General features: G+C 75.6%; 70 protein-coding genes and 1 riboswitch (1 of these 71 cut by a window edge). Of the genes, 19 read left to right on the top strand and 51 right to left on the bottom strand.

Annotated features, from left to right (window positions below; all coding sequences use genetic code 11):
- Nucleotides 1-7009 (bottom strand): type I polyketide synthase (locus ACYVO2_RS09775; RefSeq protein ID WP_461007249.1); only part of this gene is annotated, 7009 nt, incomplete at its 3' end.
- A 472-nt stretch (nt 7010-7481) separates the two neighbouring features.
- Between ACYVO2_RS09775 and ACYVO2_RS09770 the strand changes: the two genes are divergently transcribed.
- Nucleotides 7482-7919, top strand: a complete 438-nt coding sequence (locus ACYVO2_RS09770) for a nuclear transport factor 2 family protein (RefSeq protein ID WP_461007248.1) — start codon at nt 7482-7484, stop codon at nt 7917-7919.
- Between the two features lie 96 nt (nt 7920-8015).
- Here ACYVO2_RS09770 and ACYVO2_RS09765 read toward each other — a convergent pair whose 3' ends face one another.
- Nucleotides 8016-8411 carry a nuclear transport factor 2 family protein gene (locus tag ACYVO2_RS09765; protein ID WP_461007247.1) on the bottom strand — a complete coding sequence of 132 codons (396 nt, stop codon included), beginning with the start codon at nt 8409-8411 and terminating at the stop codon, nt 8016-8018.
- Nucleotides 8412-8470: 59 nt separating this feature from the next.
- On the bottom strand, nt 8471-9916 hold the full coding sequence (locus tag ACYVO2_RS09760) for an FAD-dependent monooxygenase (RefSeq protein ID WP_461007246.1): 1446 nt from the start codon (nt 9914-9916) through the stop codon (nt 8471-8473).
- A gap of 1748 nt (nt 9917-11664) precedes the next feature.
- Here ACYVO2_RS09760 and ACYVO2_RS09755 point away from each other — a divergent pair.
- Complete coding sequence (locus ACYVO2_RS09755; RefSeq protein ID WP_461007245.1) at nt 11665-14472, top strand: helix-turn-helix transcriptional regulator; 2808 nt, start codon at nt 11665-11667, stop codon at nt 14470-14472.
- Nucleotides 14473-14527: 55 nt separating this feature from the next.
- Here the strand turns inward: ACYVO2_RS09755 and ACYVO2_RS09750 are convergent, their stop codons facing one another.
- The 3 genes from ACYVO2_RS09750 to ACYVO2_RS09740 all read right to left on the bottom strand — a co-directional run bounded on the left by ACYVO2_RS09750 (nt 14528) and on the right by ACYVO2_RS09740 (nt 18068).
- On the bottom strand, nt 14528-14779 hold the full coding sequence (locus ACYVO2_RS09750) for a DUF5988 family protein (RefSeq protein WP_461007244.1): 252 nt from the start codon (nt 14777-14779) through the stop codon (nt 14528-14530).
- A gap of 183 nt (nt 14780-14962) precedes the next feature.
- Nucleotides 14963-15742, bottom strand: coding sequence for a thioesterase II family protein (locus ACYVO2_RS09745; RefSeq protein WP_461007243.1), 780 nt, complete (start codon nt 15740-15742; stop codon nt 14963-14965).
- A gap of 928 nt (nt 15743-16670) precedes the next feature.
- The gene (locus ACYVO2_RS09740; RefSeq protein WP_461007242.1) at nt 16671-18068 is read right to left on the bottom strand and encodes a peptidase C39 family protein; all 1398 of its coding nucleotides are present in this window, start codon (nt 18066-18068) and stop codon (nt 16671-16673) included.
- A 430-nt stretch (nt 18069-18498) separates the two neighbouring features.
- On the opposite strand from ACYVO2_RS09740, the gene ACYVO2_RS09735 reads away from it, so the two are divergent.
- Nucleotides 18499-19632: a hypothetical protein gene (locus ACYVO2_RS09735; protein WP_461007241.1), complete on the top strand. Its 1134-nt coding sequence runs from the start codon at nt 18499-18501 to the stop codon at nt 19630-19632.
- 16 nt (nt 19633-19648) lie between these two features.
- On the opposite strand, the gene ligD is transcribed toward ACYVO2_RS09735, so the two are convergent.
- Nucleotides 19649-20659, bottom strand: coding sequence for a non-homologous end-joining DNA ligase (ligD, locus tag ACYVO2_RS09730; protein WP_461007240.1), 1011 nt, complete (start codon nt 20657-20659; stop codon nt 19649-19651).
- Between the two features lie 109 nt (nt 20660-20768).
- On the opposite strand from ligD, the gene ACYVO2_RS09725 reads away from it, so the two are divergent.
- A complete protein-coding gene (locus tag ACYVO2_RS09725) occupies nt 20769-21839 on the top strand; it encodes an ATP-dependent DNA ligase (RefSeq protein WP_461007239.1) in 1071 nt (356 codons plus the stop codon).
- A 90-nt stretch (nt 21840-21929) separates the two neighbouring features.
- Here the strand turns inward: ACYVO2_RS09725 and ACYVO2_RS09720 are convergent, their stop codons facing one another.
- A complete protein-coding gene (locus ACYVO2_RS09720) occupies nt 21930-22814 on the bottom strand; it encodes a hypothetical protein (protein ID WP_461007238.1) in 885 nt (294 codons plus the stop codon).
- 76 nt (nt 22815-22890) lie between these two features.
- Nucleotides 22891-23388 (bottom strand): SigE family RNA polymerase sigma factor, encoded by a 498-nt coding sequence (locus ACYVO2_RS09715; protein ID WP_461007237.1) that lies wholly within the window; start codon nt 23386-23388, stop codon nt 22891-22893.
- A 167-nt stretch (nt 23389-23555) separates the two neighbouring features.
- Here ACYVO2_RS09715 and ACYVO2_RS09710 point away from each other — a divergent pair, with 167 nt between their 5' ends.
- Complete coding sequence (locus ACYVO2_RS09710) at nt 23556-24209, top strand: PhzF family phenazine biosynthesis protein (RefSeq protein ID WP_461007236.1); 654 nt, start codon at nt 23556-23558, stop codon at nt 24207-24209.
- Between the two features lie 74 nt (nt 24210-24283).
- On the opposite strand, the gene ACYVO2_RS09705 is transcribed toward ACYVO2_RS09710, so the two are convergent.
- Entirely contained in the window at nt 24284-25297 is a 1014-nt protein-coding gene (locus ACYVO2_RS09705) for a DUF3048 domain-containing protein (RefSeq protein ID WP_461007235.1), read from the bottom strand.
- 702 nt (nt 25298-25999) lie between these two features.
- On the opposite strand from ACYVO2_RS09705, the gene ACYVO2_RS09700 reads away from it, so the two are divergent.
- Complete coding sequence (locus ACYVO2_RS09700) at nt 26000-26740, top strand: hypothetical protein (RefSeq protein WP_461007234.1); 741 nt, start codon at nt 26000-26002, stop codon at nt 26738-26740.
- Nucleotides 26741-26819: 79 nt separating this feature from the next.
- Nucleotides 26820-27230, top strand: a complete 411-nt coding sequence (locus ACYVO2_RS09695) for an STAS domain-containing protein (protein ID WP_461007233.1) — start codon at nt 26820-26822, stop codon at nt 27228-27230.
- Here the strand turns inward: ACYVO2_RS09695 and ACYVO2_RS09690 are convergent.
- Nucleotides 27138-28178 carry a sigma-70 family RNA polymerase sigma factor gene (locus ACYVO2_RS09690; RefSeq protein ID WP_461007232.1) on the bottom strand — a complete coding sequence of 347 codons (1041 nt, stop codon included), beginning with the start codon at nt 28176-28178 and terminating at the stop codon, nt 27138-27140. The genes ACYVO2_RS09695 and ACYVO2_RS09690 overlap by 93 nt on opposite strands.
- A gap of 231 nt (nt 28179-28409) precedes the next feature.
- Here ACYVO2_RS09690 and ACYVO2_RS09685 point away from each other — a divergent pair, with 231 nt between their 5' ends.
- Nucleotides 28410-28820, top strand: a complete 411-nt coding sequence (locus ACYVO2_RS09685; protein ID WP_461007231.1) for a VOC family protein — start codon at nt 28410-28412, stop codon at nt 28818-28820.
- A gap of 281 nt (nt 28821-29101) precedes the next feature.
- Nucleotides 29102-31363 (top strand): heavy metal translocating P-type ATPase, encoded by a 2262-nt coding sequence (locus ACYVO2_RS09680; protein ID WP_461007230.1) that lies wholly within the window; start codon nt 29102-29104, stop codon nt 31361-31363.
- A 31-nt stretch (nt 31364-31394) separates the two neighbouring features.
- Here the strand turns inward: ACYVO2_RS09680 and ACYVO2_RS09675 are convergent, their stop codons facing one another.
- Entirely contained in the window at nt 31395-32516 is a 1122-nt protein-coding gene (locus tag ACYVO2_RS09675) for a M24 family metallopeptidase (protein ID WP_461007259.1), read from the bottom strand.
- Nucleotides 32517-32624: 108 nt separating this feature from the next.
- Between ACYVO2_RS09675 and ACYVO2_RS09670 the strand changes: the two genes are divergently transcribed.
- Both ACYVO2_RS09670 and ACYVO2_RS09665 read left to right on the top strand, forming a co-directional pair.
- Complete coding sequence (locus ACYVO2_RS09670; protein ID WP_461007229.1) at nt 32625-33254, top strand: uridine kinase family protein; 630 nt, start codon at nt 32625-32627, stop codon at nt 33252-33254.
- A gap of 447 nt (nt 33255-33701) precedes the next feature.
- A complete protein-coding gene (locus ACYVO2_RS09665) occupies nt 33702-35558 on the top strand; it encodes an AAA family ATPase (RefSeq protein ID WP_461007228.1) in 1857 nt (618 codons plus the stop codon).
- Between the two features lie 52 nt (nt 35559-35610).
- Here ACYVO2_RS09665 and ACYVO2_RS09660 read toward each other — a convergent pair whose 3' ends face one another.
- From ACYVO2_RS09660 to ACYVO2_RS09610, 11 genes are all read right to left on the bottom strand, one after another.
- Nucleotides 35611-36699 (bottom strand): hemolysin family protein, encoded by a 1089-nt coding sequence (locus ACYVO2_RS09660; protein WP_461007227.1) that lies wholly within the window; start codon nt 36697-36699, stop codon nt 35611-35613.
- A complete protein-coding gene (locus ACYVO2_RS09655; RefSeq protein WP_461007226.1) occupies nt 36696-38048 on the bottom strand; it encodes a hemolysin family protein in 1353 nt (450 codons plus the stop codon). The genes ACYVO2_RS09660 and ACYVO2_RS09655 overlap by 4 nt, the downstream gene beginning before the upstream one ends.
- Nucleotides 38049-38232: 184 nt before the next feature.
- Nucleotides 38233-38760, bottom strand: coding sequence for a PH domain-containing protein (locus ACYVO2_RS09650; protein ID WP_461007225.1), 528 nt, complete (start codon nt 38758-38760; stop codon nt 38233-38235).
- 85 nt (nt 38761-38845) lie between these two features.
- A complete protein-coding gene (gene hisG, locus ACYVO2_RS09645; protein WP_461007224.1) occupies nt 38846-39694 on the bottom strand; it encodes an ATP phosphoribosyltransferase in 849 nt (282 codons plus the stop codon).
- A gap of 90 nt (nt 39695-39784) precedes the next feature.
- Nucleotides 39785-40054, bottom strand: coding sequence for a phosphoribosyl-ATP diphosphatase (locus ACYVO2_RS09640; RefSeq protein WP_461007223.1), 270 nt, complete (start codon nt 40052-40054; stop codon nt 39785-39787).
- Between the two features lie 41 nt (nt 40055-40095).
- Nucleotides 40096-40581 (bottom strand): 6,7-dimethyl-8-ribityllumazine synthase, encoded by a 486-nt coding sequence (ribH, locus tag ACYVO2_RS09635; protein ID WP_461007222.1) that lies wholly within the window; start codon nt 40579-40581, stop codon nt 40096-40098.
- 88 nt (nt 40582-40669) lie between these two features.
- Nucleotides 40670-41956 carry a bifunctional 3,4-dihydroxy-2-butanone-4-phosphate synthase/GTP cyclohydrolase II gene (locus tag ACYVO2_RS09630; protein WP_461007221.1) on the bottom strand — a complete coding sequence of 429 codons (1287 nt, stop codon included), beginning with the start codon at nt 41954-41956 and terminating at the stop codon, nt 40670-40672.
- Complete coding sequence (locus tag ACYVO2_RS09625) at nt 41953-42612, bottom strand: nicotinamide mononucleotide transporter family protein (protein WP_461007220.1); 660 nt, start codon at nt 42610-42612, stop codon at nt 41953-41955. The genes ACYVO2_RS09630 and ACYVO2_RS09625 overlap by 4 nt, the downstream gene beginning before the upstream one ends.
- A complete protein-coding gene (locus ACYVO2_RS09620) occupies nt 42609-43232 on the bottom strand; it encodes a riboflavin synthase (RefSeq protein ID WP_461007219.1) in 624 nt (207 codons plus the stop codon). The genes ACYVO2_RS09625 and ACYVO2_RS09620 overlap by 4 nt, the downstream gene beginning before the upstream one ends.
- A complete protein-coding gene (ribD, locus tag ACYVO2_RS09615) occupies nt 43233-44363 on the bottom strand; it encodes a bifunctional diaminohydroxyphosphoribosylaminopyrimidine deaminase/5-amino-6-(5-phosphoribosylamino)uracil reductase RibD (RefSeq protein ID WP_461007258.1) in 1131 nt (376 codons plus the stop codon).
- A gap of 201 nt (nt 44364-44564) precedes the next feature.
- Nucleotides 44565-44695: riboswitch (FMN riboswitch) on the bottom strand.
- 198 nt (nt 44696-44893) lie between these two features.
- On the bottom strand, nt 44894-46057 hold the full coding sequence (locus tag ACYVO2_RS09610; protein WP_461007218.1) for an ROK family transcriptional regulator: 1164 nt from the start codon (nt 46055-46057) through the stop codon (nt 44894-44896).
- A 115-nt stretch (nt 46058-46172) separates the two neighbouring features.
- Between ACYVO2_RS09610 and ACYVO2_RS09605 the strand changes: the two genes are divergently transcribed.
- The gene (locus ACYVO2_RS09605; protein ID WP_461007217.1) at nt 46173-47417 is read left to right on the top strand and encodes an MFS transporter; all 1245 of its coding nucleotides are present in this window, start codon (nt 46173-46175) and stop codon (nt 47415-47417) included.
- 132 nt (nt 47418-47549) lie between these two features.
- Here ACYVO2_RS09605 and ACYVO2_RS09600 read toward each other — a convergent pair whose 3' ends face one another.
- Complete coding sequence (locus tag ACYVO2_RS09600; RefSeq protein ID WP_461007216.1) at nt 47550-48374, bottom strand: MerR family transcriptional regulator; 825 nt, start codon at nt 48372-48374, stop codon at nt 47550-47552.
- A gap of 153 nt (nt 48375-48527) precedes the next feature.
- Between ACYVO2_RS09600 and ACYVO2_RS09595 the strand changes: the two genes are divergently transcribed.
- On the top strand, nt 48528-49238 hold the full coding sequence (locus ACYVO2_RS09595) for a DUF5995 family protein (RefSeq protein WP_461007215.1): 711 nt from the start codon (nt 48528-48530) through the stop codon (nt 49236-49238).
- Nucleotides 49239-49336: 98 nt separating this feature from the next.
- Here the strand turns inward: ACYVO2_RS09595 and ACYVO2_RS09590 are convergent, their stop codons facing one another.
- The 4 genes from ACYVO2_RS09590 to ACYVO2_RS09575 form a co-directional block, all read right to left on the bottom strand.
- Nucleotides 49337-51037, bottom strand: a complete 1701-nt coding sequence (locus ACYVO2_RS09590) for a flavin monoamine oxidase family protein (RefSeq protein WP_461007214.1) — start codon at nt 51035-51037, stop codon at nt 49337-49339.
- A 38-nt stretch (nt 51038-51075) separates the two neighbouring features.
- Entirely contained in the window at nt 51076-51918 is an 843-nt protein-coding gene (locus ACYVO2_RS09585; RefSeq protein WP_461007213.1) for a carbon-nitrogen hydrolase family protein, read from the bottom strand.
- 205 nt (nt 51919-52123) lie between these two features.
- Nucleotides 52124-52579: an Lrp/AsnC family transcriptional regulator gene (locus ACYVO2_RS09580; RefSeq protein WP_461007212.1), complete on the bottom strand. Its 456-nt coding sequence runs from the start codon at nt 52577-52579 to the stop codon at nt 52124-52126.
- Between the two features lie 54 nt (nt 52580-52633).
- Nucleotides 52634-53680: a LysR substrate-binding domain-containing protein gene (locus ACYVO2_RS09575; RefSeq protein WP_461007211.1), complete on the bottom strand. Its 1047-nt coding sequence runs from the start codon at nt 53678-53680 to the stop codon at nt 52634-52636.
- Between the two features lie 72 nt (nt 53681-53752).
- Between ACYVO2_RS09575 and ACYVO2_RS09570 the strand changes: the two genes are divergently transcribed.
- Nucleotides 53753-54835, top strand: a complete 1083-nt coding sequence (locus tag ACYVO2_RS09570) for a dihydrodipicolinate synthase family protein (protein WP_461007210.1) — start codon at nt 53753-53755, stop codon at nt 54833-54835.
- Between the two features lie 13 nt (nt 54836-54848).
- Here ACYVO2_RS09570 and ACYVO2_RS09565 read toward each other — a convergent pair whose 3' ends face one another.
- The 6 genes from ACYVO2_RS09565 to ACYVO2_RS09540 all read right to left on the bottom strand — a co-directional run bounded on the left by ACYVO2_RS09565 (nt 54849) and on the right by ACYVO2_RS09540 (nt 61570).
- The gene (locus ACYVO2_RS09565; RefSeq protein WP_461007209.1) at nt 54849-56288 is read right to left on the bottom strand and encodes a GuaB1 family IMP dehydrogenase-related protein; all 1440 of its coding nucleotides are present in this window, start codon (nt 56286-56288) and stop codon (nt 54849-54851) included.
- Nucleotides 56289-56437: 149 nt separating this feature from the next.
- Nucleotides 56438-57427 carry a zinc-dependent alcohol dehydrogenase family protein gene (locus ACYVO2_RS09560; protein WP_461007208.1) on the bottom strand — a complete coding sequence of 330 codons (990 nt, stop codon included), beginning with the start codon at nt 57425-57427 and terminating at the stop codon, nt 56438-56440.
- Nucleotides 57424-58299 (bottom strand): carbohydrate ABC transporter permease, encoded by an 876-nt coding sequence (locus ACYVO2_RS09555; RefSeq protein WP_461007207.1) that lies wholly within the window; start codon nt 58297-58299, stop codon nt 57424-57426. Before ACYVO2_RS09555 ends, ACYVO2_RS09560 begins: the two co-directional genes overlap by 4 nt.
- Entirely contained in the window at nt 58296-59264 is a 969-nt protein-coding gene (locus tag ACYVO2_RS09550; RefSeq protein ID WP_461007206.1) for a carbohydrate ABC transporter permease, read from the bottom strand. Before ACYVO2_RS09550 ends, ACYVO2_RS09555 begins: the two co-directional genes overlap by 4 nt.
- Nucleotides 59261-60613, bottom strand: a complete 1353-nt coding sequence (locus ACYVO2_RS09545) for an ABC transporter substrate-binding protein (protein ID WP_461007205.1) — start codon at nt 60611-60613, stop codon at nt 59261-59263. Before ACYVO2_RS09545 ends, ACYVO2_RS09550 begins: the two co-directional genes overlap by 4 nt.
- A gap of 195 nt (nt 60614-60808) precedes the next feature.
- Nucleotides 60809-61570 (bottom strand): DeoR/GlpR family DNA-binding transcription regulator, encoded by a 762-nt coding sequence (locus tag ACYVO2_RS09540; RefSeq protein ID WP_461007204.1) that lies wholly within the window; start codon nt 61568-61570, stop codon nt 60809-60811.
- A 512-nt stretch (nt 61571-62082) separates the two neighbouring features.
- Here ACYVO2_RS09540 and ACYVO2_RS09535 point away from each other — a divergent pair.
- On the top strand, nt 62083-62841 hold the full coding sequence (locus ACYVO2_RS09535) for a protein-tyrosine phosphatase family protein (RefSeq protein WP_461007203.1): 759 nt from the start codon (nt 62083-62085) through the stop codon (nt 62839-62841).
- 81 nt (nt 62842-62922) lie between these two features.
- Here ACYVO2_RS09535 and ACYVO2_RS09530 read toward each other — a convergent pair whose 3' ends face one another.
- The 3 genes from ACYVO2_RS09530 to rpe all read right to left on the bottom strand — a co-directional run bounded on the left by ACYVO2_RS09530 (nt 62923) and on the right by rpe (nt 66981).
- Nucleotides 62923-63834 (bottom strand): hypothetical protein, encoded by a 912-nt coding sequence (locus ACYVO2_RS09530; RefSeq protein ID WP_461007202.1) that lies wholly within the window; start codon nt 63832-63834, stop codon nt 62923-62925.
- Nucleotides 63831-65912 (bottom strand): PEP/pyruvate-binding domain-containing protein, encoded by a 2082-nt coding sequence (locus tag ACYVO2_RS09525; protein ID WP_461007201.1) that lies wholly within the window; start codon nt 65910-65912, stop codon nt 63831-63833. Before ACYVO2_RS09525 ends, ACYVO2_RS09530 begins: the two co-directional genes overlap by 4 nt.
- Before the next feature lie 400 nt (nt 65913-66312).
- The gene (gene rpe, locus ACYVO2_RS09520) at nt 66313-66981 is read right to left on the bottom strand and encodes a ribulose-phosphate 3-epimerase (RefSeq protein WP_461007200.1); all 669 of its coding nucleotides are present in this window, start codon (nt 66979-66981) and stop codon (nt 66313-66315) included.
- A gap of 313 nt (nt 66982-67294) precedes the next feature.
- Between rpe and ACYVO2_RS09515 the strand changes: the two genes are divergently transcribed.
- From ACYVO2_RS09515 to ACYVO2_RS09505, 3 genes are all read left to right on the top strand, one after another.
- On the top strand, nt 67295-69388 hold the full coding sequence (locus tag ACYVO2_RS09515) for an ATP-binding SpoIIE family protein phosphatase (RefSeq protein ID WP_461007257.1): 2094 nt from the start codon (nt 67295-67297) through the stop codon (nt 69386-69388).
- 154 nt (nt 69389-69542) lie between these two features.
- The gene (locus ACYVO2_RS09510) at nt 69543-69842 is read left to right on the top strand and encodes a hypothetical protein (RefSeq protein WP_461007199.1); all 300 of its coding nucleotides are present in this window, start codon (nt 69543-69545) and stop codon (nt 69840-69842) included.
- Between the two features lie 146 nt (nt 69843-69988).
- Nucleotides 69989-72085, top strand: coding sequence for an MMPL family transporter (locus tag ACYVO2_RS09505; RefSeq protein ID WP_461007198.1), 2097 nt, complete (start codon nt 69989-69991; stop codon nt 72083-72085).
- On the opposite strand, the gene ACYVO2_RS09500 is transcribed toward ACYVO2_RS09505, so the two are convergent.
- Nucleotides 72065-73495, bottom strand: coding sequence for an RsmB/NOP family class I SAM-dependent RNA methyltransferase (locus ACYVO2_RS09500; protein ID WP_461007256.1), 1431 nt, complete (start codon nt 73493-73495; stop codon nt 72065-72067). The genes ACYVO2_RS09505 and ACYVO2_RS09500 overlap by 21 nt on opposite strands.
- A gap of 5 nt (nt 73496-73500) precedes the next feature.
- Nucleotides 73501-74433, bottom strand: a complete 933-nt coding sequence (gene fmt / locus ACYVO2_RS09495; RefSeq protein ID WP_461007197.1) for a methionyl-tRNA formyltransferase — start codon at nt 74431-74433, stop codon at nt 73501-73503.
- A 196-nt stretch (nt 74434-74629) separates the two neighbouring features.
- On the opposite strand from fmt, the gene ACYVO2_RS09490 reads away from it, so the two are divergent.
- A complete protein-coding gene (locus ACYVO2_RS09490) occupies nt 74630-75094 on the top strand; it encodes a hypothetical protein (RefSeq protein ID WP_461007196.1) in 465 nt (154 codons plus the stop codon).
- A 94-nt stretch (nt 75095-75188) separates the two neighbouring features.
- On the opposite strand, the gene ACYVO2_RS09485 is transcribed toward ACYVO2_RS09490, so the two are convergent.
- The 12 genes from ACYVO2_RS09485 to ACYVO2_RS09430 form a co-directional block, all read right to left on the bottom strand.
- Nucleotides 75189-77288 (bottom strand): primosomal protein N', encoded by a 2100-nt coding sequence (locus ACYVO2_RS09485; RefSeq protein ID WP_461007195.1) that lies wholly within the window; start codon nt 77286-77288, stop codon nt 75189-75191.
- Nucleotides 77289-77431: 143 nt separating this feature from the next.
- Nucleotides 77432-78640, bottom strand: coding sequence for a methionine adenosyltransferase (metK, locus tag ACYVO2_RS09480; RefSeq protein WP_461007194.1), 1209 nt, complete (start codon nt 78638-78640; stop codon nt 77432-77434).
- A gap of 296 nt (nt 78641-78936) precedes the next feature.
- Nucleotides 78937-80142, bottom strand: coding sequence for a bifunctional phosphopantothenoylcysteine decarboxylase/phosphopantothenate--cysteine ligase CoaBC (gene coaBC, locus ACYVO2_RS09475; protein WP_461007193.1), 1206 nt, complete (start codon nt 80140-80142; stop codon nt 78937-78939).
- 170 nt (nt 80143-80312) lie between these two features.
- The gene (gene rpoZ / locus ACYVO2_RS09470) at nt 80313-80582 is read right to left on the bottom strand and encodes a DNA-directed RNA polymerase subunit omega (protein ID WP_461007192.1); all 270 of its coding nucleotides are present in this window, start codon (nt 80580-80582) and stop codon (nt 80313-80315) included.
- Between the two features lie 184 nt (nt 80583-80766).
- Nucleotides 80767-81324 (bottom strand): guanylate kinase, encoded by a 558-nt coding sequence (gene gmk, locus ACYVO2_RS09465; protein WP_461007191.1) that lies wholly within the window; start codon nt 81322-81324, stop codon nt 80767-80769.
- 38 nt (nt 81325-81362) lie between these two features.
- Complete coding sequence (locus tag ACYVO2_RS09460; RefSeq protein ID WP_461007190.1) at nt 81363-81686, bottom strand: integration host factor; 324 nt, start codon at nt 81684-81686, stop codon at nt 81363-81365.
- A gap of 609 nt (nt 81687-82295) precedes the next feature.
- On the bottom strand, nt 82296-83153 hold the full coding sequence (gene pyrF, locus ACYVO2_RS09455) for an orotidine-5'-phosphate decarboxylase (protein ID WP_461007189.1): 858 nt from the start codon (nt 83151-83153) through the stop codon (nt 82296-82298).
- A complete protein-coding gene (locus ACYVO2_RS09450) occupies nt 83150-84358 on the bottom strand; it encodes a quinone-dependent dihydroorotate dehydrogenase (RefSeq protein ID WP_461007188.1) in 1209 nt (402 codons plus the stop codon). Before ACYVO2_RS09450 ends, pyrF begins: the two co-directional genes overlap by 4 nt.
- Before the next feature lie 117 nt (nt 84359-84475).
- Nucleotides 84476-87802: a carbamoyl-phosphate synthase large subunit gene (gene carB / locus ACYVO2_RS09445; protein WP_461007187.1), complete on the bottom strand. Its 3327-nt coding sequence runs from the start codon at nt 87800-87802 to the stop codon at nt 84476-84478.
- On the bottom strand, nt 87795-88955 hold the full coding sequence (gene carA, locus ACYVO2_RS09440) for a glutamine-hydrolyzing carbamoyl-phosphate synthase small subunit (RefSeq protein WP_461007186.1): 1161 nt from the start codon (nt 88953-88955) through the stop codon (nt 87795-87797). Before carA ends, carB begins: the two co-directional genes overlap by 8 nt.
- Entirely contained in the window at nt 88952-89638 is a 687-nt protein-coding gene (locus tag ACYVO2_RS09435) for a PH-like domain-containing protein (protein ID WP_461007185.1), read from the bottom strand. Before ACYVO2_RS09435 ends, carA begins: the two co-directional genes overlap by 4 nt.
- Nucleotides 89635-90830 carry the 3' portion of a dihydroorotase gene (locus ACYVO2_RS09430; protein ID WP_461007184.1) on the bottom strand. 97 nt of this gene lie beyond the right edge of the window, so 1196 of the gene's 1293 nt are visible here — the last part of the coding sequence; its start codon lies beyond the right edge, outside the window — the gene reads right to left on this strand; the stop codon is at nt 89635-89637. Before ACYVO2_RS09430 ends, ACYVO2_RS09435 begins: the two co-directional genes overlap by 4 nt.

Raw genomic sequence — 90830 nt, 5'->3', positions numbered from 1 at the left:
CCGCACCGGCGGCCACCGCACCACGCGTGACCACCACGAGCCGCGCGTCCCCCACCCGCTCCTCGGCCAGCCACCGCCGGACGGTCTCCCAGGCGCCGGTCAGCGTCCGGTGGGTGCTCGCGGCGAGGCCCTCGTCCCGGGTGCCGGTGCCGCCGACGCAGCAGAGCACGGCCGCCGAGGGAACCCCTGCGTCGGCCAGCGCGGCGACGTCGGGGTGGGCGGGCAGGCCGAGGCCGAGCGGGTCCTCGCCGAGCAGCGCCCAGCCGGCCGGGTCCACGGTGGCGGTGCCGGTCGCGGGCGTCCACTCGACGCGGAACACGGCGTCCTGCTCGGCCGACGCCGCGGCGGCGAGCTGGGCGCCGGACACCGGGCGCAGTGCCAGGGACTCCGTCCACGCCACCGGCGCCCCCGTGGGGTCGGCCACCGCGATGGAGACGGCTCCGCCGCCGGCCGGCGCGAGCCGCACCCGCACCGCCGAGGCACCGGCCGCCGTGAGCGACACACCGGACCACACGAACGGCAGCAGCGTGTCCCCGCCGTCCACCGGGAGGATCGCGTGCAGGGCGGCGTCGAGCAGCGCCGGGTGGATGCCGTAGCGCCCGGCGTCGCCGCGCTGCTCCTCGGGCAGCTCGACCTCGGCGAACACCTCGTCACCGCGCCGCCACACCGCCCGCAGGCCCTGGAACGCCGGGCCGTAGCCGTAGGCGGCGCCGCGCAGCCGCGGATACCAGTCCTCGACGGCGACGGCTTGCGCGCCGGTCGGCGGCCATACCGTCAGGTCGGCGCCCGCGGCGGACGGCCGCTCCGCGTCGATGCTGCCCTCGGCGTGGGAGGTCCAGGGGGTGTCGGCGGCGGCGTCCTCGGGACGGGAGTAGACGGTCAGCGAGCGCTGCCCTTCGCCGTCGGCCGCGCCCACGACGACCTGGACCTGCACCGCGCCCTGGTCGGTGAGGACCAGCGGGGCCTGGAGGGTGAGTTCCCGCAGGCGGGAGCACCCCACCTCGTCCCCGGCGCGGATCGCCAGCTCGACGAACCCCGTCCCCGGGAACAACACCGTCCCGGCCACGGCGTGGTCGGCGAGCCACGGGTGGGTGCGGGTGGACAGCCTGCCGGTCAGGACCAAGCCGCCGTCCGCGGCCAGGCTCACCGCGGCACCCAGCAGCGGGTGGTCGGCGGCGGCCAGCCCGGCACCGGTCACATCGGCGGCCCCGGCAGGCGCCTCCAGCCAGTAGCGCTGCCGCTGGAAGGCATACGTCGGCAAGTCGACACGACGCACGGCCCGCCCGGCGAACACCGCCGACCAATCCACCGAAGTGCCCCGCACCCACAACTCGGCGGCATTCGCGATGAAGCGGGCCGGCTCGTCCTCCTCACGGCGCAGCGACCCGACGACGGTCACCGCCTTACCGGCCGCCTCGGCGATGGCCTGCACACCCATCACCAGCACCGGGTGCGCACTGACCTCGACGAAACGGGTCAGGCCGGAGGCGAGAGCCTGCTCAACGGCGTCGGTGAAGCGCACCGGCTGCCGCAGATTGGTGAACCAGTACTCCCCACCCATGACCGTGGTGTCCAGCACCTCACCGGTCACCGTCGAGATCAACGGCACCCGGGCAGCCCGCGCCGAGACAGGAGCCAGCAACTCCAGCAACCGCCCCCTGATCTCCTCCACATACGCCGAGTGCGAGGCATAATCCACCGGAACCATCCGCGCCCGCACCCCGGCCGCCTCAGCGGTGGCAGCGATCTCCTCCAACGCCGACGGCTCACCGGCAACAACGGTGGCCGCAGGACCGTTGAACACCGCCACCGACACCCGACCGTCATAGGGCGCAAGCCACTCCCGCACCCGCTCCGCACCGGCCGCCAGCGACAGCATCCCGCCCCGACCGGCCAACTCCTCCCGAATCGCCGCCGACCGCAGAGCAACGACCCGAGCGCCGTCCTCCAGGCTCAGGGCACCGGCCACCACAGCGGCAGCGATCTCACCCTGCGAATGCCCCACCACGGCAGCGGGCTCAACACCCAGCGACTCCCACACCGCCGCCAGCGACACCATCACGGCCCACAACACCGGCTGAACGACATCCACCCGCCCCAACCAGGCGTCATCGTCCCCGGCCAGCACCTCACCCAACGACCAGTCCACAAACGGCCGCAGCGCCGCCTCACACTCCGCCAACCGAGCCGCGAACACGGGCGACGACGCGAGCAGACCCCGCCCCATCCCCAACCACTGCGACCCCTGCCCCGGAAACACGAACACCGCACCGGCATCCGCAGCCCCAGCCGCCCCCGTCACAACGTTGGCCGCAACCCCACCCGCGGCCAGCGCCTCCAGCCCCGACGCGAACTCCCCGGCGGCACTCCCCCACACCACCGCCCGGTGCTCCAGCACCGACCGCGACGACACCAGACTCCACCCGACATCAACCGGATCGGCACCCCGCACCGCCTCCGCCAGCCGCCCGGCCTGCGCCGCCAGCGCGTCCGCCGAACGCCCGGACACCACCCACGGCACCACACCCGACCCGGAGAGCCCGCCTTCACCGGAAACCACCACCGGCCCAGGCTCAACGCCCTCCGGAGCCTCCTCCACAATCACGTGCGCGTTCGTCCCGGAAACCCCGAACGACGACACCGCGGCCCGACGCGGCGCATCCCCCCGCGCCGCCCACTCCCGGGCCTCGCTGAGCAGCGACACCCGACCCGCCGACCAGTCCACGTGCGGCGACGGCTCGTCCACATGAAGCGTCCGCGGCAGCACCCCGTGCCGCATCGCCATCACCATCTTGATCACACCGGCGACGCCCGCGGCGGCCTGCGTGTGCCCGATGTTCGACTTGACCGACCCCAGCCACAACGGCCGGTCCTCGTCCCGGCCCTGGCCATAAGTCGCCAAAAGCGCCTGGGCCTCGATCGGGTCGCCCAGTCGCGTGCCCGTGCCGTGCGCCTCCATGGCGTCGACGTCCGCCGTGCCCAGTCCGGCGTTGGCGAGCGCCTGCCGGATGACGCGCTGCTGGGACGGGCCGTTGGGCGCCGTCAGGCCGTTCGAGGCGCCGTCCTGGTTGATCGCGGAGCCCTTCACCACGGCCAGCACCCGGTGCCCGTTGCGCACCGCGTCCGACAGCCGCTCCACCACCAGCACGCCGACGCCCTCGGCCCAGCCGGTGCCGTCGGCCGCGGCGGCGAACGGCTTGCACCGGCCGTCGGGGGCCAGGCCGCGCTGGCGGCTGAACTCCACGAACATGCCGGGCGTGGGCATGACGGTGACGCCGCCGGCCAGCGCCAGGTCGCACTCGCCCTGCCGCAGCGACTGCACCGCCAGGTGCAGCGCCACCAGCGACGACGAGCACGCCGTGTCCACCGTCACCGCGGGCCCTTCCAGGCCGAAGGTGTAGGACAGGCGGCCGGACACCACGCTGGCGGAGCTGCCGGTCAGGGAGAAGCCCTCGACGGACTGCGAGGCCTCGTGCAGCCGCGCGCCGTAGTCGGAGGCCCCGGCGCCGGCGAAGACGCCGGTCTGGGTGCCGCGCAGGGTGGCCGGGTCGATGCCGGCGCGTTCGAACGCCTCCCAGGACGCCTCCAGCAGCAGCCGCTGCTGCGGGTCCATCGCGACGGCCTCGCGCGGGGAGATGCCGAAGAACTCGGCGTCGAAGTGGCCGGGGTCGCGCAGGAAGCCGCCGTGCCTGGCGTAGCTGGTGCCGTGGTGGCCGGGGTCGGGGTGGTACAGCGCGTCGAGGTCCCAGCCGCGGTCGTCGGGGAACGGCGAGATGACGTCGCGGCCCTCGGCGACGACGCGCCACAGCTCCTCCGGGGAGGAGATGCCGCCGGGGTAGCGGCAGGCCATGCCGACGATCGCGATGGGCTCGTCGGTGCGGGCGGCGGCCGGTGCGGGCAGCGCGGTGTCCCGGGCGAGGCCCAGCAGTTCGGCGCGCAGGTGGGCGGCGAGCGCCGCGGGGGTGGGGTGGTCGAACAGCAGGCCGCCGGGCAGGGGCAGGCCGGTGCTCGCGGCGAGGCGGTCGCGCAGCTCGACGGAGGACAGGGAGTCGAAGCCGAGGTCCTTGAAGGACCAGCCGGTCTCGATGGTGTCGTCCGCGGAGTGGCCGAGGACCACGGCGGTCTCGGTGAGGACGTGGTCGAGCACCGCGCGGGCCTGCTGGGCTTCGCCGAGGCCGGCGAGGCGGCGCCGCCACTCGCCGGCCGGTCCGCCGCTCGGGGCGGCCCCGGCGAACTCGGGCGCGCCGTCGTGCTCGTGGTCGTCGGGGGCGCCGGGAACCGTTCCGGGAGTGGTGTCGGCGGGGGCCGCGGGGGCGGGCCGGGCGGCGGTGTCCTCGTCGATCCAGTAGCGCTTGCGCTGGAAGGCGTAGGTGGGCAGGGTCACGCGGTTGCCGGGACGGCCGCCGAGGAGGGCGGGCCAGGCGGGGGCCGCGCCGCGGACGTGGAGGGCCGCCGCGGCGGTGAGCAGGGTGCGGGTCTCGGGCCGGTCGCGGCGCAGCGCGGCGAGGAACGCGGTGTCCTCGGGGGCGTCGGGTGCGGCGGCGAGGCAGGCGCGGCCCATGGCGCTGAGCGTGCCGTCGGGGCCGAGTTCCAGGAAGGTGGTGACGCCGTTGGCGAGCAGCCAGGTGACGCCGTCGGCGAAGCGCACGGCCTGGCGGACGTGCCGCACCCAGTAGTCGGGGGTGCGGATGGCGTCGTGGTCGGCGGGACGGCCGGTGAGGTTGGAGACGACAGGGATCGCGGGCGGGTGGAAGGTGAGGCCCTCGGCGACGGCGCGGAAGTCGTCCAGCATCGCGTCCATGTGCGCGGAGTGGAACGCGTGGCTGACCCGCAGCGCGCGGGTCCTGCGGCCCTGGGCGCGCCAGTGCGCGGTGACGGCGGCGACCGCGGCGGCGTCGCCGGAGACGACGGTGGAGCCGGGGCTGTTGACGGCGGCGACGGACACCCGGCCCTCGACGGTGGCCAGGTGCCGGGCGACCTCGTCCTCGGCGGCCTCGACCGCGGCCATGGCCCCGCCGTCGGGCAGGGCCTGCATGAGCCGTCCGCGTGCGGTGACCAGGGTGCAGGCGTCCGGGAGGGAGAGCACGCCGGAGACGTGGGCGGCGGCGAGTTCGCCGATGGAGTGGCCGAGGAGGTGGGAGGGGACGACGCCCCAGGACTCCACCAGGCGGTACAGGGCGACCTCGACGGCGAACAGCGCGGTCTGGGTGTAGGCGGTCCGGTCGAGCCTGGCCGCGTTCTCCTCGGTGGGCTCGGCGAACAGCAGCGCGCGGACGTCCGGGTCGAGGTGGGCGCAGACGCGGTCGAGGGCGTCGGCGAACACGGGGTGCGCCGCGTACAGGTCGCGGCCCATGCCGAGGCGCTGGCTGCCCTGGCCGGAGAAGAGGAAGGCGGTGCCGCCCTCGGTGACGGTGCCCTCGACGACGTCGGGGTCGGGCCGGCCCGCCGCCAGGGCGGCGAGGGCGCGCCGGTACTGGTCGGGTTCCCCGGCGATGACGACGGCGCGCCGGTCGAAGGCGGCGCGGGTGGTGGCCAGGGACCAGCCGATGTCGGCGGCGGACGCGGCGGGGTGCTCGGCGAGGTGGTCGCGCAGGCGGCGGGCCTGGCCGCGCAGGGCGGCGGCGGTGCGGGCGGACAGGGCCCAGCCGTGGGGGGCGGGCGCGGCGGGGGCGGGGGCGGCGGGGGCGGCGGGGGCGGGGGCCTCGGTGAGGACGAGGTGGCAGTTGGTGCCGCCCATGCCGAAGGAGCTGACGCCGGCGATCAGCGGCCGGTCGTCGTGGGGCCAGGGGGTGAGGCCGGTGTGGACGCGCAGCCGCAGCTCGTCCAGGGGGATGTCGGGGTGGGGCCGCTGGTGGTTGAGGGTGGCGGGCAGTTGCCGGTGGCGCAGGGCGAGCGCGGTCTTCAGCAGGCCGGCGATGCCGGCGGCGCCCTCCAGGTGGCCGATGTTGGTCTTCACCGAGCCGACCTCGAGCGGGTCGCCGTCGTCGCGGCGGGCGCCGAGGACGGCGCCGAGCGCCGCGGCCTCGACGGGGTCGCCGCGGCGGGTGCCGGTGCCGTGCAGCTCGACGTACTGGACGTGCGCGGGGTCCACCCCGGCGCGGCGGTAGGCGTGTTCGAGGACGCGCCGCTGGCCGTCGGCGCTGGGCACCGTCAGTCCCTCGCCGCCGCCGTCGTTGTTGGTGGCGCTGCCGGCGATCACGCAGTACACGTCGTCGCCGTCGGCGAGGGCGCGGGCCAGGGGCTTGAGGACGACGAGGCCCGCGCCCTCGCCGCGCACATAGCCGTTGGCGCGGGCGTCGAAGGTGTAGCAGCGGCCGTCGGGAGACAGGGCGCCGAACCCGGCGGCGCCGAGCGCGCTCTCGGGGACCAGGTTGAGGTTGACGCCGCCGGCGAGGGCGATGTCGCTCTCCCCGGTGCGCAGGCTCTCGCAGGCCAGGTGCACGGCGACCAGGGAGGAGGACTGGCCGGTGTCCACGGTCATGCTGGGGCCGCTCAGCCGCAGCGCGTAGGAGACCCGGTTGGCGATGATGCTGCGGTGCAGGCCGGTGACGGTGTGGGCGCCGGCGGCGGCGCCGCTGCGGCGCAGCAGGGTGGCGTAGTCGTCCCAGATGGCGCCGACGAACACGCCGGTGCTGCCGGAGGCCAGGGCGCCGGGGACGATCCCGGCGTCCTCCAGGCCCTCCCAGCTCAGCTCCAGCATCAGCCGCTGCTGGGGGTCCATGGCGGCGGCTTCGCGCGGGGAGATGCCGAAGAAGGCGGGGTCGAAGCGGTCGACGTGGTCGAGGAAGCCGCCGCGGCGGATGGCCGCTGCGGCGCCCCCGGGTTCGGCGGCGGTGTCCCAGCGGCCCTCGGGGACGTCGGTGACCGCGTCGCGCCCCTCGCGCAGCAGCCGCCAGAACGCCGCGGGGTCCGCCGCTCCGGGGAACCGGCAGGCCACGCCGACGACGGCTATGTGCTGAGGGTTCGCGTGTCCTGCCGTGTTCGCTGTGTTCGCCACCAGGTCTCCCATGGCCGCTCGGCCCGTGTCTCGGGTGCACGGGCCGAGTGTTGAGATCGCGCTTCGTCCGTGCCGGGGGTCGCACCTCGACGGCGCCGGGTCGCGGAACGGGCCCGGTGCGGCGGTCAGTCGTGGTCGCCGGTGCGTGGGCTCGCTCGGCCCGCGCCCGCGGTCAAGGTGGATCTTCACCCTAGGAACGCGGGAGGGGCGGGCCAACCCCTGTTTGCTCCCGGGTGTGCGGGCGCTGGGGGGTGGGTAGGGGTCGGGACCCCTTATCGGCGGCCGGTGCCCCGGGAGGCGCGGCCGGGCCGTGCTGGTGCGCGGGCGGCCGCCCCGGTGCGGGCCGTTCGGGGGTGCCCGGTTAGGGGTTCCGCCGGGTGCGGGGGCGTGTGAGGCTGACCGCGTAAGGGGGCGCCCCGCTCGGGCGGTCCGGCGTGCCGCCGGGGCAGTCCCGTGCGAGCCCGGGAGTTCCGAGGAGAGGTCCGTGCCCGACGAAGCCACCCGCAAGGCGCTGGTGCTGGCGCACTGTGAGCGGATCAACGCCGGTGACGTCGAGGGCCTGCTGCGGCTCTACACGCCCGCGGTCCGCTTCGAGGACCCGGTGGGCACCGGGACGCGGATCGGGCACGGGGCGCTGCGCTCCCACGTGGCCGGGGCGGTGGCGGCCGGGGTGTACGACGCGGCGGGCGAGCCGGTGGCGGCCCCGGACGGGCGGCACGCGGCGGTGCCGGTGACGTCGACGATGAACTTCCTGCCCAACGGGCCGCTGATGGTGCGGCACGGCATCCTCCAGGCGCCGCCCGACCCGGCGACGGCGCGCATGGAGTTCTCCTGCGTGCTGGTCGTCCAGGTGAACGACGACAGTCTCATCGAGGACATGCGGGTGTACTGGGGCGGCTCGGACGTGCGGTTCCTGAACTGACGGCCGGACCCGGACGGGCGGCTGGGCCGACGGCCCGGCCGGCCCTTCCCACCGGCGGCCTCCCGGGCGGCTGACCGCCCCCGGGACCTGCTCGGCTCACGCCTCCACGGGGGTGACGTCCGTCCGGCCGGCGATGATCCGCACCTCGCGGATCCGGCCGGAGCCGTCCACCCTCAGCACGCTCACCAGCCGGAACCGCACCCGTCCGCCGCCGGGCGCCCCGGGCAGGTCCATGGTGCCCGTCACCGGCAGGGCGACCGACTCCCCGTCCATCGCCGCCGTCGGCGTGCCCGGCTCCTCCTCGATGCGGGCGGCGATCGCCGCGGCCAGGTGCCCGCGCACCGCGTCCAGGCCCACCAGCGCGGGCGTGCCGACCGGGTCCTGGAAGCGGACGTCCGGGGTGAACAGGCGCATCACCCCGTCCAGGTCGCCGGCGTTCATCAGGCGGCAGTACTCCAGCGCCACCGCCTTGCGCGTCGCCTCGTCGGCCACGGGGCACACCTCTTCCGGGTCTCTTCGCCGTCGTGTCGCTTGTCGTCGCGGGCGGTGGCTCAGCCGGTGGCGGCCGCCGCGCCCGCGGGGGCCGGGCCGCCCGCCCCGGTGCCGAGCATGGCCCACTCCTCCGCGGTGAGCGGCGGGCCGTCCAGGGGCGGGCGGGGCGTGCCGCCGCGGACGGCGGCGAGCACCGCGGGCGACTGGAGGCTGGTGGCGGGCGCGGCCAGGGTGGTGACCCCGGCGACGGCGGCGCTGACCAGGGGGTCGGTGAGGCCGACGGTGCTGACCTGCTCGGAGAACGCCTGCCGGGAGTGCAGCTCGTCGGTGAGGCGGGGGTCGGCGGCGGCGACGCGGCAGTCCGGGTAGAAGACGTCCTGCGAGGCCGCGAGGATCCACGGGTCGTCGACGGCCTTGGCGATGCCCTGCATGGCGGTGCGCGCGAAGTCGGGGGTGTCGCGGTGGCGGCGCAGGGCGCGGTCGAGGGCGGCGGCGCTGCGGGCGGCGGCGCTCATGCCGTGGCCGTAGATGGGGTTGAACGCGGCGAACGCGTCCCCGAGGACGACGAGGTTGCCCGGCCAGCGCTCGATCCGGTCGTAGTGCAGGCGCCGGTTGGCGGTGCTGCGGGAGCCGCGGACCTCGGTGACGGGCTCCGCCGCGGCCAGCACCTGCCCGACCACGGGGTGGCGCAGGTTCTCCGCGAAGGAGGTGAACCCGGCCTCGTCGGTGGGGGGTTCGCCGCCGCGGGTGCCGGAGAGGGTGACGATCCACTGCCCGTCCTCGATGGGCAGGATGAGCCCGCTGCGGCCGGGCACGCCGGCGCGGTGGTCGGCGTAGACGCTGAGCATGGGGAACGCGGCGGCGCCCGCGGGCGCCCGGTAGATGCGGGTGGAGTAGGTGATGCCGGAGTCGACGACGTCCTCGTGCGGCTCGGCGACGCCGAGGTCGGCGAGCCACTGGCGCAGCCGGGATCCGCGTCCGGCCGCCTCGACCACGGCGTCCGCCGGGAGTTCCCGCTCGGCGCCGGTGGCGCGGTCGCGGATCCGCACGGCCGTCAGCCGGGTGTCGTCGCCGGTGAGCCCGAGGATCTCGGTGCCGTCGAGCACGGTGATGCCGGGGTCGGCGAGGGCCTGGTCGCGGACGGTCCAGTCGAGCAGCGGGCGGCCGGCCGCGAGGAGGAACTGGGTCTCGGGGAACCGCTGCTGCCAGCCGTAGGGCGTCATGGACACCATGTCCCGGTGGACGCCGATGCGGCGGGCGCCCTCGGCCAGCAGGCGCTTGGTGGTGCCCGGCAGCAGGGACTCGATGAGGCGGGCGCCGCCGGACCACAGCAGATGGGCGTGCCGCGCCTGGGGGACGCCCTTGCGGAGGGCGGGCCCGTGGGGCAGCTCGTCGCGGTCGACCACCGTGACGCTGTCCAGGTGCCTGCGGAGCACGCGGGCGGCGAGGACGCCGGCGAGGCCGCCGCCGATCACCACGCCGTGCGAGGGGCGGTTCGTCGTCACAGGGGTTACTTCCTTCCGCGGCCGCGACGTCCTCGGGCCGCCCGACGGGGCGAAGGGGGCACGTGACAGTGCGGCTTCGAATCTATTGACGCTTCCGCACCGCACCAACCCCTAACCCGGGCGGTGGGGCGGGGTGGGGGCCGGCGGGCGCGGCAGGGGCGGCGCGGCGGGCGGCGGGCGCGCTCCCGGGCGGGCGGAAAGGGTGTGTGGGAGGGGCGTGCGGCGGCGTGCGCCCGGGGCGGGCGGGCCGGGGCCGGGCGCCGCGGACGCCGTGCCCACCGCGCGTCCGAGGTCGGCGGCGGGGCTCCCCGCGTCCCCTGGCCCGCATTCACCCCGCACCGCGCACCGGCTTGTTCTCCGCGCGCGTTCGCGCGTGACGGGCCATTCCCGCGTCAACCCCTATTCGGGTGGTCACGGAAATCTTCGCAAGGCATCGACATGATCGTCACGGGCGGCGCCGCGGTGTTCGAGCGGGACCGTCCGCCGAAGACGTTTCCCGAGATCCCCCTATTCCTCAGGCGCAATTCGCGGCGCGCTGACGTCCCGCTGATGTCCTGCTAATGCGCCACTAATGTCCTGCTCGAGTGCTGGTCGCGCGTCGCCGAACAATCGATCGCGGCGCGGCCGAGCCCGGCGCCGCCCACCCTCCGTGGCGGGCCGCTCCGCGGCCCCGCCCGAACCGCGCGCGTTACCTCGTATCGGCTTTCCCGTAACGGGGCGCGCGGGCGCCGGCCACCGCCCGCACCCCCCGCCGCGGGCCCGGAGCGACCAGCGACTTTCCTCATCACCCGGCGATATGACAGAACGTCATTCCACTCCCCGATCCCTGGTCGGCCCGGGTGGGCCGCCGCGGCCCGGGCGGCGCCCGGCGCCGGACACGGCGTCCCCGCGCCGCCCCGTGGGGCCCGGCGGCGCCGCCACGGGCCCTCCTCGCACCGCGACAGAATTCGGGGCAATTCCTCCTCGGGCTTCCGCACAGCGCCGACCGGTGCCCTTGAATACAAGACCACCCGATTTCGCCGGGCGCGCCCCCGACGCACGCCCCGGCGCCCGCGCGAGCGCCGCCGGAACCACCCGTTCACCAAGGCTTCCGGGCACCCAATTTGAGCTGTTCTACTCTGTAAGCTGTCATGCGGCGGGGATCCTTCCGCCATCGCGGCGCGATGAAGGTCGCGCGCCTTGACAAGTTCGATACGGGTCTGGCCAACGAGAGCGCGGGGGTGATCTCCATGGGACTGGACCGGGAGCACGAAGCGAGATCCGCCACCCGGCGGCACACACCGTCGCGGCGGCCCCCCTGTTCCCTCCCCGGGCGTGCGGGCGCCGTCGGTGCGCCCGCCGCCGTCCGGCCGGCCCCGGACGCAGCCGACCGGCTGTGACCGTGGCGAGCCCCGGCCCGCCTTCCCCTCCTCGTTTCCCGTCGACCGTTCGGGAAGCCGCCGCCCGCCCCGAGGCGCTCCCTCGGCGGCCGGCGCGGCGCCCCGTCCCGTGTCGCGCCGCGGCCCCGCCCGGGCCGGTCACGCGGCGCGGGTCCACTCCCCGGCACCCGGGGTCCCGCGCACCCGCGCGGCCCCGGCCGCCGGTCCGCCCACCCCGCGCGGCAGCAGCCACAGGTCCCGCGCGGCGGCCGCCCATCACCCACGGCCGGGCGGCGCCCCTTCGGCGCCGCCCGGTTTCCGCACCCACCGCACGAAGAGGCACGCACGACAACTGAATACCGTGAACGCACACATATGGGGGAAACGTAAGTGGTTCTACTGCAACGAGAAGCACAAATAGCCCGGTTGCGGACCGCGTTCGACAACTGCAACGACCGGCAGGGCGGGCGGGTGTGCCTGGTGACCGGCGCGGTGGGCAGCGGGAAGACCGCGCTGCTCGAAGCCTTCAGCGAGTACGTGACGGCCAGGGCGGGCCGTGTGGTGAGCGCGGTCGGCTCGCAGGCGGCGCGCGGCTTCCACTTCGGTGTGGTGAGCCAACTGCTGGACAGCTCCGGGCTGGACAAGGAGTCCGCGCACCGGCTCACCGCCATGATGCGCCAGGCCGAGCTCTCCGCCTCGGCCCACCGGGCAGGGGAGTCGCCGGGCGCCGCCGCCCCCGACTGGCAGAGCCTGGCCCCCCTGATCCACGGGCTGTTCACCTCGCTGCTGGACCTGGCCGCCCCGGTTCCCCTGGTGCTCACCGTGGACGACGTCCACCACGCGGACGTGCCGTCCCTGCACTGCCTGCTGTACGCGGTCCTGCGGCTGCGCCACCGGCGGATGATGATGGTGCTCACCGAGTCGTCGATGCTGCGGTCCCCGCACGCCATGTTCCGCGCGGAGCTGCTCAGCCAGCCGCACTTCTTCGGCATCGGCCTCCAGGCGCTGTCCGGCGACGCGCTGGCCCGCGCGGCCGGCGGCGGGCAGTCCCCCGACGCGCTGCGCCGGGCCGCCGAGCAGCGCAGGGCGCTGACGGGCGGCAGCCCCCTGCTGCTGCGCGGGCTGCTTGACGAGGAGTCGGCCGCGGGGACGGACGCCTGGGCCGCCTCCCCCCGGCACGGCGTCGGCACCTTCGACCAGGCGGTGCACCGGTGCCTGTACCGCCACGAACCCGAGGTGCGCCGCGTCGCGCAGGCGCTCGCGGTGCTCGGCCGGCCGACCGCCCCCCTGGTGCTGGGCGCGGTCCTCGGCCTGTCGCCGGAGTTCGCGGCCCGGGCCATGGACCTGCTGCGCATGTCGGGCCTTGTGGCGGACGACGGGCTGCGCCACCCGCGGATCACCAGGTCCGTGCTGGCGGACCTGCCCGCGGCCGAGCGGCGCGACCTGCACCGGCGCGCCGCCGAGGCGCTGCACGACCACGGCGCCGAGCCCGCCCCGATCGCCGAGCACCTGGTGGCCGCCGGCTGGGCCGAGGCGCCGTGGGCGGCCTCGGTGCTGCACGCGGCCGCCGACCAGGCCCTGGCGAGCGGCCGGCCCGACATCGCCAGCGCGTGCCTGCGCCTGACCGGGCGCTGCGGCACCGACCTGGCGCGGTGGACCGGCACCGACACGATGCTGGTCCGGGCGCGCTGGCAGATCAACCCGCTGACCGCGGGCGCCCTGCTGGACCGGCTGCCCGACGCCGCGCACACCCCGGAGGTGCCGGCCGTGGTGCCGCACCTGCTGTGGCAGGGCGGGGTGGAGCGGGCCATGGGCATCGTGTCCCGGTGGGACGGCGAGCGGGCGGTGCCCCCGGCCGCGCGGGCGCAACTGGACGCGGTGCGGCTGCTCGTCTCGCTCACCTACCCCGACCACCTTCCCGAGGTGCGCGCCGACGCCTGCCGGGCCGCGGACACCGGCGCGCCGGTCACGGCGGGCGGGCTGCACCCGGCCGCCATGGCGCTGCTCGCCGACGCGCTGCTGCCGGAGCGGTCCGGGCGGGACGTGGTGGGCAGGGCGGAGCGGCTGATCCAGCGGCACATGGCCGACCACGGATCCGTGGGCCTGCTGATCGCGCCGCTGCTGGCGATGCTCTTCGCCGGGCGCGCCGACCTGGCCAGCCCGTGGAGCCGGGCGCTGCTGGGGCAGTCGTGCGTGCGCAACGCGCCGAGCTGGAAGGCGGTGCTGCACGCGGTGCGGGCCGAGGCGGCGCTGCGCCTGGGCCGGGTCGCGGAGGCGGAGGAGCAGGGCAGGGCCGCGCTGACGGAGCTGACGCCGCAGGCGTGGGGGGTGGCCGTGGCGGCTCCCTACGCGACGCTGATCTCCGCCGCCACGGAGGACGAGCGCTTCGGCGAGGCCGACCGGTGGCTGGCCAGACCGGTCCCCGCGGACGCGCTGCGCACCCCGCTCGGCCTGCTCTACCTGGCGGCCAGGGCGCGGTTCCACCTGGCGACGGGCCACCCGCACGCGGCCGCCGAGGACCTGCGCTGGTGCGGGCGGATGATGGCGGAGTGGCGGATGGACGTGGCCGCCCTGGTGCCGTGGCGGCTGGAGCTGGCCGGGGTGCACCTGACCCTCGGCGACCGGGGCAGGGCGGCGCGGCTGCTGGAGGAGCAGATGGCGCCGGAGCGGGCCGTCGACGACCGCACCCGCGGCCGGGCGCTGCTGGCGCTGTCCGGGATCGTGCCGCCGGAGCGCGGGCAGGCGCTGCTGGCGCAGGCCGTCAAGGCGCTCGAGGCGTGCGGTGACCGGCTGGCGCTGGCCCGCGTCCCCGGCGCCGGGCAGGCGGGGCGCCGTCCCGGCGGGGCGGGCGGCGCCCGGCCGGTGCCGCTGCGCGCCCACCAGCCGCCGCAGGAGCCCACCGGGGAGACCCTGGCGCAGCGGGCGGCCCGCGCGGCGGCCGACCTCGCGCCGCGCCCGCCGAAGGCCAGGGCCCAGCACGTGCCGGAGGACGGGCTGAGCCAGGCCGAGCGGCGGGTGGCGGCGCTGGCGGCGCAGGGGCACACCAACCGGGAGATCTCCAGCAAGCTGTTCATCACGGTGAGCACGGTGGAGCAGCATCTGACGCGGGTCTACCGGAAGCTGAACATCAAGCACCGCGCCGACCTGGCGCCCCGGCTCACCGCGGCCGGGGCGGGACTGCCCCAGCCGGACGGATGAACCGGCCCCCGGCACCGGGTTCCGGTGCCGGGGCAACCGCGCGGCGGGCGGGCCGTCACTCGGCGATGCGGGTGCGGCCCGCCCAGCGGTAGACCACCGCTTCCCGCTGCTCCGCGTCCCCGGGCGCCTCCGCGCGCTCGAAGTGCTCATAGCCGCCGTAGTGCTCGATCTTGATCTTGTCCTGGGTCTCCGTGACGCGGACGGTGCGCTGCTCAGGGGTCAGGCTGCCCGGTCCGCCCTGGAGGACGGCGTGGACGGCGGGGTCGGCCGCCTGCGGTGTCGTCGGGTCGACGGAAAGCTCACTCATGGCGCAACCTCCACTGCGGACGCGTGGTCGTGGCATCGGTGGGAGCCGCGGAACCGGGCGGGCGGGGCGGAGACGTGCGGCACCGAACGGACATCGGCAACCGGTCGCGGCGTCCAGAACGTTACCTACGTCACGCTCTCCCCCACACCCCAGAGCTTGCGGCGCACCCGGACGGACCCGCCTCTAGGGGGCGGTAGGGGTGGGTGCCTCCCGGAAGGCGGCGATGCTCTCCACGATCGCCCGGGTGACCGCGGCCTGCTGGCCGTTGAGGTAGAAGTGGCCGCCGGGGAAGGAGCGGAAGGCGAAGGCGCCGCCGGTCAGCTCCCGCCAGGCGCGGGCCTCGTCCAGTGTGACGCGCGGGTCGCTCTCGCCGATGAGCACGCTGACGGGGGTGCGCAGCGGCTCGCCCGGCTGGTGCCGGTAGGTCTCCACCGCCCGGTAGTCGGCGCGCAGCGACGGCAGGATCATGCGCAGCAGCTCCTCGTCGTTGAGCACTCCCGGGTCGGTGCCGTTGAGCTGCTGGATCTCGGCGACGAGCCCGTTGTCGTCGCGCTGGTGCACCGTCTCCTCCCGGTGCAGGTGCGGGGCGCGGCGGCCGGAGGCTATGAGGCCCAGCGGAGGGGTGCCCTCGCGCTCCAGCCGCCGGGCCAGCTCATAGGCGACGACGGCGCCCATGCTGTGCCCGAACAGCACCGGCGGCGTCCCCGGCTCGGCCCGGAAGGTCTCGAGGAACAGGTCGGCCAGGGTGCCGATGTCCTCGATCGCCGGTTCCTGCCGCCGGTCCTGACGGCCCGGGTACTGCACGCACACCACGTCGTACTCGCCGGCCAGGGCGCGGGCGAGAGGCATGAAGTAGGGGGCCGACCCGCCAGCGTGCGGCAGGCAGAACAGCCGGACGGCGCCCGGCGACGCGGGGCGGAACCTGCGGAACCAGGCGTCGGGCTTCGTGGAGACGGCCGTCATGACGGTGCGTTACCTCCTGCTGGTCACGGGCCCGGCGACCGCACCGGACCACCACCGGCCCCCGGGGCCGACCCTGCGTTCCGCCACGGCCCCCGGGTTCCCCGAAAGACATAGTCGCCGCGCACATTACGTCCCCGGGCGCCCCCGGCAGAACCCCTATCCACCCGCCCCCGACCAGCACACGACGCGGCCCCTCCGAAGGCCGGGGTCCCGGGGGTCCCGCCGCGGAGAAGGAGGACGACGAGCGCTGCCGCACCGTCACCCTCGTGCCGCCGCCCGGCCGGAGGGCTCCGGCGGGGCTCCGACGCCCGCCACCATGCTCACCCGCTGCGAAGGGCTCCGCCGGTAGCGTCGAGCGGCGACCGGACGGGCCGCCAGCACTGGCGGCTGTCGGGGGCGCCGGAGGCCAGCGGCGGCCGTGCGCCGGAGGCCAGCGGCGGCCGGGGCGCAAGGCCAGGGTCCCGCTGCGGCCGGGGCTGGAGGCTTGCTGCGGCCGTGCTGGAAGCCGGATCCGACTGCGGCCGGACACTGAACGCTGCCTGCGGCCGGTCACCGGAGGCCGCCGACGGCCGGTTACCGGAGGTTGGCTGCGGCCGGTCACCGGCGCCCGGTCGTGCCCGGGCGCCGAGGCCCGGCCGCGGCCCCACCCCGCGCACCGACAGGCCCGGGCCCCGGAGCCTTCCCGCTCCCCGAGCCACCACCCCCGGAAGCGGCCGGGCGCCCCCGCCCGCCGGTGGGCGGGAGTGCTGCCGGGGTCGTCAGCCGGTCCTGCGCCCGGACTGGCCGCAGGTGGGCGTTGGCCGTCAGGCCGTGGCGCGGGCTCGGGGCCGGTCCTGGGAAGTGCTCCTTGAGCGCTCCCGGGCGGCTTGCCGGGCGGCGGTCTGCGACCTCCTCCTCGCGGCCGTCCCGCGGCGTGGGTGCCCCTGCGTCACCTGATTCCGACGGAGGCCAGCGCCGCCCGCTGAGCTGCGGTGATCTCGCGGGGCCAGTACACGTAGGCGACCCCGCCGGTGCCGCTGGCGACCTTGCCGCTGGCGTTGTAGCGCTTGGTGCGGAGCCAGATGTTCTCGAACTCGCGCCTGTTGTAGACGCGGCGCACCGCCGCGTTGTCGTCGGAGAACGGGTCGTTGGCGATGACGTCCCCGGCCCGGGTGAAGCCGATGACGCACATCAGGTGGCCCGCGGTGCCGTATCCGGCGCCGGTCAGCTCCGTCGCCAGGAAGGACTGGGACGTTATCACCGGGATGCCCGCCTTGATGAGGACCTCCGCGTCGGTGAGGGTGCGCAGCCGGGTGACCACTCCCTCCATGTCGCGGTAGGTGGCGGCGTACGCGGCGTTGAACGGCCAGTTGCCGCAGCCGCCGTAGGCCCAGTCGTAGGTGAACCGGGCGGCGTGGCACACCTGCGGGTCGGCGTACTCGGGGTTGACCCAGGCCAGGTCCTCCTTGGTGGGCCTGCGGCCGAAGTACTCGATCACCATCTGGGAGGAGGTGGGGCTGCACCAGGCCTCGCCGCCGTTGTCGTACTCGGGGTACTGGCCCTTGTGGATCTCCTGGGAGTAGCGGGGCACCTTCAGCTCCACGCCCGAGGCGGGGCCGGGGGCGGAGGCGGGCACGGTGAAGCGGTCGGGGACGTCGGAGGCCATCGCCCCGGCCCGCCACACCCGCGGGGTGGCCCTGGAGCCGGGCTTGCGGTGCAGGGTCAGGCGCAGCCGGTAGGAGGCCAGGCGCAGCGGGCTGGAGGTGTCGTCGATGGCGAAGGTGTCCGTCCAGACGGTGCTCTTGTCGTCCGTCTGGCCGTCCACGGAGGTGCGCTTGATGTCGCCGTCGCCCGCGGCCCAGCGGCCCAGCACGTACCAGGGGGTGGCGGTGCCGTCGGTGTAGGTGCCGCGCATATCGACCTGGATCCAGGTGCCGGCCGGGGTGGCGGCGTTCCAGGAGGCGACGAGCTCGCCCGCGCCGAAGGGGAGGGTGTGCACCGGGGAGGTCCAGGTGCCGGTCTCCCAGGTGCTTTTGGCGCCGGTGTGCGGGTCGGTGTACTCGGTGGTGCCGGTGGGGGTGCCCAGGGCGAGGGCGGGGCGGGCTCCGCCGCACACCTTGACCCCGGCGGCGGCGCCCGACCGCCAGTCGGAGTAGGTGGTCCAGAAGCGGTTGTCCACGGGGGTGGCGTCCTCGTCCGTGCCGCGTGCCTCGGCTGCCGTCGCGGTCTTCGCGGTGCCGGCGGGCGCGCCGGCCCGGGGTGCTGCGGTGGCCGTGGGTGCCGCGGCGGCCGCGGCGGCGGCGACCGCGGCGGCGATGACGGTCCGCCGAGGAGCGGGTCGGGTCATGTGGGTTCCCCTCGTGTGGCTCGTGGATGGCTGGCTGGGTGGCTCGGTGGGTGGCTCGGTGGCCGGGTGGGGGCCCGGCGAGTGCGTCGCAGTCACTATCCCCGGCGGAGCGGGTCGGTTACCAGGGGTTGTGGATATGTCAGTGGTCTGGACCTGTGGACAACCGCGTGGGGGCGGTCCGGGTGCCCGTGGGGGCGGAGGACGCGGAACGCGTTCGAACGTGGATGCGGTCGCTCCGTCTCCCGGCTGGACGGAAGCTCACGGACCGATGACTTTCGGGTTATTCCCCCGTGCGTGTCGCACCCGGGCGGTACCGTGACGTGCATGACCGGCGTCGGGGCGGTCTGCCGGTGGGGCCGGAGAGGGTCTCCGGGGACGGCCGGCGGGCGGAGCCGGGCGCGCCGGTGGACCACTCTCGGGGGGAGCGAAAGTGTCCACGTCATCGACGTCAGCCACCTCGGTCGCGTCGGCCGCGTCGCCGCCGGCGGAGGAAACCGAGCGGGCGGGGCGGGCCGCGAAGGCCGCCGCGGGTGAGGGCTCCGGCCGGCGCGGGAGGCCGGGACGGGCCGCCGAGGCCCAGGCGCAGCCGTACGCCGCGGTCTCCCGCCGCAGGGTGCGCCGCAGGCTCGGCGTCGTCCGTGGCAACCGGTACGACGCCGCCAAGGTGACGCTGCTGGTGAAGGAGCATCTGCGCCTGGGCAGCGAGCTGGCCCTGCTCGGCGAGCAGGCCGCGGCGCACACCGCGCAGGTGCGCGGCTTCCTGGACGCGGCCTGGGCCCACCTGGCCGACCGCAGGCCGGACGCGCTGGTCGGCGGCGCCTACCTGACCCTGGCGGACCAGGCCCTGATCTGGCTGCTGCCGCCGCCCCGGCTGCACTCCCGGTGCACGGTGGTGCTCGCCGAGCTGGCCCGCGCGGAGCACCCGGCGGCGCAGGAGGCGGGGCGGAAGCTGCGTGAGGCCATGGCCGGGGCGGGCGCGCGGCAGGACGGCTTCGGGGACACCGACGCGGTGCGCGCCGCGCTGCGGGCCGCCGTGGAGACGCTGCACACGCTGTGCGAGGAACGCACCATCGAGGACGACCTCCAGGTGCGGCGGTTGCAGCACCTGTTCGTCTACGCGGGGGCGATCCTGGCGCTGCTGTGCGTCGCGGTGCCGCTGGTCGCCCCGGCGGAGCTGCTCGCGGGCTGGCCGCAGGCCCCGGCGGGCGGCCGGTGGGGGACCCTGGCGGCGGTGACCGGGGTGGTGGTGCTGATGGGGGCAGCGGGCGGCGTGCTCAGCGGCCTGCTCCAGACCAGGGATGCGCGGGCCAGCCTGCTGACGTACCGGACGAGCATGCTGAAGCTGGGGCTGCGGCCGCTGGTCGGGGGTCTGGTGGCGCTGGTGATCGCGCTGCTGGCGAGCTGGGGCGCGCTGCCCGCGATCGAGTCGGTCGACCCGGGCCTGCTGCTGCTCACGGCGTTCCTCGCGGGGTTCTCCGAGCGGGTGTTCCTGCGGCTGCTCAAGGTGCCGGGCGAGGAGGAGGACAAGGCGCGGGAGCCGGGCGGGGCGCCCCGGGCGGCGTAGGGCGCGGCGCGGCGGGTCAGGTGCGCTTGGCCCGGCTGGGCTGGACGCGTTTGGGCTCGCCCGCCATCTTCGGGTGCTCCGGGGGGTAGGGCAGGTCGCCGAGGCCGTGCTCGCGCTCGTCCCTGGCGGCCAGCTCCAGGGCGGCGTCCAGGGGGTAGGCGTGGTCCTCCATGTCGGCGTGGACGTCGCCCAGCTCGGCGTAGCGGGCGGGCATGGTCGCCAGGTCGAAGTCCTCGGGGCGGGCGTCGTCCACCTCGTCCCAGCGCAGCGGCGCGGAGACGGGCGCGTGCGGGCGGGGGCGCACCGAGTAGGCGCCCGCGATGGTGCGGTCGCGGGCGGTCTGGTTGTAGTCGACGAAGATCTTCTCGCCGCGCTGCTCCTTCCACCAGGCGGAGGTCACCCGGTCGGGCGCGCGCCGCTCCAGCTCCCGGGCGACGGCGATGGCCGCGCGGCGCACCTGCACGAAGCTCCAGCGGGGCTCGATGGGCACGAACACGTGCAGGCCGCGGCCGCCGGAGGTCTTGGGCCAGCCGCGCATGCCGAGCTCGCCGAGCAGGGCGGAGAGCTCCCGGGCGGCGCGCACCGCGTCCGGGTAGCCGGTGCCGGGCTGGGGGTCGAGGTCGATGCGCAGCTCGTCCGGGTGCTCGGTGTCGGCGCGGCGCACCGGCCAGGGGTGGAAGGTCAGGCAGCCCAGGTTGGCGGCCCAGACGACGGCGGCGATCTCGGTGGGGCAGATCTCGTCGGCGTACCGGCCGCTGGGGAAGTGGATGCGGCCGGTGGGGATCCACTCGGGGAGGTTCTTCGGCGCCCGCTTCTGGAAGAACCACTCGCCCCCTACTCCGTCCGGGTGACGTTCGAGGGTGGTGGGCCGGTCCCGCAGGGCGCGCACCACCCCGTCGCCGACCGCCAGGTAGTACCGGGCGACGTCCAGCTTGGTGAAGCCGCGCTCGGGGAAGTACAGCTTCTCCGGGTTGGACAGCCGCACGGTCCGCTGCCCGGCCGTGAGCTCCAGCGCGTTGCCCGCCATGCCGCCAACGGTAGGCCCGGGGGCGCGCGGGCGCGCGTCGAGGGGCTCCCGTCCCCGGGTGGCGGCGCTCGGCGGGCGGATCGGCGCGCACCGGCGCAGAATCGTCGGTGTGGAGCTCCCCGTGATGCCTCCCGTGCAGCCGATGCTCGCCAAGCTGGTGGCGGACATCCCGCCGGGCATGAGCTACGAGGCCAAGTGGGACGGCTTCCGGGCGATCGTCTTCCGGGACCGCGACGAGATCGAGATCGGCAGCCGCTCGGGCAAGCCGCTGTCCCGCTACTTCCCCGACGTGGTGGCCGCCTGCCGTCGGGAGCTGCCCGAGCGGTGCGTGGTGGACGGGGAGATCGTGATCGCCCGGGGCGGGCGGCTGGACTTCGACGCGCTGCTGGAGCGCATCCACCCCGCCGACTCGCGGGTGCGGATGCTGGCCGGGACCACCCCGGCGAGCCTGGTGGTGTTCGACCTGCTGGCGCTGGGTGACGAGGACCTGATGGCGGCGCCGCTGCGGGAGCGCCGCGCCCGGTTGGTGGAGGCGCTGCGGGACGCGCGGGACCCGGTGCACACCGCCCCGGCCACCTCGGACATCGAGGTGGCACGGGAGTGGTTCCGGCACTTCGAGGGCGCGGGGCTGGACGGGGTGGTCGCCAAGCGGCCCGACCTGGGGTACCGGCCGGGCGAGCGGGTGATGGCCAAGGTCAAGCACGAGCGGACCGCCGACTGTGTGGTGGCGGGGCTGCGGGCGCACAAGTCGGGTCCCTCGGGCGTGGGCTCGCTGCTGCTCGGTCTGTACGACGGGGAGGGGCGGCTGCGGCACGTGGGGGTGTGCGCGTCCTTCCCGATGCGGCGGCGCCGCGAGCTGATGGAGGAGCTGGCGCCGCTGCGGATGCCGTCCGTCGAGGGCCACCCGTGGGCGGAGTGGGCGGACGAGGGCGCGCAGGCGCTCGGGCGGATGCCGGGCGCGCCGAGCCGCTGGTCGGGCCGGAAGGACCTGTCGTGGACGCCGCTGGTGCCGGAGCGGGTGTGCGAGGTGGGCTACGACCACATGCAGGGCGACCGGTTCCGCCACACCGCGCAGTTCCGCCGCTGGCGCCCGGACCGCGAGCCGCGCGAGTGCACCTACGCGCAGTTGGAGGAGCCGGTGCGCTACGACCTGCGGGAGGTGCTGTCGGGGGGCGCCTAGGCGGGGGCCCGTCCGTCACCGGGAGGTCCGCCCCGCCCCGCCCCGGGCCGGGGCGGGGCGGGGCGGCCGGGGCGGGGCGCGCGGGCCGGGTCAGCCCTTGCCGGAGGGGAAGGGGGCGGGATCGGGCAGGGTCCGCCACGACGGGTCGGTCACGATGGTCCTGAGCTGCTCCAGGCTCAGCACCGGCGCCGGGCGCGTGGCCCTGCCGCTCTTCTCCTTCTCGGTGTCGCTCGACTGGAGGAAGACCACGACGCCGTCCGTCCGCACGAGCTGCACGCTGTTGATCTCCGCGCCGCCTCCCTGGGGCCCCGCCTTGCCGTCGCCGGCGCCCGGGGTGGCCGGGTACTCGAAGTTCCGCTCCAGGCGCAGCGCCGAGCCGTCGGCGAGGCGGGTGACGGTGCAGGTGGCCGCGGTGCCGGTGAGGTCGGGGCAGACCGGCGGGCCCTCCTTCGGCGCGGCGCGGCGCACCGTGACGTGCGCCTGGCCGCTGCCGCGGGCGTCGGTCAGCACTCCCCCGGCTGCCACGTCGTGCGGCGCGGACTTCCCCCCGCCGCTGTCCGCCGCCCGCTTCTTCCCGGCGCCGCCCGGCGCGGGTTTGCCCGCCGCGGCGTCCGGCGCCTTGTCCCAGCGGACGGTGACCCCCCGGGGCAGCAGCCCGGACACCTGGTCCGTGAGGTGCCGGCGGGTCAGCTCCTCGGCCGCGGGGGCGGAGGGCGAGGGCACGGCCGCCACGTCTCCGGGCCGGTCGGCGCCGCCCGTCACGGCCGCCACCGCGCCCGCCGTGGCGGCCACGGCCGCCACGGCCACCGTCACCCCCACCACCCGCGCCCGCCGGGCGCGCATCCGCCGCCCCCGCTCCAGGCCGCCCGCGACCAGGTGCGCGGTCCGGGGCTGGACGCCCTCGGCCCCGGCCCGCAGGGCCCCGGCGAGGGCCGTCTCCGCACCGCCGATGGCGGGCTGCTCCTGCTCGTTCATGCCGTGATCACCGTCTCCTCGAATGCGTTGGGGTGCGACGTGCCGGTACGCGCGGCCGGTCCGCGGCTCGGGGCGCTCATGAGGGCGCCAGGGCGTGCGGCTCCGCGCCGAGCGCCGTGCGCAGCCGCCGCAGCGCGCGCTGGGAGCGGGTGCGCACCGAGCCCTGCGAGATGCCCATTCGCCGGGCGGTCTCCTCGACGCTGAGGTCCTCCCAGTAGCGCAGCACCAGCACCGTGCGGTCCTTGGGGCCGAGCCGGCCCAGCTCGGCGAGCAGGGTCAGCCGCAGCGCCTCGTCCGGCTGGGCGCCGACGCTGTCCGGCAGCACCGCGTACGGCTGCTCACCGCTGCTGCGCCGCCGCTGGTGGGAGATGTAGCTGCGCACCAGCACCGTGCGGGCGTAGGCGTCCGGATTGTCCGCCCGGGCGACCCTGCGCCAGGACCGGTACAGCTTGCCGAGGGTGGTCTGCACCAGGTCCTCGGCCAGGTGCCAGTCCCCGCACAGCAGCCAGGCCGTGCGGAAAAGCTGCCCGGCCCGTGCCGTGGCGAACTCCGCGTACTCCGTGTCCGATGCCATCGGCCCTTTCCTGTCGTCGCCTGCCTCGTCACTTGCTGGACGCGGCGGCACCGCCACCGCGTCACACCCGGCGCGGGACTTCCTCGTCCCGGACGCGGGCCCGCTCCGGCGGCGGGCCCGGCACAGGGGCGCGGGAGAGGGACGCGGCGGCGTGGTTGACTGCACGGGTGATCGCCCACGACATACTGCGCGTCTTCTGCGGACCCGGCGCGCGCCACGGCAACCGGCTCGCCGTCGTCCGCGACGGAACGGCCGTGCCCACCGAGGCCGGGCGCCTGGCCCTGGCCGCCGAACTCGGGTACAGCGAGACGGTGTTCGTCGACGACCCCGAGCGCGGGATCGTCGACATCTACACGCCCTCGGCCCGACTGCCGTTCGCCGGGCACCCCTGCGTGGGCGTGGCCTGGCTGCTCGACGTGCCGGAGCTCATCACGCCCGCCGGGGTGGTGGGCGCCCGGATGGACGGGGAGTTCACCTGGATCGAGGCGCGCCCCGAGTGGGCGCCGCCGCGCACGCTGCGCCGGTACGGCTCGGCGGCGGAGGTGGACGCCCTGGCGGTGCCCCCGCCCGGCGAGTGGGTGTACGCGTGGGCGTGGCAGGACGAGGCCGCGGGGCGGGTGCGCGCCCGCGCCTTCCCCGGCCGGGGCGACGGCATCGACGAGGACGAGGCCACGGGCGCCGCGGCGCTGCTGCTGACGGGCCTGCTCGGGCGCGCCCTGGTCATCACGCAGGGGCGCGGCTCGCAACTGGTGACGGCTCCCCTGCCGGGCGGCCTGGTGGAGCTGGGCGGGCGCGTGCGGCAGGAGCGGCCGGGGGGCTGAGGGGCTGAGGGGGCCCGGCCGGGTGCGGGGCGGCGGGGGCTTCGGGGCGGGCGCGGGGGGCGTTCGGGGCGGGTTCAGCGCGCCGTGAAGACCACCCAGACCTGGCCGGGCGGGAAGCGCAGCGGGTCCCCGCCGGGGGTGGTGAACGTCGTACCGTGCGCCGCGGACTCGCGGGACCAGCGCGCGTCGTACGCCTTGCCGTCCCGCAGGACCAGCGCGGTGCCGGAGCCCACAGTCTCGGTGAACGGCGACACGCTGCCCCAGCGGTCCTGGAACTGGGACGGCCGGACGGTGACGTGCTGGACCACCACGGTCACGGCGGACAGCCGCCGCCCGTCGGTGGTGACGGCTGGCTCGCCGTCCATGCCGACCAGCCAGCGCCGCTGCTCCTGCGACCAGGTGAAGGCGAAGGAGGCGCCGGGGTAGCGCACGGTCTCCTCGACCACCTGCCGCCCGCCCGGCGGCGCCGAGCCGAAGCGGAAGCCGATGTCCCGGGCGGTGCTCGCGTCGGGCGCGGCGGCCAGCGCCCGCTCGGGGCGCACGTACAGGTTGTGCGGGGCCTGGCGGTCATTGCCGCGGAAGAACACCTCCGCCGGGACGTCGCCCGGGGTCAGCCGGTACAGCGGGGCGGACCTGAGCAGCGGCATCAGCCGGGACTGGGCGCCGGAGTAGGCGAGGGCGGGGCGGTCGAACTGGCGCAGCAGCTCCAGGTCGGACTCGCGGGCGCTGCGCACCGGGCCCACGGTGTCCGGCAGGCGGGAGGAGAACACCGCGAGCAGGCGGCTCTGCCCCGCCTCCACCTGCTCTGCGTAGACGATGTCGGCGGAGTCGATGCCGGTCTGCGGGCGGGCCGGGCCCACGTTGTCTATCTTCACGGCCAGGACGGGGCCGGGTGGACCCGGCAGGCCGGTGAACGGGGACACCTGCCGGGTGGCGGTGGGGCTCGGCTCGGGGCTCGTGGTGGTGCCGCCCCGGTCCCCGTCCCCGTCGCCCGGCAGGACGACCAGGACCAGCACCAGGGCGACGATCAGCGCGAGCACCGCCGCGACGAGCGCGGTGACCCGCCGGGGGGTGAGGGGGACGGCCATGTCGTTCACCCGCTGATTCGCCGGTCTGCGGACCGGGAGCCGACGCGGGCTGCGCGCCACGCCCGGCGGCTTCGCCGCCCCGGGCATCGCCGGGCCGGGCGGGCTCCCGTACCCCCATGGTTCCACCGCGGGGCGGAAGACGCGCGGGGACGGGACGGCGGCGGCGGGAAGGCGGTGGGACGGGTGGTTACAGGCCGCGGCTCGGGTACCCGGGGGCCGGTGCTGGGCCGGTGCCCGGTGGGGCGGCGGGGGTGCCGGGGTCTGACGCGGGGTGCCGCCGGGGACGGAACCGGGCCGGGTGCACGGCGGGGGCCGTGGACACCACCGGGTCCGACCCGACGCGTACCGCCGGGCGGGGATGGCCCGGCGGTGCTCGCCGGGAGCACGGCGAGCACGGGGAACACGGCCGGGGTGAGAAGCCGGGGAGGGGCGCGGGGGCGCCGCCCGGCGGTCCGGCGCGCGCGGCGCGGTCCGACCGGCACGGCCCTCCGGGCGTCGGCGTCGGCGTCGGCGTCGGCGTCGGCGTCGGCGTCGGCGTCGGCGTCGGCGAGGCATGGTCCGCCCGTCCGGGTCGGCATCGTGCGGCTGACCCGCCACGGGCCGGCCCTGGTGGGGGCGGGGGTCTTCGGTTCGCGGGCGAGGCGCATGGGCCCGGGCCCCGGGGGTCACGTTCATCCGGTGAGCAGGTGAGGAGGCAGGGGCATGGGCGGCTGGTGGGAGAGCAACATCGTGGAGCCGGGGAAGCTGCCGCTGCTGCTGTGCCTGGCCTCGTTCCTGGTGACCTTCCTGTCCGCGCGCACCGTCACCCGCCTGATCAGGGCGGGGCGGGGGCCCTTCCGGGACGTGAGCACGGGCAGCATGCACGTGCACCATGTGGTGCCGGGGATCGTGCTGTCCACCGTGGGCGGGTTCGCCGCGGTGGCCACCGGGGGGCAGGGGGCGGGGCGGGCCGCGGCGGGCGTGGTGTTCGGGGTGGGCATCGGCCTGGTGCTGGACGAGTTCGCGCTGGTGCTGCACCTGCACGACGTGTACTGGAGCGAGCAGGGCCGCACCTCGGTGGAGGCGGTGCTGCTGACCGCGGCGGTGGTCGGCATGGTGCTGCTGGGGGCGCTGCCGTTCGGGGTGGACGGCGTGGAGGAGCCCGAGCAGGACGGGCGCACCTCGGCGGCCCTCGGGGTGGCGGGGAACTTCCTGCTCGTGGTGGTGGCGCTCGCCAAGGGCAAGCTGGGGCTCGGCGTGTTCGGGGCGATCTTCCCTCCGGTCGCCCTGGTGGCGGCGGTGCGGCTGGCCCGGCCCCGCTCGCCGTGGGCCCGCCGCTTCTACCGGGAGCACTCGGCGCGGCGGCGCCGGGCGGAGAGGCGGGCGCGGCGGCACGACGCCCGGTGGCAGCGGCTGCGCACCCGGCTGGAGAACCTGGTCGCCGGGGCACCGGACCGGTCCTGACCGGACGCGCCCTCTGGCGGCCGCGATGAGTTCCGCGCCGCCACCCGGTCTGCATGGGCGGACGCGAAGGGAGCCGCCCATGACCGCGCACGGCCAACCGCCGCCGCACCCCCAGGACACCGCCGTTCTCCTGCTCGGCGAACCGCCCACCAAAGCCGGGATACCCCGGCTGTGCGACCGGCTGCGGGCGCTGCTCGCCACCGCCCCCGGCGGGGTGGTGGTCTGCGACGTGACCGCGTTGGGGGCGCCGGACGCGGTGACCGTGGAGGCGCTGGCGCGGCTCCAGCTCACCGCCCGGCGGGCCGGGGGCGAGATCCGGCTGCGCGGCGCCCATCCGGCCCTGCGGGCCCTGCTGGACCTCGCCGGGCTCGGCGCGGTGCTGCCGCCGGAGGGGCGCTCACCCCTCCAGGTGCGACGGCAGGCCGAACAGCGGGAACAGGCGGGCGGTGTCCAGGAAGGAGTTGAGCCCGGTGATCCGGCTCCCTTCTGAGGTGGTGGTGATCTCCAGCAGTTGGAGCGCCCACGGCTCGTGACCGCCGCCGGGCGCGGGCCGGTACTGGGCGAACGCGGGAAGGCCGTTGGCGCGGACCGGCAGCAGGCGCGACCCGCGGCAGCCGGAGCCGTGGCCCGCCATGAACCGCTGTATCTCCTCGGGGCCGCGCAGCCACAGGTCGAACGGCGGCATGGACAGGGTGGCGTCCTCGCGGAGCAGGGAGGTGAGGGCGTCGAGGTCGTACGCCTCGAACGCGGCGACATAGCGGTCGAGCAGGCCGCGCTGCTCCTCGTCGGCGGGCTCGGCCGGCTCCGCCACGGCCGGGCCGAGCCCGGCGAGGGAGGCCCGGGCGCGCTGGAGGGCGCTGTTGACGGACGCGACCGAGGTGCCGAGCAGCTCGGCGACCTCGCTGGCCCGCCAGGCCAGCACCTCCCGCAGGATCAGCACGGCCCGCTGCCGGGGCGCCAGGTGCTGGAGCGCGGCGACGAACGCCAGCCGCACGCTCTCCCTGGCGACGGCCAGCTCCGCGGGGTCGCCGCCCTCCGGCAGCACCCGGCCGTCGGGGGCGGGCGATATCCAGGTGGTCTCCGGCAGCATCTCCGGCAGGGGCGCGTCGGCCCGGCCGGGGGAGGCCAGGTCCATGGGGCGGGCGCGGCGGGAGCTGCCCTTGAGCATGTCCAGGCAGACGTTGGTGGCGATGCGGTACAGCCAGGACCGCAGGCTGGCCCGCCCCTCGAACCTGTCCAGGCTGCGCCAGGCCCGCACCATCGTCTCCTGCACGGCGTCCTCGGCCTCGAAAGCGGAGCCCAGCATGCGGTAGCAGTAGCCGGTCAGCTCCACCCTGTGGTGCTCCAGGCGGGCCTCGAGGCCGGGCTCCGCGCCCCCGGCGGCCGCTGCCGTACCCGCGATGACGGCCGCTTCCGTCTCGACGGCGAGTTGGTTCATCGAACGCCCCTTCCACTTGTCGCGCAGCCTACGACCCGGCACTGACAACGGCGCGGCGGAAGGCCGCGCGGCGGCGCCGCGGCGCCCGGAGAGCCGTCGGAAAAAGAAGTCGGCCGGGACCGATGAGTTCGGGGCGGGCCCGCGGTCCAACCCTGCGAAAGCCCCACGGAGCGAGCCGCGCGGCAGCGGCACCGGACGGGCGAGCCGCACGAACCAGAGAGCGAGAGAACCATGAGCACCAAGATCTTCGTCAACCTCCCCGTCAGCGACCTGGAGCGCTCGAAGGAGTTCTTCACTGCACTGGGCTACTCCTTCGACGCGCAGTTCTCGGACGAGAACGCGGCCTGCCTGGTCATCAGCGAGCACATCCACGCGATGCTGCTGACCCAGCCGTTCTTCGCCTCCTTCACCAGCAAGGAGGTCGTGGACGCCACCAAGGCCACCGAGACGATCATCGCGCTGTCGGCGGACAGCAGGGAGCAGGTCGACGAGCTGGCCGACAAGGCGCTCGCCGCCGGCGGCCGGCCCTCGGGCGACCCGATGGACCAGGGCCCCATGTACGGCCGCAGCTTCCAGGACCCGGACGGGCACATCTGGGAGATCGTCTTCATGGACATGAGCGCCATGCAGCCCCAGGAGTGAGGACGGCTCCGCCGCACCTCCCCGCCACACCGGACCGGACCGAGCGCACACCGCGCACGGTCCGGTCCGGCGTTTCCGCCGAGGGTGCGAGGACGGCTCCGCCCGGCGCGGGAGGCGGCGCGGCACCGGTTCCCGCCCCCCTGCCCCGCTCCACCACCGCCGTGGACGAGGCCGGGTACGAGCCGGCCGGGCGGCCGACCAAACGCGGCCGCCGGACGCCGCCGGGCGGTTCGCGGCGCCTACCATTCCCCTTGCGCACGAATCGACTCCGAGGAGCACCGATGAGCACGGCGTCCCCCGTCGCGGGCGAAGTGGAGTTGGCCATCGGCGGCATGACGTGCGCGTCGTGCGCCGCCCGGGTCGAGAAGAAGCTCAACCGCATGCCGGGCGTGGCGGCCACCGTCAACTTCGCCACCGAGAAGGCCAAGGTCAGCTACGGCGAGGGGGTGGAGATCGCCGACCTGATCGCGACGGTGGAGCGGACGGGGTACACCGCGGCGCCGCCCGCTCCCCCGCCCGCCGCCCACGGCGCCGAGGGGCGGGACGCCCGTTCCGGGGAGCCCGACGAACTGCTGCCGCTGCGCCACCGCCTGGTCACCGCCGTGGTGCTGGCGGTGCCCGTGATCGCAATGGCGATGGTGCCCGCCCTCCAGTTCGAGTACTGGCAGTGGCTGTCGCTGACGCTGGCCGCGCCGGTGGTGGTCTACGCCGGCTGGCCGTTCCACCGCGCCGCCTGGACCAACCTCAGGCACGGCGCCGCCACCATGGACACGCTCATCTCCCTGGGCACCGTCGCCGCGCTCGGCTGGTCGCTGTGGGCGCTGTTCCTCGGCACCGCGGGCGAGCCCGGCATGACGCACCCGTTCGAGCTGACCATCGACCGCACGGACGGCAGCGGCTCCATCTACCTGGAGGCCGCCGCGGGGGTCACCGCGTTCATCCTGGCCGGGCGCTGGTTCGAGGCCCGCGCCAAGCGGAAGGCGGGCGCCGCGCTGCGCGCGCTGATGGAGCTGGGCGCCAAGGACGCCACCGTGCTCCGGGACGGGCGGGAGGTGCGCGTACCGGCCGGCGAGCTGGCGGTGGGCGACCTGTTCGTGGTGCGGCCCGGGGAGAAGATCGCCACCGACGGGGTGGTCGCCGAGGGCACCTCCGCGGTGGACGCCTCCATGCTCACCGGCGAGTCCGTGCCGGTGGAGGTCGCCCCCGGGGACGCCGTCACCGGGGCCACCGTCAACGCGGGCGGCCGTCTGGTGGTGCGCGCCACCCGGGTCGGCTCCGAGACCCGGCTCGCCCGGATGGCCAGGCTCGTGGAGGACGCGCAGAACGGCAAGGCCGCCGCCCAGCGCCTCGCCGACCGGGTCTCCGCCGTGTTCGTGCCCGTGGTGATCGCCCTTTCGCTGGGCACCCTGGGTTTCTGGCTGGGCGCGGACGAGGGTGCCACCGCGGCGTTCACCGCGGCCGTGGCGGTGCTGATCATCGCCTGCCCGTGCGCGCTCGGCCTGGCGACGCCCACCGCGTTGATGGTCGGCACCGGGCGCGGTGCCCAGCTCGGCATCCTCATCAAGGGGCCGGAGGTGCTGGAGTCCACCCGGGCCGTGGACACGATCGTGCTGGACAAGACGGGCACCGTCACCACCGGCGCCATGGCCCTGGCCGGGGTGCACGTCGCCGAGGGCGAGGACGAGAAGGAGGTGCTGCGCCTGGCCGGGGCGCTGGAGCACGCCTCGGAGCACCCGATCGCGCGGGCCGTCGCCGCCGGGGCCGCGGAGCGGGTCGGCGCCCTGCCCGCGGTGGCGGACTTCCGCGGCGTGCCGGGGCTCGGCGTGCGGGGCGTCGTGGAGGGGCGCGCCGTGCTCGCCGGGCGGGAGAAGCTGCTGGCCGAGCGGTCGGTGGAGCTGCCCGGGAAGCTGGCGGCGGCCCGGAGGGCGGCCGAGGCCGCGGGGCGCACCGCCGTCACCGTGGCCTGGGACGGCGCCGCGCGGGCGGTGCTCGAGGTCGCCGACGCGGTCAAGCCCACCAGCGCGGAGGCCGTCGCCCGGCTGCGCGGCCTCGGGCTGCGCCCGATCCTGCTCACCGGCGACAACGAGGCCGTGGCCCGGGCGGTGGCCGCCGAGGTCGGCATCGCGCCGCAGGACGTGATCGCCGAGGTGCTGCCGGAGGACAAGGTGGACGTGGTGCGGCGCCTCCAGGCCGAGGGCCGGTCGGTGGCGATGGTCGGCGACGGGGTCAACGACGCCGCGGCGCTGGCCCGGGCCGACCTGGGGCTGGCCATGGGCACCGGCACGGACGCCGCCATCGAGGCGAGCGACCTGACCCTCGTCCGCGGCGACCTGCGGGTGGCGGGCGACGCCATCCGGCTGGCCCGCCGCACCCTGGGCACGATCAGGGGGAACCTGTTCTGGGCGTTCGGCTACAACGTGGCGGCGCTGCCGCTGGCGGCGGCCGGCCTGCTCAACCCGATGATCGCGGGGGCGGCCATGGCGTTCTCGTCCGTCTTCGTCGTCGGCAACAGCCTGCGGCTGCGCCGCTTCGCCCCGGCGTGAGCGGGTCCGGCGCGGCCGGACCCGCCCGGTGTCACGCCGGGAGGACCACCAGGTCCCGCACCGTGAGGTTCAGCCGCTCCCCCGCCTCCTCGCCGCACACCACGATGTCCTCGATGCGGGCGCCGAACCGGCCGGGCAGGTAGATGCCGGGCTCCACCGAGAACGCCATGCCCGGCTCCAGGGACAGCGCGCTGCCCGCCACGATGTAGGGCTCCTCGTGGGTCTCCAGGCCGATGCCGTGGCCGGTGCGGTGGATGAAGTGGTCGCCGTACCCGGCGCGCGCGATCATGTCGCGGCCCACCGCGTCGAGCTCCTCGGCGGTGATGCCGGGGCGCACCGCCTCGGTCTGCGCGGCCTGCGCCTCGCGCAGCACCTCGTACAGCTCGCGGAAGTCCTCGTGCGGCTCGCCGACGGCGTAGGTGCGGGTGGAGTCCGAGCAGTAGCCGTCCTCGGTGGTGCCGCCGATGTCCACGACCACGGGGTCGCCGTGGCGGATGAGGCGCTCACCGGGCTCGTGGTGCGGGCTGGCGCTGTTGGGGCCCGCGGCGACGATGACGAAGTCGCAGGTGGCGTGGCCCGCCTCCAGGATGGCGTCGGCGATGTCGCGGGCCACGTCGCGCTCGGAGCGGCCGGGGGCCAGCCACTCCCCCATCCGCCGGTGCACCCGGTCGATGGCGGCGCCCGCCCGGCGCAGCGCCTCCACCTCGGCGGGCGACTTGCGCATCCGCATGCCGCGCAGCACCTCGGAGGCCAGGCCGAGCCGGGCGTCGGGCAGGGCGTCGCGGAAGGCCAGGACCTTCTCCGCCCACATGTGGTTGTCCACGGCGACGCGGAGCCCGCCGGACGGCAGCCGGCGGGCGATCAGCTCATAGGCGTTCTCGGTCTCGGTGAAGCCGGTGATCTCCACTCCGAGGCCGCCGGCCGGGGACGCCTCGGCGGCGGGCTTCTCCAGGGCGGGCACCACGAGGAACGGGTCCGCGTGGGCGGGCACGACCAGGCACGTCAGCCGCTCCAGCGGCAGGGCGTGATAACCGGTCAGGTAGCGCAGATCGGCGCCCGGCGAGATGAGCAGCGCGTCGAGCCCCCGTTCCGCGGTGGCGGCGCGGGCGCGCTCCAGGCGCTCGGCGGGGAAGAGTTCTCGGTTGTTCACGATCACACGTTAGGCCACGCGGAAGGCCCGGGGCACGGGTGGGCACGGGCCTGTGGACAACCCGCCCGGCGGGCCCGGGGCCCCGTGCGGGCCGGGACGTACGCTGGCCCGGTGAACGAGGCTGGACGGCCCCTGGGCGGGCTCGCGGAGACGGCGCGGCACGTGGCGGCGCTCCCCCCGTCGGCGGGCCCGGTGCGGCTGGTGGCGGTGGACGGGCACGCCGGGTCGGGGAAGACGACGTTCGCCCGGCGACTGGCGGGGCTGCTGGGCGGCGCCCCCGTGGTGCACCTGGACGACCTGGCCACCCACGAGGAGCTGTTCGGCTGGACGGAGCGGCTGCTCACTCAGGTGGTGGAGCCGCTGGCGCGGGGCCGGGCGGCGCGGTACGAGGTCTACGACTGGACGGCGCGGCGGTTCTCCGGGGAGCGGGAGGTTCCGGTCTCGGGGGTGGTGCTGGTGGAAGGGGTGGGCGCGGGCCGGAGGGAAACGCGCCCCCATCTGGCTCAGCTTCTGTGGATGGATCTGCCCGCGCGTGAGGCGCACGCGCGGGGCATGAAGCGGGACGGACCCGCCCTCGCGCCGTTCTGGAAGCGCTGGCGCGCCGCGGAGAAGGCGCACTTCGCCGCTGATCCGTCCCGGCCGCACGCCGATCTGGTGGTGCGGGCGGTGCCGGACGGGTACTCGGTGCGCCCGGGGTGCGTCTCCGCCCCGGAGGCACGCATTTTCGATCACGGAGCGTGATACTCTGCGATCTTTATGGTGCGGATGCGGATCGTCCCGTTTCGCGCACACCGGGCGAGCTTGACCCGGGGCGCGATGAGGTCTTACGTTCTGAATACGCGGTCTGTTGCACCGCCTTTGACGCGGAGCCCCCGGTTGTTCCCCCGTGACCGGGGGCTTCGCTTCACCCCTCCACCGTTACGCACAGCAACCGGTCACTCACCGCAACCAGCGGGCCGAACGCCCCTCGAGGGCTCGGCACCGGGCCGGGAGCCCCAGGTGGGAGCCGTGGCCGGATCGTCCTGCCCGGGGCAAGATGCCGCGCCGGGCGCTCTTCCGGCCGGGGCCGCCGCCGGTACCATGCCAGGAAGTGCGTCCGGCCGATGGTGTGGACGCGCTCTTCGTTCGGGCCCGGGGCGCGGTGGAGCCGGCTCTGGCGGGCGCGGGGGATCACGTGTGGGGGACCTGATGGACATCAGTGCCAACCGTTTGGGCACCCCCGCCGACCTGGCATGGCTGCGCGCGGTGGACGCCTACACGGTGGGCGCCTACCCGGAGGCCGAGGAGGAGTTCCGGACCGCGGTGCGCCTCGATGCGGGGATGGCGGACGCCTGGCTCGGGCTGCACGCCCTGCGTGCCGACACCGCGACCGCCCTGCTCCAGATGTACCGGCACCGCGACCGCTTCGGCGAGCAGCGCGAGCTGCACGGGCGCACGCTCAGCTCCTGGTACTGGCTGGGCTGGTGGGTGCAGCCGGTGCTGGAGACCCACCAGGACCTGCTGCTGGCGCACGCCTCGCACTGGCTGGACGGCCGTCACGTGGACGAGCTGGAGGCGGCGCTCGCCCAGTGCCCCCACGTCGAGGACGACCCCAAGGTGCGGTTCCTCCACGCCTGCCGCGCCTACCTGGTCAAGGACTGGGAGCAGCTCATCCGGCACACCGAGCCCCTGCTCGAGGACCCGCTCCTCGGCATCGAGGCGGGCCTGTTCGGCGGCATGGCCCGGGTCCGCCTGGAGCTGTGCGCGCAGGCCGAGCCGCTGCTGGCCACCGCGCTGATGCGCTGCCGCTCCGAGCAGCCGCAGCGCAAGGAGCTGCGGTACTGGCTGGCGCGGGCCCGCGAGGGGCAGGGGCGCAGCGCCGCGGCGCTGCCGCTGTACCGGGCCGTGCACCGGGTGGACCCCACGTTCATGGACACCGCCGCCAGGCTCGCGGCGATCACCGCGGGCGAGGGGCTCGACGAGGCCGCCGACCTCGCGCCGGTGCCGCTGACCGGAGCCGGGCAGCTCGGCGACGCCATGGGCGGCCCCACGGTGGACACCCGCGGCCCGTTCGCCGAGCGGCAGCCGCCGGCCGGCGGCGCGGACGGGCGGCGGGAGAAGGCCGTGCTGCCGGTGGCGCCGATGGCGCCGCGCGGCGCGGGCACCGCCGCCCCCGACCCCGTCCTGCTGTCGCGGGCCCTGGCCGAGCTGGAGCGCATGGTGGGCCTGGAGCCGGTCAAGCGGCAGGTGCGGGCGCTGTCCGCGCAGTTGCGCATGGCCAGGCTCAGATCGGGGCAGGGCCTGCCGGTGCAGCCGCCCAAGCGCCACTTCGTCTTCTCCGGCCCGTCCGGCACCGGCAAGACCACGGTGGCGCGCATATTGGGCCGGGTCTTCTACGCCCTCGGCCTGCTCGAAGGTGAGCACCTGGTGGAGGCGCAGCGCGCCGACCTGGTGGGCGAGTACCTGGGCCAGACCGCGGTGAAGGCCAACGAGCTGATCGACTCGGCGCTCGGCGGGGTGCTGTTCGTGGACGAGGCGTACAGCCTGGCGAACACCGGCTACAGCAAGGGCGACGCGTACGGCGACGAGGCACTCCAGGTGCTGCTCAAGCGCGCCGAGGACAACCGGGACCGGCTGGTGGTGATCCTGGCCGGCTACCCGGAGGGCATGGACCGGCTGCTCGCGGCGAACCCCGGCCTGAACTCGCGGTTCACCACCCGGGTGGACTTCCCCAGCTACCGGCCGCAGGAGCTGACCCGCATAGGGCAGGTGCTGGCGGAGGAGAACGGCGACTCCTGGGACGAGGAGGCGCTGGAGGAGCTGCGCAGCATCAGCGGGTACGTGGTGGACCAGTGGTGGATCGACGAGCTCGGCAACGGCCGCTTCATCCGCACCCTGTACGAGAAGAGCTGCGCCTACCGCGACCTGCGCCTCTCCGGCATGAGCGGGGTGCCGACCCGGGAGGACCTGGCCACGCTGCGCCTGCCCGACCTGATGCAGGCCTACGGCGAGGTGCTCTCGGGCCGGGACCTGCGCGGCCGCGAGGACGAGCCCCCGGTGGACTGACCGGCCGCCGCGGCCGCCACCGGGCCCGCACGGCCCACCCGGCGCGCACGGCCTACCTGCCGCGCCGCCCCACCGTGTAGGGGGCGCGGGCCGCGTGCGGGGCGCGGGGCGCGGGCCTGCGGTGGGCCGGGTCGCGGACCTCGCCGACCAGCATCTCCAGCACGTCCTCCAGCGCGACCACGCCGAGCACCCGACCCTCGGCGTCCTCGACCGCCGCCAGGTGGGAGGCGGCCCTGCGCATCGTGGTGAGCGCGTCGTCCAGGGGCAGGTCGGCGGCGAGCCCGGCCATGGGCCGCCATATGCGGCGCGGCACCGGCCGGTCCTGCTCGTCCAGGTCGAGGACGTCCTTGACGTGCAGGTAGCCGTGGAAGGCCCCGCCGGGGGCGGTGACCGGGAAGCGGGAGTACCCGGTGCGCACCGTCAGGTCCTCCACCTCGCGCGGGGTCACCGACGGGTCCACCGTCACCACCGCCTCGTGCTTGAGCAGCACGTCGGTGACCGGGCGGCTGCCGAGCTCCAGCGCGTCCTCCAGGCGCTCCTTCTCGGCGGGTCCGAGCAGCCCGGCCTGCCGGGAGTCCTCCACCAGATGGGTGAGCTCCTCGCTGGTGAACGCCGACTCCACCTCGTCCTTGGGCTCGACGCGCAGCAGCCGCAGCATGCCGTTGGCGCAGGCGTTGAAGAAGGCGATGAGGGGGCGCAGCGCCCGGGTGAAGCCCACCAGGGCGGGGCCGAGCCACAGCGCGGCCTTCTCGGTCTTGGCCATGGCGATGTTCTTGGGCACCATCTCGCCGACGACCAGGTGCAGGAACACCACGGCGGACAGGGCGATCAGGTAGGACAGCAGGTGGCTGAGGTGGCCGGGCACGCCGAGCGTGTGGAACGGCCCTTCGAGCAGCCGCTCGACGGTGGGCTCGGCGACGGCGCCCAGCGCCAGGGAGCACACGGTGATGCCGAACTGGGCCGCGGCCAGCATCATCGACAGGTGCTCGATGCCGTGGATGACGGTGCGGGCCCTGCGGTGGTGGGCGGCCAGCGGCTCGATCTGGCTGCGGCGCACGGAGACGAGCGCGAACTCGGCGCCGACGAAGAAGGCGTTGCCGAGCAGCAGCAGCACGGCGAACAGCAGTTGCAGCACGGTCATCGCGCGGCCTCCCCCGTGCTCGCGGCGCCGCGCGCCGCCTCGCCGTCGCCGGCGCGGACCAGGCGCACCCGCTCGGCCCTGTGGTGCCCGACCAGCCGCACCCGCAGCCGCCACCCGGGCAGGGTCACGGTGTCGCCCTGCTCGGGGATGCGGCCGAGCAGGTCGGCGACCAGGCCGGCCACGGTCTCGTACGGTCCCGGCGGGGCGTGCAGGCCGATCCGCTCCAGCAGGTCCACGCGGCAGCTTCCGTCGGCGTCCCAGGCGGGCCTGCCCTGCTCGGCGGGCGCGGGGGCCAGCTCGGGCAGGGCCACCGCGTCGTGCTCGTCGCGCACCTCGCCGACCAGCTCCTCGACGATGTCCTCCAGGGTGACCACTCCGGCGGTGCCGCCGTACTCGTCCACGACCACGGCCACCGGCTGCTCGTGCCGCAGCCGCTCGAGCAGCGCCTGCACGGGCAGGGTCTCCGGGACCAGCAGCGGGGCGACGGCGACGGCGCCGACGGCGGTGCGGTCCCGCTCGGGGGCGGGGACGGCGAGCGCGTCCTTGAGGTAGACCACGCCGACGATCTCGTCCAGGCGCTCCCGGTAGACGGGGAAGCGGGACAGGCCGGTGGCGCGGGTGAGGTTGACGACGTCGGCGGCGGTGGCGGTGTCCTCCATGGCGCAGACCCGCACCCGCGGCGTCATCACCGACTGGGCGGTCAGCTCCGCCAGGCTCATGGTGCGCACGAACAGGTCGGCGGTGTCCTCCTCCAGCGCCCCGGCGCGGGCCGAGTGCCGGGCCAGGGACACCAGCTCGGCGGGGGTGCGGGCGGACGCCAGCTCCTCGGCGGGCTCGATGCCCAGCGCCCGCACCAGGCGGTTCGCCGACGCGTTCAGGAAGGTGATCACCGGTTTGAACACGGCGGAGAACGCCCGCTGCGGTCCGGCGACGAAGCGGGCCACCCGCATCGGCTGGGAGATGGCCCAGTTCTTCGGGACCAGCTCCCCGATCACCATCTGCACGGCGCTCGCCATCAGCATCCCGACGACCACGGCGGTGCCGTGCACGGCGGGACCGGGCACACCCGCCGCGGTCAGCGGCCCGTCCAGCAGCACCGCCAGGGCGGGCTCGGCCAGCATGCCGACGACCAGGGAGGTGATGGTGATGCCGAGCTGGGTGCCGGAGAGCTGGAACGACAGCTTGCGCAGCGCCCGCAGCACGCTGTGCGCCCTGCGGTCCCCCTCGGCCGCGGCCCGCTCGACGGCCGTCCGGTCCACCGCGACCAGGCCGAACTCGGTGGCCACGAAGAAGCCGTTCGCCAGGATCAGCACCATGGCCGCGGCGAGCAGGAGCAACGGAACGGTCATGCCGCCACCTCCCCGCACCGGGACGGGGCGGTCGAGGTGGCGCGGGTACTACAGGACGATGGATCCATCGCCGGAGAGTGTCACTCCTCGGGTCGTACGGCCGGTCGTGCCCGTCGGTCTCCCGGTGCGTTCCGGGCGCCGGGGGCGCCAGTGGTTCAAGGGTAGACGGGGCCGCCGCGCGGTGTCAGGGCGTGCCGGGGCGGTCCTCGGCCCCCGTGCCGCGGGCCTCGGCGAGGGCGCGCAGGGTCCGCGCGTCCCGGATGGCCTGCGCCCGGCCCACGCCCGGCTGGATGCCCATGGCCGCCATGGTGGTGCCGTCCGCCAGGTCCAGGTACACCCACGGGTCACCGGGCCGCAGGTTCACCCGGAGCACCTCGGCCCAGGCCAGGCGGCGCCGTACCGTGAGGTTGACCACGGTGACCCCGTCCTCGTCCGCGACCACCTTGGGCCGGGACAGCACCAGCAGCACCGCGAAGATCAGCAGTCCGCTGCCGACGAAGGTGAGCCGGTCGGCGAGGTTCCACGCGCCGGGCCCCGAGCCGCCCGGCAGGGCGACGGCGATCACCGTGAACACGACGAGCAGCACGGCGCCGATGCCGAGCAGCACGGCGCGGGTGCGCCCGGGCCGGAAGGTGACGGGCAGGTCCGGGAGCCGCTGGGGGTCGGCCGGGGCGGGGGCTGGCACGGGGGACGCCTTCTTGTCGCTGTTCATCGCTCGGACGCCGGGGACGAGGGGTGGTCGGTGGGGGCGTGGGAGACGCCCGCGGCGGCGCAGGGCGGCGCCGCGGGCCGCTCGGCTACAGGCGGCAGGCGTGGATGTCGGTGACGAGGATCGCCCGCGCGCCGACCTCCCACAGGTCGTCCATGATCCGCTGCGCCTCGCCGCGCGGCACCATGGCCCGCACCGCCACCCAGCCCTCGTTGTGCAGCGGGGAGACGGTCGGGGACTCCAGGCCCGGGGTGAGCGCGACGGCCTTGTCCACGTGCTCGGCGCGGATGTCGTAGTCCATCATCACGTAGCGCCTGGCCACCAGGACGCCCTGCATCCGGCGCAGGAACTGCCGCACGCCCGGGGTCTCCGGGTCGGCGCCGACGCGCCGGATCACGATGGCCTCGGACTCCAGGATCGGCTCGCCGATGATCTCCAGGCCGGCGTTGCGCAGCGTGGTGCCGGTCTCCACCACGTCCGCGATGATCTCGGCGACACCGAGCTGGATCGCGGTCTCCACGGCGCCGTCCAGCCGCACCACGGAGGCGTCCACGCCGTTGTCCGCCAGGTGCTTGGCGACCACGCCGGGGAAGGAGGTGGCCACCGTCATCCCGCCGAACTCGCCGACGTGCGTCGCGGTGCCCGGCCGGGTGGCGTAGCGGAACGTGGAGCGGGCGAAGCCGAGCTGCATGATCTCCTCGGCGGACGCCCCGGAGTCCAGCAGCAGGTCGCGGCCGGTGATGCCGACGTCGAGCCGGCCGGAGCCGACGTACACGGCGATGTCCCGCGGCCGCAGGAAGAAGAACTCGACGCCGTTCTCCGGGTCCACCAGCACCAGCTCGCGGGAGTCCTTGCGCTGGCGGTAGCCGGCCTCATGGAGCATCGCCGAGGCGGGCTCGGACAGAGAACCCTTGTTGGGCAGAGCGATGCGCAGCATGTCGGTCGGTTCCCTCTCGTGGTGGTGGTGCGTGGTGGGTGCCGGTGGCGAGGGCGGGGTGCCGTGCGGCCCGGGGCGGGCCGCGGGCGGCTACAGATGAGCGTAGACGTCCTCCAGCGCGATGCCCCGGGCGACCATCATCACCTGGAGGTGGTACAGCAACTGGGAGATCTCCTCCGCGGTGCGGTCGGCGCCCTCGTGCTCGGCGGCCATCCACACCTCGGCCGCCTCCTCCACCACCTTCTTGCCGATGGTGTGCACGCCCGCCGCGACCAGTTCGGCGGTGCGGGAGGAGGCGGGGTCGCCGGTGGCGGCCTTGTGCTGGAGCTCGGTGAACAGCTCCTCGAATGTCTTCGCCATGGTGCCCTACAACCTACCGGGTCCCGCCCCCCGCCCCGCGGTCAGCGCCACGGTTCGGACACCGAGCGCAGCGTCGCCGCGGTGGCGACGGCCGCGGTGGCCGCCTCGTGGCCCTTGTCCTCGGCCGAGCCGGGCAGCCCGGCGCGGTCCAGCGCCTGCTCCTCGGTGTCGCAGGTGAGCACCCCGAAGCCGACGGGCACGCCGGTGTCCACGCTGACCTGGGTCAGCCCGACGGTGACGCCCTGGCACACGTAGTCGAAGTGCGGGGTGCCGCCGCGGATGACGACGCCGAGGGCCACCACGGCGTCGTAGCCGCGACCCGCCAGCACCTTGGCGACGACGGGCAGCTCGAAGCTGCCGGGGACGCGCAGCAGGGTGGGCTCGTTGATGCCCAGCTCGCGCAGCGCGCGCAGCGAGCCGTCCACCAGGCCGTCCATGACCTTCTCGTGCCACTGGGCGGCGATCACCGCCACGCGCAGGTCCTGGCAGTTCCGCACGGTCAGTTCGGGTGCGCCTTTGCCGCTCACGTCTCTCCTGGTCGGTCGCAGTCACATCGGATGGGTCGGACGGGGAGGGTGGTCCGGGCGGCGGGGCGCCCGGACCGGGGTCCCGGGGTCAGGCCGGGTCGCCGAGCCACGGCAGGTCGTGGCCCATGCGGTCCCGCTTGGTCATCAGGTACCGCAGGTTGTGCTCGCCCGGCGGGACCGGCAGCGGCTCGCGGCCCAGGACCGTCAGCCCGTGCCGGGTCAGCGCGGAGGACTTGTCGGGGTTGTTGGTCAGCAGGCGCACGGAGCGCACGCCGAGGTCGATGAGCATCTGCGCGCCCGCGCCGTAGTCCCGGGCGTCGGCGGGCAGGCCGAGTTCGAGGTTGGCGTCCAGGGTGTCGCGGCCGATCTCCTGGAGCTGGTAGGCGCGCAGCTTGTGCAGCAGCCCGATGCCGCGGCCCTCGTGCCCGCGCAGGTACAGCACCACGCCCCGGCCCTCGGCGGCGATCCGCTCCAGGGAGGCCCGCAGTTGGGGGCCGCAGTCGCAGCGCTGGGAGCCGAACACGTCGCCGGTGAGGCATTCGGAGTGGACGCGCACCAGCACGTCCTCGCCGTCGGTGAGCCGCCCGTCCGGGTCGAGGTCGCCCGCGACCAGGGCGATGTGCTCCACCCCGTCGGTGGTGCTGCGGTAGCCGAAGGCGCGGAAGGCGCCGTGCGCGGTGGGCAGCCTGGTCTCGGCCTCGCGGCGCACGGTGGGCTCGGCGCGGCGGCGGTAGTCGATCAGGTCGGCGATGGAGACGATGGCCAGGCCGTGCTTGCGGGCGAACGGCACCAACTGCGGCATGCGCGCCATGGTGCCGTCCTCGTTGGCGATCTCGCAGATCACCGCGGCGGGCCGCAGCCCGGCGAGCCGGGCCAGGTCGATGCCCGCCTCGGTGTGGCCGTCCCGCTCCAGCACCCCGCCGTCGCGGGCGCGCAGCGGGAAGACGTGGCCGGGGCGGACGAAGTCGCCGGGCACGGTGTGCGGGTCGGCGAGCCCGAGCACGGTGGCGGCCCGGTCGGCGGCGGAGATGCCGGTGGTGGTGCCGTGCTTGAGGTCCACCGAGACGGTGAAGGCGGTGCGCATGCTCTCGGTGTTGTCCTGGACCATCTGCTCCAGCTTGAGCCGGTCCAGGTCCTCGCCGGTCATGGGCACGCAGATCAGGCCGCGGCACTCGGTCATCATGAACGCGATGAGCTCGGGGGTGGCGTGCTCGGCGGCGAAGACGAGGTCGCCCTCGTTCTCCCGGTCGGCGTCGTCGACGACCACGACCGGCCGCCCGGCGGCGATGTCGGCGATGGCCCGCTCGATCGGGTCGAGGCCCGGGTCGTGCGCGGTCCACTCCGCGGGGTCCTGCAACGCTGTGGTGGCGCTCATGCTGCCGCTCCTTCCAGGACGGGCTGCCGATGTGCGTGGTCTTCCGCGCTCGAACGCCGCCACCAGGCGCGCAGGCCCAGCAGCACGAGGACGAAGTAGACGCCGTAGACGAGGCCGGAGAAAGCGAGGCCGCTGGTGAAGGCGAGCGGGACGCCGACGAGGTCCACGGCGAGCCAGGCGAACCAGAACTCCACCAGGCCGCGGGCCTGGGCGACCATCGCGGCGAGGGTGCCGACGAAGATGTAGGCGTCCGGCCAGGGGTTCCAGGACAGGTCCGGGTGGGCGGTGAACAGCCAGCCGACGGCGAGGGTGCCGGCCGCGGTGCCGCCCACCAGCCAGGCGCGCTCGGTCCAGGTGGCGAAGCGGACGGCGACCGCGCCGCCGCCGCGCATGCCGCGGTGCCACTGCGTCCAGCCCCACAGGGCGACGGTGATCACCAGTAGCTGCTTGCCGACGCCGCCGCTGAGCTGGGCGGAGGCGTAGGCCGTGATGAGGATCAGGCCGGACGCCAACTGCGTGGGCCAGGTCCACAGCGACCGGCGCCAGCCGAGCGCGAGAGCGGCCAGGCCCAGCAGGTTGCCGGCCATGTCGGACCAGATCACGCGCTGGTCGAAGACGGTGAAGGCGGTGTCGTTGAGGTGGTCGAGGGCGCTCATCCGGTGACCTCCGCGTCCGCGGTGAGCGCGGCCCGCCCGTCGAGCAGCCGCTCGACGTACTTGGCGATCACGTCCACCTCGAGGTTCACCGGGTCGCCGGGCTGCTTCACGCCGAGGGTGGTGAGCTGGAGCGTGGTGGGGATCAGGCTGACGGTGAAGTGGTCCGCCGCGGCGTCCACCACGGTGAGGCTGATGCCGTCCACGGTGATGGAGCCCTTCTCCACCACGTACCGCGACAGGTGGGCGGGCAGCGAGATCTTCACGATCTCCCAGCGCTCGCCGGGGACGCGTTCGACGATCTCGCCGGTGCCGTCCACGTGGCCCTGCACCAGGTGGCCGCCCAGCCGCCCGCCGAGTTCCATGGGCCGCTCCAGGTTGACCCGGGAGCCGGGGCGCAGCGCGCCGAGGCTGGAGCGCGCCAGCGTCTCGGCCATCACGTCGGCGGTGAACTCGCCGCCGCCGGTTTCGACCACGGTCAGGCACACCCCGTTGACGGCGATGGAGTCGCCGTGCCGGGCGCCCTGGGTGACCTTGGGGCCGCGCAGCCGGAACCGGGACGAGTCGCCCAGTTCCTCCACCGCGACGACCTCGCCCAGTTCTTCCACGATTCCGGTGAACACTCAACTCTCCTCGGTCGGGATGCGGGTGGTGGCGGTGCGGGTGGGGGGCGCGGGGCGCGGCCTGGGGTAGGCCGTGATCCGCAGGTCGCCGCCGATCCTGGTGGCCTCGGCGACGTCGAGCCGCAACGCGCGGGAGATCGTCGTGATTCCCGCGCCGTTGACCGCGGTGGGCCCCGCGCCCAGCAGGGCGGGGGCGAGGTAGCCGACGATCTTGTCGACGTGGCCCGCGGCGAGGAAGGCGCCCGCCAGGGTGGGCCCGCCCTCCAGCAGCACCGACCGCACGCCGCGCCGGTGCAGCGCGGTGAGCAGGGCGGACAGGTCGAGGCCCACCCCGCTCGCGGCCAGGGGCAGCCGCAGCACCTCCACCCGGCCGGGGCCCCCGGCGGGCAGGTGGGAGGCGTCGGCGTCCTCGGCGACGCAGACGACGGTGGGGGCGGCATCGTCCAGGACCCGGGCGCCGGGCTTGGTGACCGCGCGGGTGTCGACGACGACGCGCAGCGGCTGGGGGACGCCGGGGCGGTCCACGCCGCGGTAGGCCAGGTGCGGGTCGTCGGTGCGGGCGGTGCCCGAGCCGACGACGACGGCGTCGGCCTCGGAGCGCAGCCGGTGCACGTCCGCGCGGGCGTCGGGCCCGGTGATCCAGCGGCTGCTGCCGTCGGCGGCGGCGATGCGGCCGTCCAGGGTGGCGGCGTACTTCCACAGCACGAACGGGCGGCCCAGGCGCACCGCGGTCAGCCACGCCTCGTTGCCCGCGGCGGCCTCGTCGGCGAGCAGCCCGCGGGCGACGTCGATCCCGGCGGCGGCGAGCGTGGCGGCGCCGCCGGTGGCCTGGGGGGTGGGGTCGGCGACGGCGTGGACGACACGGGCGACGCCCGCTTCGATCAGCGCCTGCGCGCAGGGGCCGGTGCGGCCGGTGTGGTTGCACGGTTCGAGGGTGACGACGGCGGTGCCGCCGCGGGCCCGTGCGCCGGCCTCCCGCAGGGCGTGGATCTCGGCGTGGGGGCCGCCGGCGCGCCGGTGCCAGCCCTCCCCCGCGACCCGGCCCTCGGCGTCGAGCACGACGCAGCCGACCACGGGGTTCGGGCTGGTGGCGCCGAGCCCGCGGGCGGCGAGCCGGATGGCCCGGCGCATGGCGTCGGCTTCGTCGAGCTGCCCCACCGGAGTCCTCCTGCCGCCTTCGCTTGGCGCGGACTCCGGGGTACGGGAGAGACGCGGGCGATGGAGACAACGGGACGCGACGCCACGGGAAGGCGGGCTCCGCTGAGCCCCGGGCACCTTCGCGGTACCCGGCTCGTGGAGCCGCCGACGTGGCGGCGTACCGGTGCACGCCCGCCGCGCACTGCCTCCCATCCGGACTTTGACCGTCGGTCCAGGAATTTCACCTGGTCAACCGGCCGCTGGCTGCGGCCGGGTCGCGGACTGTAACCGCCGGTTCGGAGTTTCACCGACCCCGGAGTGCGCGAACGTCACTGATACGCGTCCAGTGTGCCATGCCGGGCCGTGGCCGGGAGAGGGCGACCCCCTGTGGGGTGGATCACTCCAGCGGTGTTCCGCTCGGGTCCTGCCCCTGCTCAGGCCCGGTTCCGCCGGGGCTGGGCAGAGGCGCTTGCGGCCCGGCGTACGCGCGCGCGGACGCCGGGGCCCGCCGCCCGGAGGGGCCGTCAGTCGGTGGTGAACAGCTCCGCCCGCGCCGTCTCCAGCGCGGTGAGCACCCCGCCGCGCAGCACGGGGCTGCCCTCCACCGCGGCGGCGCGGACCTCGGTGCGCAGGGGCGACATCGTCGCCAGGCGCCGCTCCACCCGGGCGGCCAGCTCCGCTCCCCCGGACCTGCCCACCTCGCCGCCGAGCAGTACGCACCCGGGGTCGAGGACGGCGGCCAGCGCGGCGGCGCCGAGCGCGAGGCGCCCGGCGAGCTCGCCGAGGAACGCCTCGCTCCCGGCGCTCAGCCCCGCGCGCACCGCCTGCCCCGCCGACGGTGCGTCAATTCCGTGCCGGGCGGCCAGCGCCCGCACGGCGGCGCCCCCGGCCAGGGCGTGGAACCCGCCGTCGCACGCGGTGGCCGAGGGCAGCCCCGAGGTGCCGGGCACCGGCAGGAACCCGATCTCGCCGGTGCCGCCGGACGCCCCGCGGCGCAGCCTGCCGTCGAGCACCACGGCCGCGCCCACGCCCTCGTCCAGCCACATCAGGGCGAAGGTGTCCAGGTCGCGGGCGGCGCCGGCGCGCAGTTCGGCGACGGCGGCGAGGTTCACCTCGTTCTCCAGCAGCAGGTGGGCGCCGAGCCGTTCGCGCAGCGCGGCGACGAACGCGCCGTGCCAGTTGGGCAGCGCGCCGGTGGGGCTGAGCTCCCCGGTGGCGGGGTCCACCAGGCCGGGGGCGCCCACGGCGACGGTGTGCGGGGCGCGGGCGCCGCTGTCGCGCAGCGCCAGGTCCAGGGCGGCGACGGCGCGGGCCACGGCGTCGGCGGCGGGCAGGCCGGGGTCGACGGGCACCTCGGCGTGGGCCAGCTCGCGGCCGGACAGGTCGATCACGGCGCAGGCCAGACCGTGGGTGCGCACATCGACGGCGGCGATGTGGGCGCGGTCGGCGGCGAGCCCGTACAGCCGGGCGTTGGGGCCGCGGCGCCGTACGTCGGCCTCGCCGACTATGCGGACCAGGCCGCGCTCCTGGAGGCGTTCGACCAGGTCGGCGACGGTGGGGCGGGACAGGCCCGTGGCCGCTTTGAGCTCGTTCGCGGTCAGCGGGCCGCGGGCGGCGAGGAGCTCCAGGGCGAGGCGGTCGTTGATGGCGCGTGCCGTTCGCGGCGAGGCCGTGCGCGCGGTGGTCATGGCCTGCATCCTCGCAGACGGCTCATATGGGGCCGCCGGGGCCGTATGAATCATGAAATGGGGGCCGCGGAAATCCCGTTTTCTATCAGGCAGCCTTCCTGATAGTTTCTTGGCCATGCTGATCGAAGCAGAGCCCGCCCCGGGCCCGGTGGCCGACCGTGTCCGCGCGGCGCGGATCGCCGTCGCCGCCGTCTTCACCGTCCACGGCTGCGTGAGCGGCAACTTCGTCACCCGGATCCCGTGGCTGCGCGACCACCTGGACCTCAGCCCCGGCACGCTCGGGCTCGCCCTGTCGTTCCCCGCCATCGGCGCCTCGCTGGCCATGCCGCTGGCCGGGCGGGTGGTCCACCGCGTCGGCGGACGCGCCGCCGTGCGCTGGCTGATCGCAGCCTACGCGGCCGTGCTCGCCCTGCCCGCGCTGGCCCCCGGACTGCCCGCGCTGTGCGCGGCCCTGCTGCTGTTCGGCGCCACCGCGGGGATGGCGGACGTGGCCATGAACGGCCAGGCGGTGGACGTGGAGCGGCGGCTCGGCCGCTCGGTGATGTCCGGGATGCACGGCATGTGGAGCGTCGGGGCGCTGCTCGGCTCCTCCGTCGGCGTGCTCACCGCGCACACCGGCACCGACGCCAGGGGCCACCTCGCGGTCGCCGCCGCCGTGCTCGCCGCCACCGGGCTGTGGGCGAGCACCCGGCTGCTGGACGTGCGGCCCGCGCCGGACGAGGAGGCGCCGCCCCGGTTCGCGCTGCCGCCCAGGTCGGCGCTGGCCATCGGCGCGGTCGGCATGTGCGCGATCTTCGCGGAGGGGGCCAGCATGGACTGGTCCGGCGTGTACCTCAAGGACGTCACCGGCGCCTCCCCCAGCGTCGCCGCCGCCAGCTACACGGCGTTCGCCTGCACCATGGCCGCCGCCCGGCTGGTCGGCGACGCGGTGGTGCGGCGCCACGGACCGGTGCGCACCGTGCGGGTCAGCGGCGCCCTGGCCGCGGCGGGCGGGCTGCTGGTGGTCGTCGCGACCAGCCCCGCCCTGGCCATCGCGGGGTTCGCCCTGCTGGGCGTGGGCATCGCCGTGGTGGTGCCGCTGGCCTTCGCCGCGGCCGGGGCGAGCGGTCCCGCGCCCGCCCAGGCCATCGCGGGCGTGGCCACCATCACCTACGCCACGGGCCTGATCGCCCCGGCCGCGTTCGGGGCGGTCGCGGACCTGACCTCGCTGCGGATCTCCTTCGGGCTCGTCACGACGTTCACCGCGGTGCTGATGCTCGCGGCCGGAGTGCTGCGGCCGCGGGCGGCGGGAACCCCGGTGGCGACGGGCTCCCCGGCCGGGGAGCCCAGCCGGGCTCAGGGGCAGGCGCCCGCGGCCTGAGCGGCGGCCGCGGGGCACGACCGGTGCGGCGGGAGGGCGGCGGGCGGCCTCCCGCCGCACCCCTTTTCCAGCTTTTCCGGCTTTCCCGGCGCCCGGTGCCGGCGCGGGCGGCCCCGGGCGCCGGGCCGGGTGTCAGCCCGGGTCGAGCGGCTGCTGGAGCTCCGTCACCCACAGCTCCCGGTCCGGCGGGCACTCCAGGTACACCTCGCGCGCGTACCCGGCCGGGCGGTGGCCCGCCGCCTCGATCCAGCGGGCCAGGAGCTGCTCGGTGGCCAGCACCCGGTCCATCGGCCCGCGGTGCACGGCGGTGGCGGCGGCCTCGACCGGCGGGAGGTCCACGACCGCGAAGCCCAGGCCCTCCCCCGGCTCCACCGCGACCGTCACCCCGGCGTGCACCACGACGCCGCCGTTCCCCTCCGGCGCGTCCTCGTAGGTGGCGATGCCCGGCCCGGCGGGGGTCACGCCCGCCCGCTCCAGCTTCCGGTACAGCTCCCGGTACAGCGGGACGATCACCGGCCCGATGTCCTCGGGCGCGTAGCTCGCGGCGACCGCGGTCAGCTCGGCGGTCCTGACCGCGGGCAGGGGCTTGGTCACCACGTCGTCGTCCGGCATGCGTCCCTCGCTCTCGATGGTCCGGAGCCTGGCCCGCACCTGCGCCAGCCGCCGGGCCGCGGCCTCCGCCGCGGCCTCGAGCTCCGCCTCGCGCAGCCGCAGCATGCCGCGCAGTTCGGCGGCGTCCACCCGCTCGTCCAGGATCGTGCGCACCTGTTCGAGGGTGAAGCCGAGGTCCTTCAGGGCGATGACCCGGTTGAGCCTGGTCAACTGCGCCGCCTCGTAGAAGCGGTAGCCGCTGGCCGGGTCGGTGCGGGCGGGGCGCAGCAGGCCGATCGCGTCGTAGTGGCGCAGCATCCGCACGGACACGCGTCCGTAGCGGGCGAAGTCTCCGATGGTGAACATGACGCCTCCGAGCCAAGGGCCTCACACGGTGTCATGGTCAAGCGGACGGCCCCAGACGGCCCCAGGGGGCGGCGCGGGGGTGCCCGTCCGGCGGGCCCGTTCCCTCCTTCGGGGGATCCCGGTGGGCGGGTGCCGGTGCCAGGGTGGGGCGGCATGACGCTGATGGAGGCCGCCTCCGTGGACGCGGTGATCGGCAGGATGCGCGCGCTGGAGCGGGAGCTGCCGCCCCGGGACGGGGTCGCGGTGTTCAACCGCGTGTACCTGTCGGTCACCGAGGAGATCGGGCGGCGGCTGCGCTCCGGCTGGTTCGCCGACCCGCCGCTGGCCGCCGAGCTCGACGTGCGGTTCGCCGGGCGGTACCTGGACGCGGTGGCCGCCGACCGGGACGGCGGGCGGGCGGCGGCCTGCTGGCGGCCGCTGTTCCAGTCCCGGCACCACCCCGGGGTGCTGCCGCCCCAGTTCGCCCTGGCCGGGATCAACGCCCACATCGGGCACGACCTGGCGCTCGCCGTGGTCGCCACCTGCCGGGCGCGCCGGGTGGCGCCGGGGCGCATGGAGGACGACTTCCAGCGCGTGGGCGACGTGCTGGTGGAGATGGAGGAGCGGGTCCGCGAGGACCTGATGCCGGGCCCCGACCCGCTGGACGTCGCCGATCCGCTGACCCACCTGGTCGGCTCCTGGAGCCTGGAGCGGGCCAGGGAGGCGGCCTGGGCGATGGCCGAGGTGCTGTGGCGGCTGCGCGGGCTGCCCGAGGCGCAGCGCGAGCTGGCCCGCCGCCTGGACGAGAGCGTCGGCCTGGTCGGCCGGTTCCTGCTGACGCCGCTGCGCGACGTCGGCGCGGCACGGCGGGACGCGGACCGGTAGCCCCCGTCGGACGGTGAAGGGGCGCTGCCGCGGGAAGCGGTTGTCGGAGCGGCCCGCCACGGTGAGGATCTCCCGCACCCGGATACCGCCGCCGCCCGTCAGTCGTCCGGCATCTCCACCGGGGCGATCTCGTCGTACACGTCACCGGGCCCGGGGTTGGCCGGGTCGGTGGCGCCGCCGAGGTGGTGCATGACGCCCCACACCGCGTTCAGGGCCGTCTGGACCGCGCCCTCGGCCCAGCCCGCCGTCCAGGAGATGTCGTCGCCGGCGAGGAACAGGCCGCGCCGGTCGGCGGGCAGCCGGTCCTGCACGAAGTGGGTGAACAGGCGCCGCTGGTAGCGGTAGTGGCCGGGCAGGTTCGCCTTGAACGCGCCCATGAAGTACGGCTCCGCCTCCCAGGAGACGGTCACGGGGTTGCCGATGATGTGCCGCCTGACGTCCACCTTCGGGTAGATCTCCCGCAGCGAGTTCAGCATCACCTCCAGCCGCTCGCCGGGGGTGAGCGCCAGCCACTTGGAGGAGTCGTCGCACCAGGTGTACGACAGGCACATCACTGCGGGCCGGTCGGGCCCGTCGTCCAGCAGGTAGGTGCCGCGGGTCATCCGGTCGGTGAGCGTCATGCTCATCACCTCCCGGCCCGTCTCGGGGTCGACGTCCTTCCAGAACGGGCGGTCGACCGGCACGAACAGCTTGGACGACTCCATGTAGTGGGTGCGCTCGACCGCGGTCCAGTGGTCGATCGGGAACAGCGACTCGTCGCACTCGATCTTGCTGAGCAGCATCCAGCTCTGCGCGGTGAACACCGCGGCGCGGTAGGTGCGCACGTCGCCCGAGGCGTCGGTGACCGTGATCCGGTTGCCCGCGGTGCGGTGCAGCCGGGTGACGGCGGGGCGGGGCGCGCCGCCGTGCAGGGAGGACAGCGAGGTGCCGCTCGGCCAGTGGACGGCCTTGTCCGGAGTGCGCTCCCACAGCCGCAGCGGCAACTGCTGGCTGCCGCCGACGATCAGGCGGTGGTCGTCGTCGGCGCCGGTGTACACCACGCGCAGGATCTCCAGGATGGAGTTGGGGAAGTCGGTGTCCCAGCCGCCGGTGCCGAAGCCGACCTGCCCGAAGATCTCCCGCATCCGGAAGGAGGAGAACGCCTCCGAGGCGCACAGGAAGCCATAGAACGTCTGGTTGTCGTACCGCTCGACGAGTTCGGACCACAGGGCGCGGATGGTGGCGGTGTCGCGCTCGCGGATGGCGCGCTGCATCTCGGCGAAGTGGGCGCCGCTCTCCAGGGTGGCGTGCCAGGCGTCGCTGACCCGCTGGTACACCTCGGGCAGGTCCTCCAGGGTGCGGGCGTAGTGGGTCTCGCCCTTGAGGTCGACCACGGTGCTCGGGGTGGCCGGGGACAGCGGGTTGGGGAACGGGGCGGTCTCGAGGCGCACCTTGTCGATGTAGTGGAACAGGGCGGTGGACGACGGCGGGAAGCGCATCGCGCCCATCTCGGCGGTCAGCTCCGGGTCGCAGCCGTCGAAGCGCGCGGTGCGCAGCCGCCCGCCGATCCGGTCGGCCTCGTACACCACCGGCCTCAGGCCCAGCTTCATCAGCTCGTACGCGGTGACGATGCCGGACAGGCCGCCGCCGATGACGGCGACCTCGGTGCCGTGGACGGTGGGCGGCACGGAGCCGAGCCCGGCAGGGTGGGCCAGGTAGTCGTCGTACGCGAAGGGGAAGTCCGGTCCGAACATGGTCAGAGGCGGCTGGGCCGCTGCTTCGGCTTCGTCGTGGACGGCCGTGGGGACCGTGGACGTCATCGGGTGGTTCTCCTTGCGAGGGTACGGGGTGGTGCGGGTCAGCGCGCGAGGGCGGCCGGGGGCGGGCCGTACAGCTCGGGGCGGCGGTCGGCCAGGTAGGGGTTGGCGGCGCGGGAGGCCGCGAGCAGGGCCGGGTCCACGTCCGCGACCAGCAGCTCCTCCCCCGTGCCCGCGCCCGCCCTGGTGGCGCCGTCGGGCCCGGCCAGGCAGCTCAGGCCGGCGTACTCGGTGCCGGACTCGGCGCCGCAGCGGTTGACGTAGGCCACGTACAACTGGTTCTCGAAGGCACGGGCGGGCACCAGCAGACGGGGCACGATCTCGTACGGGCGCATCAGCCCGGTGGGGACGACCAGCAGGTCGGTGCCGTGCACGGCGTGGGCGCGGGCGTTCTCCGGGAACTCCAGGTCGTAGCAGACGAGGAAGCCGAGCGTGACGCCGTCGAGCCGGGCCTGGACCACGGCCCGGTCCCCGGGGGCGAAGTGCGCGCGGTCGTGGTCGCCGTACAGGTGGGTCTTGCGGTACCCGGCGAGCCGCGCCCCGTCCGGGCCGAGGACCTGCACGGCGTTGAACACCCGTCCCTCGGCGTCCCGCTCCGGGTAGCCGTAGACCAGCGCCACGCCGTGCGCGGCGGCGATCCGCGCGGCGCGGGCCGCGCTCGGCCCGTCCGCGGGCTCGGCCAGGCGGGCGGTGTCGTCCCCGATGAGGTAGCCGGTGAGGAACATCTCGGGGCACACCAGCAGCCGCGCCCCGAGGGCTGCCGCCCGCCGCGCCGTGGCGTCGAGCAGCTCCAGCGTCCGCTCCTTGACGCCGGGGCCCGGCCGGGCCTGCTCGGGTCCCTGGTAGAGCGCGACGCGCAGGGGCGACGGGAGGGGCGGCGTCATGAGGGCCTTTCCGGCGGTGGTGCGGGTGCGGGGCACCGCCGGTGACCGTCGGGGCGCGTGCCGCACTCGACGGTACGAAAAGCCCACCCATGGCCACAAGGCACGGATGTTGCGCGTCAACGCGCGATTCGTTGCGTGTTTCCGGCCCGGAACGGCTGATCGTTGCGTGCGGGCGCGCTGCCTCCCGGGGCGGGGACGCGGCGGCTCACTCCGGCGCGCCGGAGGAGTAGCGGCGCAGCAGCGGGGACAGGACCAGGACGGACCGGGTGCGCTCCACGAACGGCTCGCCGTTGATCCGCTCCAGGACCCGCTCGAAGTGCCGCACATCGGAGGCGAACACCTGCACAACCGCGTCCGCGTCGCCGGTGACGGTGGACGCGGAGGCGACCTCGGGGTACGGGGCGAGCGCGCGCCGGATGTCGTCGGGCGAGGTGCGCTTGCGGCAGTACAGCTCCACCAGCGCCTCCGTGGACCAGCCGAGCGCGGCCGGATCGACGCGCACGGTGAAACCGGTGATCGCACCCGCCGCGAGCAGCCGGTCCACCCGGCGCTTGACGGCGGGCGCGGACAGGCCGACCTCGGCGCCGATGTCCGCGTAGGAGCGCCGGGCGTCCCGCGCCAGGGCGTGCACGATGCGCTCGTCCAGGTCGTCCAGTCGCACGGTCCGCCGCTCCTCACCCGCTCGTGTGCCCGTCACCGGCCCACGCGCAGTAGATCACGGGCCGGGGCGCGCCGGGCCCGCGTCCCCGGGCGGGTCCGGTCGTCCGGTCTCCCCGGGGTCCGGCGGTGCCGTGGCCAGGGCCGGGGGGACGGCGCGGCGCAGGGCGGCGGCGACCGCGGCGACCGCGGGGTGGGCGGCGGCTCCGGCGCGGAACGCGATCGAAGTGCGCCGGTGCGCGGCCAGCGGGGTCAGCGTCACCCCGGGCCACGACGGCCGCGGGGCCTCCGGCGGGGAGGCGGGGGCGGCGAGCTGCGGGACCAGGGCCACGCCCTGCCCGGCCGCCACCAGCGCGAGCACCGTGGGGAAGTCGTTGACCCGGTGCCGCAGGCGCGGGGTGAACCCGGCGGCCTCGCAGGCCCGGAGCGTCATGGTGTGGCAGAGGGTGCCGGGGGTGGCGCTGATCCAGGGGGCGTCGCGCCAGTCCTCGACGGCCGTGCCGGGCTCGGCGGGGGCGACCTCGCGGCCGGACGCGGCGGCCCTCGGCGCCGGGGTGACCGGCGGGCGGGCCGGGTCCGGGGTGGCCAGGTACAGGTGTTCGCGGAACAGCGGCTCGGTGGCCACGCCGGGCTCGGCGGGGACGGGCACGAAGTCGTAGTCGTGGACGAGGGCCACGTCCAGTTCGCCCGCGCGCAGCGCGTGGGCCACGTCGGCCGTGTCGAGTTCGCTGACCATGGGCTCGAGGGCGGGGTGGCGGCTGGTCAGGTCGGTGACCGCGGCCAGGACGACGGTCCGCGCGGCGGTGGGGAAGGTGCCCAGGCGCAGCGGCCCGGACAGGCCCCGGCGGGCCGCGGCCAGCTCGGCGGAGGCCCGCTCCAGGTGGGCGAGCACCGCCTCGGTGTGCCGGACCAGGTCGCGCCCGGCGGGGGTGAGCGTCACCCGCCGGCCGGTCCGCTCCAGCAGCGGCAGGCCCGCCTCGCGTTCCAGCGTGCTCAGTTGCTGGGAGACCGCCGACGGGGTGAACGCGAGGGCGTCCGCCACCGCGGCGATGGTGCCGCGCAGGGCGAGCTCCCGCAGCAGGCGCAGGCGCCGGACATCGAGCATCAGCTCAGCTTACGCTTCACCGCACAAATGTGAACTGGACCTGTACCGAACGGCGGTGCCAGGCTCCTGGCCATGACACGACAGGCCATGACACGACAGGCCAAGGCCCGGCAGGGCGAGACCCGGCAGGGCGAGACCCGGCAACCCGGGACACGGGAGCCCGAGGCCCGGCAGCACGAGACCCGGCGGTACGAGACGCCGCGGCCCGCGACGCCGCGGCCCGGGGCGCGGCCGTCGGCGACCGGCCGCCCGGCGCTCCCCCGGGGCGTCCTCGTTCCCCTGGTCACGCCGTTCGCCGCCGACGGGAGCCTCGCCCTCGGGGCCCTGGAGGGCCTGGCGCGCGAGGTGCTGGACGGGGGCGCCGCCGGGATCGTCGCGCTCGGCACCACCGGGGAGCCCGCCTCGCTGGACGACGACGAGCGGCGCGCGGTCGTCGAGGTGTGCGCCCGCGTGTGCCGGGAGCGCGGCGCGGCGCTGGTCGTCGGCTCGGGCGGTGGCGACACCCGCGGCGCCGCGCGGGCCCTGGCCGCTCTCGCGCACGGGCCCGAGGTGACGGCGGCGCTGGTGGCCGTGCCGTCGTTCGTCCGCCCCTCCGAGGACGGCGTCCTGGCCCACTTCGCCCACCTGGCCGCGGGCAGCCCCGTCCCGCTGGTCGCCTACCACGTCCCGTACCGCACCGCCCGCCCGCTCGGCGCCGCCGCGCTGCGGGCGCTGGTGCGCGTCCCCGGCGTCGCCGGGCTGAAGTACGCGGCGGGCGGGGTGGACCAGGAGGCGGTGGAGCTGCTCGGCGACCTGCCGCCAGGCTTCCCGGTGTTCGCCGGGGACGACGTGTTCGCCTCCCCGCTGCTCGCGCTGGGCGCCGCGGGCGGGATCCTGGCCTCGGCGCACCTGGCCACCGGCCGCTTCGCCGAGCTGGCCGCGGCGTGGCGGGATGGCGAGGTGGCGCGGGCCCGCGCCCTGGGGCACCGCCTGGCCCGCCTGTCCGCCGCCGTGTTCGCCGGGCCGAACCCGACCGTGCTCAAGGGCGTGCTGCACGCCCGGGGCCGGATCCCGGACCCGGGCGTGCGCCTGCCGCTGCTGCCCGCGGACCGCGCCTTGGTGGAGGAGGCGCTGCGGCGGCTGGCCGAGGCGGAGGAGCCCGCCCCGGCGCGGTAGCCGCCGGCGCGGGTCAGGTCCAGCTCGCGTGCAGCGGCTTGCCCTCCGCGTAGCCCGCGGCGCTCTGCACGCCGACGACGGCCCGGTCGTGGAACTCCTCCAGGCTGGCGGCCCCGGCGTAGGTGCAGGAGCTGCGCAGGCCCGCCACCACGGAGTCGATCAGGTCCTCCACGCCGGGCCGGGCCGGGTCGAGGAACATCCGGGAGGTGGAGATGCCCTCCTCGAACAAACTCTTGCGGGCGCGGTCGTACGCGGACTCCTCGCTGGTGCGGTTGCGCACCGCGCGGGCGGAGGCCATGCCGAAGCTCTCCTTGTACATGCGGCCGCCCGCGTCCTGCTGGAGGTCGCCGGGGGACTCGTAGGTGCCGGCGAACCAGGAGCCGATCATGACGTTGGACGCGCCCGCGGCCAGCGCCATCGCCACGTCCCTGGGGTGCCGCACGCCGCCGTCCGCCCACACGTGGCGGCCCAGCCTGCGGGCCTCGGCGGCGCACTCCAGGACGGCGGAGAACTGGGGGCGGCCGACGCCCGTCATCATCCGGGTGGTGCACATCGCGCCTGGTCCGACGCCGACCTTGACGATGTCGGCGCCGGCCTCCACCAGGTCGCGCACGCCCTGCGCGGAGACGACGTTGCCCGCCACGACCGGCACCCGCGGGTCCAGCGCCCGCACCGCGCGCAGCACCTCGATCATGCGCTCCTGGTGGCCGTGCGCGGTGTCCACGACCAGGGTGTCCACCCCCGCGTCGAGCAGCGCCTTGGCCTTGCCCGCCACGTCGCCGTTGATGCCGACGGCGGCGGCGACGCGCAGCCTGCCGTGGGTGTCGGTGGCGGGGGTGTACAGGGTGGCGCGCAGGGCGCCCTTGCGGGTGAGGATGCCCACGAGGTTGCCCTCGTCGTCCACGGCGGGGGCGAGCTTGCGGTTGGCCTCGTCCATGCGGTTGAACGCGTCGCGGGGGTCCACCTCGGCGTCCAGCAGGAGCAGTTCCCTGGACATGACCTGCGCGAGCTGGGTGAAGCGGTCCACCCCCACCAGGTCGTGCTCGGTGACGACGCCGACCGGGCGGCGCCCGTCCACCACCACGACCGCGCCGTGGGCGCGCTTGTGCAGCAGGGAGAGGGCCTCCGCGACGGTCGCGGACGGGCCGAGGGTGATGGCGGTGTCGTGTACCAGGTGCCGCCGCTTGACCCAGCCGATGACCTCGGTGACCACGTCGAGCGGGATGTCCTGCGGGATGACGGCGAGGCCGCCGCGCCGGGCGACCGTCTCGGCCATCCGGCGGCCCGCGACGGCGGTCATGTTGGCGACGACGATCGGGATGGTGGTGCCGGTGCCGTCGGGCGTGGCCAGGTCCACCTCGAGCCGCGAGCCGACGTTGGAGCGGCTCGGGACCATGAAGACGTCGTCGTAGGTCAGGTCATATGACGGAAATGTCTCGTTCAGGAAACGCACATACTTGATTCTCACACGAATGCGCGGTGATCGGGAACGGCCGTGCGACCTGGGCCGCCCCGCCCGGCGGGACGAGGGGGCGGACGAGGCGAGCGGGCGGGCCCGCGGGAGCCCGTCCCCGGCGAAGGGCTCCCGCGGGCGGCCCGCCCTCAGGGCTCGATCACGATCTTCCGGCCCTCGCCCGCCCGGAAGCGCTCCAGGGCCCGCGGGTACTCCTCCAGCTTCAGGCGGTGGCTGATGAACACCTCCGGGTCCAGCACCCCCGCCGCGAACAGGTCGGCCGCGCGCTCGTAGGAGTGCAGCACGGCCATGGAGCCGGTGATGGTGATCTCCTGGTTGTAGATCCGGTACGGCTCGATCGTCACCCGTGTGGCGTAGTCCGCGACGCCGAACTGGAGGAACGTGCCCGCCTTCGCGACGCGGCCGAGCCCGTCCTGGATCGCGGCCTGGTTGCCGGTGGCGTCCACGACCACGTCCCAGCCGCCGGGCCGGTCGAACTCGTCCGCCGAGGCGGCCGCCCCCGAGCAGCCCAGCAGTCGCGCCGTCTCCAGCCGCGCCGGGTTGACGTCCACCACGTCCACGCGGACCGCGCCGGTGCGCTTGGCCAGCTCCAGCATCATCAGCCCCATGGTGCCCGACCCGTAGATCAGCACCGCGGCGCCGAGCCGCCCGGCGAGCACGTCGTAGCCGCGCACCGCGCACGACAGCGGCTCGATCAGCGCGGCGTCGCGCGCGTCCACGTGCTCGGGCAGCTTCACGCAGTTGGCGACCGGCGCGACGGCGTACTCGGCGGCGCCGCCCGGCACCGTCACGCCGATGGCGCCCCACCGGTCGCACATGTTGCCGTGGCCCTCCCGGCAGTGGCGGCACTCGTGGCAGTACAGCGAGGGGTCCACCGCGACCCGGTCGCCCTCGGCCATCTCGGTGACCTCCGCCCCCACGGCCACGACCTCGCCCGCGAACTCGTGCCCCGGCACGATCGGCAGGGTGGGGGCGAACTCGCCCTGGAGGATGTGCAGGTCCGTCCCGCACAGCCCGCACGCGGACACGTCCACCACGACCTGGCGCGGCCCGGGCGCGGGGTCGGGCACGGTGGTGACGGTCACCTTGCCGGGGGCTTCGATCAGGGCGGCCCTCATTTCACTGCTCCTAGGGAGAGGCCCTGGACGAGCTTGTCCTGGGCGGCGAAGCCGGCGGCGAGCACCGGCAGGGACACGACGACCGACGCGGCGCACAACTGGGCGAGGAACAGGCCCTGGCTTGTGACGAAGCCGGTCAGGAACACGGGCGCGGTCTGCGCCACCACGCCGGTGAGCACCTTGGCGAACAGCATCTCGTTCCACGAGAAGATGAAGCAGATCAGCGACGTCGCCGCGATCCCGGGCCCGGCGATGGGCGCCACCACCCGCACCAGGATGGTGGGCAGGCGCGCCCCGTCCATCTGCGCCGCCTCGATGACGGACACCGGGATGTCGGAGAGGAACGACTGCATCATCCACACCGCGATCGGCAGGTTCATCGAGGTGTAGAGGATGACCAGCAGCCAGATGTTGTCCAGGAAGTGCGTCTCCTTGGCGAACAGGTAGATCGGCAGCAGCCCGGCCACGGGCGGCAGCATCTTCGTGGACAGGAAGAAGAACATCACGTCCGTCCACTTGCGCACCCGCCGGATCGACAGCGCGTACGCGGCGGGGAGGGCCAGCACCAGCACGAAGAAGGTGGAGAACAGGCTGGCGCCGAGCGAGTTCAGCAGCGACGGCCACGGGCTCGCCCCGCCGTCGAAGAACGCCCGGTACCCATCGAGGGTGAGCGGCGCGGCCAGCGACGGCGGGTTGGTGGCGGCGTCGGCCTCGGAGTGGAACGAGGTCAGCACCATCCACGCCACGGGCAGGAAGAACAGCAGCCCGGCGAGCCAGGCCAGCAGCGCGAGCGCGGCGCCGCGGCGGCGGGCCCGGCGCGCCGCCGGGTGCGCGGCCGCGGCGGGGCGCGCGGGAGCGGTCACCGAGGTCATCCCCGGCTCACCTCCTCACGGAACAGCGACGACACCACGCGCAGGGCGAACGTGGCGATGACGATGGAGCCGATCACCACGAGCACGCCGACGGCGGACGCCTGTCCGTACTCGTGGGCCTCGTAGAAGGTCTGGTAGACGGTGTACGGCAGGTTGGCCGTGTCCAGGCCGCCGCGCGTGATCGTGTACACGGCGTCGAAGTTCTGCACGATGTAGATGGAGCCGAGCAGGATGCCGAGCTCCAGGTAGCGCCGCAGGTGCGGCAGGGTCAGGTGGCGGAAGATCTGCCAGTCGCTCGCGCCGTCGAGCCGCGCCGCCTCCACCATCTCCAGGGAGCGGCTCTGCAACCCGGCGAGCAGGATGAGCATCATGAACGGCGTCCACTGCCACACCAGCGACGCCTCCACGGCGAGCAGCGGCGTTTCGGACACCCAGTCGCGCTGCGGCGGGCTCTCGGCGCCGAACAGGTCGCCGACCCAGTGCAGGGCCCCGTTGAGCAGGCCGTACTCCGGGTTGTACAGGGCGTGCTTCCACAGCAGGGCGGCGGCGACCGGCACCACCAGGAACGGCGCGATGAGCATGGTGCGCACCAGGCCCCGGCCGCGGAACCTGCGGTCGAGCAGCAGCGCGAGCGCCAGGCCGAGCACCAGGCTGACGAGCACCACGGACGCGGTGAGCAGCGCGGTGGTGACGACGGACTCGCGCAGGGCCTCGTCGGTGAACACGGTGGTGTAGTTGTCGAGCCCGGTGAAGTGCCGCTCGTCGGGGGCCAGCGAGTTCCAGTCGAACAGGGAGATCACCAGCGTGGCCGCGAACGGCAGTTGCGTGACGGCGACCAGGAACACCAGGGCGGGCAGCAGCGGTGCCCGGGTGGCCCACGTCCTGGCGTCCAGGCGGCGGCGCCGGGGCGCGGCGGCCGGGGCGGGAGCGGGTGCGGCGGGTGCGGGGGCGGTGGTGGCGCTCATGAGTCCTGGTACTCCTCGCCGACCTTCTCGGCCAGTTTCTGCGACTTCCTCAGGGCCGCGTCGACGGACTGCCGTCCGGCGATGGCGGAGCTGATCTCCTGGGAGACCTTCGTCCCGAGGTCGGAGAACTCGGGGATGCCGACGAACTGGATGCCGGGGGCCGGGCGCTTCTGCACCCCGGGGTCGCGCGGTCGCGCGTTGGCGATCGCCTCCCGGGTGACCTCGGCGAACGCCCCGGCGGCGGCGCGGTACTCGGGGTTGGCGTAGGTGGACGCCCGCTTGCCCGCGGGCACGTTCGCCCAGCCGATGTTCGTGCCGACCAGCGACTCGTACTCCTTGCCGGACGCCCAGGAGATGAACTTCCAGGCGTCGTCGGCGTTGCGCGACGCCTTCTGCACGCCCCACGCCCAGGTGTACAGCCAGCCGGAGCTCTCCGTCCGCGCCACCGGCGCCTGGACGTAGCCGATCTTCCCCTTCACCGGGGACTTCGCCGCCTCCAGGGACCCGGCGGCGGCCGTGGCGTCGTACCACATGGCGACCTTGCCCTGGGTGAGGTTGTTGAGGCACTCGGCGTACCCCGACTGGGCGGCGCCGGACTGGCCGTGCTCGCGGACCAGGTCGACATAGAACTTCGTCGCCCTCACGAACTCCGGGTCGGTCAGCCGAGCGTTCCAGTCCTGGTCGAACCAGGTGCCGCCGAAGGTGTTGACGACCGTGGTGAGCGGCGCCAGCACCTCGCCCCACCCCGGCAGCCCGCGCAGGCAGATCCCGCGCATCCCGGGCCGCGCCCCGTCGGCCTGCGCGGCGAGGTCGGCGACCTGCTGCCACGTCGGCGCGGCGGGCATCGTCAGGCCCTTCTCGGCGAACACGTCCTTGCGGTACATGAGGAACGACGACTCGCCGTAGAACGGCTGCGCGTACAGCTTGCCGTCCGCCGCGGTCAGCGACTGGCGCATCGGCGGCAGGATGTCCTCCTGGTCGAACCGCCGGTCCTCGGCCACGTAGTCGTCCAGCGGCAGCAGCCAGCCGTTCTTGGCGTAGAAGGAGACCTCGTAGTTGCTGATGGTGGCCACGTCGTACTGGCCCGCCTGGTTGGGGAAGTCCTGGCTGATCTTGTCGCGGACGTCGTTCTCGGGCAGCACCGTGAAGTTCACGCGGATCCCGGTCTCCTTGGTGAAGTGGTCCGCGGTGAGCTTCTGCAACTCGATCATCTGCGGGTTGTTCACCATGAGCACGTTGATGGTGTCGCCGCCGGATCCGCCGCCGGCGCCGGCGCACGCCGCGAGCAGTGATCCCGCGGCCGCCACGGCCAGAGCCGCCCGTGGACCTCGTCGTCCCAGGGTTGGCATGGGAGGGCTCCCTTGTCGGTCGTTCGTGTCGGGTGTCGTCGCCGGCCGCCGCGGCGGGGCCCGCGGGCGGCGCGGTGGGTCGGGGCGCGGCGGGCATGCCGCAGGGGTGGGCGCCGGAGCCGCGGCGGCGGGCCGGGTCCGGGTCCGGGGAGGGGGACGGGGCGCGGGGACGGGGCGGGGACGGCGGTGGGCGGCCTACACCCGCAGGACCTGCGGGCCGAGCAGCGAGTAGCGGTGGGCCTCGGACAGCGGCAGCCCGGTGTCGGTGACGATCGTCCCCACGTCGCCCACCCCGGCGAACCGGCAGAAGCTGGCGGCGCCGAACTTCGTGTGCACCCCGGCGAACACCTTCCGCCGCGACACCCGCATCACCTGCGCCTTGACCTCGCCCACCGCGGGGTCGGGCGTGGTCAGCCCGAACTCGCGGGAGATGCCGTTCGCTCCGACGAACGCCAGGTCGATGACGAAGCCGGACAGCATGTGCGTCGCCCAGGCGCCGACGGTCGCCAGGGTGCTGCCGCGGACCCGCCCGCCCAGCAGCAGGACGGTGGTCAGCTCCCGGGCGGCCAGGGCGTTCGCGGTGCCCAGCGACGCGGTGACCACGGTCAGGGGCCGCGTCGTGGGCAGCGCCTCCGCGATCAACTGGGGGGTGAACCCCTCGTCCACGAACACCGTCTCCGCGTCGCCGACCAGCTCGGCCGCGGCCGCGGCGATCCTGGACTTCTCCGGGACGTGGTCGGTGGTGCGGAACGCCAGCGTGGTCTCGAACCCGGCGCTCTCCACCGGGTACGCGCCGCCGTGGGTGCGCCGGATCAGGCCGTGCCGTTGCAGGACGGCCAGGTCCCGCCGGATCGTCTCCTTCGACACCCCGAACTCCGCCGACAGCTTGCCGACGTCGACCGACCCGGTGCGCCGCGCCTGTCCGAGAATGCCCCTCCGGCGCTCCTCCGCGTCCACGCGCACCTCCTGTCCCGCCCGAGCCGCCCGCCGCCCGGCGCACACACCGTCCTGGCCGAAAACCAACCCTGACCGAAGCGACGCCCGTTCGGGCGCCATGGGAACTTTTTACAAGGCGGCATCAGCGGTGACCAGCTCTGCCGCCCTGGGGATCGTGCCCGAATACGCCCGCTTCTCAGGAGGTGTTCGCGCAGTTCAGCGTGGTGCGGGCCCGCGACCGAGCGGTGCGGGCGTGCCCGGACCCCGGTCCTGGGGCGCCTGCTTTCCGCCCGTTCGCGCTTCCGGGCGCGCCCGCGCGAGGGACGGAGCGGGCACACCCGGGCCCGCGGGGGCGACGGAGGACGCGGGCGGGCGGGCGGCCGCCGGGGGCGGGGCCGCCGGGGCGGGGCGGGAAACCGGCGAAGCCCCGGGCGCGGCCGGGGCGTCGCCTACTATGGCCCGGTCCCCGTGTCGTCCTTCCCCGTGCGGCACGGGGCTCAAGCTGCCCCCCGCTCCGAGGTGGTGTCCCCCTCTTGTCCGCGAACCCTCCCTTACCCGCGCCCGCAGCCGCGACCCCGCGGCCGCCCGCGCCGCCCTTCGTCCCGCCGACCCTCATCCCACCCCCGCCCCCGCGCGCCGCGCGCGGGACGGCCTGGCGCCGCAACACCGCCAAGGTCCTGCTCGCCGGGCTCGTCCTGTACGGCCTGCTGTGGCTGACCGGGGTGCTCGGCACCCTCGGCGCCACCTGGGTCGCCCGCCAGAGCCTCCCCGCGGGGGTGCGCATGGAGGGCATCAACCACTTCGTCGCCGTGGACGGCCAGGTGTGGCGCGGCTCGGCGCCGGGCGCCCGCGGCTACCGGGCGCTGGCCGACCGCGGCGTCACCACGGTGGTGGACCTGCGCGCCGAGGACCTGACCGAGCGCCAGGTGTCCGCGCCCCGCGAGGCGGGCCTGACCCTGGTGCGTCTGCCCGTCAGGGACGGGCAGACGCCGACCGAGAGCCAGGTGGAGCGGTTCCTCGCCGTGGTGCGGGGCGCCGAGGGCCGGGTGTTCGTGCACTGCGGCGCGGGCGTGGGGCGCAGCGGCGCGATGAGCGCCGCCTATCTGGTGCGCACCGGGCAGGAGAGCCCGGCCGGCGCGGTGCACCGCAATCTGGCGGTCGGCCCGCCGTCGATCGAGCAGATCTACTACGCGGTGAACCTGCGGCGCGACGGCAGCGCCCAGCCGCCCCTGCCCGTCCGCGCGGTCAGCCGCGCCCTGGACGCGCCCCGCCGCGTCTGGTCGCACCTGTGACGGTGCCGGGCGCGGGCCCCGCCGCCCGCGCCCGGCGCCGCCGCCCCCCGCGGCCGTGCCGGGGCTCCGCCCGGGCCCGGGTCAGCCCCGCTCGATCTGCGCCTCCCCCATCACCGTGAAGCGCACGCGGTCCAGTTGGCTGTCCACCAGGCAGCCGCGCAGCCGCATCCGGTCGTGCGGGCTCAGCGCCGGGCGCACCACCCCGGCGTAGACGTCGCCCTCCACATGGCTGAGCGGGGCGTTCACCAGCAGCCGCGAGGTGGACGCCCGGCAGCTCGCCCACAGCCGCTCCGCCATCAGGTCGCGGCCCGGCTGCGGCAGGTCGCCGCGCACGGAGACCTTCAGCAGGTACGACGACGCCTCGGCCTCCGGCCTGGGCTCCGGCCGGGTCTGGGTCAGCTCGGCCAGGCCCACCACCAGCGCGGCCAGGGCGACCAGCGCGCCCGCCGCCAGGGCCGCGCGCCGCCCCCGGCCCGGCGGCGGCGGGCCGAGCACGGGGGTGAGGTCGTCGTCGGGCACGGCCTCCCGCACTCCCCCGGCGGGCGCGGCCAGCACGGCGAGCCGTCCCGCGAGGCGGGTGTCGGCGGCGGGGCCCGCGGTGGCGGTGGCCAGGCGCTGGACCAGCCAGGCCGCCCCGGACAGCAGCGCCCCCGTGGCCAGCAGCACGGGCACGAAGACGAAGGTGCGGCTGCCCGTGGCGCCCCGTTCGGCCTCCAGCCAGCGGAAGGACGGCGGGCCGGCCTGCTCCCCGGTCTCCGCCAGCCGCCGCCGGACGTCCTCGGCGCGCGGGTCCAGGGCCGCGCCGACCCGGCGCTCCAGTCGGGCGATCCGTCCCAGCAGCACCAGGCAGACCAGGAACACCTCGACCACCAGCAGCAGCGTCCCGGCCATCAGGGCGCGCTGCCACTCCCAGCGGTAGAGGTACACGGCGAGGTAGCCCCCGGCCCCGGCGGCACTGAGCCCGCCGAAGACGTAGCTCAGCCGGCGGATCACGACCGCACCCCCTCACCGGCCCCGGCCCGGGCCGCGGCCACCGGCACGGGCCCGTCCACGGGCGGCGGCTGCTGCTGCCCGCGCACCTCACCGGTCCTGCCGTCCACGGTCAGGGGCGTGCCGGGCGGGAACCGGTCGAGCGCGCCGAGGACGCCGACCGCGGTCGGGACCCGGTACTCACGGGCCAGCACCGCCAGGTGCGAGAGCGTGCTGCCCGTCTCGGCGACCAGCGCGGTGAGCCCGGGCAGCAGGGGGGCCAGCGACGGGTCCAGGGTGCGCACCACCAGCACGGCGTCGTCGGGCCTTCGCCCGGTGCCGTCCCAGGCGGTGCCGCGGACCCGCCCACCGCCCGCGCCCTGCGCGCCGTCCGCCGGGCGCGGGCGGCGGGTGGGCTCGGCGACGGGCGTGCCGTCGGCCAGCCGGAACGCGGCGGGCAGCGGCGCCGACGCGGGCCTGGGCGTCCGCCGCCCCAGGTCCGCGGGCAGCGGCCCGCCCCGGGCGACGGTGAGCAGCTCGGCCCAGGTCAGCGAGGTGATCGCGGCTCGCTCCGGCAGTTCGCCCGCCCGCTCGAGGCGTCCGGCGAGCTCCCACAGCAGCCGCGCCTGTAACTCCTGCACCCACCGTATGCGCAGCCGCAGGCCCTCCCGCACCGGCAGCGCCGCCACCCCGCGCGGGGCGGGCGCGTCGGGGGGCGCCGGGGGCAGCGCGGGCGGCACCCCGGTGGCGGGCGGCACCAGGGCGAGCAGCACCGGGTGGCGGGCGACCAGCTCGGCGTCGCCGGCCCCGTCCCGCCGTCCGGCCAGCACGGCGAGCGCCTCCGCCGCGGCGGTGCGGCCGGTGCCCGCGCCGAGCAGGGCGCCCGCCAGCGACTCCTGGGCGTGCAGCGGAACCAGGACGGAGCGCCCCCAGGCGAGCGCGGACAGCAGCTCGCCGCGGCCGAGGGAGTCGGGCGGGCCCACGGACGCCAACTGCCGGTCCACGTCCGCCATCAGGTCGGTGGCCAACCGCGGCAGCACCGCCTTCAGCCGGCCGACGCGCCAGGCCGCGCCGAGCCGCCGCAGTCCGGGCAGCGGGTTGAGCACCGCGAGCCGCCGGCGCCGGGGCGGGGCGGCGCCCAGCAGGCGCAGGTCGGCGGCGACGCGGCCGTGCACCGTGGTGACCAGGGGGTGCCGGCGCAGATGACGGCGCGGAGCGGCGGCCGCGAGGTCCAGGGCGGTGGCCAGGCCCTTGGCCATGGGGACGGCCCACAGGTCCTCCTCCACCGGCTGGAGCACGCCGGGGAAGGTCTCGGCGACCGGCCCGGGGCCGAGCAGCCGCGCCCCGCGGGGCGGCCGGGCGGCCATCGCCGTGATGGGGCGGCTCTGGAACAGCCACAGCCGCCCCTCGGTGTCGAAGCCGAACTCGACGTCCTGCGGTGCGCCGAACAGCCGCGCGGTGGCGCGGGCCAGGGCCGCCAGGCGGCGCAGCCGCCGCCGGGTGAGCACCGGCGGGCGGCCGTGCTCGCCGGGCTCGCTGGACAGCAGGCGCCCGGAGGAGGTCAGGCGGTAGCGGGTGCCGGTCTCGGCGCCGCTCACCAGGGCGTCGGGGCCGCCGCGCACCGCGCTCACCACGATCCGGTCGGCGCGGCCCTCCACCGGGTCGGCGCCGAACATCACCCCGCCGGTCTCGCACCGCGTCATCGGCTGCACCAGCACCGCCATGTCCCTGGCGGCGCCGAGCTGCCCGGCGGAGTCGAACACGGCGCGCACGGCCTCGTCGAAGCCGCGGCGGCCGGTGACGTCGAGGACCGAGGTGAACCGCCCGGCCATCGAGGACCACTCGGTGTCCTCGCACGCGGAGGAGGAGCGCACCACGAGGGGCCGGGTCCCGTCCGCGCTCAGCTCCCGCCACGCCCGCTCGAGGTCCCCGGTCCCGCCCGGGGCCCGCTGGGCGGGCACGAGGACGAAGCCGGGCAGTACGGGCAGTCCCGCCCCGGCGGATCTCGCCAGGTTGGCCGCCTTGGCGCCCGTGAGCCGGGCGTCGCCTGCGTGTGCGTCGTGCAGTGACACGACCGCGAGTTCCCCTGCCTGGATCACCATGCCGTGTCTCCCATCAACGGCGGCTCCTGGTGTGGAGCGGTGTTCCCCCAGGATCCACCGGCAGGCGGCTTGCGCGTAAGAAGGCGAATGGCCCCACTGCCGCCGCGAGGCGGGCCCAAGGCGCGGACCAGGCATTTCTCCACCGCGAGCCCGGAAAGACAACAGCACGGAACTCACCGGGTGCGGAAAACCGGTGGCCGCGGGGCCGCCCGCGCCGGGCGCCGGACGAAGCGCGGGTCCCGGCGTCCGGGCGCCGGGACCCGCACGGCGGGTGCCGCCCTCCCCCCGAGGGGGGATGCCGCCCTCGGCCGTAGGGCGCACGCCGCCCCGACCCGCTGTGCGGGTGCCGTCCCCGCACCACGCGGACGGTACCGCTCTCACCGCGCGGGCGGCCCCGTCCTCACCGCCGCGGGGTGGCGGCCCCCGCCCGCTCCCGCAGCTTGCGCACCGCCTCGGCCGGGTCGTCCGCGCCGTAGACGGCGGAGCCCGCGACGAACACGTCCGCGCCCGCCTCGGCGCACCGCTCGATGGTCGCGTCCGACACGCCGCCGTCCACCTGGAGCCACAACTGGAGGCCGTGCTTGTCGATCAACTGCCGGGTCCTGCGGATCTTGGGCAGCATCACGTCGAGGAACTTCTGGCCGCCGAACCCGGGCTCGACCGTCATCACCAGCAGCATGTCCAGCTCGGGCAGCAGGTCCTCGTACGGCTCGACGGGCGTGGCGGGCCGCAGCGCCATCGCCGCCCGCGCCCCCTTGGCCCGGATCTCCCGGGCCAGCCGCACCGGGGCCCGGGCCGCCTCGACGTGGAAGGTGACGGACCCGGCCCCGGCCTCGACGTACTGGGGCGCCCAGCGGTCCGGGTCCTCGATCATCAGATGGCAGTCGAGGGGGGTGTCGGTCGCCTTGCGCAGCGACTCCACCACCGGCACGCCGAGGGTGAGGTTGGGGACGAAGTGGTTGTCCATGACGTCCACGTGGAGCCAGTCGGCCCCCCGCACCGCGTTCGCCTCGTCGGCGAGGCGGGCGAAGTCGGCGGACAGGATGCTGGGGTTGATCTGCACGGCCATGGCCCCAGTATCCCGGCCGCGGCCCCCCGGACCGCCGCCGGGCCGCCGCCGGGCCGCCACGGGGCGGCCGCCCGGGGCCGCCCGGGGTGGACCGTCCGATTTGATCACTTTAGGATGGTTTGTTGAACACAAGATCCGTAGTCAACCGGATCCGCCACGGCAGCCGCCCGGCCCGCGGCTCCCCACGGGGAGTCCGCCGCCGCGGCCGGTCCGTCCGGGCTGCGAACCGAGGATCCGCCACCGCGGATCGGAAGGGCGGCACGTGCACACCGAGCGCGTCGGAACCACGTCCGTGGACGTCACCGGTCCCCCGGTGGCCGCGCCGTCCACGCCCGACCGCGCCCGGGCGCTGGCCGCCGTCGGCACCGGCGTGTGCCGCTGGGACCAGCGCGCCGGCACGGTGGAGCTCGACGCCGAGGCCGCCCGGCTGCTCGGGCTGCCCGCGGAGCCCGCCGCCCTGCCGGTGCTCGCGGTGCGCGCGCGCTTCCACGCCGAGGACTTCGTGGAGCTGGGCTCCCTGCTCTCGCTCGCCCGCGCCGAGGAGTCCGTCGCCGAGGCGCCGCTGCGCGTGATGGACGAGGACGGGCAGGTGGCGCGGGTGGTGCGGCTGCGGCTGCGGCCGCTGGGCCGGGACCGCGCGGCCGGCGAGCTGCTCGGCACCGTCCAGGAGGAGCTGCCCTCCCCCGCGGCGCCCCGGGGCGAGGCCGGGGCCGCGGGAGCGCGGGCGGCGGGCGACCGGCGGCGGGCCAGGGAGGCGTTCCTGCTGGACGCGGGGCGGGCGCTCGCCGAGGCGGACAGCACCGACGAGGTGCTGCGGGTCACCACCCGCCTGTCGATGCCCGGCTTCACCCCGGACGGCCTGATCGTCTTCGGCCGCAGCGGCGACCGGCTCACCGTGATCGGCCAGCACGGCTACCCGCGGGACTACCTCCCGCCGTCCACCATGGTCTCGATGGACGCCGACCACCCGGCGGCCCAGGTGGTGCGCACCGGCCGGGCGGTGTACGTGTCCTCGCGCGAGGAGTACGTCCGGCGCTTCCCGCGCACCTGGCCGCTGGTGCGGCGGTTCGGCCGCGCCTCGTGGGCGTTCGTGCCGCTGGTGGCGGGCGGGCACACGATCGGCGCCTGGATGGCGGCGTTCGCCCATCCGGTGGCGTTCACCTCGGACGAGCGCGCGGTGCTCACGACCATAGCGAGGCTGCTCGCCCACGCCCTGGAGCGCGCGCGGGTGCACGAGTCGGAGCGCGCCCTGTCCGACGGCCTCCAGCGCGCCATGCTGCCCGTGCGCGCGCCCGGCATCCCCGGCATGGCGCTGGCCGCCCGCTATGTGCCGACCGGCGGCGGCCTCCAGGTCGGCGGCGACTGGTACGACGTGATCCCGCTGCCCAGCGGCAGGACCGCCGTCGTCATCGGGGACGTGCAGGGCCACGACGTGCACGCGGCGGGGGTGATGAGCCAGTTGCGCATCGCGCTGCGCGCCTACGCCGCCGAGGGGCACCGGCCCGACGCGGTGCTCTCCCGCGCCTGCCGCTTCCTCGCCGGGCTGGAGACGGACCGCTTCGCCACCTGCCTGTACGTGGAGATCGACCCCGAGCGGGCCACGCTCGATCTGGCGCGCGCCGGCCACCTCAACCCCAGCGTGCGGCTCGGCGACGGCACCTGTGTGGTGCGGGAGGTGCCCGGCGGGCTGCCGCTCGGCGTGCTGCCGGAGGACGACTACCCGGTCAGCCGCCTGGTGCTGGAACCGGGCGAGGTGCTGCTGGTGTGCACCGACGGCCTGGTGGAGGCCGGCGGCCACGACCTGGACTCGGGTCGGCGGCGCATCCACCGGGTGCTCGGCGGCAGCCCGTCCGCCTCCCTGGACGCGGTGCAGGGCCTGGAGGAGCTCGCCGACTGCCTGGTCGGCGCCGTGCACGGCCCGGCCTCCCACCACGCGCCCGGGCCGCTCGCGGACCGGCGCGAGGACGACATCGCCCTGGTGCTGCTGCACCGCGAGAGCGGCACCGCGCCCTCGCCCGCCCGCCGCATCGAGCTGGTCATCGCGCAGGCCGAGACCAGGCGGGTCGCCGAGGTCCGCGCCAATGTCCGCGCCACGCTGCGGGACTGGGCCCGGCCCGAGCTGGTGGACACGGCCGAGCTGCTCGTCTCCGAGGTACTGACGAACGTGCTGGTGCACACCGACTCCGACGCGCTGCTGTGCGCCGAGCTCACCGGGCCGCCCGGGCGGAGCAGGCTGCGCGTGGAGATCGTCGACTCCGGCGACCAGTTGCCGCACCGCCGCACCCCCGGGGAGCTGGCCTCGTCGGGCCGCGGCCTGCTGCTGCTCGACGCGCTGGCCGACGCCTGGGGCGTGGAGCCGAGCGGAACCGGCAAGACCACATGGTTCGAGCTGCTGGAACACCGCTGAGCGGCGGTGGGGCGGAAGGGGGGAGGCCGCCGGGGGCCAGGAGGGCTCCATTTCCCGCGATTCCGCACTTTTCTTCCCTAAATCCGCTTAATCGGGCATTGGGTGGCAAACCCAACAGAGGAGATCGCGGCGACGGGAAGAAGGGAGTTCCTCCATGACGACCGGCGCGCACACCCCCCACGACGAGCACCCCCACGAGCACGGCAGCGGCTGCGGCCACGTCGCCGTGCCCCACGCCGGCCACGTCGACTACGTCCACGACGGTCATCTGCACCGGGCCCACGAGGGCCATGTGGACGAGTGCGAGCCCGAGGGCCACATCGTGCACGAGGGCCACGACCACCGGCACGGGCCGGACTGCGGGCACGTGTCGGTGCCGCACGGCGGCCACGTCGACTACGTCCACGACGGGCACCGGCACGCCGAGCACGACGGCCACTGGGACGACCACTGAACGGCGGGTGGCGCCGCGGGCGCCGGGTCGGGGCACCCCCGGACCGGCGCCCGGACGCCGCGGAGCGCACCCGGCCGCACGGGACGGGGACGGCGGCCCCTGAGGCGGGTGGGCGGCGCGGCGGCGCGGAGCGGTTCGCGACGCTGGTGTGCGGGCGGCGCGGCAAGTGGGCCGTGGTCGCGGTGTGGCTGATACTGATCGTCGCCGCCGCCCCCGCGGCGCAGAGGCTGACCGGCGCCCAGGAGAACGAGACCTCCGCCTGGCTGCCGGGCAGCGCCGAGTCCACACGGGTGGTCGAGGTCGCCAAGCGCTTCCGCAGCGACGCCACCGTGGCCGTGCTGGTCTACGCCCGCGACGGCGGCCTGACCGAGCGGGACCTGCGGTCGGTGGCCGAGGACGCCCGGCGCGTCCGCGCGCTGAGCACGCACGGGATCGACGGCCGCGCCGCGACCGGACCGTTCCCCGACCGCGCGGACGCCCCCCGGGCCGCGCAGATCCTGGTGCCCGTGGAGCTCGGCGACACCGGCTGGACGAGACTCGCCGAGGCGGCCGACGAGCTGCGCGCGCCCGCGGCCGACCGGCCGGAGGGCCTGTCCTTCCACGTGACCGGCCCCGGCGGCACGGGGGCCGACTCCGCCGACGCGTTCGAGGGCATCGACGGCACGCTGCTGTTCTCCGCCCTCGCGGTGGTCGTGGCGATGCTGCTGCTGACGTACCGCAGCCCCACCCTGCTCCTGCTGCCGGTGCTGTCCACCCTCGCCGCGCTGGTCGGCGCCCAGGCGGTGGTGTACCTGCTGGCCGCGCACACCGGCCTGGTGGTGAACGCGCAGAGCGCCGGCATCCTGACCGTCCTGGTGTTCGGCGCCAGCACCGACTACGCGCTGCTGCTGGTGGCCCGCTACCGGGAGGAGCTGCGCCGCCACGAGGACCGGCACGAGGCGATGGCGCGGGCCCTGCTCCGCGCCGGGCCCGCGGTCGTGGCGAGCGCGGCGACGGTGGCGCTCGGCATGCTGTGCCTGCTGGTCGCGGACATGAACTCCACCGCCGGGCTCGGCCCGGTCGCCGCGGTCGGCGTCCTCGTCGGCCTGGCCGCGATGACCACGCTGTTCCCCGCGCTGCTGGTCGTGTCGGGACGGCGGGTCTTCTGGCCGATGGTGCCGCACACCGGTTCGGCGGAGCCCACGGCGCGCGGGGTGTGGGCGCGGGTGGGCCGCAGGGTGGCCCGCCGTCCGCGGACGGTGTGGGTGGCGACGGCGGCCCTGCTCGCGGTGCTGGCCGGCGGGATGACGGCCCTGCGCGCGGACGGCCTGTCCTACGCCGAGGGCTTCACCGACCGGCCCGAGTCGGTGGCCGGCATGGAGGTGCTGTCCCGGTACTTCCCCGCGGGCTCGGGCGAGCCGGTCGTCGTCACCGCGCGGGCCCCGGCCGCGGGCGAGGTGAGCCGGGCCCTGGCGGCCGTGCCCGGGATCGTCCCGGACAGCGTCGGCACCCCGCCGGGCCTGCCCCGGGAGCGCGGCGGGACGGTCTACCTGGAGGCCACGCTGCGGGACGCCCCCGACAGCGCCGCCGCCGAGCGCACGGTCGAGCGGGCCCGCGAGGCGCTGCACCGCCTCGACGGCACGGAGGCGCGGGTCGGCGGCAACACCGCGATGCGCATCGACGCCCAGCGGGCCGCGGCCCGCGACCGGGCCCTGGCCATCCCGCTGATCCTGCTGGTGGTGCTGGCCGTCCTCGCGCTGCTGCTGCGGGCCCTGGTCGCGCCGCTGCTGCTGGTGCTGTCCGTGGTGCTGTCGTTCGCCGCCGCGCTGGGCGTCAGCGCGCTGGTGTTCCGGCACGTGTTCCACTTCGCGGGCGAGGACACCTCGTTCCCGCTGTTCGTGTTCGTGTTCCTGGTCGCCCTCGGGATCGACTACAGCATCTTCCTGATGCACCGGGTCAGGGAGGAGTCGGCCCGCCACGGCACCCGCCGGGGCACGCTGACGGGCCTCGCCGCCACCGGCGGGGTGATCAGCTCCGCGGGCCTGGTGCTGGCCGGGACGTTCGCGGCGCTGGCCACCCTGCCGATCGTCAACTTCGCCGAGCTGGGCTTCGCCGTGGCGTTCGGGGTCCTGCTGGACACCTTCGTGGTGCGGTCGGTGCTGGTGTGCGCGCTGTGCCTGGACCTGGGGCACCGGGTGTGGTGGCCCAGCGGGCTCGACGCGGGACGCAAGCCCGCGGCGGCCTCAGCCCGTCCGCCGCAGTAGGGCCAGGTACATCGCGTCCGTGCCGTGCCGGTGCGGCCACAACTGCACGTCGGGCCCGTCGCCGAGACCGGGCACGCCGGGCAGCAGCGGCCGGGCGTCGATCCACTCGGCGCTCACCGGGGGGCCGCCGCGGCCGCGCAGCACGTCGTCGACGACCGCTCGGGTCTCGGCCTGGTGCGGGGAGCAGGTGGCGTAGCCGACGACCCCGCCGACCCGCACCGAGTCCAGCGCGCCGCGCAGCAGCTCCCGCTGGAGCGGCGCGAAGCCGGGCACGTCCTGCGGGCGGCGCCGCCACCTGGCCTCCGGGCGGCGGCGCAGGGCGCCCAGGCCGGTGCAGGGCACGTCCACCAGCGCCCGGTCGAAGGTGCCGGGCCGCCAGGCGGGGGCCGTGGTGTCGGCGGTGACCACCTGGTGGGCGCCGGGCACGGGCGCCAGGGCGCGGGCGACCAGACGGGCGCGGTGCGGCTGCCGCTCGGCCGCGAGCAGCGCCGCGCCGCGCTGCGCGGCGAGCGCGGCGAGCATGGCCGCCTTGCCGCCGGGACCCGCGCAGCCGTCCAGCCAGCGCCGGTCGTCCCCGTCCAGCGGGGCCGCGGCCAGCGCCAGGGCGACCAGTTGGCTGCCCTCGTCCTGCACCCCGGCCCGGCCGTCGCCGACCACCTCGAGCTCGGCGGGGTCGCCGCCCGCGGCGAGCCGCACCGCGTACGGGGACCAGCGCCCCGGCTCGCCCACGCCCTCGGGCAGCGCCCGCAGCAGCGCGTCGGCGTCGGCCAGGCCCGGGCGGGCGGCGAGCGTCACCTCGGGACGGTCGTTGTCGGCGGCGAGCAGGGCCTCGATGCCCTCCCGCCCGCCGCCGAGGGAGTCCCACAGCGCGGAGACGATCCAGCGCGGGTGGGAGTGCACCACCGCCAGGTGCTCCTCGGGCGAGGCGTCCCAGGGCGGCGCGACCCGCTCCAGCCAGCCGTCCAGGTCGTGTGCGGCCACCCGGCGCAGCACCGCGTTGACGAACTTCGCGCGGCCGTCGCCGAGGACGCCCCTGGCCAGGTCGACGGTGGCGGAGACGGCGGCGTGCGTGGGGATGCGGGTGCCGAGCAGTTGGTGGGCGCCGAGCGCGAGCACGTCGAGCACCGGCGGGTCCACCTTGGCCAGCGGCCGGTCCACGCAGGCGGCGAGGACCGCCTCGTAGGTGCCGCGGCGGCGCAGCGTGCCGTAGACGAGCTCGGTGGCGAACGCGGCGTCCCGCCGGTCGATGCCGTCACGCGCCCGGGCCTGGCGCAGCATGGCGGGCAGCACCAGGTTGGCGTAGGCGTCGCGCTCGTCGACGGCGCGCAGCACGTCGTACGCGAGCAGGCGGACGGGGTCCTGGCGGGGCCGGCGGGGACGCCGGGCCTGACGGGTGCGCTGGTGGTTCACGTCGGTCACGCTCCGAGCCGCTCGCCGGTGCCGATCCGGGTACCGCGTGCCCAGTCGGCGGCCCGCATACGCTTCTTGCCCTGCGGCTGCACGTCGGTGAGCTCCACCGCGTGGCTGCCGGTGCCGACGTGGACGGTGTTCCTGCCGACGGCGAGCTCGCCGGGGGCCAGGTCGGTGCGGTCGGGCGCCACGGCGACGGGGGCGAGCTTGAGCCGCTCGCCGCGGAAGGTGGTCCAGGCGCCGGGGGCGGGGGTGCAGCCGCGCACCACCCGGTCGATCCGCAGCGCGGGCGCCGCCCAGTCCACCCGGGCGTCCTCGACCGTGATCTTGGGGGCGAGGCTGACGCCGTCCGCGGGCTGCGGCACGGCCTGGAGGGTGCCGTCCTCGATGCCGTCCATGGTGGCGGCGAGCAGCCGCGCCCCGCCTGCGGCGAGCCGCTCCAGCAGCTCCCCGCTGGTGTCGCGGGGACGGATCTCCTCGGTGACCACCCCGTAGACGGGTCCGGAGTCGAGCCCCTCCTCGATGAGGAAGGTGGAGGCGCCGGTGACCTCGTCGCCAGCCATCACCGCGTGCTGCACGGGCGCGGCGCCGCGCCACGCGGGCAGCAGCGAGAAGTGCAGGTTGACCCAGCCGTGGACGGGGATCTCCAGCGCCGCCCCGGGCAGCAGCGCGCCGTACGCCACCACGGGGCAGCAGTCCGGGGCGATGGCCCGCAGCCGCTCCAGGAACTCCGGCTCGCGGGGCCGCGCCGGCTTGAGGACCTCCACGCCCGCCTCCTCGGCCCGCCGGGCCACCGGGCTGGCGACCAGCCTGCGCCCGCGCCCCGCGGGGGCGTCGGGCCGGGTGACGACGGCCACCACCTCGTGCCTGCCGGACGCCAGCAGGGCGTCCAGAGCGGGAACCGCGACCTCGGGAGTACCGGCGAAGACGAGCCTCATCTGGGTTTCTGCGTCCTTCTGTAGGGGGCGCGCCCAAGTCTAGGGGGCGGCGCGCCGACGGAATCCGCCGCGGTTTCCCCGTGGCCGGGCGCGTGACCACGGGGCGGCTCACGCGTTGGTCAAGGCGAGATTGACCGCCGCGGGCCGCGTCTTGCCGGTCCCGTTCCCCAGCTTCGCCGGTTCGAGAGGCATTCTCATGGCCGACCACGCCACCCACGACGCCCAGGCAAGGGCCAGCCTGCACCTGCTCGTGCGGGACATCGAGCGGGTCCGCCGCCAGGTGGACGCCCTGCGTACGCTCACCGCGCAACTGGGCAACGTCTACCGCCCGCGCCGCACCGGGCCGTCCAGCGGCTTCGTGGTCTACGGCCGCGCCCCCGCGCCCACCGTCCGGCTCGCGCAGGAGCTGCGCGACAGCGTGGAGACGCTGGTCACCGCGGCCGTGGACTTCGACAGGTCGCTGGGCTTCTCGTGGGACGCGGTCGGCTCGGCGCTGGGCGTGACCAAGCAGGCCGTGCACCGCCGCTACGGCAGCCGCAGGCCCGCCGCCGTGGAGCCGAAGCTGCCCGAGCAGCCCGCGCGGCTGCCCGAGCAGCCCGCCCGCACCGTGCCCGCGGCCCGCACTCCCCCGACACCGTTCCCGGGCCCGAGGAACGTCTGAGCCTCCGGCGCCACCACCCGCGCGCCCCGCCCCGCGCGCGCCTCGGCCCGCCCCTGCCCGCCGCCGTCTCGCGCCGACCGCCGCCCAGGGCGCCTCAGCCGATGTCCAGCGGGTCGATCCGCACCCGCACGGCCTCCGGCTCCTTGCGGGCGATCCGCGCCGCCTGCGCCGTCTTCAGAGCCTTGGCCAGGGCCGCGCCCTGCCCGGGGGGCACACGCAGCAGCACCCGCTCCAGCGGCGGCCCGCCCCGCTCCCAGGCGGGCGCCGGCACCGGCCCGAGGATGTCGGTGCCCGGCGGCAGGCCGGCCGTGGCGACGAGGTTCGCCACCGCCGCCGAGGGGCCGGTGACGGACGCCATCCGGGACACCGGCGGGAACCCGAGCTCGGCCCGCTCGGCGAGCTCCCGCACCGCGTGGCCCACCGGATCCCACCGCACCAGCGCCTGCACCGGCCGCAGCCCCGGCTCGGCCACCGCCACCACGGCGCCGCCCTCCTCGCGCGGCCGCACCAGCGCGGCGGCGCCCAGCCACCGCCGCAAGGCCTCCTCCGCCGCCCGCAGATCGGGCCAGCTCAGCAGCGCCCAGCCGTCCAGCAGCAGCGCCGCCGCGTACCCGCCCTCGGCCACCGGCTCCGCGCCGGGGGTGGCGATCACCAGGGCGGGCGTGTCGGACACCGACGCCAGCACCCCGTCCCGCCCCGAGGTGCGCACCGGCACGGCGGGGAAGGCGCGGCCCAGCTCGTCCGCGGTGCGCCGGGCGCCGACCACCCGGGCCCGCAGCCGCGGGGAGCCGCACCGCGGGCAGCGCCACGCCGCCTCGGGGCGGCCGCACCAGGCGCAGCGCGCCACCCGGTCGCCGCCGGGCATCTCCAGCGGCCCCGAGCAGGCCCCGCAGTGCGCGGGCTCCCGGCAGCGCTCGCACGACAGGCGGGGGATGTAGCCGCGGCGCGGCACCTGCACCAGCACCGGTCCGCGCCGCAGGGCGTCCCGGGTGACCTGCCAGGCCAGGCTGGGCAGCCGGGCGGCGCGGGCGGCCGGGTCGCGGGCCTGCTCCTCGCCGCCGACGGTGCGCACCAGGGGCGCGGCGGCGCGCACCGCCTCCCGGGGCGGGGCCAGCGGCAGCGCCCAGCGGCTCTCCACCAGTTGCGCGCCCTCGACGGTGCAGGTCAGCCCGCCGAGCAGGAACCCGGTCCGCTCGGTGGCGGCGCGCAGCACCAGCACCTCGCGGGCGTGCGGCTGGGGGGCGTGCAGCTCGGAGTGGCTGGAGTCGCCGTCGTCCCACAGCGCCACCAGCCCCAGGTCGCGCACGGGCGCGAACATCGCGGCGCGGGTCCCGACGACGGCCCGCACCGCGCCCCGGCTGACCGCGAGCCAGCGCCGGTACCGCTCCTCCGGCCCGGCCTCCGCGGTCAGCACCACGTGGTGCCCCTCCCCGAGCAGGTCGAGCAGGGCGCGGTCCACCCGGGCGGCGGTGCGGCCGTCGGGCACCACGGCGAGGGCGCCGCGGCCCGAGGCGAGGGCGGCGGCGAGCGCGGCGGCCAGCTCGGCGGGCCAGTGCGGGCCGGGCAGGGCCGTCCACACGGCGCGGGGGTTCTCGCCGCGGGCGAGGGCGCCGAGGAAGGCGGGGCCCTTCGGGTAGCGGCTCCAGGTGCCGGGCCCGGGGGCGGGCGGTGCGGGGCGGGGCTCGGGGGACGGCTCGGCCTCGGCGCGGCCGTGCCGGGGCGGGACGGCGAGCTGGAGCACGTCGGCGAGGGTGCCCGCGTACCGGTCGGCCACCGCCCTGGCCAGGGCGAGCAGCTCGGGCCCGAGCACGGGCTCGGGTGACAGCACGGAGGCCAGCGGCGCCAGCGGCCCGCGGTAGTCGCTGGACTCGCGCCGCTCGACGATGAACCCGTCCACGAGCTGCCCGCCGGCGCGCCTGCCCCGCTCCCCCTTGACCACATGGCCGCCGAACCGCACCCGCACCCGGGCGCCGGGCACGGCGTCGGCGTCCATGGCGGCGGGCACCGCGTAGTCGTAGAACTGGTCCAGATGGGACAGGGCCTTGTCGACGGCGACCCGGGCCACGGGCAGTCGCTCGGCGAGCGCCGTCGCCGCGCGCGCCTTCGGGCGGCTCCTGCGGACGGTCTCGCGGATCAGCGCGAGCTGCTCGGGGCCGCTGTCCTCGCCCCGGTCGGCGGCGTTGTCCGTGTCCACGTCCCCCGTCCTACCAGATGGGGCGGACAACCCGAGGGGGCGGCCACCGCCGCGGGGCGCGGGCGCGCACGGACCGGCGCGGGAGCGAGCCGCTCCCGCGCCGGTCCTTCCGGTCCTGCGTGCCCGCTTCCCGCGGGTGGCGGTCAGACGCCCGCGGCGGCCTTCAGCGCCTCGACCCGGTCGGTGCGCTCCCAGGTGAAGTCCGGCAGGGAGCGGCCGAAGTGGCCGTAGGCGGCGGTCTGGCTGTAGATCGGGCGGAGCAGGTCGAGGTCGCGGATGATCGCGGCCGGGCGCAGGTCGAAGACCTGGGAGATGGCCTTCTCGATCCGCTCCTGCTCGATCTTGGCGGTGCCGAAGGTCTCCACGAACAGGCCGACCGGCTCGGCCTTGCCGATGGCGTAGGCGACCTGGACCTCGCAGCGGGAGGCGAGCTCCGCGGCGACGACGTTCTTGGCCACCCAGCGCATCGCGTACGCGGCGGAACGGTCCACCTTGGAGGGGTCCTTGCCGGAGAAGGCGCCGCCGCCGTGGCGGGCCATGCCGCCGTAGGTGTCGATGATGATCTTGCGGCCGGTCAGGCCGGCGTCGCCCATGGGGCCGCCGATCTCGAACCGCCCGGTGGGGTTCACCAGCAGCCGGTAGCCGTCGGTCTCCAGCTTGATGCCGTCCTCCAGGAGGGCGGCGAGCTCGGGCTCGACGACGAACTCGCGGATGTCGGGCGCGAGCAGCGACTCCAGGTCGATGTCCGAGGCGTGCTGGGAGGAGACCACCACGGTGTCGAGCCGCACGGCCTTGTCGCCGTTGTACTCGATGGTGACCTGGGTCTTCCCGTCGGGCCGCAGATAGGGGATGGTCCCGTTCTTGCGGACGGTGGTCAGCCGCTGGGCGAGCCGGTGCGCCAGGGTGATCGGCAGCGGCATCAGCTCGGGCGTCTCGTCGCAGGCGTAGCCGAACATCAGGCCCTGGTCGCCCGCGCCCTGCCGGTCCAGCTCGTCGTCGGCGTCGCCGGTGCGCTCCTCGTAGGCGGTGTCCACGCCCTGGGCGATGTCCGGCGACTGGGCGCCGATGGAGACCGACACGCCGCAGGAGGCGCCGTCGAAGCCCTTCTTGGACGAGTCGTAGCCGATCTCGAGGACCTTGTTCCGCACGAGGGTCGCGATGTCCGCGTACCCCTTCGTGGTCACCTCCCCGGCCACATGGACCTGACCGGTGGTGATCAACGTCTCGACGGCCACCCGGGAGGTGGGGTCGTCCTTCAGGAGGGCGTCGAGGATGGTGTCGCTGATCTGGTCAGCGATCTTGTCGGGGTGTCCCTCGGTCACGGACTCCGAGGTGAACAGGCGGCGAGACACATCGCTCCCTGGGGTTGCAGCGGCTGCTGGCTGGTCCTCCAGGCCCGCGTGGGCGGCCCTGGACGGTGGTGCCGGAACCCCTCGGGAGCTGCGCCCAAGCGATTCCGGGGGCCAGTTTATCCTTCAGCCTGCCCGCGCGAACCCCGCGTCTCGAAGACTGGATCGATTAGCGAGCGGGAGTTCACCCAGGTTTGAGCGAAGACGCGGCTGGTCAGGGCCTGTTCCCCGGCTCCGGCGGCGCCGCGGGCGCGGCGCCGCCGGCCGACTGATCACCCTTTGAGGGGAAATGCGAGCGCTCAGGTGAGACGGGCGGCGACCAGGTCCCAGACGGTGTCGGCGAGCGCCTCCTTCGGGCCGAACGGCACCGGGGTGGCGCTGCCGTCGGCGCCGAGCACCACGGCCTCGTTCTCGCCGGTGCCGAACGCCTTGCCGTCCCCGACCTCGTTGACCACCAGCAGGTCGCACCCCTTGCGGGCCAGCTTGGCGCGGCCGTTGGCCAGCACGTCGTCGGTCTCCGCGGCGAACCCGACGACGACCTGCACGGGGCGCGGGCGGTGGGCGGAGAGCTCGGCGAGGATGTCCGGGTTGCGCACCAGCGCGACGGGCTCCGGGTCCTGCCCCTCCACCTTCTTGATCTTCCCCGCGGCGTAGGAGGCGGGCCGGAAGTCGGCCACGGCCGCGGCCATGACCACGGCGTCGGCGTCCTGCGCCGCCTTCAGCACGGCCTCGCGCAGCTCGACGGCGGTGCCGGCGCGCACCACGTCCGCCCCGGCCGGGTCGGGCAGCTCGACGTTGGCCGCGAGCAGCGTCACCCTGGCGCCGCGGGCCACGGCGGTGCGGGCCAGCGCGTAGCCCTGGCGGCCCGAGGAGCGGTTGCCGAGGAAGCGCACGGGGTCGAGCGGCTCCCGGGTGCCGCCCGCGCTCACCACCACGTGGCGGCCGGCGAGGTCGGCGGCGGGGGCGGCGCCGCGGGCCAGGACGGCCCGGCACACCTCGAAGATCTCGCCGGGGTCGGGCAGCCGCCCCTTGCCGGTGTCGGCGCCGGTCAGCCGGCCCACGGCGGGCTCGATGACGACGGCGCCGCGGCGGCGCAGGGTGGCCACGTTCTCCCGGGTGGCCGGGTGCTCCCACATCTCGGTGTGCATGGCGGGGGCGAACACCACCGGGCAGCGGGCGGTGAGCAGGGTGTTGGTCAGCAGGTCGTCGGCCAGGCCGTGGGCGGCGCGGGCCAGGGTGTCGGCGGTGGCGGGGGCGACGACGACGAGGTCGGCCTGCTGCCCGATGCGCACGTGCGGCACCTCGTGCACGCCGTCCCACACCTCGGTGGCGGCGGGGTTGCCGGACAGCGCGGCCCAGGTGGCCTCGCCGACGAAGCGCAGGGCCGAGGCGGTGGGCACCACCCGCACGTCGTGGCCGGACTCGGTGAGGCGGCGCAGCAGCTCGCACGCCTTGTAGGCGGCGATGCCGCCGCTGACTCCCAGGACCACCTTGGGCCTGTGCATCGTCGCTGCTCCCTTGGGGTGCGGGTGGCGGAGGGCCGCGGGGGCGGGGTGCGCCGCGGTGGGTGCCCGCGGGGCGGGGTGGACGCGCCACGGGCCCGGCGGCCGTGGTGGCCGCCGGGCCCGTGGCCCACGCCGGTTGCCGCACGCCGCGTGCGGCGCGGCCCGGTCGACTACTGGTTCGTGTCGAGGGCCTCGGCGGTGAGCATGCCCGCGTTGATCTCGCGCAGGGCGATCGACAGGGGCTTCTCGTGGACGTGCGTGTCGACGAGCGGACCCACGTACTCCAGCAGGCCCTCGCCGAGCTGGGAGTAGTAGGCGTTGATCTGCCGCGCGCGCTTGGCCGCGTAGATCACGAGGCTGTACTTCGAGTCCGTGGCCTCGAGGAGCTCGTCGATCGGCGGGTTGATGATGCCCTCGGGCGCGGTGATGGAAGAGGACACGCTCTGCCTTTCGCTGCTTGCCACGGGGCCGCGGGCCACAAGGCCACGGCCCCGCCGGTCATGTCGGCTGTGGTCGTCTTGTCGGCTGTGACGGGTCGGCCCGTCCGGTCCGGTCTCCGGCGGCCTCGCTTCCGGGGCCCGCCGGGCCGGTGCCGGTGGGGCGGGGCGCCACCACCAGTCTGCCTCAAGCCGAACGAAGCAAGGCTAGCAGCTCACGCGCCACGTCCTCGACGGAGGTGTTGACCAGGGTCACGTCGAACTCCGACTCGGCGGCGAGCTCGACCCTGGCGGCCGCCAGGCGCCGCTCGATCACCTCGGGCGCCTCGGTCCCGCGCCCGGTGAGCCGGCGGACCAGCTCCTCCCAGGACGGCGGGGCGAGGAAGACGAGCTGCGCCTCGGGCATCGACTGCCGGACCAGGCGGGCGCCCTGGAGGTCGATCTCCAGCAGCACCGGTTCACCGCGCTCCAGCCGCTCCATGACGGCGGCGCGCGGAGTGCCGTAGCGGTTCCCGGCGAACTCCGCCCACTCGAGCAGCTCACCGTTGGCGATGAGCTTGTCGAACTCGTCGTCGTCGACGAAGTAGTAGTGCACTCCGTGCTGCTCTCCGGGACGCGGCCTGCGGGTGGTGGCCGAGACGGAGAGCCAGACCTCGGGGTGCTCCTTGCGCATATGGGCGACGACCGTGCTCTTGCCGACCCCCGAGGGGCCGGAGAGCACGGTCAACCGCGGACGATGGGTCATGGACCGATTATCCCGGTTCCCGGCGGAGCCGGGGCACGTCAGGCCTGGCCGCCACCGAACTCGCGCTCGAGCGACGCGATCTGGTTGGAGCCGAGGCCCCGTACGCGGCGGCTCTCGGAGATGCCGAGGCGCTCCATGATCTGCTTGGCGCGGACCTTTCCGACGCCCGGAAGGGACTCCAGCAGAGCGGAGACCTTCATCTTGCCGATCACATCGTTCTCCTGGCCGGCCTTGATGACCTCGTGCAGGGAAGCACCGCTGTGCTTGAGCCGGTTCTTGACCTCGGCGCGCTCCCGGCGAGCCTCAGCGGCCTTCGCGAGCGCGGCTGCGCGCTGTTCAGGGGTCAGGGGCGGAAGTGCCACGCCTAGTCACCTCAGTGGGAGTTCGAACAACAGGATGTGAGTCGCAGAGGAACCTAGTGGCTCGGGCAGAACCCGAGCAACGAGAAACGCCCTGCTGGTGGAACCTACCGCCGGAGCGTAGCCCGCTTGAACAGCGGCGTCAGGAAAAGAAACCGAAAAGTCCAGATCAGCAGGCTGCGACTCCGACATTTACGGGCGAATTGGACAGGAGTCGTGAGAAATTCCCTGCTTGACGACCTCCCGAGCGCCTTCCCGCAGGCCCGGGACCGGGCCCGCGACCCGCCCGGGGGGAGGCGCCGGGGCTCGGGGGCGGGCGGCCGGTGGAGTCCTCGGGGCAGGGGCGGGCAGGGCGGCGCGGGGGTACGGAGGGGGCGCACGGGCGCGCACCACGGACCGGGGCGAGGGGAGGGGGAGGCGGGAGGGCGGGGTGCGAGGGGTTTCGAGGTGGGGGTCCGGCGCGGGTTCCGAAGCGGGTGCGACGCGAGGCCCGGGGTGACGAGAAGGCCGCCCTCCCCCCGCCCCGCCCCGGGGTTCCCTCCCGTCGCATCACCCGCCGCTGGGGCGGCGGGTGGGGCGACGGGAGGGCGGGTGGGGCGACGGGAGGGCCGGTCAGCCCAGCGCCGCCCGCAGTTCGTCCACGTAGCGTTCGGCGGCGTCGCGCAGCGCTCGGGGGTCGGGTCCGTGGCGCAGGACGTCGCGGCTGACGCTCGGCACGACGTCGCGCGCCGCCGCCCCGAACAGGCGCGGCAGGTCCGCCGGTGTGGCGCCCTGCGCCCCGATGCCGGGGGCCAGCAGCGGCCCGCCCACGGCCAGGTCCACGCCCGTCTCGGCGAGGGTGGCGCCGACGACCGCGCCGACGGACCCCAGCGGCGCCGCGCCCGCGTTCTCGGCGGCGATCCGCTCCAGCACGGCCTGCGCGACGGTGACGCCGTCCGCCCCGGTGGCCCGCTGCACCTCGGCGCCCTCCGGGTTGGACGTCAGGGCCAGCACGAACACCCCGGCGCCGTTGGCGCGCGCGGTGTCGAGCACGGGGCGCAGGGAGCCGAAGCCGAGGTAGGGGCTGACGGTCAGGGCGTCGGAGAACAGCGGCCCCGAGGCGTCGACGTAGGCGGCGGCGTAGGCGGCCATGGTGGAGCCGATGTCGCCGCGTTTGGCGTCCATCAGCACCAGGGCGCCCGCGGCCCGCGCCTCGGCGACGGCGCGCTCCAGCACGGCGACGCCGCGGGAGCCGAACCGCTCGTAGAACGCCGACTGCGGCTTGAGCACGGCGACCCGGTCGGCCAGCGCCTCCACGACCGTGCGGGTGAAGCGCTCCAGGCCCGCCGCGTCGTCGGGCAGGCCCCAGGCGGCCAGCAGGGCGGCGTGCGGGTCGATGCCGACGCACAGCGGGCCGCGGGTGTCCATGGCCTCGCGCAGCCGAGCGCCGAAGGGCGCGGCGGCGGGGGTGGGGGCGGTGTCGGTGGTCACGCGGTGTTCTCCTCGCCGGCCTCGCGGGCCTCGCTGGTCTCGTTCTCCCGGTCCTCCCGGTCCTCCCGCTCCTCCCGGTGCGCCTCGGGCTCCTGCGGGGCGTCCACGTCCGCGCCGACCGCTTCGGCGAGGGTGCGGTGGGGGCTGGCCGCGAGCAGGGCGGCCAGGCCCCGGTGGATGCGGCGGTTCCACAGCGGCCCCTGGTAGACGAACCCGCTGTAGCCCTGCACCAGCGTGGCGCCGGCCAGGATGCGCTCCCACACGTCCTCGGCGCTCTCCACGCCCCCGACGCCCACCAGGGTGAGCCGATCGCCCGTACGGGCCCGCAGACGCCGCAGAACGGCCAGTGAGCGCTCTTTCAGGGGCGCCCCGGACAGTCCGCCCGCCCCGATGGCCGCGACCTCCTCGGGGGCCGCGGTGAGGCCCTCGCGGCCGATGGTGGTGTTGGTGGCGATGATGCCGTCCAGCCCGAGTTCCAGGGCGAGGTCGGCGACGGCGTCGACGTCCTCGTCCGCCAGGTCGGGGGCGATCTTCACCAGCAGCGGCACCCGGCGGTCGGGGCGGGCCCGGTCGGCCGCGGCGCGCACGGAGACCAGCAGGGGGCGCAGCCGGTCCACGGCCTGGAGGTCGCGCAGGCCCGGGGTGTTCGGCGAGCTGACGTTGACCACCAGGTAGTCGGCGTGCGGGGCGAGGCGCTCGGTGCCGGCGACGTAGTCGGCGACGGCCTCGTCGTCGGGGACGGCCTTGGTCTTGCCGATGTTCACCCCGACGACCACGCGGCGGCGCCAGGGCTGGGTGGCGCGGGCGGCGAGCCGCGCGGCGACGGCCTCGCTGCCGTCGTTGTTGAAGCCCATGCGGTTGACCAGCGCCCGGTCCCCGGCCAGCCGGAACAGCCGCGGCCGCGGGTTGCCCGGCTGCGGCCGCGCGGTGACGGTGCCGATCTCCACGTGGTCGAAGCCCAGCATGGACAGCGCGTCGACGCCGACGGCGTTCTTGTCGAAGCCCGCGGCGAGCCCGAAGGGACCTGGCATGTCGCGGCCGAACGCGTGCACCTTCAGCTCGGGCCGCCCGGCCGCCAGCACCCGGGCGAGCAGGGCGCGCACCCCGGGGAGCGCGGCGGCGATCCGGATGGCGGTGAAGGCCAGGTGGTGGGCCTTCTCCGGGTCCATCCGCTTGAAGAACAGGGCGAAGAACAGGGCGTACATCGAATGCTTTCTCCTCGGGGCGCGGGTGTCCGGCGCGGGCGGTGACGTGCCCGGGCCCCGGGTACCCGGCGGTGTCCCCACCGGGTGCCCGGGGCCCTTCGGCGCCGGTGCCCGCGGCTACTGGCGGGCCTGGACGAGCAGCTCGGCGTGCTCCTGGAGCGAGCGGACACCCACCTCGTCCCGGGTGACCGCGTCGATGCCCTGCACGGCGGCGGCCAGGGCCTGGACCGTGGTCAGGCAGGGCACGCCGCGGGCGACGGCCGCGGTGCGGATGTCGTAGCCGTCCAGGCGGCCCCCGGTGCCGAAGGGGGTGTTGACGATCAGGTCGATGCCGCCGTCGTGGATGAGCTGCACCACGGTCGGCTCGCCGTTCGGGCCCGGGCCCTCGCTCTGCTTGCGCACCACGGTGGCCTGGATGCCGTGGCGCCACAGCACCTCGGCGGTGCCGGAGGTGGCCAGCAGCTCGAAGCCGAGCCCGGCCAGCGCCCGGGCGGGGAAGACCAGGGCGCGCTTGTCGCGGTTGGCGACGGAGACGAACGCGCGGCCCTTGGTCGGCAGGGCGCCGTACGCGGCGGTCTGCGACTTGGCGTAGGCGGTGCCGAACATCGAGTCGATGCCCATGACCTCGCCGGTGGAGCGCATCTCCGGGCCGAGCACGGTGTCCACGCCGCGGCCGTGCGGGTCGCGGAACCTGCTCCAGGGCAGCACGGCCTCCTTCACCGAGATCGGGGAGTCCAGCGGCATGGTGCCGCCGTCGCCCGAGGGGGGCAGCAGCCCCTCGGCGCGCAGCTCGGCGACGGTGGCGCCGAGCGAGATCCGGGCGGCGGCCTTGGCCAGCGGCACCGCCGTGGCCTTGGAGGTGAACGGCACGGTCCGGGAGGCGCGCGGGTTGGCCTCCAGGACGTACAGGATGTCCCCGGCCAGCGCGAACTGGATGTTGATCAGGCCGCGCACGCCGACGCCGCGGGCGATGGCCTCGGTGGAGGCACGCAGCCGCTTGATGTCGTGGCCGCCGAGGGTGATGGGGGGCAGCGCGCACGCGGAGTCGCCGGAGTGGATGCCGGCCTCCTCGATGTGCTCCATCACCCCGCCGAGGTACAGCTCGGTGCCGTCGTAGAGGGCGTCGACGTCGATCTCTATCGCGTCGTCGAGGAAGCGGTCCACCAGCACGGGGCGGTCCGGGCCGATCTCGGTGGACTCCTCGATGTACGCGGCGAGGCGCGCCTCGTCGTAGACGATCTCCATACCGCGTCCGCCCAGCACGTACGACGGACGCACCAGCACCGGGTAGCCGATCTCGTCGGCGATCGCCTTGGCCTCGGGGAAGGAGGTGGCGGTGCCGTGCTTGGGCGCGGGCAGGCCGGCCTCGGCGAGCACCCGGCCGAAGGCGCCGCGGTCCTCGGCGAGGTGGATGGACTCGGGCGAGGTGCCGACGATGGGCACGCCGTTGTCCTTCAGGGCCTGCGCGAGCCCGAGCGGGGTCTGCCCGCCGAGCTGGACGATCACGCCGGCGACGGGCCCGGCCTCCGTCTCGGCGCGGACCACCTCCAGCACGTCCTCCAGGGTGAGCGGCTCGAAGTAGAGCCGGTCGGAGGTGTCGTAGTCGGTGGAGACGGTCTCCGGGTTGCAGTTGACCATCACGGTCTCGTAGCCCACCCCGTTGTTCGCCGGCGGCGTGCGCAGGGCGAACGAGGCGTGGACGCACGAGTAGTCGAACTCGATGCCCTGGCCGATGCGGTTGGGTCCGGAGCCCAGGATGATCACCGCGGGCTTCTCGCGGGGCGCGACCTCGCTCTCCTCGTCGTAGGAGGAGTAGAAGTACGGGGTCCGGGCGGCGAACTCGGCGGCGCAGGTGTCCACGGTCTTGTAGACGGGGCGTACGCCGAGGGCGTGCCGCACCTCGCGCACCACGTCCTCGCGCAGTCCGCGGATGTCGGCGATCTGCGCGTCGGAGAAGCCGTGCCGCTTGGCCTCGCGCAGCAGGTCGGGGTCGAGCCGGTCGGCCGCGGCGAGCTCGTCGGCGATCTCCTTGAGCAGGAAGAGCTGGTCCACGAACCACGGGTCGATCTTCGTGGCGTCGAAGACCTCCTCGGGGGTGGCCCCGGCGCGGATGGCGGCCATGACCGTGTTGATCCGGCCGTCGGTGGGCACGGCGGCGCGGGCGAGGAGCTCGGCCTTGTCGCCGGGGTCACCGGTGAAGGAGAGCTGCGAGCCTTTCTTCTCCAGGGAGCGAAGCGCCTTGTTCAGCGCCTCGGGGAAGTTGCGGCCGATGGCCATGGCCTCGCCGACGGACTTCATGGTGGTGGTCAGGCTGGCGTCCGCGGCCGGGAACTTCTCGAACGCGAACCTGGGCACCTTGACCACGACGTAGTCCAGCGTGGGCTCGAAGCTGGCCGGGGTCTGCTCGGTGATGTCGTTGGGGATCTCGTCCAGGGTGTAGCCGACGGCCAGCCTGGCGGCGATCTTGGCGATCGGGAAGCCGGTGGCCTTCGACGCCAGCGCCGAGGAGCGGGAGACGCGCGGGTTCATCTCGATGACCACCACGCGGCCGTCCTCGGGGTTGACCGCGAACTGGATGTTGCAGCCGCCGGTGTCCACCCCGACCTCGCGGATCACCGCGATGCCGATGTCGCGCAGGATCTGGTACTCGCGGTCGGTGAGCGTCATCGCGGGCGCCACCGTGATGGAGTCGCCGGTGTGCACGCCCATCGGGTCGAGGTTCTCGATGGAGCAGACGACCACGACGTTGTCGTGCTTGTCGCGCATCAGCTCCAGCTCGTACTCCTTCCAGCCGAGGATGGACTCCTCCAGGAGCACCTCGGTGGTCGGGGAGAGCGCCAGGCCCTGCCCGGCGATGCGGCGCAGCTCCGCCTCGTCGTGGGCGAAGCCGGAGCCGGCGCCGCCCATGGTGAAGGAGGGGCGGACCACGACGGGGTAGCCGCCGAGGGTCTCCACGCCCGCCAGGACCTCGTCCATGGAGTGGCAGATCACCGAGCGGGCGGACTCGCCGTGGCCGATCTTCCGGGCGACGGCGGCGACGACCTCCTTGAAGCGGTCGCGGTCCTCGCCCTTCTCGATGGCCTCGATGTTGGCGCCGATCAGCTCGACGCCGTACCGCTCGAGCACCCCGCTCTTGGCCAGGGCGACGGCGGCGTTCAGGGCGGTCTGGCCGCCCAGGGTGGGCAGGAGCGCGTCGGGCCGCTCCTTGGCGATGATCTTCTCGACGAACTCGGGGGTGATCGGCTCGACGTAGGTGGCGTCGGCGATCTCCGGGTCGGTCATGATCGTGGCCGGGTTGGAGTTGACCAGGATCACCCTCAGGCCCTCGGCCTTCAGGACCCGGCACGCCTGGGTGCCGGAGTAGTCGAACTCGGCGGCCTGGCCGATCACGATCGGGCCGGAACCGATGACCAGGACGGACTGGATGTCGGTGCGCTTAGGCACGCTCGTTCTCCATCAGGGCGCAGAAGCGGTCGAACAGGTAGGCCGCGTCGTGCGGGCCGGCCGCCGCCTCGGGGTGGTACTGGACGCTGAAGGCCGGCCCGTCGAGCAGTTCCAGGCCCTCCACCACGTCGTCGTTGAGGCAGACGTGGGAGACCCGGGCCCGGCCGAACGGGGTGTCGCTGACCCGGTCGAGCGGCGCGTCGACGGCGAAGCCGTGGTTGTGCGCCGTGATCTCGACCTTGCCGGTGGCGTGGTCCTTGACCGGCTGGTTGATGCCGCGGTGGCCGTACTTCAGCTTGTAGGTGCCGAAGCCCAGGGCCCGGCCGAGGATCTGGTTGCCGAAGCAGATGCCGAACACCGGGGTGCGGCGCTCCAGCACGCCCCGCATCAGCGCCACCGGGTGGTCGGCGGCGGCGGGGTCGCCGGGGCCGTTGGAGAAGAACACCCCGTCCGGCCGGACCGCGTACAGCTCCTCCAGGGTGGTGGAGGCGGGCAGGACGTGCACCTCGATGCCGCGCTCGGCCATGCGCCGGGGCGTCATCGCCTTGATGCCGAGGTCCACGGCGGCCACGGTGAACCGTTTCTCGCCGACGGCGGGCACCACATAGGGCTCGGCGGTGGTGACCTCGTCCACGAGGTTGGCGCCCTTCATCCCCGGGGCGCTGCGCACCCGCTCCAGCAGCTCGCCGGGGTCGGCCAGGCGGTCGCCGGAGAACACGCCGACGCGCATGGCGCCGCGCTCGCGCAGATGGCGGGTGAGGGCGCGGGTGTCTATGCCGCTGATGCCGACGACGCCCTGCGCGGCGAGCTCCTCGTCCAGGGTGCGGCGGGAGCGCCAGCTCGACGGGGTCCGGGCGGGGTCGCGCACGACGTAGCCGCTGACCCAGATCCGCCGGGACTCGCCGTCCTCGTCGTTGACGCCGGTGTTGCCCACGTGCGGGGCGGTCATCACCACGACCTGGCGGTGGTAGGACGGGTCGGTGAGGGTCTCCTGGTAGCCGGTCATGCCGGTGGAGAACACGGCTTCGCCCAGGGTCTGGCCCACGGCTCCGTAGGTGCGGCCGCGGAAGGTGCGCCCGTCCTCGAGGACGAGGACGGCGGGGCCGTGGGGCGCGCGGCGCCCGGGTTCGGCTGCGCGGGGGGTTGCGGTCATCGTGCGCCTTCCTGGTCGTGCTGGTGGTGCGGGGTGGTGCCGGCGGCGGTGAGGGCGGTGCCGTCCGGGTGGTCGCCGTCCACCAGGTGCCGCACGGCCCGGATCCAGGTGGCGTGCTCGGCGGGGTGGTCGGCGCGGAAGCCGGAGTCCAGCAGGTGCCCGCCGTGCTCCCAGGTGATCACCAGCAGGCCGCCCTCGGTGAGGACCTTGCCCGCGATGCCCTTGTCGAGGCGGGCGCCGCGCACCGCGGCGGCGGGGATGAGGAAGTCGGCGGCCCCGGGGCGGCGCACCGCGATGCCGTCGGGGCGCAGGGTCAGCTCGGCGAGGCTGCGGGAGCCCAGGCCCCGGGCGACGACGCGGTCGAGCCAGTCGCCGGAGGTGGTGGTGCCGTGGTAGCGGCCGGTCAGCTCGGCGATGGGCGGTGCGGCCGGTTCCCCGGCGGCCGCGTCCCGGGCGGGCGGGACGGGGAGCAGTTCGGGCAGGTCGTGGTGGCGGGCGCCGCGCCGCTTCCACGAGCGCCACATCAGGGCGTACACGGCGATCACCAGCAGCACCAGGAGCCCCACCCACATCAGCCGTTCCGCCAGGTGGGTGGTCTCCGCGGAGCGCTTGCCCGCCGCCAGCGCCACCGTGTGCGCCAGCCCTTCGGGGTGCAGCGACCCCGCCTGCGTGATGGAGGTCATACGAGCTTCCCGTCCCAAACCGTCGGCCTGCCCCGCAGGAAGGTCGCCGTCACCCGTCCCGGCAGCTCCAGCCCGGCGTACGGGGTGTTGCGGCTGCGGGAGACGAAGGCCGCGGGGTCCACCGGTCCACGGTAGTCCGGGTCCACCAGGGTGAGGTTGGCGGGCTCGCCGGGTGAGACGGGACGGCCCTGCCCGGTGAGGCGGCCGATGCGCGCCGGGCGGAACGCCATCCGGTCGGCGACGCCGGCCCAGTCCAGCAGCCCGGTGTCCACCATGGTGTGCTGCACCACGGACAGCGCGGTCTCCAGGCCGACCATGCCCATGGCGGCCACGGCCCACTCGCAGTCCTTGTCCTCGGTGGGGTGCGGGGCGTGGTCGGTGGCGACGCAGTCGATGGTGCCGTCGGCGAGCGCCTCGCGCAGCGCGGCCACGTCCTCGGCGGTGCGCAGCGGCGGGTTGACCTTGTAGACCGGGTCGTAGGAGCGCACCAGCTCGTCGGTGAGCAGCAGGTGGTGCGGGGTGACCTCGGCGGTGACGTCCCAGCCCTTGGACTTGGCCCAGCGCACGATCTCCACCGAGCCCGCGGTGGACAGGTGGCAGATGTGCACGCGGGAGCCCACGTGGGCGGCGAGCAGCACGTCCCGGGCGATGATCGACTCCTCGGCGACGGCGGGCCAGCCGCGCAGGCCGAGCTCGCCGGAGACCGGGCCCTCGTTCATCTGGGCGCCCTCGGTGAGGCGGGGCTCCTGGGCGTGCTGGGCGACGACGCCGTCGAACGCCTTCACGTACTCCAGGGCGCGCCGCATGATCACGGCGTCGTCCACGCACTTGCCGTCGTCGGAGAACACCCGCACCTGCGCCGCGGACTCGGCCATCGCGCCGAGCTCGGCGAGCTGCTTGCCCTCCAGGCCCACGGTGACGGCGCCGACCGGGTGGACGTCGCAGTAGCCGTGCTCCCGCCCGAGCCGCCACACCTGCTCGACCACGCCCGCGGTGTCGGCGACGGGGAAGGTGTTGGCCATGGCGTGCACGGCGGTGAACCCGCCCTTGGCGGCGGCGCGGGTGCCGGTGAGCACGGTCTCGGAGTCCTCGCGGCCGGGCTCGCGCAGATGGGTGTGCAGGTCCACCAGGCCGGGCAGCAGCACCTGGCCCGCGGCGTCGAGCACGGTGGCGCCGTCCGCGGGCAGGTCCC

The organism is Streptomyces capparidis (assembly GCF_054782095.1).
The sequence above is the reverse complement of the archived record's forward strand: the minus strand, read 5'-3'. Positions and strand labels throughout refer to the sequence as shown.

Excerpts from the sequence above, each read along its gene's own strand:
- ACYVO2_RS09745 (WP_461007243.1), bottom strand. The coding sequence starts at position 15,742 with ATGACGGCCGTCTCCACGAAGCCCGACGCCTGGTTCCGCAGGTTCCGC.
- ACYVO2_RS09605 (WP_461007217.1), top strand. The coding sequence starts at position 46,173 with ATGCTGATCGAAGCAGAGCCCGCCCCGGGCCCGGTGGCCGACCGTGTC.
- ACYVO2_RS09560 (WP_461007208.1), bottom strand. The coding sequence starts at position 57,427 with ATGAGGGCCGCCCTGATCGAAGCCCCCGGCAAGGTGACCGTCACCACC.
- ACYVO2_RS09630 (WP_461007221.1), bottom strand. The coding sequence starts at position 41,956 with ATGAGCGCCACCACAGCGTTGCAGGACCCCGCGGAGTGGACCGCGCAC.
- ACYVO2_RS09590 (WP_461007214.1), bottom strand. The coding sequence starts at position 51,037 with ATGACGTCCACGGTCCCCACGGCCGTCCACGACGAAGCCGAAGCAGCG.
- ACYVO2_RS09625 (WP_461007220.1), bottom strand. The coding sequence starts at position 42,612 with ATGAGCGCCCTCGACCACCTCAACGACACCGCCTTCACCGTCTTCGAC.
- coaBC (WP_461007193.1), bottom strand. The coding sequence starts at position 80,142 with ATGCACAGGCCCAAGGTGGTCCTGGGAGTCAGCGGCGGCATCGCCGCC.
- ACYVO2_RS09680 (WP_461007230.1), top strand. The coding sequence starts at position 29,102 with ATGAGCACGGCGTCCCCCGTCGCGGGCGAAGTGGAGTTGGCCATCGGC.
- ACYVO2_RS09640 (WP_461007223.1), bottom strand. The coding sequence starts at position 40,054 with ATGGCGAAGACATTCGAGGAGCTGTTCACCGAGCTCCAGCACAAGGCC.
- ACYVO2_RS09715 (WP_461007237.1), bottom strand. The coding sequence starts at position 23,388 with ATGGCATCGGACACGGAGTACGCGGAGTTCGCCACGGCACGGGCCGGG.
- ACYVO2_RS09555 (WP_461007207.1), bottom strand. The coding sequence starts at position 58,299 with ATGACCTCGGTGACCGCTCCCGCGCGCCCCGCCGCGGCCGCGCACCCG.
- ACYVO2_RS09665 (WP_461007228.1), top strand. The coding sequence starts at position 33,702 with ATGGACATCAGTGCCAACCGTTTGGGCACCCCCGCCGACCTGGCATGG.
- ACYVO2_RS09550 (WP_461007206.1), bottom strand. The coding sequence starts at position 59,264 with ATGAGCGCCACCACCGCCCCCGCACCCGCCGCACCCGCTCCCGCCCCG.
- ACYVO2_RS09660 (WP_461007227.1), bottom strand. The coding sequence starts at position 36,699 with ATGACCGTGCTGCAACTGCTGTTCGCCGTGCTGCTGCTGCTCGGCAAC.
- ACYVO2_RS09650 (WP_461007225.1), bottom strand. The coding sequence starts at position 38,760 with ATGAACAGCGACAAGAAGGCGTCCCCCGTGCCAGCCCCCGCCCCGGCC.
- ligD (WP_461007240.1), bottom strand. The coding sequence starts at position 20,659 with ATGGCGGGCAACGCGCTGGAGCTCACGGCCGGGCAGCGGACCGTGCGG.
- ACYVO2_RS09740 (WP_461007242.1), bottom strand. The coding sequence starts at position 18,068 with ATGACCCGACCCGCTCCTCGGCGGACCGTCATCGCCGCCGCGGTCGCC.
- ribD (WP_461007258.1), bottom strand. The coding sequence starts at position 44,363 with ATGCGCCGGGCCATCCGGCTCGCCGCCCGCGGGCTCGGCGCCACCAGC.
- ACYVO2_RS09705 (WP_461007235.1), bottom strand. The coding sequence starts at position 25,297 with ATGGCCGTCCCCCTCACCCCCCGGCGGGTCACCGCGCTCGTCGCGGCG.
- ACYVO2_RS09695 (WP_461007233.1), top strand. The coding sequence starts at position 26,820 with ATGACCGCGCACGGCCAACCGCCGCCGCACCCCCAGGACACCGCCGTT.
- fmt (WP_461007197.1), bottom strand. The coding sequence starts at position 74,433 with ATGAGGCTCGTCTTCGCCGGTACTCCCGAGGTCGCGGTTCCCGCTCTG.
- ACYVO2_RS09575 (WP_461007211.1), bottom strand. The coding sequence starts at position 53,680 with ATGCTCGATGTCCGGCGCCTGCGCCTGCTGCGGGAGCTCGCCCTGCGC.
- ACYVO2_RS09510 (WP_461007199.1), top strand. The coding sequence starts at position 69,543 with ATGACGACCGGCGCGCACACCCCCCACGACGAGCACCCCCACGAGCAC.
- ACYVO2_RS09490 (WP_461007196.1), top strand. The coding sequence starts at position 74,630 with ATGGCCGACCACGCCACCCACGACGCCCAGGCAAGGGCCAGCCTGCAC.
- ACYVO2_RS09545 (WP_461007205.1), bottom strand. The coding sequence starts at position 60,613 with ATGCCAACCCTGGGACGACGAGGTCCACGGGCGGCTCTGGCCGTGGCG.
- ACYVO2_RS09610 (WP_461007218.1), bottom strand. The coding sequence starts at position 46,057 with ATGACCACCGCGCGCACGGCCTCGCCGCGAACGGCACGCGCCATCAAC.
- rpe (WP_461007200.1), bottom strand. The coding sequence starts at position 66,981 with ATGGCCGTGCAGATCAACCCCAGCATCCTGTCCGCCGACTTCGCCCGC.
- ACYVO2_RS09435 (WP_461007185.1), bottom strand. The coding sequence starts at position 89,638 with ATGACCTCCATCACGCAGGCGGGGTCGCTGCACCCCGAAGGGCTGGCG.
- ACYVO2_RS09700 (WP_461007234.1), top strand. The coding sequence starts at position 26,000 with ATGGGCGGCTGGTGGGAGAGCAACATCGTGGAGCCGGGGAAGCTGCCG.
- ACYVO2_RS09595 (WP_461007215.1), top strand. The coding sequence starts at position 48,528 with ATGACGCTGATGGAGGCCGCCTCCGTGGACGCGGTGATCGGCAGGATG.
- ACYVO2_RS09525 (WP_461007201.1), bottom strand. The coding sequence starts at position 65,912 with ATGGTGATCCAGGCAGGGGAACTCGCGGTCGTGTCACTGCACGACGCA.
- ACYVO2_RS09570 (WP_461007210.1), top strand. The coding sequence starts at position 53,753 with ATGACACGACAGGCCATGACACGACAGGCCAAGGCCCGGCAGGGCGAG.
- ACYVO2_RS09720 (WP_461007238.1), bottom strand. The coding sequence starts at position 22,814 with ATGAACGAGCAGGAGCAGCCCGCCATCGGCGGTGCGGAGACGGCCCTC.
- ACYVO2_RS09600 (WP_461007216.1), bottom strand. The coding sequence starts at position 48,374 with ATGTTCACCATCGGAGACTTCGCCCGCTACGGACGCGTGTCCGTGCGG.
- ACYVO2_RS09750 (WP_461007244.1), bottom strand. The coding sequence starts at position 14,779 with ATGAGTGAGCTTTCCGTCGACCCGACGACACCGCAGGCGGCCGACCCC.
- hisG (WP_461007224.1), bottom strand. The coding sequence starts at position 39,694 with ATGCTGCGCATCGCTCTGCCCAACAAGGGTTCTCTGTCCGAGCCCGCC.
- ACYVO2_RS09690 (WP_461007232.1), bottom strand. The coding sequence starts at position 28,178 with ATGAACCAACTCGCCGTCGAGACGGAAGCGGCCGTCATCGCGGGTACG.
- ACYVO2_RS09655 (WP_461007226.1), bottom strand. The coding sequence starts at position 38,048 with ATGACCGTTCCGTTGCTCCTGCTCGCCGCGGCCATGGTGCTGATCCTG.
- gmk (WP_461007191.1), bottom strand. The coding sequence starts at position 81,324 with ATGACCCATCGTCCGCGGTTGACCGTGCTCTCCGGCCCCTCGGGGGTC.
- ACYVO2_RS09450 (WP_461007188.1), bottom strand. The coding sequence starts at position 84,358 with ATGTACGCCCTGTTCTTCGCCCTGTTCTTCAAGCGGATGGACCCGGAG.
- ACYVO2_RS09685 (WP_461007231.1), top strand. The coding sequence starts at position 28,410 with ATGAGCACCAAGATCTTCGTCAACCTCCCCGTCAGCGACCTGGAGCGC.
- carA (WP_461007186.1), bottom strand. The coding sequence starts at position 88,955 with ATGACCGCAACCCCCCGCGCAGCCGAACCCGGGCGCCGCGCGCCCCAC.
- ACYVO2_RS09585 (WP_461007213.1), bottom strand. The coding sequence starts at position 51,918 with ATGACGCCGCCCCTCCCGTCGCCCCTGCGCGTCGCGCTCTACCAGGGA.